General features: G+C 41.8%; 106 protein-coding genes and 3 pseudogenes (2 of these 109 only partly in view). 75 read left to right on the forward strand and 34 right to left on the reverse strand.

What is annotated here, in order from left to right:
- Positions 1-221, forward strand: partial view of a GNAT family N-acetyltransferase gene (locus tag IEW05_RS01445; protein WP_188535108.1) — the 3' end only. 340 nt of this gene lie to the left of the window's left edge; only the last 221 of its 561 coding nucleotides appear in the window; its start codon lies off the left edge, out of view; the stop codon is at positions 219-221.
- Positions 222-271: 50 nt separating this feature from the next.
- Positions 272-1,756 (forward strand): methyl-accepting chemotaxis protein, encoded by a 1,485-nt coding sequence (locus IEW05_RS01450; protein ID WP_188535110.1) that lies wholly within the window; start codon positions 272-274, stop codon positions 1,754-1,756.
- Between the two features lie 81 nt (positions 1,757-1,837).
- Here IEW05_RS01450 and IEW05_RS01455 read toward each other — a convergent pair whose 3' ends face one another.
- Entirely contained in the window at positions 1,838-2,263 is a 426-nt protein-coding gene (locus tag IEW05_RS01455) for an exosporium protein C (RefSeq protein ID WP_188535112.1), read from the reverse strand.
- Positions 2,264-2,521: 258 nt separating this feature from the next.
- Between IEW05_RS01455 and IEW05_RS01460 the strand changes: the two genes are divergently transcribed.
- The 6 genes from IEW05_RS01460 to IEW05_RS01485 all read left to right on the forward strand — a co-directional run bounded on the left by IEW05_RS01460 (position 2,522) and on the right by IEW05_RS01485 (position 8,880).
- Positions 2,522-3,061 (forward strand): sigma-70 family RNA polymerase sigma factor, encoded by a 540-nt coding sequence (locus IEW05_RS01460; RefSeq protein ID WP_194434082.1) that lies wholly within the window; start codon positions 2,522-2,524, stop codon positions 3,059-3,061.
- Complete coding sequence (locus IEW05_RS01465) at positions 3,042-3,962, forward strand: SPOR domain-containing protein (RefSeq protein WP_188535117.1); 921 nt, start codon at positions 3,042-3,044, stop codon at positions 3,960-3,962. The genes IEW05_RS01460 and IEW05_RS01465 overlap by 20 nt, the downstream gene beginning before the upstream one ends.
- A gap of 519 nt (positions 3,963-4,481) precedes the next feature.
- Positions 4,482-5,156 carry a response regulator transcription factor gene (locus IEW05_RS01470; protein ID WP_188535119.1) on the forward strand — a complete coding sequence of 225 codons (675 nt, stop codon included), beginning with the start codon at positions 4,482-4,484 and terminating at the stop codon, positions 5,154-5,156.
- A complete protein-coding gene (locus IEW05_RS01475) occupies positions 5,153-6,520 on the forward strand; it encodes a sensor histidine kinase (protein WP_188535121.1) in 1,368 nt (455 codons plus the stop codon). The genes IEW05_RS01470 and IEW05_RS01475 overlap by 4 nt, the downstream gene beginning before the upstream one ends.
- 214 nt (positions 6,521-6,734) lie before the next feature.
- Positions 6,735-7,715 carry an alpha/beta fold hydrolase gene (locus IEW05_RS01480; protein WP_188535123.1) on the forward strand — a complete coding sequence of 327 codons (981 nt, stop codon included), beginning with the start codon at positions 6,735-6,737 and terminating at the stop codon, positions 7,713-7,715.
- 166 nt (positions 7,716-7,881) lie between these two features.
- The gene (locus IEW05_RS01485) at positions 7,882-8,880 is read left to right on the forward strand and encodes an alpha/beta hydrolase (protein ID WP_188535125.1); all 999 of its coding nucleotides are present in this window, start codon (positions 7,882-7,884) and stop codon (positions 8,878-8,880) included.
- A 121-nt stretch (positions 8,881-9,001) separates the two neighbouring features.
- Here the strand turns inward: IEW05_RS01485 and IEW05_RS01490 are convergent, their stop codons facing one another.
- The 4 genes from IEW05_RS01490 to IEW05_RS01505 all read right to left on the reverse strand — a co-directional run bounded on the left by IEW05_RS01490 (position 9,002) and on the right by IEW05_RS01505 (position 14,192).
- The gene (locus tag IEW05_RS01490; protein ID WP_188535127.1) at positions 9,002-10,162 is read right to left on the reverse strand and encodes an asparaginase; all 1,161 of its coding nucleotides are present in this window, start codon (positions 10,160-10,162) and stop codon (positions 9,002-9,004) included.
- Positions 10,163-10,497: 335 nt separating this feature from the next.
- Positions 10,498-11,733 (reverse strand): MFS transporter, encoded by a 1,236-nt coding sequence (locus IEW05_RS01495; protein ID WP_188535129.1) that lies wholly within the window; start codon positions 11,731-11,733, stop codon positions 10,498-10,500.
- 157 nt (positions 11,734-11,890) lie between these two features.
- Entirely contained in the window at positions 11,891-12,364 is a 474-nt protein-coding gene (locus IEW05_RS01500) for a MarR family transcriptional regulator (protein WP_188535131.1), read from the reverse strand.
- A 76-nt stretch (positions 12,365-12,440) separates the two neighbouring features.
- Positions 12,441-14,192 carry an S-layer homology domain-containing protein gene (locus tag IEW05_RS01505; protein WP_194434083.1) on the reverse strand — a complete coding sequence of 584 codons (1,752 nt, stop codon included), beginning with the start codon at positions 14,190-14,192 and terminating at the stop codon, positions 12,441-12,443.
- A gap of 126 nt (positions 14,193-14,318) precedes the next feature.
- Between IEW05_RS01505 and IEW05_RS25880 the strand changes: the two genes are divergently transcribed.
- From IEW05_RS25880 to IEW05_RS01525, 5 genes are all read left to right on the forward strand, one after another.
- The gene (locus IEW05_RS25880; protein ID WP_268238716.1) at positions 14,319-14,453 is read left to right on the forward strand and encodes a hypothetical protein; all 135 of its coding nucleotides are present in this window, start codon (positions 14,319-14,321) and stop codon (positions 14,451-14,453) included.
- 322 nt (positions 14,454-14,775) lie between these two features.
- Positions 14,776-16,029, forward strand: coding sequence for a DNA cytosine methyltransferase (locus IEW05_RS01510; protein WP_229753217.1), 1,254 nt, complete (start codon positions 14,776-14,778; stop codon positions 16,027-16,029).
- A gap of 54 nt (positions 16,030-16,083) precedes the next feature.
- Positions 16,084-18,216 carry a sensor histidine kinase gene (locus IEW05_RS01515; RefSeq protein ID WP_188535135.1) on the forward strand — a complete coding sequence of 711 codons (2,133 nt, stop codon included), beginning with the start codon at positions 16,084-16,086 and terminating at the stop codon, positions 18,214-18,216.
- 21 nt (positions 18,217-18,237) lie between these two features.
- On the forward strand, positions 18,238-18,879 hold the full coding sequence (locus IEW05_RS01520; RefSeq protein ID WP_188535137.1) for a hypothetical protein: 642 nt from the start codon (positions 18,238-18,240) through the stop codon (positions 18,877-18,879).
- A gap of 44 nt (positions 18,880-18,923) precedes the next feature.
- Positions 18,924-19,601 (forward strand): hypothetical protein, encoded by a 678-nt coding sequence (locus IEW05_RS01525; RefSeq protein WP_188535138.1) that lies wholly within the window; start codon positions 18,924-18,926, stop codon positions 19,599-19,601.
- A gap of 6 nt (positions 19,602-19,607) precedes the next feature.
- Here IEW05_RS01525 and IEW05_RS01530 read toward each other — a convergent pair whose 3' ends face one another.
- A complete protein-coding gene (locus IEW05_RS01530; RefSeq protein WP_194434084.1) occupies positions 19,608-20,249 on the reverse strand; it encodes a Sir2 family NAD-dependent protein deacetylase in 642 nt (213 codons plus the stop codon).
- Positions 20,250-20,841: 592 nt separating this feature from the next.
- Between IEW05_RS01530 and IEW05_RS01535 the strand changes: the two are divergent.
- From IEW05_RS01535 to IEW05_RS01550, 4 genes and pseudogenes are all read left to right on the forward strand, one after another.
- Positions 20,842-22,358 (forward strand): annotated as a pseudogene (locus tag IEW05_RS01535) (class I SAM-dependent DNA methyltransferase).
- Complete coding sequence (locus tag IEW05_RS01540) at positions 22,348-23,598, forward strand: restriction endonuclease subunit S (protein ID WP_188535142.1); 1,251 nt, start codon at positions 22,348-22,350, stop codon at positions 23,596-23,598. The pseudogene IEW05_RS01535 and the gene IEW05_RS01540 overlap by 11 nt, the downstream one beginning before the upstream one ends.
- Before the next feature lies 1 nt (position 23,599).
- Positions 23,600-26,695, forward strand: a complete 3,096-nt coding sequence (locus IEW05_RS01545) for a type I restriction endonuclease subunit R (RefSeq protein ID WP_188535144.1) — start codon at positions 23,600-23,602, stop codon at positions 26,693-26,695.
- A 40-nt stretch (positions 26,696-26,735) separates the two neighbouring features.
- Positions 26,736-27,647 carry a DUF5655 domain-containing protein gene (locus IEW05_RS01550; RefSeq protein ID WP_188535146.1) on the forward strand — a complete coding sequence of 304 codons (912 nt, stop codon included), beginning with the start codon at positions 26,736-26,738 and terminating at the stop codon, positions 27,645-27,647.
- Positions 27,648-27,672: 25 nt separating this feature from the next.
- On the opposite strand, the gene IEW05_RS01555 is transcribed toward IEW05_RS01550, so the two are convergent.
- Positions 27,673-27,894, reverse strand: a complete 222-nt coding sequence (locus tag IEW05_RS01555) for a helix-turn-helix domain-containing protein (protein WP_188535148.1) — start codon at positions 27,892-27,894, stop codon at positions 27,673-27,675.
- A 690-nt stretch (positions 27,895-28,584) separates the two neighbouring features.
- Between IEW05_RS01555 and IEW05_RS01560 the strand changes: the two genes are divergently transcribed.
- Positions 28,585-29,319 (forward strand): CPBP family glutamic-type intramembrane protease, encoded by a 735-nt coding sequence (locus tag IEW05_RS01560; protein WP_188535150.1) that lies wholly within the window; start codon positions 28,585-28,587, stop codon positions 29,317-29,319.
- A 337-nt stretch (positions 29,320-29,656) separates the two neighbouring features.
- Here IEW05_RS01560 and IEW05_RS01565 read toward each other — a convergent pair whose 3' ends face one another.
- Positions 29,657-30,568 carry a helix-turn-helix transcriptional regulator gene (locus IEW05_RS01565; protein WP_188535152.1) on the reverse strand — a complete coding sequence of 304 codons (912 nt, stop codon included), beginning with the start codon at positions 30,566-30,568 and terminating at the stop codon, positions 29,657-29,659.
- Between the two features lie 98 nt (positions 30,569-30,666).
- Between IEW05_RS01565 and IEW05_RS01570 the strand changes: the two genes are divergently transcribed.
- From IEW05_RS01570 to IEW05_RS25550, 3 genes are all read left to right on the forward strand, one after another.
- Positions 30,667-31,608, forward strand: a complete 942-nt coding sequence (locus IEW05_RS01570; RefSeq protein ID WP_188535154.1) for an alpha/beta fold hydrolase — start codon at positions 30,667-30,669, stop codon at positions 31,606-31,608.
- Positions 31,584-32,180, forward strand: coding sequence for a YdeI/OmpD-associated family protein (locus IEW05_RS01575; RefSeq protein WP_229753218.1), 597 nt, complete (start codon positions 31,584-31,586; stop codon positions 32,178-32,180). The genes IEW05_RS01570 and IEW05_RS01575 overlap by 25 nt, the downstream gene beginning before the upstream one ends.
- A gap of 216 nt (positions 32,181-32,396) precedes the next feature.
- Positions 32,397-32,585 carry an alpha/beta fold hydrolase gene (locus tag IEW05_RS25550; RefSeq protein ID WP_053781983.1) on the forward strand — a complete coding sequence of 63 codons (189 nt, stop codon included), beginning with the start codon at positions 32,397-32,399 and terminating at the stop codon, positions 32,583-32,585.
- A 137-nt stretch (positions 32,586-32,722) separates the two neighbouring features.
- On the opposite strand, the gene IEW05_RS25695 is transcribed toward IEW05_RS25550, so the two are convergent.
- The 3 genes from IEW05_RS25695 to IEW05_RS01590 form a co-directional block, all read right to left on the reverse strand.
- Positions 32,723-33,145, reverse strand: a complete 423-nt coding sequence (locus IEW05_RS25695) for a hypothetical protein (RefSeq protein WP_229753219.1) — start codon at positions 33,143-33,145, stop codon at positions 32,723-32,725.
- A gap of 236 nt (positions 33,146-33,381) precedes the next feature.
- On the reverse strand, positions 33,382-34,839 hold the full coding sequence (locus IEW05_RS01585; protein WP_188535159.1) for an MDR family MFS transporter: 1,458 nt from the start codon (positions 34,837-34,839) through the stop codon (positions 33,382-33,384).
- A gap of 76 nt (positions 34,840-34,915) precedes the next feature.
- On the reverse strand, positions 34,916-35,155 hold the full coding sequence (locus IEW05_RS01590; RefSeq protein ID WP_188535161.1) for a hypothetical protein: 240 nt from the start codon (positions 35,153-35,155) through the stop codon (positions 34,916-34,918).
- Between the two features lie 754 nt (positions 35,156-35,909).
- On the opposite strand from IEW05_RS01590, the gene IEW05_RS01595 reads away from it, so the two are divergent.
- The 6 genes from IEW05_RS01595 to IEW05_RS01620 all read left to right on the forward strand — a co-directional run bounded on the left by IEW05_RS01595 (position 35,910) and on the right by IEW05_RS01620 (position 46,778).
- Entirely contained in the window at positions 35,910-37,649 is a 1,740-nt protein-coding gene (locus IEW05_RS01595; RefSeq protein ID WP_188535163.1) for an ABC-F family ATP-binding cassette domain-containing protein, read from the forward strand.
- Between the two features lie 293 nt (positions 37,650-37,942).
- The gene (locus tag IEW05_RS01600) at positions 37,943-41,074 is read left to right on the forward strand and encodes a hybrid sensor histidine kinase/response regulator (RefSeq protein WP_188540666.1); all 3,132 of its coding nucleotides are present in this window, start codon (positions 37,943-37,945) and stop codon (positions 41,072-41,074) included.
- A gap of 187 nt (positions 41,075-41,261) precedes the next feature.
- The gene (locus tag IEW05_RS01605; RefSeq protein ID WP_188535165.1) at positions 41,262-43,769 is read left to right on the forward strand and encodes an InlB B-repeat-containing protein; all 2,508 of its coding nucleotides are present in this window, start codon (positions 41,262-41,264) and stop codon (positions 43,767-43,769) included.
- A 254-nt stretch (positions 43,770-44,023) separates the two neighbouring features.
- Positions 44,024-45,199 (forward strand): sensor histidine kinase, encoded by a 1,176-nt coding sequence (locus IEW05_RS01610; protein ID WP_188535167.1) that lies wholly within the window; start codon positions 44,024-44,026, stop codon positions 45,197-45,199.
- Positions 45,186-45,830 (forward strand): response regulator, encoded by a 645-nt coding sequence (locus IEW05_RS01615; protein ID WP_188535169.1) that lies wholly within the window; start codon positions 45,186-45,188, stop codon positions 45,828-45,830. Before IEW05_RS01610 ends, IEW05_RS01615 begins: the two co-directional genes overlap by 14 nt.
- Before the next feature lie 90 nt (positions 45,831-45,920).
- Positions 45,921-46,778, forward strand: coding sequence for a CPBP family intramembrane glutamic endopeptidase (locus IEW05_RS01620; RefSeq protein WP_188540668.1), 858 nt, complete (start codon positions 45,921-45,923; stop codon positions 46,776-46,778).
- 336 nt (positions 46,779-47,114) lie between these two features.
- Here the strand turns inward: IEW05_RS01620 and IEW05_RS01625 are convergent, their stop codons facing one another.
- Complete coding sequence (locus IEW05_RS01625; RefSeq protein WP_188535172.1) at positions 47,115-47,984, reverse strand: aldose epimerase family protein; 870 nt, start codon at positions 47,982-47,984, stop codon at positions 47,115-47,117.
- A 259-nt stretch (positions 47,985-48,243) separates the two neighbouring features.
- On the opposite strand from IEW05_RS01625, the gene IEW05_RS01630 reads away from it, so the two are divergent.
- The 6 genes from IEW05_RS01630 to IEW05_RS01655 all read left to right on the forward strand — a co-directional run bounded on the left by IEW05_RS01630 (position 48,244) and on the right by IEW05_RS01655 (position 52,933).
- Positions 48,244-49,311 carry a methionine ABC transporter ATP-binding protein gene (locus tag IEW05_RS01630; RefSeq protein ID WP_188535174.1) on the forward strand — a complete coding sequence of 356 codons (1,068 nt, stop codon included), beginning with the start codon at positions 48,244-48,246 and terminating at the stop codon, positions 49,309-49,311.
- Positions 49,308-49,988: a methionine ABC transporter permease gene (locus IEW05_RS01635; RefSeq protein ID WP_188535176.1), complete on the forward strand. Its 681-nt coding sequence runs from the start codon at positions 49,308-49,310 to the stop codon at positions 49,986-49,988. The genes IEW05_RS01630 and IEW05_RS01635 overlap by 4 nt, the downstream gene beginning before the upstream one ends.
- Positions 49,989-50,077: 89 nt before the next feature.
- The gene (locus IEW05_RS01640; RefSeq protein WP_188535178.1) at positions 50,078-50,539 is read left to right on the forward strand and encodes an S-ribosylhomocysteine lyase; all 462 of its coding nucleotides are present in this window, start codon (positions 50,078-50,080) and stop codon (positions 50,537-50,539) included.
- A gap of 5 nt (positions 50,540-50,544) precedes the next feature.
- Complete coding sequence (locus IEW05_RS01645; RefSeq protein ID WP_188535180.1) at positions 50,545-51,315, forward strand: SDR family NAD(P)-dependent oxidoreductase; 771 nt, start codon at positions 50,545-50,547, stop codon at positions 51,313-51,315.
- Between the two features lie 19 nt (positions 51,316-51,334).
- Positions 51,335-52,183, forward strand: a complete 849-nt coding sequence (locus IEW05_RS01650) for a MetQ/NlpA family ABC transporter substrate-binding protein (protein WP_188535182.1) — start codon at positions 51,335-51,337, stop codon at positions 52,181-52,183.
- Between the two features lie 12 nt (positions 52,184-52,195).
- Positions 52,196-52,933 (forward strand): 5'-methylthioadenosine/adenosylhomocysteine nucleosidase, encoded by a 738-nt coding sequence (locus IEW05_RS01655; protein WP_188535184.1) that lies wholly within the window; start codon positions 52,196-52,198, stop codon positions 52,931-52,933.
- Between the two features lie 208 nt (positions 52,934-53,141).
- Here the strand turns inward: IEW05_RS01655 and brnQ are convergent, their stop codons facing one another.
- The gene (gene brnQ / locus IEW05_RS01660; RefSeq protein ID WP_188535186.1) at positions 53,142-54,482 is read right to left on the reverse strand and encodes a branched-chain amino acid transport system II carrier protein; all 1,341 of its coding nucleotides are present in this window, start codon (positions 54,480-54,482) and stop codon (positions 53,142-53,144) included.
- A gap of 329 nt (positions 54,483-54,811) precedes the next feature.
- On the opposite strand from brnQ, the gene IEW05_RS01665 reads away from it, so the two are divergent.
- The 4 genes from IEW05_RS01665 (at position 54,812) to IEW05_RS01680 (ending at position 59,873) form a co-directional block, all read left to right on the forward strand.
- A complete protein-coding gene (locus IEW05_RS01665; RefSeq protein ID WP_188535188.1) occupies positions 54,812-56,314 on the forward strand; it encodes a stalk domain-containing protein in 1,503 nt (500 codons plus the stop codon).
- 151 nt (positions 56,315-56,465) lie between these two features.
- Positions 56,466-57,686 (forward strand): phosphoenolpyruvate hydrolase family protein, encoded by a 1,221-nt coding sequence (locus tag IEW05_RS01670; RefSeq protein ID WP_188535190.1) that lies wholly within the window; start codon positions 56,466-56,468, stop codon positions 57,684-57,686.
- A gap of 121 nt (positions 57,687-57,807) precedes the next feature.
- On the forward strand, positions 57,808-59,016 hold the full coding sequence (locus IEW05_RS01675; protein WP_188535192.1) for a Tm-1-like ATP-binding domain-containing protein: 1,209 nt from the start codon (positions 57,808-57,810) through the stop codon (positions 59,014-59,016).
- Between the two features lie 26 nt (positions 59,017-59,042).
- Positions 59,043-59,873, forward strand: coding sequence for a phosphoenolpyruvate hydrolase family protein (locus IEW05_RS01680; RefSeq protein ID WP_188535194.1), 831 nt, complete (start codon positions 59,043-59,045; stop codon positions 59,871-59,873).
- Positions 59,874-60,002: 129 nt separating this feature from the next.
- Here the strand turns inward: IEW05_RS01680 and IEW05_RS25700 are convergent, their stop codons facing one another.
- The 4 genes and pseudogenes from IEW05_RS25700 to IEW05_RS01695 form a co-directional block, all read right to left on the reverse strand.
- Positions 60,003-60,503, reverse strand: a complete 501-nt coding sequence (locus tag IEW05_RS25700; protein ID WP_229753220.1) for an MFS transporter — start codon at positions 60,501-60,503, stop codon at positions 60,003-60,005.
- A complete protein-coding gene (locus IEW05_RS25705; RefSeq protein ID WP_229753221.1) occupies positions 60,466-61,194 on the reverse strand; it encodes an MFS transporter in 729 nt (242 codons plus the stop codon). The genes IEW05_RS25700 and IEW05_RS25705 overlap by 38 nt, the downstream gene beginning before the upstream one ends.
- 21 nt (positions 61,195-61,215) lie before the next feature.
- A pseudogene (locus tag IEW05_RS01690) lies at positions 61,216-62,034 on the reverse strand (MerR family transcriptional regulator).
- A gap of 76 nt (positions 62,035-62,110) precedes the next feature.
- Positions 62,111-63,121, reverse strand: a complete 1,011-nt coding sequence (locus IEW05_RS01695; protein WP_188535197.1) for an alpha/beta fold hydrolase — start codon at positions 63,119-63,121, stop codon at positions 62,111-62,113.
- Positions 63,122-63,259: 138 nt separating this feature from the next.
- Here IEW05_RS01695 and IEW05_RS01700 point away from each other — a divergent pair, with 138 nt between their 5' ends.
- Both IEW05_RS01700 and IEW05_RS01705 read left to right on the forward strand, forming a co-directional pair.
- Positions 63,260-64,159: a LysR family transcriptional regulator gene (locus IEW05_RS01700; RefSeq protein ID WP_188535199.1), complete on the forward strand. Its 900-nt coding sequence runs from the start codon at positions 63,260-63,262 to the stop codon at positions 64,157-64,159.
- A 73-nt stretch (positions 64,160-64,232) separates the two neighbouring features.
- On the forward strand, positions 64,233-65,006 hold the full coding sequence (locus tag IEW05_RS01705; protein ID WP_188535201.1) for an alpha/beta fold hydrolase: 774 nt from the start codon (positions 64,233-64,235) through the stop codon (positions 65,004-65,006).
- A 21-nt stretch (positions 65,007-65,027) separates the two neighbouring features.
- On the opposite strand, the gene IEW05_RS01710 is transcribed toward IEW05_RS01705, so the two are convergent.
- Positions 65,028-66,026 (reverse strand): phosphotransferase, encoded by a 999-nt coding sequence (locus IEW05_RS01710; protein ID WP_188535203.1) that lies wholly within the window; start codon positions 66,024-66,026, stop codon positions 65,028-65,030.
- Positions 66,027-66,266: 240 nt separating this feature from the next.
- Here IEW05_RS01710 and IEW05_RS01715 point away from each other — a divergent pair, with 240 nt between their 5' ends.
- The 4 genes and pseudogenes from IEW05_RS01715 to IEW05_RS01730 form a co-directional block, all read left to right on the forward strand.
- Positions 66,267-66,833: a TetR/AcrR family transcriptional regulator gene (locus tag IEW05_RS01715; protein ID WP_188535205.1), complete on the forward strand. Its 567-nt coding sequence runs from the start codon at positions 66,267-66,269 to the stop codon at positions 66,831-66,833.
- Positions 66,834-66,897: 64 nt separating this feature from the next.
- Positions 66,898-68,100 (forward strand): serine hydrolase domain-containing protein, encoded by a 1,203-nt coding sequence (locus tag IEW05_RS01720; protein WP_188540670.1) that lies wholly within the window; start codon positions 66,898-66,900, stop codon positions 68,098-68,100.
- Between the two features lie 156 nt (positions 68,101-68,256).
- Positions 68,257-68,739, forward strand: coding sequence for a nucleoside deaminase (locus tag IEW05_RS01725; RefSeq protein WP_188535207.1), 483 nt, complete (start codon positions 68,257-68,259; stop codon positions 68,737-68,739).
- Positions 68,740-68,920: 181 nt separating this feature from the next.
- Positions 68,921-69,159, forward strand: a pseudogene (locus IEW05_RS01730) (phosphopentomutase); the annotation flags it as partial.
- 296 nt (positions 69,160-69,455) lie between these two features.
- Here IEW05_RS01730 and IEW05_RS01735 read toward each other — a convergent pair.
- Entirely contained in the window at positions 69,456-70,019 is a 564-nt protein-coding gene (locus IEW05_RS01735) for a sugar O-acetyltransferase (protein WP_188535209.1), read from the reverse strand.
- A 166-nt stretch (positions 70,020-70,185) separates the two neighbouring features.
- Positions 70,186-70,845 carry an FMN-dependent NADH-azoreductase gene (locus IEW05_RS01740; RefSeq protein WP_188535211.1) on the reverse strand — a complete coding sequence of 220 codons (660 nt, stop codon included), beginning with the start codon at positions 70,843-70,845 and terminating at the stop codon, positions 70,186-70,188.
- Between the two features lie 188 nt (positions 70,846-71,033).
- Here IEW05_RS01740 and IEW05_RS01745 point away from each other — a divergent pair, with 188 nt between their 5' ends.
- The 4 genes from IEW05_RS01745 to IEW05_RS01760 all read left to right on the forward strand — a co-directional run bounded on the left by IEW05_RS01745 (position 71,034) and on the right by IEW05_RS01760 (position 75,925).
- Positions 71,034-71,528, forward strand: coding sequence for an RrF2 family transcriptional regulator (locus IEW05_RS01745; protein ID WP_188535214.1), 495 nt, complete (start codon positions 71,034-71,036; stop codon positions 71,526-71,528).
- Between the two features lie 184 nt (positions 71,529-71,712).
- The gene (locus tag IEW05_RS01750; protein ID WP_229753222.1) at positions 71,713-72,180 is read left to right on the forward strand and encodes a MarR family winged helix-turn-helix transcriptional regulator; all 468 of its coding nucleotides are present in this window, start codon (positions 71,713-71,715) and stop codon (positions 72,178-72,180) included.
- A gap of 143 nt (positions 72,181-72,323) precedes the next feature.
- The gene (locus IEW05_RS01755) at positions 72,324-74,084 is read left to right on the forward strand and encodes an ABC transporter ATP-binding protein (RefSeq protein ID WP_188535216.1); all 1,761 of its coding nucleotides are present in this window, start codon (positions 72,324-72,326) and stop codon (positions 74,082-74,084) included.
- A complete protein-coding gene (locus tag IEW05_RS01760; protein WP_188535218.1) occupies positions 74,081-75,925 on the forward strand; it encodes an ABC transporter ATP-binding protein in 1,845 nt (614 codons plus the stop codon). The genes IEW05_RS01755 and IEW05_RS01760 overlap by 4 nt, the downstream gene beginning before the upstream one ends.
- A 405-nt stretch (positions 75,926-76,330) precedes the next feature.
- Here the strand turns inward: IEW05_RS01760 and IEW05_RS01765 are convergent, their stop codons facing one another.
- Positions 76,331-76,744: a MerR family transcriptional regulator gene (locus tag IEW05_RS01765; RefSeq protein WP_188535220.1), complete on the reverse strand. Its 414-nt coding sequence runs from the start codon at positions 76,742-76,744 to the stop codon at positions 76,331-76,333.
- 198 nt (positions 76,745-76,942) lie between these two features.
- Here IEW05_RS01765 and IEW05_RS01770 point away from each other — a divergent pair, with 198 nt between their 5' ends.
- Positions 76,943-77,887: an MBL fold metallo-hydrolase gene (locus IEW05_RS01770; protein ID WP_188535222.1), complete on the forward strand. Its 945-nt coding sequence runs from the start codon at positions 76,943-76,945 to the stop codon at positions 77,885-77,887.
- 149 nt (positions 77,888-78,036) lie between these two features.
- Here the strand turns inward: IEW05_RS01770 and IEW05_RS01775 are convergent, their stop codons facing one another.
- Positions 78,037-78,639, reverse strand: coding sequence for a TetR/AcrR family transcriptional regulator (locus tag IEW05_RS01775; RefSeq protein WP_188535224.1), 603 nt, complete (start codon positions 78,637-78,639; stop codon positions 78,037-78,039).
- A 134-nt stretch (positions 78,640-78,773) separates the two neighbouring features.
- On the opposite strand from IEW05_RS01775, the gene IEW05_RS01780 reads away from it, so the two are divergent.
- From IEW05_RS01780 to IEW05_RS01795, 4 genes are all read left to right on the forward strand, one after another.
- Positions 78,774-80,033: an MFS transporter gene (locus tag IEW05_RS01780; RefSeq protein WP_188535226.1), complete on the forward strand. Its 1,260-nt coding sequence runs from the start codon at positions 78,774-78,776 to the stop codon at positions 80,031-80,033.
- Positions 80,034-80,176: 143 nt separating this feature from the next.
- The gene (locus IEW05_RS01785; RefSeq protein ID WP_188535228.1) at positions 80,177-80,659 is read left to right on the forward strand and encodes a nucleoside deaminase; all 483 of its coding nucleotides are present in this window, start codon (positions 80,177-80,179) and stop codon (positions 80,657-80,659) included.
- 270 nt (positions 80,660-80,929) lie between these two features.
- Entirely contained in the window at positions 80,930-81,853 is a 924-nt protein-coding gene (locus tag IEW05_RS01790; RefSeq protein ID WP_188535230.1) for a GNAT family N-acetyltransferase, read from the forward strand.
- Positions 81,854-82,035: 182 nt separating this feature from the next.
- Positions 82,036-82,443 (forward strand): hypothetical protein, encoded by a 408-nt coding sequence (locus IEW05_RS01795; protein WP_188535232.1) that lies wholly within the window; start codon positions 82,036-82,038, stop codon positions 82,441-82,443.
- Between the two features lie 335 nt (positions 82,444-82,778).
- On the opposite strand, the gene IEW05_RS01800 is transcribed toward IEW05_RS01795, so the two are convergent.
- The gene (locus IEW05_RS01800) at positions 82,779-83,249 is read right to left on the reverse strand and encodes a pyridoxamine 5'-phosphate oxidase family protein (RefSeq protein WP_188535234.1); all 471 of its coding nucleotides are present in this window, start codon (positions 83,247-83,249) and stop codon (positions 82,779-82,781) included.
- 285 nt (positions 83,250-83,534) lie between these two features.
- Between IEW05_RS01800 and IEW05_RS01805 the strand changes: the two genes are divergently transcribed.
- The gene (locus IEW05_RS01805; protein WP_188535236.1) at positions 83,535-84,956 is read left to right on the forward strand and encodes an SMI1/KNR4 family protein; all 1,422 of its coding nucleotides are present in this window, start codon (positions 83,535-83,537) and stop codon (positions 84,954-84,956) included.
- 32 nt (positions 84,957-84,988) lie between these two features.
- Here IEW05_RS01805 and IEW05_RS01810 read toward each other — a convergent pair whose 3' ends face one another.
- The 3 genes from IEW05_RS01810 to IEW05_RS01820 all read right to left on the reverse strand — a co-directional run bounded on the left by IEW05_RS01810 (position 84,989) and on the right by IEW05_RS01820 (position 87,930).
- Complete coding sequence (locus IEW05_RS01810; protein ID WP_188535238.1) at positions 84,989-85,993, reverse strand: DUF4003 family protein; 1,005 nt, start codon at positions 85,991-85,993, stop codon at positions 84,989-84,991.
- Positions 85,994-86,121: 128 nt separating this feature from the next.
- The gene (locus IEW05_RS01815; protein WP_188535240.1) at positions 86,122-87,324 is read right to left on the reverse strand and encodes an MFS transporter; all 1,203 of its coding nucleotides are present in this window, start codon (positions 87,322-87,324) and stop codon (positions 86,122-86,124) included.
- A gap of 24 nt (positions 87,325-87,348) precedes the next feature.
- Positions 87,349-87,930: a TetR/AcrR family transcriptional regulator gene (locus IEW05_RS01820; protein ID WP_188535242.1), complete on the reverse strand. Its 582-nt coding sequence runs from the start codon at positions 87,928-87,930 to the stop codon at positions 87,349-87,351.
- A gap of 206 nt (positions 87,931-88,136) precedes the next feature.
- On the opposite strand from IEW05_RS01820, the gene IEW05_RS01825 reads away from it, so the two are divergent.
- From IEW05_RS01825 to IEW05_RS01835, 3 genes are all read left to right on the forward strand, one after another.
- Positions 88,137-88,352 (forward strand): hypothetical protein, encoded by a 216-nt coding sequence (locus IEW05_RS01825; protein ID WP_188535244.1) that lies wholly within the window; start codon positions 88,137-88,139, stop codon positions 88,350-88,352.
- Positions 88,353-88,572: 220 nt separating this feature from the next.
- Positions 88,573-89,007 (forward strand): SRPBCC family protein, encoded by a 435-nt coding sequence (locus IEW05_RS01830; RefSeq protein ID WP_188535246.1) that lies wholly within the window; start codon positions 88,573-88,575, stop codon positions 89,005-89,007.
- A complete protein-coding gene (locus tag IEW05_RS01835) occupies positions 89,008-89,337 on the forward strand; it encodes an ArsR/SmtB family transcription factor (protein WP_188535248.1) in 330 nt (109 codons plus the stop codon).
- Between the two features lie 56 nt (positions 89,338-89,393).
- Here the strand turns inward: IEW05_RS01835 and IEW05_RS01840 are convergent, their stop codons facing one another.
- Entirely contained in the window at positions 89,394-90,476 is a 1,083-nt protein-coding gene (locus tag IEW05_RS01840) for a GntR family transcriptional regulator (protein WP_188535250.1), read from the reverse strand.
- A gap of 312 nt (positions 90,477-90,788) precedes the next feature.
- On the opposite strand from IEW05_RS01840, the gene IEW05_RS01845 reads away from it, so the two are divergent.
- The 3 genes from IEW05_RS01845 to araA are packed head-to-tail and all read left to right on the forward strand — an operon-like array spanning position 90,789 to position 94,565.
- Positions 90,789-92,396 (forward strand): xylulokinase, encoded by a 1,608-nt coding sequence (locus IEW05_RS01845; RefSeq protein ID WP_188535252.1) that lies wholly within the window; start codon positions 90,789-90,791, stop codon positions 92,394-92,396.
- A gap of 16 nt (positions 92,397-92,412) precedes the next feature.
- Positions 92,413-93,108, forward strand: coding sequence for an L-ribulose-5-phosphate 4-epimerase (locus tag IEW05_RS01850; protein WP_188535254.1), 696 nt, complete (start codon positions 92,413-92,415; stop codon positions 93,106-93,108).
- A 32-nt stretch (positions 93,109-93,140) separates the two neighbouring features.
- Positions 93,141-94,565: an L-arabinose isomerase gene (gene araA, locus IEW05_RS01855; protein WP_188535256.1), complete on the forward strand. Its 1,425-nt coding sequence runs from the start codon at positions 93,141-93,143 to the stop codon at positions 94,563-94,565.
- Positions 94,566-94,623: 58 nt separating this feature from the next.
- Here the strand turns inward: araA and IEW05_RS01860 are convergent, their stop codons facing one another.
- A complete protein-coding gene (locus IEW05_RS01860) occupies positions 94,624-95,037 on the reverse strand; it encodes a GNAT family N-acetyltransferase (protein WP_188535258.1) in 414 nt (137 codons plus the stop codon).
- A gap of 213 nt (positions 95,038-95,250) precedes the next feature.
- Between IEW05_RS01860 and IEW05_RS01865 the strand changes: the two genes are divergently transcribed.
- From IEW05_RS01865 to IEW05_RS01880, 4 genes are read left to right on the forward strand one after another with little or no spacing between them, the layout of a single operon-like run.
- Positions 95,251-96,066, forward strand: a complete 816-nt coding sequence (locus IEW05_RS01865) for a GGDEF domain-containing protein (protein WP_188535260.1) — start codon at positions 95,251-95,253, stop codon at positions 96,064-96,066.
- A gap of 15 nt (positions 96,067-96,081) precedes the next feature.
- Positions 96,082-97,101, forward strand: a complete 1,020-nt coding sequence (locus tag IEW05_RS01870) for a DUF2804 domain-containing protein (protein ID WP_188535262.1) — start codon at positions 96,082-96,084, stop codon at positions 97,099-97,101.
- Between the two features lie 5 nt (positions 97,102-97,106).
- Positions 97,107-98,024 (forward strand): AraC family transcriptional regulator, encoded by a 918-nt coding sequence (locus tag IEW05_RS01875; RefSeq protein ID WP_188535264.1) that lies wholly within the window; start codon positions 97,107-97,109, stop codon positions 98,022-98,024.
- Between the two features lie 17 nt (positions 98,025-98,041).
- On the forward strand, positions 98,042-98,614 hold the full coding sequence (locus tag IEW05_RS01880; RefSeq protein WP_188535266.1) for a GNAT family N-acetyltransferase: 573 nt from the start codon (positions 98,042-98,044) through the stop codon (positions 98,612-98,614).
- Between the two features lie 98 nt (positions 98,615-98,712).
- Here IEW05_RS01880 and udk read toward each other — a convergent pair whose 3' ends face one another.
- On the reverse strand, positions 98,713-99,348 hold the full coding sequence (gene udk, locus IEW05_RS01885) for a uridine kinase (RefSeq protein ID WP_188535268.1): 636 nt from the start codon (positions 99,346-99,348) through the stop codon (positions 98,713-98,715).
- 317 nt (positions 99,349-99,665) lie between these two features.
- Between udk and IEW05_RS01890 the strand changes: the two genes are divergently transcribed.
- Positions 99,666-100,328 carry a DUF4309 domain-containing protein gene (locus tag IEW05_RS01890; RefSeq protein WP_188535270.1) on the forward strand — a complete coding sequence of 221 codons (663 nt, stop codon included), beginning with the start codon at positions 99,666-99,668 and terminating at the stop codon, positions 100,326-100,328.
- A gap of 444 nt (positions 100,329-100,772) precedes the next feature.
- On the opposite strand, the gene IEW05_RS01895 is transcribed toward IEW05_RS01890, so the two are convergent.
- The 4 genes from IEW05_RS01895 to IEW05_RS01910 form a co-directional block, all read right to left on the reverse strand.
- On the reverse strand, positions 100,773-102,185 hold the full coding sequence (locus tag IEW05_RS01895; RefSeq protein ID WP_188535272.1) for a nucleoside recognition domain-containing protein: 1,413 nt from the start codon (positions 102,183-102,185) through the stop codon (positions 100,773-100,775).
- Positions 102,163-102,894 (reverse strand): FeoB small GTPase domain-containing protein, encoded by a 732-nt coding sequence (locus tag IEW05_RS01900; RefSeq protein WP_188540675.1) that lies wholly within the window; start codon positions 102,892-102,894, stop codon positions 102,163-102,165. Before IEW05_RS01900 ends, IEW05_RS01895 begins: the two co-directional genes overlap by 23 nt.
- Positions 102,894-103,145 carry a FeoA family protein gene (locus IEW05_RS01905; protein WP_188535274.1) on the reverse strand — a complete coding sequence of 84 codons (252 nt, stop codon included), beginning with the start codon at positions 103,143-103,145 and terminating at the stop codon, positions 102,894-102,896. The genes IEW05_RS01900 and IEW05_RS01905 overlap by 1 nt, the downstream gene beginning before the upstream one ends.
- A gap of 226 nt (positions 103,146-103,371) precedes the next feature.
- Complete coding sequence (locus tag IEW05_RS01910) at positions 103,372-104,262, reverse strand: AraC family transcriptional regulator (protein ID WP_188535276.1); 891 nt, start codon at positions 104,260-104,262, stop codon at positions 103,372-103,374.
- A gap of 162 nt (positions 104,263-104,424) precedes the next feature.
- Between IEW05_RS01910 and IEW05_RS01915 the strand changes: the two genes are divergently transcribed.
- The 10 genes from IEW05_RS01915 to IEW05_RS01960 all read left to right on the forward strand — a co-directional run bounded on the left by IEW05_RS01915 (position 104,425) and on the right by IEW05_RS01960 (position 113,408).
- On the forward strand, positions 104,425-106,398 hold the full coding sequence (locus IEW05_RS01915; RefSeq protein WP_188535278.1) for a glycoside hydrolase family 127 protein: 1,974 nt from the start codon (positions 104,425-104,427) through the stop codon (positions 106,396-106,398).
- A 114-nt stretch (positions 106,399-106,512) separates the two neighbouring features.
- Positions 106,513-107,004, forward strand: a complete 492-nt coding sequence (locus IEW05_RS01920; protein ID WP_188535280.1) for an RNA polymerase sigma factor — start codon at positions 106,513-106,515, stop codon at positions 107,002-107,004.
- Entirely contained in the window at positions 107,001-108,005 is a 1,005-nt protein-coding gene (locus IEW05_RS01925; protein ID WP_188535282.1) for an anti-sigma factor, read from the forward strand. The genes IEW05_RS01920 and IEW05_RS01925 overlap by 4 nt, the downstream gene beginning before the upstream one ends.
- A 207-nt stretch (positions 108,006-108,212) precedes the next feature.
- On the forward strand, positions 108,213-108,392 hold the full coding sequence (locus IEW05_RS01930) for a DUF3934 family protein (RefSeq protein WP_188535284.1): 180 nt from the start codon (positions 108,213-108,215) through the stop codon (positions 108,390-108,392).
- Between the two features lie 17 nt (positions 108,393-108,409).
- Positions 108,410-108,865 carry a HEAT repeat domain-containing protein gene (locus tag IEW05_RS01935; RefSeq protein WP_188535286.1) on the forward strand — a complete coding sequence of 152 codons (456 nt, stop codon included), beginning with the start codon at positions 108,410-108,412 and terminating at the stop codon, positions 108,863-108,865.
- A 93-nt stretch (positions 108,866-108,958) separates the two neighbouring features.
- Positions 108,959-109,231, forward strand: a complete 273-nt coding sequence (locus tag IEW05_RS01940) for a NifU N-terminal domain-containing protein (protein ID WP_188535289.1) — start codon at positions 108,959-108,961, stop codon at positions 109,229-109,231.
- Positions 109,232-109,241: 10 nt separating this feature from the next.
- Positions 109,242-110,084 (forward strand): SEC-C metal-binding domain-containing protein, encoded by an 843-nt coding sequence (locus IEW05_RS25710; RefSeq protein ID WP_229753223.1) that lies wholly within the window; start codon positions 109,242-109,244, stop codon positions 110,082-110,084.
- A gap of 445 nt (positions 110,085-110,529) precedes the next feature.
- Positions 110,530-111,600, forward strand: a complete 1,071-nt coding sequence (gene desA, locus IEW05_RS01950) for a Delta(5) desaturase DesA (protein WP_188535291.1) — start codon at positions 110,530-110,532, stop codon at positions 111,598-111,600.
- 60 nt (positions 111,601-111,660) lie between these two features.
- Positions 111,661-112,812, forward strand: coding sequence for a sensor histidine kinase (locus tag IEW05_RS01955; protein ID WP_188535293.1), 1,152 nt, complete (start codon positions 111,661-111,663; stop codon positions 112,810-112,812).
- Positions 112,809-113,408 carry a response regulator transcription factor gene (locus tag IEW05_RS01960; RefSeq protein WP_188535295.1) on the forward strand — a complete coding sequence of 200 codons (600 nt, stop codon included), beginning with the start codon at positions 112,809-112,811 and terminating at the stop codon, positions 113,406-113,408. The genes IEW05_RS01955 and IEW05_RS01960 overlap by 4 nt, the downstream gene beginning before the upstream one ends.
- Here the strand turns inward: IEW05_RS01960 and IEW05_RS01965 are convergent.
- Positions 113,401-114,285, reverse strand: a complete 885-nt coding sequence (locus IEW05_RS01965; RefSeq protein WP_188535297.1) for a LysR family transcriptional regulator — start codon at positions 114,283-114,285, stop codon at positions 113,401-113,403. The two genes, IEW05_RS01960 and IEW05_RS01965, sit on opposite strands and share 8 nt — an antisense overlap.
- A 138-nt stretch (positions 114,286-114,423) precedes the next feature.
- Here IEW05_RS01965 and IEW05_RS01970 point away from each other — a divergent pair, with 138 nt between their 5' ends.
- Positions 114,424-115,343 carry the 5' portion of an ABC transporter ATP-binding protein gene (locus tag IEW05_RS01970; protein WP_229753404.1) on the forward strand. Its footprint extends 832 nt past the window's final position, so 920 of the gene's 1,752 nt are visible here — the first part of the coding sequence; the start codon lies at positions 114,424-114,426; its stop codon lies off the right edge, out of view.

A 115,343-nucleotide genomic window follows, 5' to 3' on the forward strand; every position in this document is an offset into this window, starting at 1 on the left:
AGCTGAAGTACTACGTCGCACTACTAGAACCGGTATTGCAGCGGGCGCTGCGGATTTCGTTCCGGATCCCGATGGAGAAGATTTCGCAGAAGGTGTTCTATAAAGGCGATTACGTCGTTCCCACGATCTTGAACGTGGAGGAAGTATACAACCATAAAGACCGTTACTCCTGGCTCTCATTCCCGCAGAGCGCCGTGTATAGTGGAGCCGGGATCGGATAGATTCATATCAATAGATATCGATACATATTGAACAGAAGGAGTACGAAACGATGAAAACGGGTGAACTTACTGAACTGGATAAACGCAATCGGCTTTTCGTCATCATTTTATGGGGGATGCTGGGGCTGGGTGTTCTGACGGATTTGGCCATCGGACTAGGCATGAACATGATCCTACTATTGGTTGGCGTCGGGCTCCTCACTTGCGGCACGGCCACCTGGATGACTTATCGACGCGTGTTGGTCAACTATATCAAATATTTTGTGGCCTGTATTTTTACGATCATCATTTTGCTGCTGATTTTGTCGGATCCCCATCCGATCATCAGCACGTACTTTCTGATTTATGTTAGTTTAGCGGTCATGACGCTGTACGCGGATTACAGACCGATTATATTCTCCGGCATTCTGGGAGCGATCGCTAGCACCTATTTGTATCTGGATCCGACGTATCGGGAGCAGCTGTTCCCGGGAGAGTCGCTCGTATACTTATATCTGTACTTGGCATTTGCAACGGCGGCGCTCGCATTTTCAGCTACATTCAGCCAGCGGCTGCAGCAGCAGGTAACGGAAAGACAACAGGAGACGCTGGAGGCTAAGGTGATGGTGGACGGCATGTTTCAGCAGTTGGGGGATTCGGTGCTTGTCTTGAATGAGTTCAACGGTACCCAACAGTCAGGCGTACGGGAAGCCGGGGACATCTCAAAGGAAGTCACGTACAGCTTTGCCGAAATGACGGCCTCCATCGAAAAGCAAACGGACAACATTATGCATATCAACGAATATACCCAAATCATGAACGAAGCGGTCGGTCACCTGCTGGATGGAACGGGACAGTTGCAGCATTACGCCACCGACAACGCCAAGCTCACGGAGCGCAGTAGCACGCAGATCGGCTTACTCTCCGGCGAGGTACAGAGCGTGCATGAGATGATGGACCACACGGTACGGATGATGCAGATGCTGAACGAGGAGAACGATCGTGTCAGCTCCATCGTAACGGTTATCCGCGGCTTGGCGGAACAGACGAACTTGCTGGCATTGAATGCAGCAATTGAAGCAGCACGTGCCGGAGAGCACGGGAAGGGATTTGCGGTCGTATCGGGCGAGGTGCGGAAGCTGGCCGACAGCTCCAGCAGGGCCGCTTCGGAGATTGATGGCATTTTATCGGTCATCCGGGATCGGATCCATGCGCTCAATACCCAGGTTCTACAGGGGCAGCAAGCCGTGACGACTAGCAGTGAGGTATCCCTAGAAGTGAAGCAGCTGATCCAGACCATCCATGAGAATATGGAACAGGTCAAGGAGCACGCCGACCAGGTCGGCGGTTCCGCCGTAGATCTTCACAAACGCCAGCAAGACATCACGGAGAGCATGGCGGATATCGCGGCTTCGACGCAGCAGAATATGGCCTCGGTTGAAGAAATGCATGGCATCATGTGCGACCAGGACTCGAAGATCGGTGAGCTGGTTCAAGATTACGGCAAGCTGGACAAGCTGATCTTGGACATGAAGCAGTTGGTATCCAAACAATAGAGCAAAAGCAGCCCATCCTCTGTCGAGGAATGTGCTGCTTTTTACTTTTTTTATGCGCTTTTTCCATCTGCAAATATAGGATTAAGTTCTCGTTTTAACGGCTAGCCCACTAAACGATATCGGTCCAACAATATCGGCTCTTGTATTTGCAGTAGTATTCTCTGCAGTAACTGTGTAAACATGGGTACCCGTTCTTACATTTCTATCTTCCGCCTGGAATGTAATAGCATAATTTTGTTCAGATGCCGCTGATTCTATACCTTGTAGTGTGTTGAAAATCTCTCTTCCATCGCGAGAGATTCTAAAGAGAATTTGCGCAATGCCAGTGACACCTCGAACACCTACGGTTGCTATCAAATCTACCCGATTAGGTTGAGAATTTACTGGAATCCGTATCGTGATTGTTGCAAGACGAGATCTTGCTGGTGATCTTCGGATAATAGATGAATTTGCTAAGTTGAATCTACTGCGCGGTTGGACGGCAGCTTTATCTAGAATACGTACCAAAATATCATCTCCTCTAGTTTGATAATTCCAAGATATGTTGGATAAGAGAAGAATGATTGGACATCTAATAATCTACTTTAATTTGAGGCAAATATAATAGTGATCAATGGGAAAGAACTAATTTCATGCGGTGGTGAATAATGAATATTTGGCTAAGCATTCGCTCATGCATGACTTATTTTATTAATTCCAAAAAAAATTGAAACTATTGGGCGCCGTTCCCCATCTAACAGGGGTAAGTAAAGAAAAAGGGGTGATATGATGAACGATCAACAATTGATACAACAGGCCAAATCTGGCTGTAATAATAGTTTTGCGACATTAATCAAGAACCGAGGAGAGAAATTATATAAGGTAGCTTACTGTTATGTAAAGGACGAGGCATTGGCGTTAGAAGTTGTCTCGGAGGCTACTTATAAGAGCTATATTAGCATAGGTAAGCTGGAGCATACAGAGTATTTCGATACATGGTTAGTTCGTATTGTTATGAATGAAGCGCTTGATGTAATCCGTAAACGCAAACGGTTAGTCTTCACCGGAGAGGTTTGGGAAGAGGTTACCACACCGCAGAAGTCCGGCGTTGAAGATCGATTGGATTTATATGAGGCTATAGACCAGTTGAAGGAAGATGAGAAAGAAATATTGACGCTCAAATATTTTGGAGATTTAACGTTTGAACATATCGCGAGGCAGCTGGGTAAACCGGAGAACACGATTAAAACCAAGCATTATCGTGCGCTGGACAAGGTCAAGGCAATTTTAGAAGGAGGGCGACAAAATGGAATTACAAGAGTATGACAACCTTAACATCCCTAACAATTTAGATGACTATATTGATCGCGGAATTGCAAAAGGGGTAGCACACAATATGAAGGAAACGCCACCTCTTCAAAAAAGAAGAAATCCATTTCGGATTTGGGGACAAGTTGCAGCAGCGGTGATTATTGGAGGCGGATTGTTCTTAACAGTGGCGGCAAATGTGCCTGTGATGGCAAAGGGATTAGAGAATATCCCCGTGGTCGGCAATCTGGTGAAGGTTCTGGACTTTTCACATCAGAACGCGCAGTCTGGAGGCCAGGTGACGGATGGAGCAAAGGTGACTGTAGGTTCGGGTACGGAGAATACAATTGATATTCATTTTAAAATCAATGGAGATTCTATCTCGGATGTTCCTGCTTATACTACAAAATATGACAAGTACCCTTACAAGTTAACGTTCGAGTTCAATGGGGTACGCGAGTTTGATGCGCAGGCGGCAATAGAAGAGCTTCGTTCATTACCATATGTAAAAGATGTCTATAGCATTATCACACTTGATGATTCCGCATATCGTTTTGCAGTGGAATTCTCGCAGGATGTGGATGTCTCGGTATCTGAATATAAAGAACCAGGAATGATTCAAGTGACTGCAACAGCAAAGGATAATAAGGAAGCGGAGGCAAAGGAACCGGCGTACTTTATTCAAAGCGGATCCTATGAGATGGGCGAGTCGTTATCGATCTTGGAAGAGTACCTATTCTCTTATGACGCTGTCAGCATTCAGAAAGATCAGCAGGGTACCTATATCGTACAAATGGGTCCTTTCTCGACAGAAGAAGAAGCAGCGAGTCAGTTGAAGCAAATACAAGCAGAGGTACCCGATGCCCAGGACTTTTATATCGCAGAAAGAGCAGAAGGAAAACGTCCAGCATCGCGATAACATTAGTTTTCGACAAGAATGGGATCACCAGAGTAGACAGAGAAATACATGCAATGTAAGAAGGTTGATGTTGGGTTTGGATAGGCGTTATGAGAAGTTTTGATGGTAGTTCTCTCTTACGACTGAGCTTTGAATTGGAAGGTCGGAACATAAGGGGAATATGATCAGAGCTTCTCTTTTTTTGGTTTCAGGTCGAGAACAATCACTACAATCCAAGTTTAGAATTATCACTTAAAATAGCACGTTTGACCCGAAGTACATATTATGAATCAAGGACTATATGAACAGATCATTAACAATATAACATCGCAGTAGTTGACCGCCTTGGACCCGGAGTTATAAGAGATTGGGAAAGAAGCGCTGGATGCGGAGGAAGCACGGAAGTTGTTCAGCGGGAAGTGCTGGGGAAGCTGGAGGTACAGCGAACTTCTATCTATCCGCGTTATTCGATGTTTCGAATCTTTTTATAGTATAATGTTTACTACTATATAGGATGGAAAACAGGGAAAGAGGGAACGGATGCCTACTATACTGGTTGCTGACGATGATGCGAACATTCGCGAACTGGTCTGCTTATTTCTACGTAACGATGGATTCACTACGGTTGAAGCCGCAGACGGTAAGGAAGCGCTGGTTGTCTATGCTTCGACACATGTCGATCTTGTCGTGCTCGATATTATGATGCCGATCATGGATGGTTGGACGTTATGCAAGGAGCTCAGAAGAGCCAATCCCGATCTTCCGATACTTATGCTAACTGCAAAAGGTGAAACGTGGGAGAAAGTGAAGGGCTTCGAGCTGGGAAGTGATGATTACTTGACGAAACCATTCGATCCGCTCGAGTTGACGGTTCGTGTGAGAGCATTACTGAAGCGCTACAAGATTGGCTCCACACAGACGATCCAGTTCGGCAACATCACGCTGGATCGGCAGACCTATAAGGTGATGAGAGGGACGGAGTCGCTTACGCTACCGCTAAAGGAATTCGAATTGCTATATAAACTCGCAGGAACACCCGGGCAAGTCTATACGCGTGAACAGTTGATTGATCAAATTTGGGGAATCGACTACGCTGGAGATGATCGAACGATAGACGTACATATTAAACGCTTACGTGAAAGGTTCAAGACCGCACCCGATTTTCGAATCGAAACGGTGCGTGGGCTTGGGTACCGGCTTGAGGTATACGAATGATCAAATCGTTATATACACGGGTTGTCCTGATCTATCTAGTCTCCGTGATCGTGGGCACGGTCATTGCTTTTACGGTATCTGTGTGGGTGTTTGAAGAGAAATTGAACGAAAATATGCGAATGATCTCACTTCACTTCGCCCAGGACATCGTCCGGATTTATGAGACCATTCCGTTACGTGAAGCGGACTCGCTTGTAAGTGAAATGAAACAGCTCGATTCGTATCATATTCGAATTTATGATGAGACAGGTCAAATTACGTCTTATGGAAATCTTAACGGACAACAACCTGCCACGGTATCGATGGAACAAGTGAATCAGGTACTTGATGGCGAAGATGTCCAAGTCAATCCGAATGGTGTTGCTTCGGTTCTCATAGGGCTACCTTTAATAACAGAAAAGGGGACGAAGGCCATGTTTGTGGAGCCGCTCACGCCCCCGTCCACCACTTATACTAAGAATTGGCTATATTCTTTTTTGATCTATTCATTGATCACGGGAAGCCTATTCATTCTGGTTGCCTCCATGTTCATAGTCAGACCGATCAAAAAGCTGACCAAGGCGACTAGGCGTATAGCGGCAGGAGACTTCAACGTCAAGCTGAATATAAAGCAAGCAGGGGAACTCGGCACTCTGGCTCGCAGCTTCGAAGAAATGACGCATGATCTACAGCAACTTGAGCAAATGCGTAGAGAGTTCGTATCGAACGTGTCGCACGAGGTTCAGTCGCCGCTCACTTCGATATCCGGTTATGCTCTTGCACTCAAGCAAGTAGGCATCGCGGATAGCGATCGAAGTCGTTATCTCGATATTATCATCGCGGAAGCAGATCGGATGTCCAAGATGAGCGATGGCCTACTCAAGCTGAGTCTGCTTGAAGCGCAGTCACAGCAGTTACAACTGGTCACATTCAGCCTGGATGAACAGATCAGACGCGTCATCGTTGCAATCCAACCGCAATGGTCGGCTCGTAACATCTCTTTTGAGCTCGATTTGAAGAACGTTCGCCTAACGGCAGATTATGATCTATTAAATCAGGTGTGGACGAACATCCTCGGGAATAGTATCAAATTCTCTGAGGACGGCGGCGTGATTAACGTCAACATCAAACAAGATATCAAGAACGTGACCGTGCGCATATCCGACTCAGGCATTGGGATTTCGCTCGAGGACCAGAAGCGCATATTCGAGCGGTTCTTCAAGGCCGATCGTTCCCACAGCCGGAAGTATGGTGGAAGCGGCATGGGACTTGCTATCGTTAAACAGATCGTATTGCTTCATCAGGGAGACATCTCGGTGGAAAGTGAACTTGACCAAGGAACAACCTTCATAGTGACCTTGCCCATCACATCGCCGACAGATTAGTTAGATTCATGAAGTATCCATTAGATTGATTAGAACGTATTTCTCATGCCACAGCTCACATGCAAACTTCCTTGTATGTAAGTCGTGGTATTTTTTTGCTTGGTTCATATTCAGTTCATATTGTCGTCATGGGGAGTACATCTTCGTCGTATAAGCTGTCATTAGCGGCCGGTATAGGTGCCATATAAACAGATCAGGACAGGAGAAGATAAGCGTGACGCAACAAGAGGACAAGAAAACGAGGAATGGAACGAAACTAAAGAAAGTACGAAACATGTTGCTGAAAATCATAGGAGCAATCGTTATAGCCATTGTTCTTTTTCTAGGTATTGTTTATATCGTTAACGTGATGTGTAGCCATTCGGAGCAAAAAAGATTAGAGCCTTACGGTCAGCACGTATCCGTAGACGGGAAGAAGATGAATGTTCTGATCCAAGGAACAGGCGAAGAAACCGTCGTACTCCTACCTGGTCTGTCAACAGCAGCACCCGCACTGGATTTCAAGCCGTTAATCGAAGAGCTATCACCCTTCTACAAAGTCGTCGTCGTTGAACCTTTTGGCTACGGATTAAGTGATGTAACCGAAAAGGAACGCACCACAGAGAATATTGTCCGTGAAATTCACGATGCCTTACAAGGTCTTAATATTGAACGTTATATTCTCATGGGACACTCCATTTCAGGCGTTTACGGACTCGATTATGTGAATAAATACGAAAACGAGGTTATTGCATTTGTCGGGCTCGATAGCAGTGTTCCGACGATAACGGAGAAGGTTGAATCGTCCCAACTCGAAGTGATGAAATGGCTCAAAAAATCAGGTCTCTCCAGATTGGTCTTGAAATTGGGGACGGACCCATTAGCTGCACTTCCGTATGATGATGGAACGAAAGAGCAAATGAGAATTCTTATGCACAAAAACCTGTTTAATTCGAACGTAATAAATGAAGTTGAACAAATGTATTCTAATTTTAAAGCAGCCGAAAGTGAATCATTTCCCAACAATCTTCCTATTATTTTCTTTATCCAAGCGAATCATCCCGTAACAGATCGATGGGGACCTGAGCATGAAGCACAAATATCAAATTCTGTACATGGAAAAGTAATGCGGTTTGAAGCAGATCATTACATCCATCGTACCAAAGCCAAAGAAATCGTAGAGAACTTTAGAGTATTCATGGAAGAAATCAGATAAATTCATCATCTGACGGCTCCTACACATATGACGTCTTAGAACTATTGCTGCTTGTTCATATTCAGTTCATATTGGCGTCATAGGGAGTACATCTTCATAAGTTAACATCTCATTAATGGCACATGAAGGCAGCTTAATAAACAGATAAGGACAGGAGTAGATGAGCATGACACAAACAGAGGAAATAAAGACAAAGAATAGAACGAGGGCAAGTAAAATAGGGCGCCTATTGCTTAAAATATTTGGAGCGATCTTGATACTCATCGTGCTGTTTCTTGCCACCACGTATATAGTGAATATCTTCAGTAACAAATCGGATCTGAACAAGATCGAGCCCTATGGTCAGTCTGCAACCGTCGACGGGAAGAAGCTCAATGTCTTGATTCAAGGACAAGGCGAAGAAACCATAGTGCTCTTAACGGGTTATGGAACGGCAGCACCAGCCCTTGATTTTAAGCCGCTAGTGGATGAGCTAGCTCCATATTACAAAGTCGCCGTGGTCGAGCCTTTGGGTTATGGATTAAGCGACGATACCACCAAGGAAAGAACCTCAGAGAATATGGTAAGTGAAATTCATGAAGCGCTGCAGCAGCTTGATATTGATCGTTATATCCTCATGGGCCATTCCATTGCAGGTATTTACGGACTGGAGTATGTGAACAAATATGGGGACGAGGTAACCGCATTTGTCGGGATCGATAGCAGTGTTCCAACGCAAGGCGGCATGGATACTGAATTCCCAATCAATATGTTTAAATTCCTCAGACAATCAGGATTAGGCAGATTGGCAATGAAGGTATCCGGTGACCCGTATGCAGAAATAGCAGCATTTGATGATGAGACAAAAGAACAATTGAGATTGATTTCGCTCAAAAACATGTATAATTCCAGCATGATGAATGAAATGGAACATTTTAATGATAATTTTATCGCCGCTAGAAGGCTGAAATTCCCAGCAGATCTCCCGCTTCTACTCTTTGTACAAGCGAATAATACAGACGTCGAAGGATGGATACCATTGCATGAAGAACAAACCAAAGATTCTGTTCTAGGCAAAATGATAACCGTAGAAGGAGATCATTATTTGCATCATACCAAGTCCAAAGAAATCGTTCAGGACTTCAGAGAATATATGAAAGAAGTAAATGCAGGTGCAAAAGAGTAGTAGAGTAGATGTCAGACATATCATACGGCAACATATGCTAGTGCAAGCACGCAAGAACGATCCAGGCCTTTTACGGCTTGGATCGTTCTCTTTTTTCATGTGTAACTAAAATAGTTCGTTCTTATTTGTCAGCTATAGCTACTTGGCCTGAGCCGTACGTCTCGAACCAACCCTTAATCGTGTTGAAATCACTGCTGAAGGAGAGAGCTAGTTCTAGTAGAATCCGGGCATGAGCTGCGTTCAGGTTGTCACCAGCAATCATACCGTCACCTGAGGTGTAGTTGGAACCAGAGCCCGTACGCGTTGTGGAGACGAAGATGACTCCGTTTTCCTTAATCGCCTTCGTGCGAGCTTCGCTCATGGCTTTGGACACGCCACCAGCTCCGGTGCCTGCAGTAACAATACCTTTTGCTCCGTCTTGGACAAAGCCTGTGATTGCTCCAGCACCCGCATCTTGGTAGGCATAAGCTATTTCTACCTTAGGCATGTTGCTGCTCTTAATCTTTGTCAGATCGAATGGGGTTGCCCATTTATCAGCGGTCAGTAGCGCTCTGGAATTTGCGCGATATATTCTTATATTATTCTCATCGATATATCCAAGCATGCCTAGTTTGGGAGTTTCGAAAGTATCTGTACGATAGGCATTCGTCTTGGTAACCTCTCTAGCTGCGTGAATCTCGTCATTTAGCATGAGCACAGTACCGTAATATTTCGTCTTGCCGCTAGCTGCTAGTTTAATAGCGTTAAATAGATTGGCCTGAGCATCGCTTCCGACCACAGTCCACGGACGCATAGAGCCTGTTACAACGACGGGCTTGGAGCTACGTACCGTAAGATCAAGGAAATAAGCGATTTCTTCCATTGTATCTGTACCCGTAGTGACAACGACGCCATCTTGGGTTTCCAGTACTTTATCTACTTTTAAGGAGAGATCATATAATTGTTGCATCGTATAGGAGCCTGAGCCTGCGTTACCAAACTGAAAGCTGGTTACATCGGCGATTCTGTCGAGGTTGGGCAGTGCCTTAACCATATCTGCCATTAATAAGGTTCCGGCTCTATAGTTCTGGAAGCTGGTCTCATCAACTGATTTACCAGCAATCGTACCACCGGTTGCTATGACCTGGATCTTCGGAAGCTTAACCGTTGCTTCAGTAGATGGGGTGACCTCGGCAGCGTAAGTGCTAGAAACGGGAAACATGGTTGTAGCTGAGAAGAGTAGGGAGAAAGAGAGTCCTGTCGCAAGAGTCGCTTTGACGAGCTTAGATTGTAATCCATTCATAGATGTAACCTCCTGTTTGTTATGTATAATCACGTTTATGTTAGATTATATAACATATATGTGATTTATGATTGGATTATATCTGCGAAATGAATATTGTGGCAAGTAAGTTAACATATGAATAAAACGCTTAAATAGATTGATAACAAAGGATAACTGATGTTTTCTCGTGGATTCTATGAATTTTAATAAGTGGAATTTGAAACATGTTCTCATAATTTTGTGTTAGGTTTTATTACATCAATGTTTAGGTTTGGCGAGGAAATTAACGTGCTATAGAAAAAAGCTGACAACAGTTAGTTACGGTTATCAGCTCAGGCTTTAGATAAATAAGTTCACATACTTACATGTGTTCTCTTATATAAAACGGGTATTGCCGCTGCTACTAGGATCATACCCATAAAAGCGGGTGCGGAATGGCCCAGTGATACATAGATTTGACCTCCAATGATCGGCCCAATCATTCTTGCTAAAGCCTGAATCGATTGGCTACCTCCTTGAATCCTCCCTTGTTCACTAGAATCGACAGACTTAGAGAGCATTCCGTTGAAGGAGGGCCCAAAGATCGAATCACCAAAAGCAAATATAACCATGCCAACGATAAGAAAAGGATAGAATGTGAACAAAGCAGATAGCGCAATAAGACTGTAGCCTATGATCTCCGAAGCCATTCCAAGAATGGCGATCTGTTGATCGCTAAGTTTGAGCAAAAGCTTTGGCATGATGAAACCTTGTGAAATGATGTCTAGGAAACCCATAATTGAGAACATAAGACCGATTATTGTAGGCTTCCAACTGAAAGTATCCATGGTAAATTGCGAAAAAACGGCCTGTAAAGATCCATTAGGTATCCAAAGTAAGAACGCTGAGATAAGCAGCCATTTCAAGTTTTTCATGGATAGCAGGCTTGCAAGCTGCGTAAATGGATTCAGTCTTAGTATGGTAATCTCTTTCAGTCTATTCTTCTTATCCAGGCTCTCGGGCATTAAAAAGTATCCATAAACAACATTCAATAAAGTGATGATAGCCCCAAAATACATGGGTACAGCATAACCAAACTTGGCAAGTAATCCGCCTAAAGTTGGGCCAATGACGGTACCTACCCCTACAACCGCACTCAACCATCCAAAGTATTTGGTTCTCTGTTGCGGAGGAATGATGTCTGCAAAGTATGCGAAGATCGTGCTTATGCTCCCGCCTGTTATCCCCTCTATGATTCGCCCAACGAATAGTACCCATAGAGCTCCTCCTATGCCAAAAACGAAGTACCCGATGGCGGAACCTAACAGGCATACTAAGAGCAATGGACGACGACCATATTTGTCGCTCAAAGCTCCAAGCACGGGGGCTGCAAAAAACACGCAGGCTGCATAAGCAGAGGTCAGCATCGTAACAACGATAGCTTGTTCTCCTGGATTGCTGGTATAAGGTTGCACTAAGAAGGGGACGACAGGTGTGATGATACTGAAACCTATTCCGCACAGAAACACAGAGATAAGACCAAATATTAAAGCGTGTTTATCTACGGTTTGTTCTGTGTTCTGTTCATTATGTGATCTAAATATGGACATATAAATACTCCTGTAAAATTGATGTTTTTTGATTCCTAGGAAACAAAATCATCGTATCGCAATATTGTTTCCTTGTCAACAAAATAACAACGATGAAAAAGCAGCCTGTTCTCTGGTAGAGGATGGCTGCCTAAAGTTTAATTGTCATTATTCGAATTTATTCCGACTTCATATCTTTACCTTGTTTCTTTATTTCTGCATCCAAATGCCTACTATACTGTTCCACGAAGCTAAGCATACTGTCGAATTGTTCCTCGGTTACCTGCTCAAATACGGCTTTATCCCGCTCTTGAAACTCTTGGTGCAGGTCCTCATGGATTTTATAAATGACTTTCCCCTGCTCGGTAAGCCTGTAATAGACTTCTTTCTTATTATCCGACTTCTGGTAGCTTTCGATTAGGCCTTTTTGTAGGAGCTTCTTCGTTAATTTACTTATGGCACCGCGGGTCATATAGAAATACTCCGCAAGCCTAGTCACGTTGGAATCTGCATTTTTTTCAATGTATTCGATGCAATGGACTTCGGTAGATGTATAACCCTTAAGACTGTCTTCCATCTTATCCTTATTAAGCCAAACCATCTTGTTATATAAGTCCCTGACACCTATGAGGAGCTGTTCTTCTTTGTTCATGGTCTGACCTCCCACCGCTCTTGCATTAACCCTATTATATTAAGTCTTTGTTTCCTCTTCAACAATACAAGACACTTTAATTCAGTTGATCTAGCAGGTAGAAACCTCGAGGGTTGGATAAGACAGATTCTGGCGGCAGATTTTTGATGTGATCTGGGCGTATATTCATCACACGTTGATTTGTGTTCGTATCTCCTACTACACCAGTAGTTAGGTATATAGTAACAGAATCTTCAACTTTAATATTTTTCTTAGGGACGATTTTAATATTCGTATACTCGGCAGGCATTCCTTCATAGTCCTTATAAGGCATACCAGGCTTCAGATTATTAATCTTACGTACAACATTTTGCTGTACTTCAAAAGAGCCCTTGGCAACACGACTCATCTGTTCTTGTCGTTCCTTTGTCATGCCTCCATCATTCAAATGACCTTCACCCACACCAGATATGATTAATTGTAAATCTACTTTTGATTTAAATTGATTTTTCGTTTGTGTATATACGATCAAATAAGCATCTTTTGACTTCGTTAAAGGGAATGCACGATTTCCGGCCCATGTATCTCTATATAAATCCTTAAGAGGGTATTGGAGCTTGTCCCAAAAAGGGTCCTTTGGATCATCTAAATCGATGATATATAGTCCCGTAATGGCTCCTTTATAGTACTTCGATTCATAGGGTAACTTGGACGTGTCGAACTTTGAACTATTCTCTATGCCAAGATAATTAGACCACTTCGTAAAGATATTGGTCTGATGCCAATATACCTCTGCTAATTCCAGTGCGTATTTATCGACAGGTAGATCATTGCCTTTGTTATAAGATAGAGCTCTCTCAATATATACTACGGCCTGAGCACGGGTGATTGAGGAATCTAAAGCCAATTTCCCTTGACCCGATCCTTGAATTAATCCGCGTCGCACTGACTCATAGACCCTTTGTTTAGGTTCAAAACCGTCATACGTTTTTGATAAATCTGTACTAAACTTCGCTAATCTTTGCAAAAAGCTCTTATACCGCTCCATAACAGGATAAATTTTCTGATCGGTTGGATTTACGCAATTAGCCTCACCCATTGTAGGGATACAATAATTCTTGCCTTGTTTGCTATTCTCGTCCATAAACTCATCTTGCTTACGGGAATACCATTCAGTTATAGCTTGAATAAGGACTTTAGGATTATCGTAGTCATCTAACTTCACGTTCAAATCCTTGAAGGATTGTAAAATTTGTAGATCTTCAGCGTATTCAGGGTATGAATTTTTGAGTGAAGTGGTACTTGTGCTTTGTGTAGTACTGGATTTCACGATCCGAGCGTAGCTAGCCTGATGTGTAGCTCTCTCCAGAGTAAGTGCCGCATCACTCAGCGTTATCGGGTCTGACCATTTAAGGCGATAGTCGTCTTGATATAAGTTGCCCTTAACTGCTGCATTCAGAATAGGTGTGAACGAAGTCTCCGTACCATTGGGTTGTTCAGTAGGGATATCTAGCGCATCAACCATCATAGCCAGAAATTCTTCTCGGGTAACTTTGGCATCAGGTTTAAAAGTTTTATCATCATACGCCTTTACATAGCCAGCGGTTAGTGCTCTCTTTATGTATTCTTCTGCCTGAGACCCTATGATATCGGTCGGTATTTTCAATTGAACTGTAGAGGAATCCGTTGTAGGACTAGAGCCTCCCTCAGCCTTGGCATAATCTATCGACGTAAATAGGAAAGTCGACAATAAAAAGCATACAAAAACAATCTTGTACTTCCGCAATATGTTCATCTCTCCAATCATAAGTAAATTCCAAAATATTGTAGTGAAGGCCTTATTGTCCATGTTACAAGTTATTAGATTTGCTATCAATGTGAAATATCTTAATGGGAATTTTGATGTGATGCTGAGTGAGATAAGGGGATGGCATTAGGTTAAATATCTTTGGAATGCGCCAGTAATAGGAGGTTTATGGATATATTAGAAGGAACCGTTCTCGTAACTGTCGAATATTGTAAATGGGGTATGGGTACAAAGACATACTATTTTAAATCAGACGAGGTATTAAAACCGGCATTACGTTTGATCGAGGGCAATAACATCTAGTATTAACAGTTAATAGTGTCATAGGAAGTAGTGATAAACTACATGTCTAGTCTGTTGGTTAAGTATAGAGATTGGTCCATAAGACTATATTAAGCTAATGAATTTAAATGAAGGTATTCTAGTTGAAGTCTTTTTAGTGACTTATGCTGAGAGGCGTTTACATTCTCACGTATTGAGCATATATAGTGGGATAACTACGAGAGATGCAGCGGTAGATGTTGACTGTTACATTATATCATGGTATCATTAACGACTTTACCTTCATGTCTATCTATAATTGTTTATGTGTGATATCCTGGTATCAAAAAGAGTGAAGGTGATAATGATGATTAAAAATAAATATAAAGTCTTAGATTTATTTTCAGGGGCAGGTGGTATGTCTGAAGGATTTCTCCAAGCTGGCTTTAGTATTCCGAATGCATGTGATTTTAGTGTAGAAGCTTCAATTACATACAAGAATAGACACGAGGAACTTGGACATGAAAGTAATTTCTTTTGTGGGGATATAAGATTACTAACAGAACATAAAAAATTAGAAGAATTTTTAGGTGGCGAAGAAATAAGTGTTATCGTAGGTGGCCCTCCTTGTCAGGGGTTTAGTTTAACAGGAAAGAGAGATAAGAACGATGTGAGAAATGTTCTTTTTTTTGAATTTCTAAAGATTGTAAAATTAGTAAAACCTAAATATTTTATTATGGAGAATGTGATAGGTATATTATCATATAGATTTAAAAAATTTGTAGGCCTAACAGGAGTAAAATATACTAAAAAACTGGTGACAGAAATAATTATTAATGAAGCAAAATTATTTGGTTATCATGTTGAATTTATGCAGTTAAATGCAAAGGATTATGGAGTGCCACAAAATAGACCTAGAGTAATTTTTTTAGGACATCAAGCTAGGTGGGAAGACACAAGGAAAATTGATCTTGTAGTAGCACCTAAATTTCCAATTGGTAAAATGGATAAAGTTACAGTTGCAGATGCAATTTCTGATTTGAGGGATCTAAAAAATGGTGGAACAAATGAGGAATATTGTAAAAGATATAAACTAAGTGATTATCAAAAAAAAATGCGCAATGGACTTACTCCGAATTCTAAAGGTATAACTCTTAGATCAGAGAAAATCTTTAATCATCAAGCAGCAAAACATAGAAAAAAAACTATTGAAAGATTTACTTTATTAAAGCATGGCGAAAGTATTGGAGAATTATTAGGCAGATTAAGTGATGAAGAGCGAGTGAAATATCAAACTAAAAAATATAGATGCACTAAATTAGACGGAAACTGTATTTCTCCGACAGTTCTTACGTTACCTGATGACATAATTCATTATGAAAAGGGTAATTCAAGAATTCTTACAGTTAGAGAACTTGCAAGACTTCAATCTTTTGATGATAGTTTTAAATTTCTCGGTAAAAGAACAACTGGAGGAGATAGAAGAAAGTTTGAAACACCACAATACACACAAGTAGGAAATGCCGTACCTCCACTATTTGCTAAAGCTATTGCTGATGAGATATTGATCGCACTTCATAAAAGTGAAGTGAAAGAACGCGAGTTGGTTTTTTCTTAATAAAACATTTGTTAATGAAATTTAAGAATTTATGAAGAAAAAAGGGGTGAGATTATGGCGGTATTAAATTTTAGAACCAGTGCAAAAGTAGAGAGTTTAGTTGGTAGAGAGTTAATTACAAATAATATTATTGCAATTTTTGAATTAGTAAAGAATTCTTATGATGCAGGTGCCACTAAGGTTGAAATTAAATTGGTGAATTTTCTTCCGTATCAAGAAAAGGGGATTATTACTAATGAAAGGTCTTATATTGAAGTAATAGATAATGGGAAAGGAATGACGTTTGAAGAAATTAACCAAAACTGGATGGAACTTGGGACATCCTACAAAGAAAAAAACAGAGAAGTAAGAATGCGACAACATGAGCTTGATAAAGTTGCAAAACGGATGGTAAATGGTGAAAAGGGAATTGGTAGATTTGGAGTAGATAAAATAGGCGCGTATTTAATAATGGAATCTGTGGATCAAAAATTAACTGATAAAACAATAGTTTACTTTGATTGGGGAAAATTTGATGATAGATCAAAACTTATAGAAGAAGTTCCTTGCGAGTATGAACAAATGAACGTTGATACAAATGATACATCTGGTTTGAAATTAAAAATTAAAAATTTAAGAGATTGTTGGTATGGAAGTGATATAAAAAAACTAGTAAGAAGTTTGAAAAAGTTTTTATCACCAATGCCATTTGAACAAGATGAATTCAGAGTTTATTTAACTCAAGTATACGATATAGATGGAGAAAATATTGAGAATACTGAAGAAATTATTAATGACTCGTTTGATTATTTAAATACTAGTATCACTGCTGAAATAGACATTAATGGTTACATGACTTATAGCATTTATGATAATGGAAATATAGCTAAGAAAGAGAGCTTTTTTCTGTATCCAAGAGGAAGTTCTTTTGGTTCAGTTAGTGCGGAAATTTTTTACTTAGACCCAAATGATAAAAGAGTATTTTCAACTAAGATGGGAATGAGAACAAGTGATTATGGAAATATTAAAATATTTCGAGATAATTTTCGGGTTATGCCATACGGAGAAGCTAATAATGACTGGTTAGAAATTGATAAGGTTCATGCCCAGGGGATATTTCGATCATTTGGTACCAGAGATTTAATAGGACATGTGATTATTTCTCATAATCCTGTACATAAAAATTATGTTTTAAAAGAAGCAACAGATAGAGTAGGTTTGATTGAAGATGTAGTGGAGTTTGAAGATTTGAAAAGTTTTATTTGGACATTAATTAATATCTTAAAGGATTATATTTTTAATCGTATAAAAAATGAAGCTAAAGAGACTACAGAATTATTAAAAAACGAAACAAAAGGCCTGAGAAATGAAGCAAGTAATATATTTAGTTCTTATAAAGAATTTGTAAAACTTGAGGATATACCAGAAACTTATAAAGCGAGATTTCAGGAACTAGAACAAGAAACTAAGGAATTTGTTAAAAAGGTTGATGTACTAGAGAAAGCTACTGATGTTATTGATAAAAAGATAAAAACATTTTCACAAATGACTAGTAAAGAAGGAATTCTTTACGAAATGTTACATACTATTAAAAATAAATTAACTGTAATTGACTCGCAAATAAGGGGCTTTGAATTAGATCTTGAAGAACTTGGTTTGGATTTAAGTACTCGCGAGTTACAAACAGCCTTTGAAGATATATACAAATTAGTTGAGGGATCTCTGGACAAGGTGAACGCCAGCAAATTAAAAAAGACAGTTACACCAGTTAATAATATTTTAAGAAGTGTTATAAATAGTCATACTTCTATTCTAAGAGAAGAGGACATCACCTGTATATTGAACATAGATAATAGTGAAAATATTAATATTAATTGTGTGGAAGACTCCCTTAAAGTCGTATTTGAAAATCTATTTAGTAACTCAATTAAGGCATTAAATGAGAGACTAAATAAAACAATTGAAATAACCACACAAGTTGTTGAGGACTTTATAGAAGTATATTTTTCTGATAGTGGAATTGGTATTCCTCAAGATAAAATAAGATTTATTTTTTCTTTGTGGAGTTCTAATACAAATGGAACAGGAATAGGTCTAGCTACATCAAAAGATATAATTGAGGATCATGATGGGGAAATGTTATACACTGAGATAGAAAATGGAGATTTTAGTACTACATTTTTAATAAGGATTCCTATTTATAATTGAGAATTAATTAGGGGTGGAGTTATGTCATATACATTCAATATATTAGTTATTGATGACCAAATTCAGATACATGGGATATTTGAGACTTATAAAAAATATCTTAAGAAAAAATATGACTTAGATGTTGAATTTACTATAGTAAATAATGAAGATGAATACGATGAAGAAGAACCGTACGATATTTTAATGGTAGATTATAACCTTAGACATGGATTTTATAATAGTGATAAACAACTTGGGAATGAATTTATTGAAGAATTTAGACAAAAAAATAATGTCAGCAAAGTAATTTTTTATTCAAGTGAATTTGAATATGATCCCCTGAAAAGGAAATATAAGTTTCCCTTTGCTAATAAAGATTTATTTGATCTAATTAATATACTTGGTGTTGATAAGGTCACAGCTAAAAATAATTTTGAAATGACTATTCAGGTAATTAAAGAGGCATGTGAACAGATGGATATATTGCCTCTTATTTTATCAAGAACACTTGCTGAATATAAGAAAAATAATATTGAAGTGAGCTATACCAACATTAATGGAGAAGATATTAACGTATCTACGTTATTTAAGGATCTTTTAAATGACAATGAGCAGGGAAAACAATTTAGAAAGGAAATTATTGAAACAGTATTATCAGTCCTATTTAAATATAAATACTGAATTCCATTTCAGTCAAACTTCTATAAGAAAGAAAAAGGTGAAATATGAGCATTGTATTTTATAGAAATAGGCTTAATCGTGAAATGAAGAGGTTTGGAAAATTTAGTAGATTAATTGTTGGTAATTTAGAAGAACATCACCCAGTAAGTATGATATACAATCCCTATAAGCAGAAATGTCTGGAAGAAATGAGCACACACGAAACCATTATACTTATAACTCATGGAAGCCCTAACGAATTATATCATAAATATGACCATAAAAATAATGATCATCAGGTCTTACTGAACAAGGATAACGCTCATTTATTAAAAGGGAAGAAAGTGATATCTATATCTTGTGCAACTGCAAGAAGTTTTGGAAAAGAAGTATGTGAAAATGATGGATGTAAAGTATTTTTAGGATTTTCAAATAAAATTCATTTTGATAAAAAGAATAAGAAAAATGCTTCAAGAGATTACCGTGTATTTATTGGGGGTTGTTATAAGGATGCTTTCTCTTCTGTTATCGAACAGGCTATATTAAATAATTGGAGTTTTGATAAAATAAAAATAGTTTTGGGAATTGAACTTAGGAATATTGTCGTTACTAGAGCTATAAATATGAAATCTACAAAACCAAATTATTTTAAGAATAATGGTCTAGATCAAGCGGTATTTGCAGTTACAAATTTATCAAATAATATTATGCTATTTGGAGATTCGCAAGAGAATATTGTTTGATTATGCTTAAACTTTGAATTCATTTATTATAATTATTTTACTTCCTTGTTTATTTGCTAATTGGTTAAGTTTATTTATTGGCCAACGATCTAAATCACTTCCTAAAATTAGTAAAGTGTCAGCTTTATAAATTTCATTTAATGCATGATGAAAGTTTCTAATTGCTTCTCCTTTTAAAACAATATTTAATTTGATGGGAGAGTGACATTCTGGGCAATAAAAAGGTTTATGAATATTAATATACTTTTTACTTTGAAAAAAGGGGATACTAAAATTACATTTAGTGCAAACAAAATCTTGAATATTACCCAATAATTGAATTACTTTTTTACTTCCTGCGATTGTATGCAGCATATCTATATTTTCTGTAATTATTGGAATATCCAGTTCTTTTATGGATTCGTGGATATAGTTGGGCTTTTTTTTATTCCATTCTCCGATTAGAATGCAAGTTTTTATGAATATCTCATAGTTAGATTGTAAAAAATCAAGACTAAGTATATCGTTTAAAGAGTGACCAAAGTAATTAGCTTTAAAAGGGAGAGTATCTGAGGGAAATGTAATTCTGGGTCCTGTAATGACAACAGGGTAATTTGAGTTTTGAATTTTTGCTTTCAAATAATCCAGTAGGTCCATTTTTTCCTCCATCTTATTTATTTTATTATCTTTTCTATATAAAGCGAATTATATTCATATAGAGTAAATATGATGCTTAATTTGTTTAAAGCATATAAAAGTGAAGCGAATACGAAGGGTAGATCATTGACATCACTAGGACGACTAAGTTTTTATTTAGAAGGTTGTAAATTCCTAATTAGGATTTTACAATCTTTTCTTAGTTTGACACATATGGCGATTAACTAGGTGATGAAAATTCACTATGTGGGGGAGTCCAACCATTAGCTAAGAGCAAGGGTTTCCATCGCGAGGTGGAAAGAAGGCAGCCCGAGGTGAATTCTGTGATAAGCACTTACAGCTACAGGAAATTAATCACTAACAAAGACAAATAGAATCTTCTAGTGAGATATTTATTTACACAAATTTAATAAAGTAATTATGTACCAATGTAAAACTATCTTTTTTGATTACGAACCGATGTATAGCCGCGTGTCCTTTTATGAAAAGTGAATTCATTGAAAACTTATTGAATATGTCTAAAGCACTGTTTGGGTCAGTGTAAATATAGATTCAAACAGCTATAATCAACTTATAGGCAGAAATATTATATGAGGTGCAGAACATGTCGACAGCAAATATTGGGTTTGAAGAAAATCTATGGGGTATGGCGGACAAATTACGTGGATCTATGGATTCAGGAGAATATAAAAATGTTGTGTTAGGATTACTATTTTTGAAATATGTATCGGATGCGTTTGAAGAAAAGTATGAAGAGCTTGCAGCGGACGAATGGTCTGATCCAGAAGATTCAGATGAATATTTAGCTGAGAACATCTTCTGGGTACCAAAGGAAGCTCGTTGGTCATTCATTAAAGATAATGCTAAAAAACCAGAGATCGGTCAAATCATCGATAAAGCAATGATTGCAGTTGAGAAAGAAAATCCATCGTTGCAAGGGGTATTACCTAAGGATTACGCTCGACCAGCACTTGATAAAATTCGTCTTGGTGAAACGATTGATCTGTTCTCGTTCAAAGTAGGTGATGAAGCTAGTCGCTCGAAAGATGTTTTAGGTCGAGTATATGAATACTTTTTAAGCAAGTTCGCAAGTGCAGAGGGAAAAAATGGTGGTGAGTTCTATACTCCATCATCTGTTGTACATTTACTCGTTGAAATGCTACAGCCATATAAAGGACGTATTTATGATCCTTGCTGTGGCTCAGGTGGTATGTTTGTACAAAGTGAGAAGTTTGTAGAAGAGCATCAAGGAAAACTTGGAGATATTTCTGTCTATGGACAAGAATTCAATCCAACAACTTGGAAGCTGTGCAAAATGAACCTAGCGATTCGTGGGATAGATGGTAATATTGGACCACATAATGCAGATACATTCCTAAATGATCTCCACAAAGGTGTAAAAGCAGATTATATCCTTGCCAATCCTCCGTTTAATATTAAAGACTGGGGCGGAGACAAACTACGTGAGGATGTACGCTGGCAATATGGTACACCACCTGTTGGTAATGCGAACTATGCTTGGATTCAGCATATGATTTCAAAGCTTGCCCCAACAGGAACAGCAGGTTTTGTGCTTGCTAATGGTTCAATGTCGTCTAATACATCTGGTGAAGGTGAAATCCGGAAGAATTTGAAGCTGATTTAGTAGAGTGTATTGTGACATTACCAGGACAGCTATTTTATTCTACACAGATTCCTGTTTGTGTATGGTTGGTGTCGAAGAATAAAACAAAAACAGGGAAGAGAGCGCGTAATGGTGAGATTTTATTTATTGATGCTCGTAAATTAGGCTACATGGCAGACCGCACTCATAAAGAATTCGCCAACGAAGACATTGATCAAATTACGAAGGCATTCCACACATGGCGAGGCACATCAGACGAAGCTTACGGAGATGTACAAGGCTTCTGTAAGGCAGCAAAGCTAGATGAAGTACGTAATAACGACTATATCTTAACGCCAGGTCGCTACGTAGGATTAGAAGAAGTTGAAGATGACGGTGAGCCTTTTGAAGAGAAGATGGCACGTTTAACATCGGAGTTATCTGAGCAATTCGCGAAGTCAAAAGAGTTAGAACAACAAATCCGCCAAGCTTTAGGGGGGATTGGGTATGAATTTTGAAAAAATTGGTGATATAGTTGAGGTTTATGATTCATTACATCATACACCTAAAAATTATTTAGATTCTGGGTATCCAATGGTCAGGGTAAAAGATATTAAACAGGGTTTCTTAACCTTGCGTGACGTGGCTTATGTTGATGAGGATGTATATAAGGAGTTTACAAAAAAATATATTCCTCAAATAGGTGATGTCGTTTTAAGTAGGGTAGGGAGTTATGGGATTCCTTGTTTTGTACAAACTAATGAAGTGTTTTGTCTAGGACAAAACACGGTTGTTTTACATCCGGTAGAAGTAGAACCTAAATATTTATACTATTGTTTATCTTCGAATATTGTTCAAAATCAAATTGAAAAGTTAGTGACAGGTTCTACTCAAAAAACGATTAGTTTAAAGAGTATAAAGGAAGTTGAGATTCCCTTTCCTAATAAAGAAACTCAAGAAAAAGTAGGGGATTTTTTCTTTAATATTGATTCAAAGTTGAATGCTAATAAAGAAATTATTGATAATGTAGAAGAACTCTCTCAAACCCTGTTCAAACATTGGTTCATTGATTTTGAGTTTCCAAATGAGGAAGGGTTACCGTATAAATCAAGTGGTGGCAAGATGGTGGAGAGTGAGTTAGGGGAGATACCTGAGGGGTGGAAAGTATATAAATTAAACGATTTTACAGAAAGTGTGTCTAAATCGATTAATAAGAATAATATTCAATTTGCTAGATTCTTAAATACTTCAGATATTCTTGAAGGTTATGTAGGAAATGTGGATCTGAGCCCTACTGACAAAATGCCAGGACAAGCTAAAAAGTTAATTAAAAAGGACGATATTTTGTATAGCGAAATACGACCTAAAAATAAAAGATATGCTTTTGTGAATTTTGACTCTTATGAATATGTAGTATCAACTAAATTAATGGTATTACGAGTAGATAAAGAAATTTATTCAAGTAAACTACTGTATTTGTGGTTAATAATGCCAGAGGTTATCAATGAATTACAACAAATTGCTGAAGATCGATCAGGCACGTTTCCACAGATAACATTTAATACATTATCAGAGTTTAAATTTGTCATTCCAAATCAAGAAGTTTTAAATCGCCTTGCTGAACCGTTAGAAAAATTGATAGACGTACAAATGGAATTAAAAGAGGAAAATGAGAAATTAATAGAATTAAGAGACTCCCTCCTCCCAAAACTCCTATCAGGAGAAATCGAAATCCCAGACGAAAGTGTGGTAGATTGATATGTTTAAGTATCTAGAGTCAGATTTAGAAGAAGCCACGCTTGAATGGTTAGCTGAGATGGATTATTCCATCTTAGCTGGACCAGATATAGCACACGAAGGGGAGAGCCCTGAACGTGAAAGTTATCAAGATGTGGTGTTAACATATCGCTTAACAGAAGCACTTCAACGTATTAATCCAACAGTACCGAATGCAGCAATTGAACTAGCTGTACAGAAGATTGAAGCGAATGAATCTCCTAGTATAGTGATCAATAATCAAAAGTTCCATCGTATGGTAACGGATGGCTTAGATATTGAGCTACAAGGTACAGATGGCTATAATCCAACGGTAAAAGTATGGCTTTTTGACTTTGAGAATCCACATAATAATGACATTATAGCAGTGAATCAATTTACGATTATTGAAGGTAATCAAAATAAGCGTCCTGATGTGATTATATTCGTGAATGGCTTACCGTTGGTCGTCATCGAGCTTAAAAATGCCACAAACGAAGCAACAGGAATTTCTGAAGGCTATAATCAGCTTCAAACTTATAAACAATCGATTCCGTCGCTATTTCGCTATAACGCCTTCTTAGTTACGAGTGATGGGGTAAATGCAAGAGTTGGCTCACTAACAGCAAATGAAGAACGATATATGAAGTGGCGTACGATTGATGGATTAGAATTGGCTCCAACCTCATTATCACAACTAGAAGTATTGTTAAAAGGAATGCTAGAACTTACTAGATTTATAGATATTATACATAATTTTATGTTGTTCCAAAGTGATGGTGAGAACACGTTTAAAATACTAGCTGCGTATCATCAGTATCATGCGGTTAATAAAGCTGTTGAAAAGGCGAAATTAGCAGTAGAAGGCAACCATAAAATCGGGGTAGTCTGGCATACTCAAGGTTCTGGAAAGAGCTTGACGATGGTGTTCTATGCAGGAAAGTTGATTCAATTAATGAATAATCCAACCATTGTCGTCCTTACTGATCGTAATGATCTGGATGATCAATTGTACAATACGTTCTCGATTTCAAGCGATATTTTACGTCAAACACCTAGCCAAGCTAATAATCGGGATGAGCTACGTAGTTTATTGTCAGTGGAATCTGGCGGCATTATTTTTACAACGCTACAGAAGTTTTCGCCCGATGAAGATACAGGAATTATGCCTTGTTTGACAGATCGAACCAATGTCATCGTCATGGCAGATGAAGCTCATCGTTCGCAGTATGGATTTGGAGCAACGATACGTGGAAATGAAGCAGAAACAAAATATGGATTTGCCAAATATGTGAGAGACGCTCTTCCGAACGCATCTTTTGTTGGTTTTACGGGTACACCAGTAGAAGCAACAGACAAAAATACTCCAGCTGTCTTCGGTGAATATATTGATATTTACGATATGACACAAGCAGTAGAAGATGGAGCAACGGTAAAGATATTTTATGAGAGTCGGATTATTCCACTAGATTTACCAAGTGATCTTAGCGTAGATGATGAATATGAAGAGATTACCGAAGATCAAGAAATAACCGTTAAAGAACGTTTGAAGTCAAAATGGTCTCGTCTAGAAGCAATAACTGGTGCTGAATCACGAGTGAAACGACTAGCGGAAGATATTGTTACGCATTATGAGGAACGACAAGAAGCGATGTTTGGTAAGTCAATGGTAGTCGTGATGTCGCGTCGAATTGCCATTAGTCTTTATCATGAAATTGTAGCGTTACGTCCAGAATGGCATTCAGATGATGATGATAAAGGCATTATTAAAATTGTAATGACGGGTGCATCTAGTGATCCTGTGGATTGGCAGCCTTTTATCGGGAATAAAAAACGTCGTGAGTATCTAGCAAGAAGGATGAAAGATAATGATGATCCATTAAAAATTGTTATCGTGCGTGATATGTGGCTAACAGGATTTGACGTACCTGCTATGAACACAATGTATATTGATAAGCCAATGAAAGGTCATAACTTAATGCAGGCGATTGCTCGTGTCAATCGTGTATTTAAGGACAAACCTGGTGGCTTAATTGTCGACTATATTGGTATAGCAGACAGCTTGAAGGAAGCCCTTCATCAGTACACTGAAAGTGATAAACGGACAGCAGGCATTGATACATCGGTTGCCGTAGATGTTATGATCGAAAAGCATGAGATTATTATTGAGCTGCTGTATGAGCATGACTATGAAGGTTATTTATCTGATAAAGCTACAGTTCGTATGAATACCATAATCTCTACGATGGATTATATATTGGGGCTTGGTGATGATGAGAAGCGAAGATTTGTAACAACGGTTACTGAGTTATCCAAAGCATTTGCTCTTTGTGCGACGACAGAAGAGGCTCAAGAATTAAATGCAGAGATTGGATTCTTCAAAGCGGTCAAAGCAAGTCTTGTGAAAAGCATTGGTGATGGTAGTAAGAAAAAAACAAATGCTCAAATGGAAGCGCAACTGAATCAGCTTATCTCAAAGTCTGTTATATCTGAGGAAGTTATTGATATATACGAGTCTCTAGGATTAGAGAATCCTGATATTTCAATATTATCTGACAAGTTCTTAGAAGATGTGAAGGCGATGCCTCATAAAAACTTAGCTGTAGAACTTTTGAACCGTCTACTAAATGGGAAAGTCAAAAGTGTACAACGGACTAATTTAATTCAAGCCCGCAAATTTTCGGAAATGCTAACAGGAGCATTAAATAAATACAATAAGCGAGCGATTGAAACATCGAAAGTTATTGAAGAACTGATCGCACTTGCAAAAGAAATGGATGGGGCATACAAACGTGGAGAAGAAGTAGGCATGATTAGAGAAGAGGTTGCCTTCTATGATGCTCTTGCCTCACATGAAACAGCTGAGGAAGTACTAGGTGATGAAACTCTTAAGATAATTGCTCATGAGTTGACCAAATCTATAAAAGCCAATATGAGTATTGACTGGAACCTACGTGAATCAGCGCGAGCTAAAATGCGAGTTGCAGTTCGCAAATTGCTTAAAAAGTATGGCTATCCACCTGACTTACAGAAAGAAGCTGTTGAGACTGTAATTAAGCAGGCTGAGTTGATGGTTCAGATGGAGCTGGAGCTTGGATAGAGCAGCGTGTTAATAGGTTTAATTATAGGAGGGTAGTTCCATGGGAGATATAAAGTTATTCCGTCTTGCTACAGGTGGTGTTGAAGAACTGAGCGGCCACACAGTAACTGTGGAAAGATCTCTTCAAACGTTAATGGAACATAATTTGGAGGCATTATTGGGTATTCGTTTTCTCGCATCAGAATACATAACAGGTAAGCGGCATAGCGGTCGAATTGATACCCTAGGGATTGACGAAGACAATTCTCCAGTCATCTTCGAGTACAAACGTGCAACGAATGAGAATGTCATTAATCAGGGACTCTACTATCTTGATTGGTTAATGGACCATCAGGCAGAATTTACTTTGCTAGTTCAGAAAAGATTCGGATCGGAAGTCTCCCAGGCTATCGATTGGAGTGCTCCACGCTTACTTTGTATTGCGGGTGGTTTTACGAAATTCGACGAATATGCGGTTCAGCAGATTGATCGTAACATTGCATTATATACTTATAAAAAATATGGTGATGAGCTCTTGCTGCTTGATCTGGTGAATGCTACAACGGCTAATCAGCCTGTCCATTCGTCTGCAGTTTCGGCGATTAAAAATACGAATAACAAAACAGTTACAGATTATTTGGCGCAGGCTAGCACAGATCTAACTGACCGTTTTGAGGAACTTAAGGCTTTCATATTGGCCCTTGGTGATGATGTTCAGATGAACACACTGAAGGATTATATTGCTTTTAAACGAATTAAAAACTTTGCTTGTGTAGAGATTCATCCACAAAAGAAGTCGATTACAGTCTTTGTAAAGGTGGAACCCGATAAAATAGAACTGCAATCTGGATTTACGCGGGATGTGCGAAATATCGGACATTATGGTACAGGGGATTTGGAAATAACGATCATGAAGGATGAACACCTGAAGGAAGCCAAAGCATTGATTCAACAAAGTTATGAGATGAGCTAACGTTGGGGGAACTAATAATAAAATCTCAGTCTCCCACCTCAACCAAATCAATAATCTCACTAATATCGCTGATGCTTAATGCATCGGCGATTTTTTCGATATGAGAGAAATTGATGTTTTCTCTTTTACCGTTGGATAGTTCACTTAGTGCAGCGTGGCGTACATCGGATAAGCGGGAAAGTTCACGTAGTGAGATGCCGTGGCGTTTAAGCAATTCTGGAATTTTTACGATGACTTTTTTGGCCATGAACAATCACCTCTTGAAGTTTGACTATACGCAATAACGTACCATATAATATATTGTGAACTGGTACGCATATGCGTATACTACTAAATTTTGGGAGAATGCTTAATGGGAATTGAGCTTGGCCTAATACAAAGAGAATGTCCTTACTCTGGGTTAAGTAGTTTACATATTAAAACTGGATTAAAGCTTGAGTATAATACAGTTCAAACCTACATGAACCTCACCCCAATCTTCCTACACCACAATCTCCCCAAACCCTGCCTGATCCTAAGCGACTGGTCATTAGAAATCATGCTCAAGGCTCTATATATCCAAGAGTGGGGGAGCGTTTTCCCACCTTATAATTTGCCCATAGAAGATTTATTTGATCTGACACGGAATGGATCGCATGTTGATTTCGACGCTGTGAATTTAATCGAATCGGTAAAGTATCTAGCGAACAGTCCAAGCACATCATGGATACAGCATATGAGCGTAGCGCATCTTCAGAGGATCATACGGAAAGTGGACGAGCTGTTATGCCGACTTTCCTCGAGAGTTACTAATTCTCCTACCGAACGATATACTTCCATATTTTAAAAGAGTAGGAATATAGAACCTCAAGATGATGTTTCTAACAGATTATAACTTCCAGATATTGATATACTGGCAACAGTAAATTCTATTGAGGCTGGGAGAAATGAATTAGAGATGACAAACAAAGTAGGATTCAAACTGACTTCGCTATTGGTAGGATTAATGTGTTTATGGGGTTTGGCAGCTGTATTTAAGATGATGGTGATTTGGTTTCTGTTATTTGGAGTGGTCTCCGTGGTTTATATTATAAAAAATAAGAACACCACATTAAGAGATATTATGATCGGTTGTGTTCTCGGGATTATAGCTATGCCAGCCAGCGTGTTTATGGGCGTGTCGTCCATTCTCATTTATATTGGTGCCACCAGTATGATGAAAGGTTCTAGTCATAGAATTATTTTAATTAAAAATGCTACGAAAAGAGATGTTGTGATCTCGTGTATCACTTTGGTGTTGGTGGGCGTGGTATTAGGGGGGATCAATGTTCTACTTGGCCTCAGCAGTAATCCTATTAATCCATCATTCCAACTGTCGCATATTTTTGAAGCCATCAAAGCCGGTGTAACGGAAGAAATTATGTTCAGATATTTTCTGTTTGCTCTTTGTGTTGTCATAGCAGGGGACCACAAGTTTACTAAGCTGCAAAATGTATTATGTTATTTGATTATGGTGTTACCGCATGTGTTCATTCACTTTGAATTAAGTACTATCAATATCGGAAATATCATCGTGTTATCCCTATTATTTGGACTACCATTTGCATGGCTTCAACGTAAGCGCGATTTGGTATCAGCCATGGGTTCGCATTCCATTGTAGATATTATTAGGTTTTGTCTGTTTAGTGCGTAGATGGCGATCATATTATAGCCTCCCGTCATAGGGAGGATATTTTTTGTGTATAAAGTTATATTGATAAAACATTATGTTATAATCGTAATTATTTTAGTAGGCAGTTATGTTTATTCAGGTTGTTGCAGTAGCAAATTGAAGGGGGAGTAATTGGTTCAGGGATAGCGGAGTATTCGAAGCAACTGACGTTATATTAAATTTCAAGTAGTGGAGGTTTCCGACGAGAAAAGCACCCAATTGGGTGCCTTTAATTTCGCCTTATAGACGTTACGGTGAACCGTATCACAAGTAACGGCGAAAAGTTGAGTTGAAGATTGAAGCTTTAATGCTAAATATATCAGGAATAGTTCTCCATCATTTGATATAAATAATTTCGAAAGTCTTCAACATAGGTTTTGGGCTCTACAACTTTTAGATGAGTGCCGAAGCTTGCTAAAAGTTGAAATCCCATACGATTTTGTGGGACATAAATGGTTGCTAATAAAAATCCAGAACTATGGTCTTCAATACTTCTTCGACCATACCTTTCGATGATTTGATCTTTTATGCTAGGCGATATCCATGCCTTAATCGTGACGAATTCAGGTAGATAATTTGCTTCGTGTACTTGCTCTGACCAATCGTCTCTAGGATGAAACGCGCATTCATCCATAGTAATATGATCGATCCGAGATAACTTGAAAGTTCGATATCCCTGTCGATGTAAACAGAATCCTTTCAAGTACCAACTTGATTCGCTAAAATGCAGCTCATAGGGCTCGACCATTCTATTCGTCACAGCCCCGTCCTTGTCTGTATAATCAAACGAAACCAGCCTCTTTTTTGAAATGGATTCTTGACATGTCTTTAAGGTTTCAAGAATCTCGGACCGACCTTCCCAATCATAAAACGATAGTTGAATGGAACTATTTAGAGACAATGGACTAACCATTGCCTCTATTTTTTTTATCGTTCTTTCAACTTCTTCAGTACGGAGGATTTGTTCCAATCCGCCGAGCGCAGTTAATATATTCTGTAAATCGGAGCTGCTTAAAAGGCGTTTATCAACTTTGTATTCATCCATTAGGCCGTAGCCCCCTTTGACCCCATTGACAGAGTAGATCGGGATGTTCGATAGGCTCAATGTTTCCATATCGCGAAGGATCGTTCTTTTGGAGACATTGAATATTTGTGAGAATTCCGTTGTAGAAACAACCTCTTTTTTCAGCAATATCATGATAATCGAAATGAGTCTCTCCACTTTGTCCATAATTGCCCTCTTTTTTACATGATTTCAGAACGGTGACACCTAGATGTCACCTTTTATCCACTATACTACAAGTATCACAAGAAGGAGGTTTTAATTCAATGTTTAATCCAACCGATTTTCCCAGGCCCACCCTTATTTCAGCCAACGGTGTGGAACTCGAAGTGTTTGAAGCAGGCCGAGAAAATGCAGGAAAACCTATTGTACTCTGCCACGGCTGGCCAGAGCATGCCTTTTCTTGGCGCCATCAGATGGACGCACTTGCCGCAGCGGGCTACCATGTCATCGTCCCCAACCAGCGGGGTTACGGCAACTCATCCCGTCCGACAGAAGTAACAGACTATGACATTGAACACTTGTCGGGTGATCTCATCGCGCTTCTCGATCACTATGGATACGAGGACGCTACCTTTGTCGGTCATGACTGGGGTGCATTCGTCGTTTGGGGACTGACCTTGCTGCACCCAAACCGCGTCAATAAAGTGATAAATCTGAGCTTGCCTTACCAAGAGCGCGGAGAAAAACCCTGGATCGAGTTCATGGAAGAAATACTTGGCGGCGATTTCTATTTCGTCCACTTCAATCGACAACCAGGCGTCGCGGACGCCGTATTCGAAGACAATACATACAGGTTCCTTCGCAACCTGTACCGGAAGAACGAGCCTCTCAGAGCACCTGAGCCAGGTATGGCGTTGATCAATCTCGCCAGAGCAGAAACACCGCTCGGTGAGCCCGTATTGAGCGAAAGCGAGCTGGCCGTTTACGTCTCCGCTTTTGAAACATCAGGGTTCACGGGCAGCATAAATTGGTACAGGAACCTTGACCGCAACTGGCGCTTATTGGCGAAAGTGAACCCAATCATCCAGCAGCCGACCCTCATGATCTACGGCGACCGGGATGTGGTTGCGAAGTCTGAAAACCTGACAAAGTTCGTGCCCAATGTGGAAGTGGTCAATCTGGATTGCGGTCATTGGATCCAGGAAGAAAAGCCGGAAGAAACAAACCAAGCGATTTTAAAATGGCTGGAACAATGGGAGATGTAGTTTTTTTCAACAACCAAGAAGAGTTTAACGATTGGTTAGAAGAACATCATGCTGAAGCTAGTGAAATTTGGGTGGGCTATTTTGGGATAAGTACAGGGCGTGCAAGCCTTACTTGGTCTGCATCAGTAGATACCGCTCTTTGTTTTGGGTGGATTGACGGTATACGAAAAACCATTGATAAACAAAGCTATAAGATTCGCTTTACTCCGCGCAAAGTAAATAGTGTATGGAGTGCTGTGAACGTAAAGAAGGTAAAAGCACTAATACAGCTTGGAAAGATGAGACCAGAAGGAATGCACGTCTTTAACAACAGAACCGATGCACAAGGCTATTCCTCTGAACAAAGAAACGTGGAACTTGCGAAAGAATATGAAGAACAAATCAAGGCAAATCAAACAGCCTGGCTATTCTTCACTAATTTATCACCATCCTATAAAAGAGATTCTATCTGGTGGGTAATGAGCGCCAAGAAAGAAGAAACACGATTAAGAAGGCTTGGAATATTGATCGCTTCATCTGAAGAAGGGCTAAAATTTCAAGATCGCAAAAAAATACAGAATAAGGAAATATGAATAGCAAAAGAATCGTTAAAAGGATTGTTGGTACTGCATAAATGTGGGTCTATTGTTTCCCTGATCTTTAGGAGAGAGGAGCTACTGTATTTCTCAATCATTTAGGGTTTAATTCTCATCAAAAGTCAGAACGTTTTAAATGCGAGGCATAAATCAAATCGCTAAATGAAGAAGGGATGAAACAGCTCATCCAAAATCGTAACCCCCTTCATTTTTATGGTACAGCCGACCCTCATGATCTATGGTGACCGGGATACGGTCCAGAGATCTGAAAACCTGACAAAATTTGTGCCTAATGCGGAAGTGGTCAATCTGGATTGCGGTCATTGGATCCAGCAAGAAAAGCCGGAAGAAACAAACCAAGCGATTTTGAGATGGCTGGAAGAGCAGAATGATGCTGAATAGAGTCGCTTAGCAAGCAAAACTTAGAAAAACAATAAGGACACCCAAACAGGCAATGTCATTAAGTTAAGCTCAAAGGTAAGAACGGGAATAAAAATGGAATTCAAAACGGCATGGGAAAGCCCCGTGCCGTTTGTTTTTTACTTTACGCAAGGAAAAGGCGTATAACTAACAAAGCAGAAATACTGCAATAATTGAACAGGCGGAGAGAAAAGCATCGCTCGCTCTATGTTCTGTTCCAATCCAGTAAGATGCTCTTTGTACTGAAGAATGAGGGTAATAAGGACTTTCAAATTGATTAAGTGGCTTGCATACATGGTTTGCTGAAATGGGTTTTGTTTTGCCGCAACTAGCAGCCGTTGCACCCGTTGGTTAATCCAGTCCTCTGACCGGTTGCTTTTGCGTGTAGGGGGCATCTGTTCTCTGCCAGAAGCCACATCGCCAGAACAAAGCTTCACGAATCGTTTCAGGCCGGACTGTACTTGGGTCACTGAACTGCCTGAGCCAGAGTTCGAGTGGCTCAGTTGGGTATTTAGCGTAGGGGAAGTGCGACATTTGTCCATCAAAATGGTCATTGATGTAGGTAGTTAAGGCTTTCTTTTTATTTTCATTAAAGTTCATGGTCTGGGGGCGCTCCTTTGTTCTTTTTGTGTTGATGGAACAGCCATTATTGACTCCATCTTTGTATGGTTAGTAGTAAGAAGCAAAAGAGCACCCAATCGGGTGCCCTTAAATTTCGCTCTATAGATGATACGGTGAACCGTATCATAAGTGACGGCGAAATAAGTGTTTCGAGACCCTAAGGCAACAAATTTTCGGCTTCTTTCTTTAGAGAAGAATCGACACAAAGACGGCCATTTATAAACCAACCCAGTACCAAAACAAGTATTGTGAGAATAAATTCAATCCAAAAAACCGTTTGCAAACCGGCCACGATACTTTGTGTTTTATTTTGAAACGCTGCGGGATCGAGCGAATGGTGAAGATAACGATTGGCTCCGGACGACATGATGCCGACGAACAAAGCGATGCCAATTCCCCCGGCAATCTGTTGGAGCGTATTGTATATGGCTGTGCCATGGGGGACCAGGTGACGCGGAAGTTGATTCATTCCTGCCGTCTGAGCCGGCATGACGACAAACGATATGCCTAAGAATAAGAGGACATGATTGAACAGAACGGAGCCTCGGGTTGTATCGCTGTCGATACCGGCAAACAGCCAAAGCGATAGGGCGATCATGGCCAGTCCGGGCATTATGACGAATCTCGGCCCGAATTTATCGAATAATTTTCCCGTCACAGGCATCATCATTGCGTTTAAAATGCAGCCTGGCATCAGAAGTAAACCTGTCGCGAATGCTGTCAACTGCATCACATCCTGCATATAGATCGGCAGCAATGTCGTGGTGGCGAATAAAACCATCATCAGCACTACTATCAATACCGCTACCAAAGAAAAAGCGGGATACCGGAATACGGAAAGATCAATCAAAGGTTCTTTAATCTTGAGCTGCCGCCAAATAAGCAAGAGCAAGAAGAGGCCGCCTATGGTAATCAAACTGTAACTCCCAGGACCAGCCCAGACACCAGTCTGGCTGAAACCGTAGGTGACACAACCAAACCCGATGATTGACATAACAATGGATAAAAGATCGACCCTTGGGTTGGTGATTTCTGTAACATTCTTTAAGTAAATGAATGCATAAATAATCGAAAACAATGCGACAGGAATCATAATGTAGAAAAGCCATCGCCAGTGTAAGGTATCGATAACCAAACCCGACAAAGCTGGCCCGATGACAGGGGCGACCATGATGACAAGCCCCATGAGACCCATGGCAGCCCCCCTGCGTTCCGGAGGATAGAGGGCAAGAATCGTATTCATCATCAAAGGAATCAATAATCCTGTCCCGCAAGCCTGAACAACCCTGCCTATCAGCAAGACTTCGAATCCGGGGGATACTGTACACAAGCAGGTACCTGCTAAAAATAATGCCATCGCGGACATAAACATCCGGCGAGTCGTGAACCATTGCTGTAGCAATGCGGTCACCGGCACCAGTATGCCGATCATCAGCATATAACCGGTCGATAACCATTGTATGGTCGAAGCAGCAACGTTGAACTCACGCATTAATCCAGGAAATGTATTGGTAAGTAAATTTTCGTTAAGAAACGCAATAAATGCACCGATGAGCAGGGAGGCTAACATCGTCCCTCTCTTCATTCCGCTTGCCTCTTGAACCTGTTTGTTCATCTTCCACCTCCAGAGAATATTCATTGCGTTCCACGTGGTGTCTTGACATCGAATCTTCACCTGTCTGTCGTACAGGTTATCCTACACCATCACTTTCTAACAAGGAGTAAAAATTATCGCGGTCTTCATCATCGAATTTGCCAAGCGCCCGTACCCTGACAAATTCATGTCCGCCAAACATGTCGATTTCCTCGCCGCAACTATTGTAGAGCGCGATCATATTGCCATCCCGATTCAGCTCCATATACCCGTAACAAGTTGCCTCGGGCGCTTCACCGTAAAATAGTAAAAATCTGATTTTGTCCACGCTGTTCATACAGTTCTCCTTCCCTTATTCCTCATCGATCTGAAGAATATTTTACGTGAGATTGGATGAATTGGAAAAAACGGTGTCGTCCTGCATATTCATAAATTCATTCCAATTTAGAAAGCAAAAGGAGGGATCCCTCGCTATGTCGCTCGTTCTCAGATTTTCTCTTGACGAGATGCAATTTGGGGAGTATTATACCGTGCCGGTTAATTCAACAAGGTAAATCAATAAAAAGGCTGACTTTTCGAGTGTGTCGGCACCGAATCGTCAGCCTGTCGTGCAGATCATGAAAATAAAAATCCATAAGAACATCAACTAAGGAGCATGCCGTGGCAGCTCCTTTAGCATTTTTCACCGATAGACGCGATAAGCCGAACCGTTTCATAAGTAACGGCGAAAAAAGGGAGTGTGCAGACACTCCCTTTGAGCTAACATTGTCTGTTATCAAATGTCTACTTCACATATATGTTACGGGGAACCGTATCATAAGTAACGGCAAGATTTTATTGTACAACTCGAATCAAGTATGTAAAAATCGTCGGTGATATGATCAAAAGGAAAGGAGGGAGGACTTCTATGTACGAATGGAATGAAATGAAACATCTAGGCTTTTCAGAACTTTGACCCCCAAGGGATGGGATACAAATACATTGAAGTTGCTTGTAAACAGTGTTACGCTAACAAACGGCAAACTCTAAAACTACGCGCTACAATACTTTCAATAATAGTCACTATTTTAGTTATACAGAAAGGTAATACGATGATAAAAGTTGAAAACTTATCCTTCTCATTTCCACAAAAAGAACTATATCATAACATTTCATTTACGTTAGAAGAGGCACAGCATTGCGCTTTTATTGGAACAAGTGGCAGTGGTAAAAGTACACTGATCGATATACTGATGGATCCAGAAAGATATTTGTTCGAGGGCAAGTTAGAGATAGATCCAACCTGCACAATGGGGTATGTAAGTCAGTTCTCCCAACTAGACAGAACGAAAGAAACAACCGTTTTTGAATATATCGGAGAAGAATTTATTAAGATACAAAATGAAATACAATCTATTTGTACTGAAATGGAAACCTCATCGGATATTGAGCCGTTACTCGAAAAGTACCAATTAGCTCTAGACGCATTTAATGCAATCGGCGGCGATAATTTTGAAAGCAACATGAATAAGCAACTAAATCTAGCAAACCTCATGAAGCTAAAAGATGTTAGGGTATCCGAACTGAGTGGTGGAGAATTCAAGCTTATTCAAGTGATGAAGGAGATGCTTAATAGTCCTGACTTGATGATTATGGATGAGCCCGATGTATTTTTAGATTTTGAAAACCTAAATGCGCTTAAAAAACTTATTAATGCTCACAAAGGCATACTGCTAGTTGTTACCCACAACCGATATCTATTGAATCATTGTTTCAACAAAATAATACACCTTGAAAACATGGAAATCCAAGAGTTTGATGGGCGATATATTGAGTATAATTTCTCATTACTTCAGACAAAAATGGAGTTGCAAGAAATTGCAGTCGCTGAACAAGAAGAAATTGAGAGATACGATAACATTATTGATAATCTTAGAGCTATCGCAACTTATAATTCAGAAGCATCTAGAGGGAGAGCGTTAAAAGCTAGAGTTAGGTTTCAAGAGAGATTGGAAGCGCGTAGAATTAAAGCACCATTTGTTGATATTAAGCAACCGAATATCAGTTTTGATATTGAGAATGAAATGGAAGACACCACGGTTATAAATGTCAGTAATTATAGTGTTGCCTTTGATGAGCTGCTGTTAGACAATGTTAACTTTGAGATAAAATCTACGGATAAAGTAGCCATTATCGGCCCAAACGGTACCGGAAAAACGACTTTACTCCGAGATATCTTTAACAATAATCATGATTCAATTGAAATAAATGCTGATGTTAAAATGGCTTATTTATCTCAGATCCAAGGCGAAATGCTAAAGGATTCTAATACAATACTAGAAGAATTCATCGATGCTGGGTTTAGTACTTATGATGAGGTTAGATCGTATATATCACACTATGGCTTTGAAGGAGAAATCGTTAATCAAAAGATAGCATCTTTATCTGGTGGAGAAAAAAATATGCTTCAATTGGCTAAAGTTTCTGCCAGTAAAGCAAATGTATTACTTCTTGATGAACCGACAAGCCATTTAGACACCTATACACAAATCGCATTGGAAAATGCCATTGCAGATTATAAAGGTGCGATTCTCATGATATCTCATGATTTCTATTCTGTTGTAAATGGTATGGATTATGTATTAATCATTGACGATAAGACGATTAGAAAAATGAAAATGAAAAAATTTAAACAGATGATTTATGCTCGTCATTTTGATAAAGACTATTTAGAAGCGGAACAAAACAAAAAAGCAGTTGAAATGAAAATAGAATTGGCTTTAAAAGATACTAATTTTGAACTTGCAAAAGTATTAGTTGATGAGCTAGAAGAGCTGATTAAGTTGCTATAAACTACGAATTAGTCCGATTCAACGATGAAACATGACACTATGATGGCAATCCGTCAGTAGTTAGAAAGCATATTATAACCTCCCTGTTATAGGGAGGTTATTTTGTGTAAAGTTATACTGATGAAACAATATATTATATAACGTATTTATAAGTGGAGGATTCCGAGCTAATTCTTTTTTTATCCGACTTGAATATCTAAAGTTTTCCATGTAGGTAATGCTATATAATAGACTTAAGAAGAAAATGACTAGGGGAGAAATACTTCTTGGAAACTCACTCATCCAAATATCAAATGAAAAAGAGCTATATTATATTATTGCTAGTGTTCATATTAGTTGTATTAACCGGTTTGCGCATTTTATGGATGGAAACGGTTCATGATCCCAAACAGGTGTCCATTCATCATGGGCAATTCGATTTGCGCAATTGGAATGCAGAAGATGGCAGCATTCTCTTACTTGATGGGGAATGGGAGTTCTATCCCTCGCAATGGTTGATAGATGGTAGTCGGGAACAATTGTTAGGCGATAATGCGCCAAGGCATATTCAGGTACCGGGAGGATGGAATGAAGCTTTGCATGCTGACAAGCCATCGCCATACGGGTATGGTTCTTATCGTTTGCGTCTTTATGTAGACCCGGCAAAGAACCTTAATTATAGTATTCGTATACCTAGCGTACGCACTGCATCAGAATTATATGTAAACGGTCGATTGCTTACTAAATCCGGACAGGTGGCAACAACAAAGGATAAATATATTTCGAAGGACCTACCTTATTCTACAACCTTTACAGCAGACGAAAACGGTGTAATCGAACTCGTCATTCAGGCGGCAAATTATGTGGATAGTCGAAGCGGGGGCATTGTCCGCTCCATTAAATTTGGTTCAGAAGAAGCCATTGCCAAAGAGATGAAAGCTTCCGTTGCTATGCAGTTTTTGGCAGCGATTATATTTATTATGCATGCTGTCTATGCACTTATTTTGTATTTGCTAGGAAATAAGGAAAAGAAGCTGCTTTATTTCAGTTTGCTTGCATTATGTGTAACGATCACGAGTGTCTTTAGTACGGATGAGAAGCTGTTCCATCAATTATTTTACATAGGAATTAATTGGGATTTTAGGTTGGCTAATATTGCTTTCATTATTGCAGCCTATGCTTTGCTCCAGTGTACGAATCATCGCGAGCTTCCATATTGGCGTAGGATGTATCCTGTCTATAAAGTAATGACTCTAGGGACTGCCGGCATCACTTTGTTCTTAGATCCATCTCAAGTGATTATGCTCTTTCCGGTTTATTATCTATTAGTTGGTATTGCTGCAGTTATCACGTTGATTACAATGTTTAAAATAGTATTCAAAGATTTAAAGAGCAATCTTTTACTGCTTATCTCTTTTCTTGCGTTGATGAACCATTCTCTTTGGTCGTTAATCTTGCTGGAGAGCGGTTTGAGTCTTGTCTACTATCCGTTCGATATGATTATTGCGATGGGTTGTTTAGCCTCTGAATGGTTTAAGGGCTACTTTATCATGCATGCGAACACCAAAGAGCTTGCTGCAACCTTGCAAAGAATGAATGACCATAAGGATCAGTTTCTGGCAAACACATCACATGAATTTAAAAATCCGCTGCATAGCATGCTTAACATGTCACAATCCGTCTTAAAAAGAGAACAGCATTTATTGCAGGAACGGAGCATCAAGGAGCTTGAAACGGTATTATCCGTAGGACGTCGGTTGACATTGATATTGAACGATTTGATTGATGTGATGAGTTTACAGGAAGGCAATCCACGTCTACAGAAAAGAGCTATATTTATCCAGCCAATCGTGACCGGAGTAATGGATATGCTGCAATTTAATGCAGAAGTAAAGTCTGTCCAAATTGCTAATCAGATTTCGGAAGATTTCCCCCCAGTAATTGCGGATGAGAATAGGGTGATCCAAATCGTGTTCAATTTACTTCATAATGCGGTGAAATATACGAATGATGGGGTTATTTCGATTCAAGCTTTTGCAAAGGATGGACGAGCTTATATCGTTATTACCGATACCGGAATCGGAATGGACGAGGACTTGCTTAAGCGCTTATTCCGCCCATACGAGCAAGCCAGCGCGAGTGAGACCATGATTGAAGGTGGCTTTGGGTTAGGTTTAAGTATAAGCAAGCAACTGGTTGAGCTTCATGGAGGTGCGTTAGATGTGTCCTCTGCTTTAGGAGAAGGCTCAACATTTACATTTTCATTAAAGCTAGCAGACTTGAAAGCGGAAGAAAAAAATGATGTATCCAACTCATTCAAACCGTATACATTACAAGCTATGGCAATTCAAGAAATTGCCTCCTCGGTCGATTTGGACAAAGTGGGAATCCCGCAAGCAGCGAAACAACCAACTATACTAGAAATGGATCGCGATCGTCCGCACCTATTAATTGTTGATGATGATCCTGTCAATCTTCAAGTGCTTGAGTCCATACTACCGCCAGACGAATATGTGGTAACGATGGCAACGAGCGGTAAAGAAGCGTTGGCTGTACTGGATACAAAGGAATGTGATCTGGTCATCTCCGATATCATGATGCCGCAGATGTCCGGTTATGAGCTGACACGAATGATCCGCGAGCGGTTTACACTTACGGAGCTCCCTGTATTGCTCCTTACCGCAAGAAGCCAACCGATAGATATTCAGAGCGGTTTTATAGCCGGGGCTAACGATTATGTGACGAAGCCAGTGGAAGCAATAGAATTAAAATCGCGGATCGAGGCGTTAACTACGATTAAACGATCTGTTCGGGAACAACTGCGATTAGAAGCTGCATGGCTGCAAGCGCAAATCCAGCCTCATTTTTTATTTAATGCGTTGAATGCTGTAACAGCTCTAAGCGATATTAATTTGGATAAGATGCGTAATTTGCTCGATGAGTTCAGCAATTATCTGACGAATAAATTTAAATTTCAAAATATGGATGGGCTTGTTCCGATCGAAGAGGAGCTAAGTCTGGTGCGTTCTTATTTATATATTGAAAAGGTTCGGTTTGAAGAAAGGTTACAGGTTATTTGGGAGATAGATGGCTGCGAGGAAGTAAAAATCCCATTTATTACGATCCAGCCTCTCGTTGAAAATGCGATAAGACATGGCGTTATGAAGCGCATTCGTGGGGGAAAGATTGTTATTCGGATTTCTGTCTATGAGGAGCATACAGAGATAACTGTTGAAGACGATGGGGTTGGAATGGACGAAGTTCAATTGCAACGAATATTAGAAAGAAAAGCAAATAGTCATTCAGGTGTCGGATTGATAAATACGGATCAGCGATTAATACGGCACTTCGGAACAGGACTTCATATCAAAAGTACGTTAGGTATAGGGACAAAGGTAACTTTCCATGTACATAACAGGGTGACTCCGATTCGTGAATACGAATAGACCGCTCCCTTTGAGGATGAGGGACAAAAATGTTGATGAGTACGATAGCAATGTTCTCTTCCATAAATTCTTGCCGTATCCTACTTTAGTAGGACTACAATCTCCTATAGTTGGCTCTATAATATCTTGATAGAGTCGAAGACAATCCAATTATGGACTACTTTAATATGAATAGGAGATAGAGAAAATGCGTAAGTTTATATTTTTAATAACTACAATTTCACTTTTGTTTTGCTTGTTACCATTTAATAAGAATAAGGTTTTTGCAAATAGTATAGAAAATGATTTTGTATATGAGGACAATCAACCAAATTTTATACCGTACTACCCAGGTGGGGTTACTCTTACTGCAGATTTAGATTCCAGCAGAGTAAATGTAGTTATTCCAGATACGCTAGGTGGAAAGCCTATCACTACAATAGCTGTTTATGCCTTCCAATATAAAAACCTGACCTCTCTCAATATGTCAAATAATATTAAGGTAATAAGCTCTGGGGCATTTCAAAATAATCAACTGTCATCGGTTACTTTATCGAATCAACTTGAATTTATTGGAACTAATGCCTTCGCTAATAATAAATTGCAAAGTATAACGATACCAAGCAGTGTAAAAGAAATATGGGATAATTCTTTTGTTGGGAACGATCTAGAAACAATAACACTTCTAGGTTCTGATACCGAAATAAAACAAAACTCTATACCTGCTGGCACTAAAATAATGGGGGTTATTCCATCAAAGGCTCAAGATTATGCTAATTCAAATGGATTTGTATTTGATGGAATAGGAAACAAAATCACTTATAACGGAAATGGACAAACAAGTGGACAAGTTTCAGAGGATTATACAGGAAAGAATACCCCAACATTTACTGTAAAGAATGAAGGTTCACTAAAAAAAATAGGTTATAAATTTATCGGATGGAATACTGAGCAGGATGGTAGTGGCACAGATTATAGTGTAAATGCAGTAAAAACAATATCAGGGGATTTAACGCTCTATGCCAAGTGGATCGTCGACCAGTATGAAGTGGCGTATAACACTAATGGAGGGGGTACAATCCCATCACAGATGGTCGACTACAACACAAAGGCATCAGAACCGTCTGTTCCAACCAAGCTGGGTTATACATTTGAAGGCTGGTATAAAGAGGCTGCACTGACGAATCGGTGGGATTTTACGAATGATGTAGTAAATAAGCCAACAACATTGTATGCCAAGTGGCAGGTAGTGAAGTATGAAGTGACGTTTAACACCAATGGAGGAAGTACAATCTCCTCCCAGATGGTCAACGACAACACAAAGGCATCAGAACCGTCTGTTCCGACCAAACTGGGATATACATTTGAAGGCTGGTATAAAGAGGCTGCACTGACGAATCGGTGGGATTTTACGAATGATGTAGTAAATAAGCCAACAACATTGTATGCCAAGTGGCAGGTAGTGAAGTATGAAGTGACGTTTAACACCAATGGAGGAAGTACAATCTCCTCCCAGATGGTCAACGACAACACAAAGGCATCAGAACCGTCTGTTCCGACTAAACTGGGATATACATTTGAAGGTTGGTATAAAGAGGCCGCACTGACTTACCGTTGGGATTTCACGAATGATGTCGTAAATCAGCCGACAACATTGTATGCCAAGTGGCAGGTAGTGAAATATGAAGTGACGTTTAACACCGATGGAGGAAGTACAATCTCATCCCAGATGGTCGATTACAACACAAAGGCATCAGAACCGTCTGTTCCAACCAAGCTGGGTTATACATTTGAAGGCTGGTATAAAGAGGCTGCACTGACGAATCGGTGGGATTTTACGAATGATGTAGTAAATAAGCCAACAACATTGTATGCCAAGTGGCAGGTAGTGAAATATGAAGTGGAGAATAACACCAATGGAGGAAGTACAATCTCATCACCTCAAAATTCACGGGTGTATTTTGAGTCGAATGGTGGGAACCCTTTAGGTAATCTATCCATAGCATATGATACAAAGTTGGCAGAGTTACCGATTCCTGTGAAGAATGGCTTTACTTTTGGAGGGTGGTATAAAGAGGCTGCGCTAATCAATCTGTGGAATTTAGCAACGGACCGTATGACAAGAGATACGACACTTTATGCGAAATGGATTGCAAACACAACCACAGAACCAGAAGAGCCGAAAAAAGAACAGCCAATTGTGACCTTTACTGATATTCACGATCATTGGGCAAAAGAAATGATAGGGGAGCTAGCCGCTCAAGGGATTATTACAGGGTATTCAGACGGTTCATTTCATCCGAATGAATTCATTCAACGCCAGCATGTGGCGCTGTTATTCTATCGTGCTTTTGCGTTGGAGCCAACAAGGCAGGTCGCTACTTTTTTGGATGTAGATCCAAACCATTCGTACTATGAAGCCATTATGGCGTTACAACAAGCAGGAATTGTCGATGGTTCAAGTGGGAAATTTAATCCAACTGCTTTTTTGACTCGTGCAGAGATGGCCAAAATTGTAGCGCTTGCTCTTAAGCTAGAGCCAGGTGGAGCAAGTACTTTCCAGGATGTGCCTACAGCACATTGGAGTCATGGTTATATCGCTGCATTAGCGGAAAATGGGATTGTACTAGGTGGCAATGGGAAATTTAGGCCGGATGAAACAGTGACACGAGCAGAGATTGTCGCAATGTTGTACAGAGCGTTGAATCTGAAATAGAAGAAAATCTTAGGATAAGGCACCCGACGACAGGGTGCCTTTCGATTTCATTTGGTACGCATTTAGTTCCGGTATTTCTATTGTGACGTATTTTTTTCACCTCTGTTTGAAAGGTGTGAGAGATATTCGCGACGACAGACAAAAAGGATCGCCCTAAAACTTGCCGTTGCTTGCGAACCTATTTGTGCGGCAGAATTTTTGGTATAAACTATATCTATGAAGTTTTGTTTTCGGATTCTCTGTAGGAGGATGATATGAAAAAAATATTACCCCTCATGGATTGGGGCATATTCTCTCTTCGTTTGTACCATTATATTTTGCTGTCGTCTCGGCTTATTATCGTCAGCGAACCTATGAACCGGTCGTTATTATATTTTATCTGGCTGATCATAGCGCTTGTCGTTCCTATGATGTTCTGGTTTCCAGGGCGGCGGACGAACAAAGTCTGGTTTTGCGTACTGGAGCTAGTGCTAGGCGGTTCTTATTATGTGAATTCTGTCATCCACCCGGACCTGACTTCCAAAGCGGACTACTTGTTGCCGAGTCTTACAATGGGGTACTTATTGACGAGGGAAACGCTCTGGATCATTCCCACAGTGACTTTTATTCCTTTTTTCTTTCAGTCTTCCTTAGGCGTAACTTGGGAGCGAACCCTTAGTGTCGGAACGGACAATCTGCTGTTCTGCTTCATAGGCATGTGGGCAAGCTTCGTAGCCAATGCATATTATCAAAAGAATGAACTGGTGGCCGAAGTGGAGCAGCAAAATAAGCTGTTAACTCACTACACTGCCGAGATCGAGAAGATGACTTTGCTGGAAGAGCGCAACCGCATGTCCCGGGAGCTTCATGATACACTGGGGCACTCCTTTATCTCGTTCATTATGAGCCTTGATGCTTCTATTGCCCTCTTGGATCGCAAACCTGCCGAGGTCAAAGATCGGTTAATTCGCTTACGGGCATTGGCTGAGAAAGATCTGGACGAAATGAGGAACATCGTTCACGAGATGGGAGAAGAAGAGGAGTCGAGTCTTATCAGGCAGGTTGAATCCCTTGTGGTCCGTTTCCGGGAGCACACGGGGACGGCCTTGACTCTGAATCTCTTGGGGGAAGAGCGGCCCATCCGGTTTGAAGCGCGGCAGGCGATCCTTCGGGTCATCCAAGAGTCCTTTACGAACGCATTAAAACATGGAAAAGCGTCTCAATTGCACCTGGAACTTCGATATTCCGAGAGCAAGCTGCAATTGTGCGTTCGAAATAACGGCAAACCGATCGACAAGCTGAATTATGGCTTCGGTTTAACTTCCATGAAACATCGGGTCGAGCGGCTGGGAGGCAGCCTATCCGTGTTATCTGAGGAGGGAACTCCAGCGATAACCGAGGTTAGATGCGAGATCCCGCTGAAAGGAGTGATGCTGCATGGAGAAAATTAAAGTGCTGCTTGTTGATGATCAGGAATTGATTTTGGAGAGCTTGCATATCGTGCTGTCCATGGAAGAAGATTTGGAAATCGTAGGGCTTGCCAAGAATGGGGAAGAAGCAATCAAGGGCTGCGAACGATGGATACCGGATATCGTGCTGATGGATATCAACATGCCCGTCATGGATGGCGTTGCCGCAACGACCCTGATTAAAGAGCGAATGCCCGTAATCAAAATCATCATGCTAACTTCCTATAAGGAAGTAGAGTACGTGTTAGCCGCGTTAAGCCATGGAGCGGAAGGTTATCTGCTCAAAGCCATTCATCCCCGGGATCTGGCCGCAGGCATACGAGTCGTTCACACGGGCGGGACGTTAATCTCACAGGAGATGGCGAGTAAGATGATCAAAAGCATGAACAATGCCCCCGCCGCGAAGAACAATGAATACGGGCTCACTGCGCGTGAAATCGAGGTGCTGCATAAGCTGGCTTCTGGCATGCGGAATCAAGACATTGCCGAGGTGCTGTATCTGAGCGAAGGGACGGTCAAAAATTATATCTCCAACATTTATTCGAAGCTGAATGTGAAAGGAAGGCGGGAGGCCGCTCGTAAAGCCCGCGATTCCGGAATCATAGACCATTAATAGGAGAATTATGACCAAACCGCACTGTTTCTTTATGACTTTCTCAGCTTATACTCAAAGCACCAAGTAATGGAGGAGCTGATGCAAGGCATGAAGAATAGCGGGGCAATAAGGGATTGGCATTCATTTTGGCGTTTTCCAATCGTCTGGTTGATTGTAGGGGCTCTAGGCATCGTTCTCGCGGATGCGGTATTCCGGCCGCTAGCAGAGCGAGCAGAAGGAATGGTTTCCCTTATATGGACGCTAATTGATGGGCTCGTTGTCGTCTTGATCTATAAGCTGACGATAAGATACCTAGCCCGGCGGTCCGTTCCAGAGTTGGCCAAACATCGCGCAGGCATTGAAACGGTCATGGGAATGCTTATCGGTACAATCTTTATCGTGGTGTCTACCTTTATTATCGTGGCGATGGGGGGGTACTCCCTCCAATGGGTAACCAATGTAGATACGAATGCTGCCCTGATCTCTTCCATTGGAGCCGCTTTGGGCGGAGCTATTGTCGAGGAGCTTATCTTTCGCGGACTTCTATTTCAAGCTCTGCATAGGTGGGGGGGAGACTGGCTTGCGCTTGCCGTGACCTCTCTATTCTTCGGGGTTGCCCATCTCGGAAACCCAGGGGCAACGTTATGGAGCGGGTTCGCCATCGCTGTGGAAGCGGGCGTTCTGCTCGGAGCCGCTTATATGTGGAGACGGAACTTATGGTTCACCATAGGACTGCATTTCGCTTGGAATGCACTGGAAAGCTTGCTTGGCATTTTGGTTTCGGGGCATGCTGCTGCCGGTCTGTTTACGGTGAAGATGAAAGGTGCCGCGCTTCTAACAGGGGGCAATTTTGGACTCGAAGGCTCAATTGTTCCGGTTTTGATCAGTCTTCTGATTTCCGTTCCTATGCTCATTGGGGTTGCACGGAATCGCGATGGGCACCTTTCGATTTCGCGGTTAGAGTGATAAGGTGAACCGTTCCTAATGCTCCGGGATAAAGAGAACAAGATCAAAGATATGTTTAAACCAATGGGCTGATGGATTTCCAGATGAATTAATTCACGAATATTTTCGGATATTGGAGCAACAGTTGCAGATAACTTTGATGTAACGATGCCGTAGTTTGGAGAGAGTCTCTTGCAGGAACTTAAGTAAATGTAATTTGAATAGAAAACAGGAACAGGATACCTAACTTGATTTGGAGAAAAGGTATCCTGTTTTTCTGTGGCTCACAACACCACTGGATTTATCAGTCTTTCCTTCGTTACATGATCTTTGGGTTAGAACCATCTACTTTTGAAGTTAAATCAATGACTCTGCTGTTATTTGGATAGTGGATGTATGTGTTTGGCTGGCTTCAAGATATTGGATGCCTTGTCCAACGTTCATACCATTTTCAGGAGCCATCCAAGGCTCGATGCACACGAAGGATTTTCCTTGCAATGCCCAAAGCACCATATACTGATATACATCTTCTGAGGTGATTGTCACTTTCAGTTGTCTTGCATGATCAATCATCTCACAATGGTTAGATTGTAGCTGCTCATAAATGACAGTTGATTCGGGTTGATTAAAGTTGAATTTATCTTGCACCACACTGTTTGGTACCATTTCTTTGTAATTAGATGAGGGAATATTTATTTCGATACTCTCTTTATCTTCCACATAGAAATAAGGGTGGTATCCTAAATAGAATGGCATCACTTTATTGTCATTATTATTAATAGTAGCTTGTATGCTTAATCCACTCTTGGTAAGCGAATATTTCATGATCAGCTTAAAATGGAAAGGGTATCTTTCATATGTTTCTTCATTATCTACCATCTCAAGCGTGATTGAAGCACAGTGCTCATCAGCAAAAGTATGGATTACTTTTGCTTCTAGATTACGCGCAAAGCCGTGCTGTTTTAATTGATAAGCGATGTCGTTGTAATAGTAAGTCTCATTAACCAAGTAGCTACTAATAGGAAATAAAATAGGATTGCCACCGCGTATATTTTTCGAAGTATCCTCTAATGTCTCTTGTTCGAGATAAAAAATCGGTTCATTATTATGTATATACTTACTAATAATACCGCCCCGTTCGGGAACCACTTCGATATTAATTTTATGATCCTCATTGGTTAGAACATAGGTCTCAAATCGGTCTTGCTTAGTGTAACAAGTAAACATAATCTTCCTCCTCAGCGGTAGTTATAATAAGAGTGATGCCGTCCTAATAGTGTAACAGATCGTCGACTTCGATGATCTGTTTTTTTTTGTTTATTTCGTTATTAACACGCATGGGTGCCTTTTGTTGTGGATACAAGTCTCTTGAAAAAAATCTATTAGAAAAATTTTAGTAGTAATTCCGAGTATTCTGATGTACAATTACTGAAATGAAAATGATGGAATGTTAAATACATAGAATTTTTAGAAAGGGTTTGGCATCATGATCTCTTTATCTAATATCAAAGTTAGTTTTGAAACAGGCTCACAATCGGTGGTTGCCGTTCAGGATGTCAGCCTACACGTTGATAGAGGTGACGTATACGGCATTGTAGGTTACAGTGGGGCCGGGAAAAGTACATTAGTTCGTGTGATTAACCTGTTGCAACGGCCTACATCGGGACGCGTTGAGGTGAACGGACAAGATTTGCTAACCTTGCATCCCAAGGAGCTACGCGCTGCAAGGAAGAAGATCGGGATGATCTTTCAGCATTTTAATCTGATGCATTCCAGAACGATCTATGACAATGTGGATTATCCCTTAAAGAGCTCCAAGCTTTCTAAAAGTGAGAGATCGAAGAAAGTGAAGGATTTACTTGAACTGGTAGGTTTGTCGGATAAAATGAATGCCTATCCTTCTCAATTGTCGGGAGGGCAGAAGCAGAGGGTGGCCATTGCCAGGGCGCTGGCGAATGATCCGGAAATATTATTATGCGATGAAGCGACGAGCGCTCTAGATCCGAAGACGACGTTATCGATCCTGGAATTGTTGAAAAAATTGAATCAAACCCTCGGCCTGACGATCGTTATTATTACGCACGAAATGCAGGTAGTGAAAGAAATATGTAACAAGGTTGCCGTAATGGAGGACGGGAGGATTGTCGAGCAAGGTGATATCGTCTCCATCTTTAGCCGCCCACAGGTTGAGTTAACTCGTGATTTTATCAATACGGCTACCCATATTGATCAGACATTGGAGAAGCTCAGGGTGCATCCATCATTGCTTCATATGAAGAATAACGATATTTTCTGCAAGATTTCTTATATTGGTGATCGTACAAGCGAGCCCGTCATTTCGACGCTTACCGCGCGTTTCAGGGTCACAACCAACATTTTATTTGCGAATGTGGAGATTTTACAGCAAACCCCTATCGGTAATCTGATTGTTGTCATGTCGGGCACCGCCAGTGATCTGGATGAAGCTCTAAGATATTTACAGTCGGCACAGGTTGCCGTTGAAATTATCGATTCCCGTCATTTGCAGAATAGTAAAGTAGGTGATCTTGCATGAGTGATTTTTTCATAAAATATTTTCCGAATATTTGGGAGTTAAGAGAGGATATCCTTCTAAGCACTTATGAAACGCTGTATATGGTAGTGGTTACCTCGTTGTTTTCGGTCTTATTCGGCATATTGCTGGGCGTTACCCTGGTTGTCGTCGATAAGGGAGGTATTCTAGAGAATCGGCCGATCTATAGTGTGGTGGAAAAAATCATTAACCTGTTCAGATCCATTCCGTTTATTATACTCATCGCTGTTGTCGTTCCCCTTACTCGTCTTATTGTAGGGACATCGATCGGTATGAATGCGGCGATTGTGCCCTTGGTCATCGGAATCGTACCTTTCTATGCCAGACAAATACAAAATGCGTTGGTAGAGGTGGATCCCGGGATTATTGAAGCTGCTCAATCCATGGGTTCGGGACCGATCGAGATTATTTTCCGTGTGTATCTGAAGGAGGGCTTAACAGGGATTATTCGAGCTTCTTCGGTTACGGTCATCAACCTGATTGGACTAACGACGATGGCGGGCGCCATTGGCTCGGGAGGCTTGGGCAATCTGGCTATTAGTAAAGGGTATAACCGATTCCAGACGGATATCACGATTGTAGCAACGATTTTGATATTAATTCTGGTGTTTGTGTGTCAATTCATCGGTGATTATTTTACCAAGAAAACGTCGCATTAACATCGGGTTTACAACGGTTTATGCAGTATGCTGCCTCTAGGTGGGTACTGGATTCATATACAATACTACATACAAAGGACTGAAGAACAATGGCAAAAGTAGAAAGTTTTCAATTGGATCATACGATAGTAAAGGCTCCTTATGTAAGGGCAGCAGGGCTCGAACATGACGAAAAAGGCAGCACCGTGCAAAAATATGACCTGCGCTTCCTGCAACCCAATAAAGATGCTATTCCGACGGCTGCGCTTCATACGCTGGAGCATCTGCTCGCTACTTATATGAGAGACGAGGTTCAAGGAATTATTGATATTTCTCCAATGGGATGCAGAACGGGCTATTATTTGATTCTCTGGAATGAGCATGATCCGGAAGAGATCGCATCCGCACTAGAAAGAACGTTGAAGCGCGTATTGGAAACGACGGAGGTTCCGGCTGTATCCGCGCTAGAATGCGGCAATTATAAGGATCATTCTCTGTTCTCCGCCCAAGAATATGCGAAGATTGTGCTGGAAGCGGGTATTAGTAGAGACGCTTTTGAAAGAGTGTTGTAATTCCCATGATTACGTTGGATTTATCTCATCAGACAGCGGTTGTCACCGGCGGTAAATCAGGCATTGGACAAGGTATTGTGGAAATTTTGCTGCAAAGTGGGGCCAAGGTCATTTCTGCTGACCTCGCTTATGAAGAAGATTATCAAGTGATTAACGGACAGTTATTCGAGACTAGATTGGATCTGTCTCAATCAGAAGATATATATCGTTGGTCCAATATCGTGTTAGAACAAGCGGGGGTTCCGGACATCGTTGTGAATTGTGCCGGCACTTCTACAATGGATTACGTGATTGACAGCAAGCTGGAGGATTGGGAAAAGGTGTTCTCTATTAATTCCACTGGGTTGTATCTCGTATCCAAAATTTTTGCGAAGGCGATGGTTGATGCCGAGAAGTCGGGTAGAATCATCCAAATCGCATCGCAGGCAGGTAAGAACGGTTACCGGGCGATGGGCGGTTATTGCGCATCCAAACATGCTGTTCTTGGTTTGACGAAAGTGATGGCGGTTGAACTGGCGAAGCATAATATTCTGGTCAATGCCGTATGTCCGGGCATCGTAGAGACGCCCATGAAGCATCGGGAGCGCATAGAAGGCGGAGTTATTCGCGGGATGACCGCAGAGGAGATCTATGCGGAGGATTGCTCGCAAGTTCCGCTGGGAAGAACCGCCGAGGTTCTGGACGTTGCCAATGTCGTATTGTTCCTGGCTAGTCCATTATCCTCGTATATGACCGGACAAGCCATTAATGTAACCGGCGGTATGACTATGCATTAGTAGAGAGGAGAGAATAAATATGAAAAAGAGTAGATTATGGGGCGGATTAGCCATTGGATTGGTATTAACACTAGTGATTGCAGGTTGCGGCAGCAAATCATCTGGCGATGGTCAGACAATCGTCATTGGTTCGCAGGGCTCCGACGTTCAGATTTGGAAGCATATCGCAGAATCTCAGGCGGCCAAGGATGCCAAGCTCAATATCGAAGTCAAGGAGATCAATGGTGGCGTAATATTGAATAATGCGACCAAAGAGGGAGAAGTTGATGTGAACGCTTTTCAATCTTGGGCCTACCTGGTCAGCTACAATAAAGACAGCAATGCCAATCTTGTAGCGGTAGCGACCACTTATCTTGAACCGATGGGAATTTATTCTGGAAAGTTCAAAAGTATTGATGAGGTTGTAGATGGCGGTACCGTTGCCTTGGCTGACAATCCAGCCAATACAGCCAGAGGATTAAGTCTGCTGCAGGCAGCTGGACTTATCAAATTAAAAGATGATTTCAACTTAGGAACGGGTACGGTTAACGATATCGTCGACAACCCTAAAAATCTGAATTTTAAGCTGATCGATGACACGACCGGTCCGCGAGTCATTCAAGATGTAGATTTAGTGCTGATTGGTAATACAATCGCTATGGAAGGCGGATTAAATGTATTGAAGGACTCCTTATTCCATGAGGAAATTTCTGTGGACACGAAAAATAGTATCAACGTGCTTGTAACCACCTCTGATAAACAAAACGATCCTGGTATTTTGAAATTAGGCGAATTGTATCATAGTGAAGATACGCAGAAATATATCGATGAAAATTTCGATGGTACTAAAGTGCCTGTAGAAAAGCCAATTTCTTATTTGGAACAATAGAGAGGTTACTTCATGCGAATTGCTATAATTACAGCTATGGAAGAGGAAATGGCTCCTTTTCGCAGTCAGTCGCAAATCAAGGTAAAGACACAGGTTGGCAAGGTAATTATTGAAGAAGTCATTTACCGGGGCGAGCCGCTGATTCTGGTGGAGAGTGGAATTGGCAAGGTCAATGCTGCTATTGCGACTACACTGCTCATTGAACGGTATAAACCGGATTTGATCATCAACTCCGGCTCGGCAGGCGCATTCGCTGCAGGATTAAGTGTCGGGGATGTCATTGTAGCTACCCAGTATGTGTATGGTGATGTCGATGCTACCTGCTTTGGATATGAGCCCGGACAGGTTCCGCAAATGCCGGCGAAATATGAGTTGAATGCTGCCTGGCTGGATATGGCAAGGCAAACAGCTACAGCAGCAGATCTCCCGTATTTCCTTGATTTCGGATTGGTACTGACCCTGGATTCATTCATGAGTGAATCGGAGCGGGTAGAAGGAATTAAATCTACCTTTCCTTCGGTCAAGGTATCGGATATGGAGGGGCTGGGTATTGTGCAGGCCGCTGCGCAATATGGAATCCCGGTGTTAGCTGTAAAGGCGGTATCGGATATTGCTGGCCATGGTAGCGTTACGGCTAACAGCTTCGATGATAATCTGGACGTTGCTGCCGAGCATGCAGCGCATTATACCAAGCTGTTGGTTCAGCAGATTCAATCGATTTATGTCAAGAGTGAAGCCGTAGTAGAATAAAATGCTGGGCCTGTAGGCGGTACGTTTAATTAAGCGTACTGTTTGCGGGTTTTTGTTCATAAGGTCATGGGTTCAACAAATTAGTGATATTGTATAAAGCTAAAGCCGCCTCTCTATTAGGAGAAGCGGCTTATTTATCTTTGGAATTTCATTTTGTTTGATGAGTTTTGAAAGGCATATTCGGTTATTGATCGGTATAGCCGACTCATCAGTCTTCCAAGAGACTAGAAGATGGTTGTCCCATTAGTCGTTCCGGCAGAAGAAGCCCAATCAGCACTCCCACACAAGCTGGAATAAGCCAGCCCAATCCGAAACTATACAATGGTAAGTACTGAGTAAACCAGTCATGGAGCTGCTCTAGATTTAGTGGCGTATCTTTAAGACCGTCGACCAGGCTGACGAGAAAAGTTAGAAATAAGCTAATCCCGTATACGGTGCGCTTACCTTTGAACAAATCATGAAAGAATGTGAGTATGATGAGCACGATAGCTAGCGGGTACAGTATCGTCAGAACAGGCACGGAAAAGTGGATTAATTGCTCTAGACCGATATTGGCAAGTAGGGCGCCGATAACACTCAAGACGACGCAGAAACTTTTATACGAGATGCCTGGAATGATCTTCTGAAAATAGCTGCTACAAGCGGTGGTCAGGCCGATGCTTGTCGTCAGGCAGGCAAGCAGTACAATGATGCCGAGTACAAAACCTCCGAACGTGCCGAAGTATTGGCTAGTGACCAGGTTCAACACCTCGCCGCCATTGGCCAGAATACCGAAGGTGGATACGCTACTTGCTCCGATATAAGTCAGGGATGTGTAAATCACGGCGAGCATTGCTGCTGCAATCAAGGACGCTTGGAAGCAGACTTTCAGAATGCTTTTACGTTCGTAGACCCCTTTCGCGCGAATAGCGTCTATGACGATAATGCCGAATACTAATGCCGCGAGCGCATCCATCGTTAAATACCCCTCTTGAAATCCTTTAAAGAAGGCTTGGGAGGCATAACCGGGTTCTGGTTTTTGAGGCTCGCCCAGGGGTGCCGCAAAGGAAGTTATGGCCAACAAGGTGATGCAGGCGATCAAAATAGGAGTTAGTATCTTTCCTATGATATCAACCGTTTTTGCAGGGTTAATGGAAAGGAGCAAGGTCACCCCAAAAAATAATACAGTGAAGACCACCATGGCTAGCGGACCATGCTCCGTTTCGATATATGGCTTAACAGCGATTTCGTACGAAACGCTACCAGTTCTCGGCATAGCAAACAATGGTCCGATCGTTAAGTACAGCAAAGTGGTGAAGCCGAAGGCAAACCAAGGATGCACGCGATTAATCAATGCTAGCAAATTTTTCGAGCCGGAAAATCCGAGCGCTAACGTTCCAAACAAGGGCAGGCCGACGCCCGTGATCAGGAAGCCCAGATTGGCTTGCCAATACTGATCACCTGCGTTCTGACCCATCATCGCGGGGAATACGAGATTTCCTGCTCCGAAGAACAAGGCAAAAAGCATGAGTCCGATTGTCAATGTGTTACTGAAAGGAATGCGTTGCATAGAATGTCTCTCCTGTATCTAAAATTCATTTTATTATTAACACTTAAACAAGATCATTCGAATAAGATCTCTTCGACATTAATCGACAGATCTATTATAGGGTAAAAGGAGGATGAATCCAATGACAGAGACTGGTATCTGTTAGGGTACCCCGATGGGAGGGAATGTAAAAGCCATCTTCAATACATCCAACATTTGTTTATTTGTTAGCGAGACTTCAGGTGTTATACTAATCTGTCGATAGCGTAACGGATATACATATCGTCTGTTCTTATCAGGAAGAACCGGGTAATATACTCGTAATACAGTCATAAGGGGGAATGGGCATCATGAAGAAACGTATTACTGTAAGCTTAGTTATGTTTATTGTTGTTCTAAGTATGGTCCTTCCAGGACAAGCTTCGATGGAAGCGCTTAGCCAAGAACCGGTTATTAAGGATAAAATTCTCGAACAAGCGATCCATTCGTGGTTAGCTAAAGAAGGCGATGAACCACTTACGAAAGCGGATTTAGAATCTCTCACCAATGTATCTTTAGCGGGAAAAGGAATTAAAGATCTGCAGGGACTGGAGTATGCCGTTAATATCACGGAACTCGATTTAGACAATAATACAATTACGGATCTTACACCCCTAAAGAAACTTACAAAGATCCGTAGTCTTAGCCTCAAAGACAATCAAATCTCATCGATTGAGGATTTGTCCGCTCTGAAGGATTTGAAGTATCTAGAAGTAAGCTGGAATCAGATCTCATCCTTGGATGTAGTGAAACAGTTGCCGAGTCTAATCGAATTGGTCGCCGACCACAACCAAATTTCGAATACCCAGGGGCTCTCTAGTGCCGCAGAATTATCGTATTTGAAAATGAGTGACAATGCGATAGAGGACATAGCTCCTCTCGGCAATATAAAAAAGCTGACATATCTTAATGTATCTTATAATAAAATCAAGGATTTTGCGCCACTACGGAAGCTATCCAAAAGTCTGACGTATCTGGGGATTGATGGCGATCAGGTTACAGATCTTAAGATGATAGAAGGATTTTATAATCTAGAAGGTCTCTCTGCTAGCAACAATAACATCGAGAGTCTTGCCCCTTTAGCGAAATTAACTAACTTGTCTTCATTGGATCTATCTTCTAACAAGATTAAAGATTTAGATCCGTTACAACACTTGAATAAGCTGAGTACCCTCTACTTGGATAACAACCGAGTGTGGAATTTGGAACCGTTAAGAAATTTGAAAGCCCTAAACATCCTCAATTTGAGCAACAACCGGGTGTGGAATTTGGAGCCGATTCAAAAGAATAGTTTTGATTTTCATTGGGATACAGGGGCGGAACGATACGGACTGCAGTTGGATAATAACTACTTGGACTTAAGCCAAGGAACCCAAACTTATAAAATATTTAAAAAATTGAATGCGGATCCATATGGTATTAGATCTCAGGGTAAGACTCAACGTTTAATTATCGGCAGCAAGACAGCCTATTTGGGCGACAGTATTTACAATTTAACAGCAGCGCCATTCATTCAGACAGGTCGTACCTATGTGCCTATACGTTTCATTTCCGAGAAACTTGGGGCAAAGGTAAATTGGAACCAGAATACGAAAGAGGTAACGATTCAACAAGACGATAAGACCATTCGTTGGTATGTAGGGAATAAGCAAGTGAAGATCAACCAGCAAACCGTGATGTCCGACGCGCCTTTACTACTGAGAAATAACAGTACTTTTGTTCCAGTACGCTTTGTGTCGGAGCAACTGAATACTTCTGTTGAATATTTAGGCAGCAAAAAAATGGTCATCATATTCGAGAATAAGACCACATAACGGATGAAGAATCGAGTTGATGGTTGAGCTAGCACAGGAAAAGGAGCCTAAAGAGGCTCCTTTTTTGTTTAAATGTAGAGATCGATAGACCACTGGATTATCGCCCTTTCCTTCGGTTATCCTTATATTAGGGATAGGGGGATGTGGAAGTATGAACAGAGAACAGATCCTGAACAATCTCAGATCGCAATTAGAGATGGGCAATCATATTATTGGTGTGGGCACAGGTGCGGGAATTACAGCAAAATATGTCAAGCAGGGTGGGGCTGATTTCATTCTGACGTTGAACTCGGGTAAATTTCGGCAAATGGGGAGAAGCTCGCTGGCTGGTTTTTTACCATTTTGTAATAGCAATGATATGGTCATGGACTTTGGATCGAGGGAGATCATTCCTTTAGTTAAGGATATGCCTATTATATTTGGACTCAATGCAACCGATCCGACAAAGGATATGGAAGACTACATAAGTGAAATAAAGGCTAAAGGATTCTCCGGTATTAATAACTACCCTACCGTTGGACTCATAGATGGCCGCTTTAGCGAGGCGCTGCAAGAAGATGGGAATGATTATTTGCTTGAAGTAGAAGCGATAAGATTAGCTCATGAGAAGGATCTGTTCACCGTTGCTTTTGTATTTGATGAAATCCAAGCAGCACAGATGATCGAGGCCGGCGCGGATATTATTTGTGCGCATTTAGGTTTGACGGAAGGCGGATTATTAGGAGCCAAGAAGGTATTTTCGCTCGAAGCTGCCAAGGTGAAAGCGGACAAGATCTTTCATGCATGCAATGAGTTGAAGCCGGGCATCATTAAGTTAGTATATGGTGGTCCTGTAAAAACGCCAATTGATGTTCAGTATATGTATAGCAACAATGAGAATTTAATGGGGTATATTGGGGGCTCTGCATTTGAGCGAATTCCCTCGGAGAAGTCCATTACCAATATAACGAAGGCTTTTAAGATATCGGGGAAGCTTGATGAAGATGACCTTATGGTCAAAATGTTAGACGGAATCACGAAGCACTATGACTATGTTGAATTTGTCAAAGAATACGTGGCCCAGAATTATATGAATGAGATTTCATTTATAGATTTAGCCAAGGTGGCTCATGTATCCCGAAGTTACTTGAGTAGTTTATTTACCAAGCAAGTAGGTTGCAGCTTCCAGACGTATATCGTGCAATATCGCATGGATAAAGCAGCCGAGATTTTAGATAGAGAAAATATCCAATTATCCGAGTTAGCACCACTAGTCGGTTATCAAGATTACGCACAGTTTAGCAAAATGTTTAAGAAATACAAAGGTTGTACGCCAAAACAATATAAATCTAACATAAACACAAAAACACATGACATAAAAGCGTTTTCATAAATGAGCTCAGAAAGTATGATTAATGTATAGTTAATCGTACTTTTTTTATGGAGAGCGTTCTCGAAGACGTGGTCTAGCACTGTACAGGCTAGGTCATCAAATTAAAGAGGAGGTTAGCGAAATGAAGACCATTGCCATTGCAGGAACATTTGACACCAAGGGTGACGAGTATTTATATATCAAAAAGTTACTTGAAGATTTAGAACTGAATACTTTTACCATTCATACGGGGGTGTTTGAACCAACATTTACGCCTGACGTATCGAACCGTAAAGTAGCCGAGGCCGCAGGTATGGATATGACAGAGCTTGCTGCTAACAAGGACCGAGCATTAGCAACCGAAGTATTATCCAAAGGGATGGAGAAACTAGTACCTGAATTATTTAAGCAGGGCAAATTTGATGGCATTATTTCTTTTGGCGGAACGGGAGGAACTTCACTGGTGACACCGGGAATGCGTGCATTGCCGATTGGTGTACCGAAAGTGATGGTCTCGACTGTAGCATCAGGAAACACGGCTCCTTACGTTGGCACTAGTGATATTGTCATGATGCCGTCCGTAGTGGATGTTGCAGGACTTAACTCGATTTCGACCAAGATTTTTACCAATGCCGCCTTCGCTATCGCAGGGATGGTGAAGTTTGAGAATAAACAAGTAATCGAGAAAAAACCGCTGATTGCCACAACGATGTTTGGGGTAACGACACCATGTGTGACGGCAGCCCGCAACTATCTTGAAACCAGAGGTTATGAAGTGCTGGTGTTCCATGCAACAGGTGTAGGTGGCCAGTCGATGGAAGCCCTGATTGAGGCGGGATTTATTGAAGGGGTATTAGATTTGACCACCACAGAGTGGGCAGATGAAATAATTGGCGGTGTGCTGAATGCTGGACCTCATCGTCTGGAAGCGGCAAGTAAACATCATATCCCGCAGGTTGTATCTGTAGGTGCGCTTGATATGTGTAACTTTGGACCTTATGATACGGTACCGGAGAAATTTGCAGGGCATAAGTTCTATAAACACAATCCTACGGTAACACTCATGAGAACAACAGTGGAAGAGAATGAAGCCATCGGCAAAAAACTCGTTGAGAAATTAAATATGGCTAGAGAGAAAACCGCGCTGATGTTGCCTCTCAAAGGCATATCCGGCATTGATGTCGAAGGTGAAGCCTTCTATGGTCCCCAGGAAGATAAGATGTTATTTGATACATTAAGAAACGGTATTAACCGAAATGTTGTAGAACTTATTGAAATGGATTATGCCATTAATGACGTAGAGTTTGCCGAAGCAGCGGCACAGAAACTAATCGAACTCATGAATAAATAAAATAAACACATTGGAGGAGTTTAACCATGAACAAAAATACAAGAACAGAAATTATGGCGAAGTTCAGAGACGAAGTTAAGAATGGGAAGATTCTTTTGGGCGTAGGTGCCGGTACAGGGATTACTGCTAAGAGCAGCGAAGCTGGCGGAGCGGATATGCTGATCGTCTACAACTCAGGAAGATATAGAATGGCAGGACGTGGATCGCTCGCAGGTTTACTATCTTATGGCGATGCCAATCAAATTGTCGTTGAGATGGGTTCCGAAGTCCTTCCTGTTGTCAAAGATACCCCGGTATTAGCAGGGGTGTGCGGAACGGATCCTTTTCGGGTGATGGAAGTGTATTTGAAGCAGCTTAAGAACCAAGGATTTAGTGGCGTTCAGAACTTCCCGACCGTAGGGTTGATTGATGGGGTGTTCAGACAAAACCTAGAAGAGACAGGTATGGGCTATGGTCTAGAAGTCGACATGATTAGAACTGCGCATGAATTAGACATGCTGACTACGCCATACGTATTTGATCCTGAACAAGCCAAAGCCATGGCCGAAGCAGGAGCCGATATCCTGGTAGCGCATATGGGCTTAACGACTAAAGGCACCATTGGAGCCAAGACTGCTCTTACCCTAGATGATTGCGTAGAAAAGATTGAGGCGATTATCAAAGCAGGTAAAGCTGTGAATCCAGACATCATGGTCATTTGTCACGGTGGACCGATCGCCGAACCGGAAGATGCTGCGTACGTAATCGAAAGAACGGAAGGCATCGACGGATTCTTTGGGGCATCGAGTATTGAACGATTTGCTGCGGAGAAAGGGATTAAGGAACAAACTGTGTTGTTTAAGACCATCACTAAGTAATAGGTTATAGACAACGAAACCTCCGTTATGGGGTAATGGATAGAATGGATAAAAAGGTGTAGCTTATGGCTACACCTTTTTGTTGACTTTTTAAAGTTGGGAATAATAATCCAGATGGTTTAATCCATTTTATATTTCTTTATTAACAAAAGGGGTTTCAAGCTCACTGCTCATTTTTTTGAATAGCAAGATCGCAAGAAGCAAAGCGATACAAACAGCAGCTAGGCCCAGCCAATTCAAATACAGGACGGATGTACGACTGATGACAAGCCCACCTAATCCAGATCCCAGTGCAAAACCAAATTGGATGAAGGAAGTATTTACACTTAGGGCAATGTCCGGATTTCGAGGTACCAGAGTGACCAGAAATAGCTGCTGGGCAGGGGAGATACTCCAGGTTGCTAACATAAAGATCATTAAAACCAAGATCAATACAAAGAGATTGACACCGGCTAGATCGAATAAAAGAAGCGTTGCTCCTTGTAATAGAAGTCCGAGACAAATTGTAAATTTCGATCCCCTTGCATCTGCTAATTGCCCACCTATTTTTGATCCAACGAAGCTGCAAATTCCTGCCAGGAATAGAATACCACTAATTTCGGTTATCGAAAGAGTGGAGGTGGCTTGCAAGAAAGGCGTAATATAAGTAAAGAGTGTAGAGTAGCCACCGATATAAAATAAAGTAATAGCCAAAGCAGTCAGAATTTTTGAATCTTTTAAAATGGAGAAACTGCATCCTAAGGGTAACCGCTTCTTCTTCTTCTTCTTCTTGGATTGCCGGAATTTTATTATAGACGATCAGCAATGGAACAATGGTTAATAAACCGATCAAAATAAACAAAACTCTCCATCCAAACATTTCACTAAAAAATGTGCCAATCGGAACGCCCAGCACGAGTGAGCTGCTTAGGCCCATCAAAATAATGCCGATAGCACGGCCCCTTCTTTCTTTTTCAACCAGTCGAGTAGCTACTGCCATGGCTACCACTGTAGCGATTCCTCCGCTAACCCCTTGAATAATTCGTATCCATAGTGTTGTCTCATAAGAAGGGCTTATAAACATCAGTCCGTTGCTGGCAATGAACACACTAAGGGTAACCATGAGCAGCTTCTTGCGATCCACATTTATCGTTAGGGCGATCAGAATCGGAGCGACAATGGCCGCTGAGAGAGCGAATACAGTCACCAATAACCCAGCTTCGGAAGTAGTTACTCCCAAGTCCATGGAGATCATTTCAATGATTCCTGTAATAATGTATTCAATGGTTCCGATCAGAAAAACAGCAAGTGCCAGGACATAGATGATCAGTTTATTTTTCAATTCATTCTGCTCCTCCTCCAGTTATCTATTTATAATTGGGATTTGTATTTCCATTAATTGCGCATCTTGTTTTGTAGATAACGGTAAATATATTTCCCTGCCAGGTTCGTTTTCCTTGATCTGATAGTTATTTCTCTCAATCCATTTTGCTAGATCAACACAGGCAGTACGAGCAAAGGTAGAATCCGAACGAAAGGTCATTGTGGCCATCATCGGCTCAGAAGGAAGAGTGCGCAGTTGAAATGTATCAGGAAATGATGGAAGCTCCCGGGTCAAAAAATACCCGACTTCAAAATTAAACTCATCCTCTTGTTCGTCGATTTCTTTCCACAAAACAACCTGGGGACTTTGAGCCAATTGGCGAGTTTCCTTTGTTAATAATTGATTAAATGTACGAAAGAGTTCGGGAATGTCGTCTTCTCTCCCGCACGCCTTCAAAGAAAGAAACGGTTGAGCAACTTCTGCTTTGATCCTGATTTCTTATCCAGTTTCCACTTGCCCCTCATTTTCTATAAGCTGCATACGTTCCTCAATCCGGGCGAGCTTGACTTGTACCATATCGATGATATGTTGGATTTCACTTTTTTTCAGCTTAAACATCCCTTGAATATGCTCCAAAGTAATATCTTCGTGCAGCAACTGTATAATTTGTGGTAAGGTAAACCCCAACTCTTTATAGATAAAGATTCGGTTAAGTTCAAGAAGCTGGTCTGCTGAATAGTAGCGGTAGCCGGAGTCGTGATCCACCTTTCTTGGCTTTAATAGACTAATCTGGTCATAATAGCGCAATGTTTTTAAGGAGACCTTGCTTAGCCTGGAAAACTCACTGATTTTAAACAAAAATATCACCTCCAATCTATAACCTAATGGGAGTATACAGTTTCCCGTGCAGGGGAAAGTCAAGTGTGCGATGTTTTCATTCGAGCAGGAACATTTTTAGGCTTTTATCTATAAATACGGAATCTGGTTCATGCTGTCCAATGCCTGCGCAATGCCCCCACTTCGATTCAATTGGGAGAAATAATGCATTTGGCATATGCTGTTCCTCATATTTGTTATCCTGAGGAGGAAAGAAAAGGTCCGTACTTCCCGGCATAACCAGTGCCCGTGCTGTAATCCTGCTTAATGCAAGTTCAAAATCACCGTCATACGCCGGATTTGCGCTAATGTCGCCGGTGATTCCGGTACGTAGCATGGTGATCAAGTCATTGGCGTCAAAGGTCAAAAACACTTGATCCCAATAATCCACGAGATATTCCTCTAGTGTGTGATAGCCCTCTTGCTGATAGAGCTGCTCTAGATAAAAAGCCTGAGAGAAGCCCCAAGCTGCATAGACTCGACCCATGGCTGCCAATCCCGCTTTGGGCTGCTGTGTGTAAAAGCCATTCTTCCATGAAGAGTCAGCCTGAAGGGCAGCGATCATTCCTTCAAATACAACCTTTGCATGTGGCCTGGTCTTTGCAGTCCCTCCGAATGGAGCAATTCGCTCGACCATATCGGGATAGCTTGCTCCCCACTGAAAGGTCTGCACGGCTCCGAGTGACCAGCCAACGACGAGTGCGATTTTCGTAATGCCGAACTTCTCGGTAACCAGTTGATGCTGCAGCCGCACATTATCATAAATCGAGACGAGTGGGAAATTAGCTTGATGATAAGGCGGCGGCGTATTGCTTGGCGAGGAGGATAGTCCATTGCCCAACATATTCGGTATGATGATAAAATACTTTTCCGGGTCCAATGCCTTGTCAGGTCCAATTAACCATTCATTATCAGTATGCTGGCCTGCAAACCAGGTGGGATAAAGGATGACATTATTTTTTTCTGCATTTAGCGTTCCGTAGGTTTTATAAGCGAGAAAGACATGTGGCAGGGTATCACCGGATTGCAGTAACACGTCTTCCATTTCATAAATTTCATAATCTCTCATGTGAAAATCTCCTTTTCATAGCTAAAGATGAATGGCGCCATTCTTGTCATCACTCTACGATGATGCTATTGTTAAGTCAAAGAAACGTTTATGAATAGAACGTTCATTTTTTTTGAATTAAGGGTGGGATGATGTTCCGTGGAATTACGCCAATTAAAGACCTTCCATACACTTGCCTCCACACTCAGCTTTAGCCGTGCTGCAGAAGTGCAGAACTATGTCCCATCAACGGTGACGATGCAGATGAAGTCTTTGGAGGAAGAACTGGGTGTCCAGCTTGTGGACAGATTAGGTAAAAATGTGATTCTGACCGATGCCGGGAGAAATTTTCTGCGCTATGTAGATAACATACTCGGTGAACTTGAAGAAGCTCAGCACGCCGTCAAGCAAACTGGTGAGTTGACGGGGACGGTGGTTATTAGTGCAGATGAAACGTTATGTACTTACCGACTTCCAGCTGTACTCCGCCAGTTCCGCTTACGCTATCCGGGGATTCGTTTGATGTTTCGACCGCTTTCTAATCCGAACCTCAAACAGAGCTTGAGGGAAGGTGGAGCGGACATTATCTTTATGCTGGATGAGAACAAGGGCGAGTCAGGATTTTGTGGTGAAAAAATGCTGGACGAGCCCTTTTATGTATTGGCGGCGCCTGATCATCCATTGGCTGCATGTACTGCGTTGTCCATTGAAGATTTTAATGGCGAGACCTTTCTATTGACGGAGAAGGGATGCTCCTATCGCACGTTTTTCGAGCGAAGTCTTTCACAGAAGGGCATGGGAGGAATTACCGAATTGGAGTTTAACAGCGCTGAGGCGATTAAACAATGCGCGATAATAGGAATGGGCATCGCCGTTTTGCCTGAAATGGCCGTCACGGCAGAACTGGATCGGGGAGAATTGGTTCGGTTGCCTTGGGATTTGACTGCAACATCATTTGCAACCCAAATGTTTTGGCATGAAGAGAAGTGGATCTCGTCTGCGATCGAAGCCTTTTTGAACTTGACTCGAGATACATTTTTGAATAATAGCACCCTATAAATGTCAGAAGCGATTATCAAAGCAGGTAAAGCTGTGAATCCAGACATTAGGACAATTGAAGGGGGGGATTCCATTGGCGTTATTTTATAGAGAGACAGGTGATATAGAAGCCCCACTTATTGTTTTTTTACACGGGGGTGGAGTTAGTGGTTGGATGTGGGATAAACAAATTGAATATTTCAGAGATTACCATTGCCTAGTTCCTGACTTACCTGGACATGGTTCTAGTTCAAGTACGTCTTTTTCTATTCGTAACAGTGCTGAACAAATCATAGATTTGATTCAAGCTAAAGCACATGGTACACAGGTTATTGTGATAGGGTTTTCATTGGGGGCGCAAATAGCTATTCAGATATTAAGTATGAACGCTGATCTGGTAGATTACGCAATCATAAATAGTGCGCTTGTAAGGCCTATTCCTTTTGCCAATAAGATGATTAGCCCTTCGATTAAATTGACATATGGGCTCACAAAGAACAGAAGTTTCTCTAAGCTTCAAGCCAAGCAGTTATACATAGATCAAGAAATGTTTGAAACCTATTACAAGGAAACCTGCCAAATGGATCGGCATGTGCTCATTCAAGTGCTAGAAGAAAATATGGCATTCCAAATACCTGAAGATTTCGCTAGATCCAACGCAAAAATATTAGTTACGGTTGGAGCTACAGAGAAAAAAATGATGAAAAAGTCTGTACTTGATATCGTCAATAAGAACTCAAATGGTCAGGGCATGATCATACCAGGTGTGGGTCACGGCGTGTCTTTGGCTCAACCTGAATTATTTAATAGCATTGTAGAGGCATGGATTCATGATCGGGAACTTCCGAATATGGGGTTGTTGAAATAGTTACTTGCTTGGAATTTGTCCCTACTGATCAGCCCATTCATCTAATAAATCCATTGCCTGTAATCGGAGAGGCCATGTTTGCTCAATAATATCTATCATGTTGCGGCTTCTCGGACTTCTAGGGAACAGAGCGACAAACCAAGCTTCACGCAGTAACCGATACAAGGAAGAGATCGTTTTACGTTCGATCCGGTCTAAAGGGCGGAGCTCTTCGTACCCGTGTAACAACGAATGAATGAAGACGGGATTAAAGCGAGTCGTGTTCATGAGGGCTATTGCTACTTCAACATAGATCGATCCTAACTTAATGCGATCCCAATCAATAATGAATAGCTGTCCATCATCGGCAATAATAACATTCTGTGAAGTAATATCACTGTGTATCAATGCGGGACGAATCGTCTCCTTCATCAAAAGGTTTGCAATCTCCGGGCTCATTAATTCGGTCCAGGACCGATCAGCAAACTGGTTACAGGCTTTTCCGAACCTTTTATACCATTTGCGAATCCAATGATTCATTTGATTTACTTTTGTCATCCGTCTGCGAAAGAGACGATCTTTGTTCTGCCATATTCGAATATGATTGAAAAAGGGACCTTTCATGGGGATGGAATGATTGGATGTTGTATGCAAGGAGGCAAGAGCTCGTCCGAGCTTGTCGAAATCCTCTGGATGTTCCATGCTTCTCCCATTTATCCATGTGGTTACATAGAAGGGCCTTCCTTGATGTACAGTCCACAATTTCCCGGAATTGCTCGTAAGCCATTTAGGCATAGAATTGAAGCCATTATTCATCAAATGCTGTATATAACATGCAGTTGTTGTTATTTGATTAATTGTACCTGAGTGGAGTAAATTACTCCGGAAGTAGGGCTTCATCGCATAGGTTCCGCTTTCCGTCTGAACTCGGACGATGGCGTTCTTTCGATAGTGAGACGCGATCGAGTCTGAATGCAACGGAATTAAGCCGAATCGGCGGACAATTTTGCGTATTCGGGTTTTGGTATAAGCATTTGCCATGAGCAACATCGCTTCCTTCGAGAGAAAATGTGGAGCATCGTGCTATTTGTTAGGTTATTCATGGAAGGGGTAGCGTGTATGGTTTAGTGCCTAAGTAACTATTAATTAGTTGCACTTTGCGACAGCGATGATTCCAGTCCACCCTTGAGGGAGGGGATCATAAAAAATTGATTGACGATGTTATTTATTTACATTACTATAAAAGAAATCATGTGATTTCTTATGAGGTGGAGTGGTTATATGGTACAAGTCCAGAAGCCTCAAATAAGAGAGGCTTTGCTAAAGGCAGCTAAACACGAATTTATGGAGTATGGATTTCAGCGATCCTCTATTCGGAGAATTGCAGCCGGCGCTGGGTCTACAATTGGCAACATGTATAAGTATTTTCAAAGTAAAGACGAACTTTTCGAGCGGCTGGTCTCCAACGTAAAAGGTGAATTATATTTCTTTATTAAAGAACATGAAACCGAAAGCGGCGAGAGTTCCAATGCACATCAAAAGCTCCAATTGTTCGTAAATTTGATGAGCGACTACCGAGATGAAATGTTATTGCTTATTGATGCTTCTGATGGCACCCAATATCAAAATACTTATGAAGATTTGATCGCAATGGTCTCGCTGAACCTACAAGATCATCTCCCAGACTTTAATATGCCTCCTGTGCCGGATACCAGAATCCTTGTAAGAACAATTGCAGTGGGCCTTGTATCAGGATGGGTTGATGTACTACGTCATCATTCAGATAAGAAAGATATTAAGAACGGCCTGACACAATACTTTTTGTTTGTTTTTAAAAGCTTCTTGTGAGCTTTTTATTTTTCCGTCAAAAGAAAACAAGTGATTTCTTATAGGAGGGACTAATGTGACTAAAATGGAGGCTAATGGGTATGTAGAAAAGGGGTTTGAACCAGTAAAGGATGCTTTTGAACATAACTTTGATAAAAAGGAGATTGGGGCAGCCTGTGCTATTTATTATAGAGGTAGAAAAGTAGTAGATTTATGGGGAGGTTCAGCGGATTCCCGGCTTCATAAAAATTGGGAAAAAGATACCCTGGTACCCGTTTTCTCGAGCACAAAAGGATTTGCTGCCCTTGCAACGGCGGTTGCCCATTCCAAAGGATGGATTGATTATGATGCAAAAATATCGAGTTATTGGGCCGAATTTGGAATGAATGGGAAGCAGGATATTACAATCAGGCAGCTTTTAGCTCATCAAGCTGGGTTGTGTGCGATTGATCAATTACATATAAACAAAATTTCGGATCTAGACACCTCCCACATCACTTCGCAACTTGCAGAGCTAAAGCCCGAGTGGAAGCCGGGAAGTATGCATGCATACCATACATGGACGATAGGGTGGTTCATTGGAGAAGTCATTAGAAGAGTGGACCCTAAAGGAAGAACACTGGGGAAATTTTTTCATGAGGAAGTGGCACAGCCCTTACAAGCAGAGTTTTTTATTGGCCTCCCTGATGATATTCCGCAAAGTCGACTTGCCGCTGTACAGGGGATGAATAGTCCGTTCCAATTGCTGTTTCACTTACATGAGATACCTAGGCCGTTACTTATGGGTTTCCTAAATTCAAGATCGCTTACCTCACGAAGTATGGTGGATCCCAATAAGTTAGTTGCTCACGAGAACTTTAATAGGAGGGAAATGCTTTCCATTGAGTTTCCTTCAGGTAATGGTGTCGGAGATGCAAGAAGCATGGCTAAAATATATAGCGAGTTTGCAACTGGGGGTAAGGTGCTGAACTTGTCTGAGACCACGATGAATGAGATGATGAAACCTGCCGTTCCTCCTTTTAATGGTTGGTATGACCATGTCAATAGATGCGAGGTTGGCTATTCACTAGGGTTTTGGAAACCCATCTCAGGCCGAATGTTCGGTAGCAGTTCACATGCGTTCGGCCATCCAGGTGCAGGGGGGTCCTTTTGCTTTGCAGATCCCGATAGCGCTGTTGGCTATGCCTATGTTATGAACAAAATTGGTGGGTATATGGATGGTAATCCTAGGGAAAATGAAGTTAGAAGGACATTCTATCAGTGTATAGCAAACAAGTTGCTAGTTTAGGGGATTCTCCTTTATTTAATGGAGCGGGTAAGTAGTTTTTATTTATGAAAATGCTGCAAATCGTTCGTTCCTCCACGATCGCGATAAAATATCGCAGCTGTCGGATGATCATCGTCCCCCGTAGTCTGCATCATATCAAAAAGAGGGGGTTCCCTTATGATCGATAATACCGATCTAAAGCATCTACGACGCTGTGTTAAACTTGCAAAGGCTGCACTTCAGGCCGACGATGAACCGTTCGGTTCGGTTCTAGTCTCAGCCGATGATGTCGTGCTTGCAGAAGATCACAACCATGTATCCGGCGGAGATCATACCCAGCATCCAGAATTCGCACTAGCGCGTTGGGCGGCCGAGAACATGACGATAGAAGAAAGGCGCAAGGCGACGGTTTATACATCGGGGGAACATTGCCCGATGTGTGCCGCGGCTCACGGTTGGGTTGGATTGGGCCGTATTGTGTATGCGAGTTCCTCTGCACAACTGGTTCGATGGCTTAGTGAGATGGGGGTCGCCGCATCGCGTGTCCGCAACCTTCCGATACAGGAAGTCATTCGCGATACGGACATAGACGGTCCTGTTCCTGAACTGGCCGAGCAGGTTCGGGAGCTCCATCGACAGTTTCACGCGAAGAAACGGTGATCTGGAAGAAATTAAGAAAGCCACTACTGGACTTATAGTTGAAAAGGTCGAGCACCTAGTGATACGGTGAACTAAGCCCCGGATATAATTCCAGCGCGCCAATGTTTAAATACTATCTATGATAAGCATCCCAACCTAATTTTGAGTGGGGGTATTGTATTCTTCTAACATTGCTGTTCTTTTCAAAGTGTTCCCAGATGGATTTCCTGATGAATTAATTAACGAGTTGGAACAAAGAACGGGACGGCAGATTATTGGGAATAAGCCAGCTAGTGGTACAGCTATTCTGGATGAACTTGGACAAAAGCATATGAACACCGGTGCACTCATGTCTATACTTCAGCGGATTCAGTGATTCAGATTGCGGCTCATGAAGAGGTTGTTCCTTTGGAAGAACGGTATCAAATCTGTGAAATTGCTATACCTGTGAGTAAGACATTTTCGGATATTGGAGCAACGGTTGCAGATAACTTCGATGTAACAATGCCCCAATTTGGACAGAGTCTCTTGCAGGAACTTACTGTATCATAAGTAAGGGGAAAATTTGGCGTAAGGTAATGGAAAACGGAGAAAATGAAAAGACGTCCTGGAGAAGCTACTGCTTTAGCAGTGCCTTCTTCTGGACGTCTTCCTTCATGGTCATGGGAGTGGGTTGAGACCACATGAAGGTTGTTGTTATATTTCTGACAGCGATAGAATCACCGATTGGCGCCTGACTAAAGGGCTTCTTTCAAAGAGCGGATGACTTTGCACGGATTGCCGACAGCCAAACTATCTGGCGGAATGTCCTTCGTAACGACACTGCCGGCCCCAATCACGCTGTTCGCTCCGATCGTCACACCAGGTAGGACTATAGCGCCTGCACAGATCCATACATTATCACCAATATTGACTGGATGTGTGTATTCCAATCCCGCTAACCGTTGCTCTACATCCATAGCATGTTCTTCCGTTATAAGGCAGACGTTAGGCGCAATAAATACATTGTTACCAATTGTAATTTTCCCGCTGTCCATGAGCTTGCAGTTAACATTGAGAAAAAAATTATCTCCTACCGTGGTATTGTACCCATAAGTGCAGAAAAGCGGCTGCTCTACAACGCAATTATCTCCGGTCTTTCCCAGCAGCCCGCGAATGGCGACCTGTCGTGCTTCTTGGTCCAGTGGGTGTATATTGTTATATTCGTATAGCTTTTTCACGGTATCAGCACGGTCTGCGACAAGCTCAGGATCGCCAGGTTGGTATAACATACCAGCATGCGATTTTTCTTTTTCGTTCATAACATCAACTCCTTTATTCATATCAGCGAAAGTATCTTAATATAAGGGATGATAAGATTCAACTATAAAATTACGACATATTACGGTGAACCGTATCATAAGTAACGGCAAGTTTTTTCGGAAAACTTAGTGTCATACCAAAATGATCGGCTGATAAAATAATTTCTTATTTAGCTGCTAACTTTGAAGCCTGCTCTTTAGCTTCTTTATATGCTTTTTGTAATACTTCATTTCTGTCCAGAAATGCTGTTCCTTGAATTCGAACTGTTTCAAAATCCTCGATTCCCATTATATCAAATATGGACTTCAAAAATTTATTTGAGTAGTCAAGTTCGGTATAAAAATCTTTATTGGTGTAAATTGATCCACTAGCTTGAATTGTAACTACGCTTCTTCCATCGTCGAGAAGTCCAACGGATACTCTACCATTACTCATTGGGGTTTCAATATATCTAAACGTTTCCCGTGCAATCATAACATTATCTATATAATCTTTTAGTTTTGAGGGGATATTAAAGTTATGCAATGGTAATACAACGACGTACTTATTAGCACTTTTGAATTGTTTTAGTATCTCGTTCATGCGGTCTGTTACATTTTTCTCTTGAATTGTTAATTCTTTTCCTTCTGCTTGTTTAGCCCATGCACTCAAAACAATTTTATCTATTACGGGGACTTCAACGTCGTATAGATCAATTTGTTCTATAACCTCGTCATTCGGATGCTTCTCTTTGTATACTTTTTTAAAGTAATTGAGCATATCTAGACTTGCAGAAGTTATAGAATCAAAATCTGGGTGTGCATTGATGATCAGTAATTTTCTCATGTATATTTCCTCCTGAAGTTAAAAGTTATTATCGACAAAACTAATCGACGATTTATTTAATCCATAATATATCATCCCAATAGGTGAGTCAATTTGTACTCCCATGCAATTTGTGTAAATTTACAAAACGAAATAGATGCTATACTATTTTATTTACGTTATCCTTCTCATGAAAGTAGGTGAGTTATATGCAGTACAGTGTAATGGTTGAATATGCTTTGCACAGCCTTGTTTATTTGATAGATATACCAGAGGAGTCAACTATAGGAATTAAAGATCTATCAGAATTTCAAGGACTTTCGGAAACGTATCTCTCGAAAGTTTTCGGTAAATTGTCTAAATCCGGTATCGTAAGTTCTACACCTGGTGTAAAAGGTGGTTATAAATTAGCTAAACCTCCCGAAGAGATTACGTTTTGGGATGTAATTGAAGCAGTTGAGGGAAAGAAACCTATATTTCAATGTAAAAATATATTAAAAACTAATTTAATGTATAGGGATAATGAGGACTGTACATCATGTACTCAAAACAATCCAACATGTATAGTCAATCTGGCAATGCAGGAAGCAGAAGAGCATATGCGTGAGGATTTGCGTAAAAAAAACCTTGCTTGGTTAAATAGAGAGCTGGATCAAGTTTTACCTGAGAAAGTACGAACGGATAGTCGAAACTATTTTAAATGACGGATTGCGATAAAAGAGGGCCACCCATTATGGGTGGCCCTTAAACTTGCCATTACCGGGACAAAGCATTTATGTATCCGGAAATCTTTTTCAAAAGTTATTGACCAATAAAGCGAACATCGTGTACAATGAACACTGTTAACTATTTTGTCTGTTTACTTTTTAAAGATAGGAGGTACATGGTGTGGTATCAAAAAATGAAGATAACAGGTCAAACTATGTTGAAAAGGCGATTATCTCCTTTAGTAAAATCATGTCAGATAACCAGAAGAGTATGATGGATAACTTAAATCGAGCAAATAAGGGAGAACTTTTTGTTTTGCGTATTTTGACATTGCGTAATGCGGAGGTGCTCCCTTCTGAACTGAGTGAAGCATTGAACAGCAGCACGGCACGAATATCCGCATTGCTCGGAGCACTGGAAAAAAAGGGGCAGATTAGGCGCGAGATCGACAAAAGCAATCGCCGCAATATCCTTGTGACCATCACCGAAGCTGGGCGTGAGCGAGCTGAAGCTGAAATGAATGAAATCGAAGGACGCATGGCTAAGGTATTTACCGAAATGGGTGAAGCGGATACGGCAGAGTTCATCCGGTTGATAAAGCTGTTTTCAGATCTTTCGAAAGATGAAGATGGTTGTCAAAGGGGATAAGTTACCTTCCGGAAAACCGACAATTTTGTTAATATGCGGGCTTTGTGGCCTGTATAAAAATGCTACTCCATTACTAACAGGGTTTATTATAAATAGAGTTACACCGAATACTGTATATAGAAAAATGGGAGGAATCATAATCTATGCTAAAGATTTTCAAATATCTCAAACCCCAAGAATGGTTGATGGCATTATTTAGCTTGATTTTTGTGGTAGTGCAGGTTTGGCTGGATTTGAAATCGCCAGACTATATGGCGGAAATCACCACATTAGTGCAAACACCCGGAAGCGCGAAAAGTGATATTTGGCTAGCTGGGGGTAAAATGCTTCTTTGCACATTCGGTAGTTTATTAGCCGCTGTCATTGTTGGTTTTTTTGCCGCCCGAATTGCCGCAGCGTTCTCCAAACGTCTGCGCAGTTTGCTCTTTAATAAGGTGGACTCCTTTTCAATGGAGGAAATTAATCGCTTTTCTACCGATAGCCTAATTACCCGTTCTACTAACGATATTACGCAGATTCAAATACTGGTTACGATGGGACTTATGTTGGTTGTCAAAGCGCCGATTATGGCAGTGTGGGCAATCACAAAAATCTCCGGAAAGGGCTTTGAGTGGACACTCACCACAGTCGGGGCGGTTGTGTTTCTAATTGTAATGGTTAGCCTTATCATGATTTTTGTCTTACCAAAATTCAAAAAGATGCAGGCACTGACGGATAATATGAACCGGGTTACTCGTGAAAACCTGACTGGTCTTCGCGTAGTTAGGGCATACAACGCCGAAGATTACCAAGAGAAAAAATTTGAAGAAGCCAACGAGGAATTAACTAGCACCCAGTTATACACTAGCCGCGCTATGGCAATTATGATGCCCGTCATGATGATGATTATGAGTGGACTCTCCCTTGCCATATACTGGATTGGTGCATACCTTATTGACGCAGCGGGAATGACAGATAAACTGCCGCTCTTCTCAAATATGGTTGTATTTTCTAGTTATGCGATGCAAGTTGTTATGTCATTTTTGATGTTGGTTATGATCTTCATCATGCTCCCCCGTGCCAGTGTTTCTGCCAAACGGATCAACGAGGTACTGGATACCGAACCTACAATACTCGATGGAAGCCGAATGGAAGGCGTCCCTGGTTTGAAGGGTGAAGTGACGTTCAGAAATGTGGGCTTCAAATACCCAGACGCAGCAGATTATGTGTTGAAGGACGTGAATTTTACGGTAAAGCAGGGTGAAACGATCGCATTTATCGGATCCACAGGTAGCGGTAAGTCAACTCTGATCAACCTTGTGCCGCGCTTCTTTGACGCAACCGAGGGAGAAATCTTGTTTGACGGTGTGAACATCCGAGAGTACGCACAGGAAGCTTTGCACAACAAAATTGGCTATGTACCGCAAAAGGCGGTGCTGTTTAAGGGGTCTGTTTCCTCTAACGTAGCATATGGAGAAAACGGCAGAGAAGGATTTTCGACGGACGAAATCAAGAAAGCAGTTGCCATCGCACAAGGCACAGATTTTGTGGAGCGGATGGATGGCGGCTATGAAGCAGACATTGCCCAAGGTGGCGCAAATATATCAGGCGGGCAGAAACAGCGACTTGCTATTGCCCGTGCGGTCTGCAGGAAGCCGGAGCTCTACATCTTTGACGATTCCTTTTCGGCACTGGATTACAAGACTGACCGGGTTGTGCGCGGTGTACTAAAGAGAGAAACTGCTGGTGTGACAAGTATGATTGTAGCGCAACGTATCGGTACGATTATGGATGCTGACCAGATTATCGTGTTGGATGAAGGCAGGGTTGTGGGACAAGGTAGCCACAAGGATTTGCTGCAAACCTGCGAAGTATATAGACAAATTGCCATGAGCCAATTAAGCGAGGAGGAACTTAGTTCATGAGTGAACAAAAGACGAACAGAAGACCGGCGGCTGGAGGCAGGATGGGACGAGGAGGTGCGGAAAAGGCGAAGGATTTTAAGAGAACCTGGGGCAAACTGATTGCCTATTGTAAAAATTATATGCCTGTAATAGTTGTCGCGCTTGTTCTAGCGGCAATCGGGACAGTGCTGCAGATTATTGGCCCGGATAAGCTGAAGGAAATGACCAATGAGATTATGAAGGGGCTACCTCAGTTAGTAGACGGCGTTTCGATTGCCGGTGCAATTGATCTTACCGCGGTGAGGAATATTGCATTCCTGCTGGTAGCATTTTATGCAGGATCAGCGATCCTCAGCTTTATGCAAAGCTATATAATGGCAACGGTAACGCAAAAAATAAGTAAAAATATGCGTACTGGCATATCAAAAAAAATCAACAAACTGCCATTGAAATATTTCGATAGAGTAAGTTACGGTGATATACTCAGCCGGGTAACTAACGATGTGGACACAATCGGGCAAACGATGAACCAAAGTATTGGGAGTCTGGTTACATCTATCACCATGTTTGTGGGATCGGCTTTCATGATGTTTTACAACAATTGGATTATGGCATTAACTGCTATTGGCTCAAGTGTTCTTGGTTTTCTCATTATGGGTATTATCATGGCAAAGTCACAGAAATACTTCGTTCAGCAGCAAGAAGGTTTAGGTGTCGCTAATGGACATATTGAAGAAGTTTATTCCGGTCATAATGTAGTGAAGGTTTATAATGGTGGCAAGGAAGCCAAACGCTATTTTGAGAATGTGAACGAGAGCCTGTATGAAAGTGGTTGGAAGAGTCAGTTTATGTCTGGTCTGATGATGCCGCTCATGATGTTTATCGGCAACTTGGGTTATGTGTCCGTCTGCGTGGTGGGTGCAGCGCTGGCTATGAATGGAACCATCAGCTTCGGTGTGATTGTCGCCTTCATGTTATACATCCGACTGTTTACCCAGCCTCTTTCTCAAATTGCGCAAGCCTTTCAGAATCTGCAAAGAACCGCTGCTGCCAGCGAGCGTGTATTTGAGTTCTTTGACGAGGAAGAACTATCCGATGAAAGCCAAAAAGCAAAACAGCTTGGCAATGTTAAGGGTGATGTGGAATTCCGTCATGTAAAATTCGGATATACACCCGAAAAAACGGTTATCAATGATTTTTCGATCAAAATTAAAGCTGGACAGAAAGTTGCCATTGTCGGACCAACTGGCGCAGGTAAAACCACCATTGTTAATCTGCTGATGCGCTTTTATGAACTGGACAGTGGAGAAATTCTGCTGGACGGTGTTCCAATCAGCCAAGTGCCGCGTGAGAATGTGCATGAGCAGTTTTGTATGGTATTGCAGGACACATGGCTTTTCGATGGCACGATTAAGGAAAACATCGTCTATTGCAAGGAGGGCGTTACAGAAGAACAAGTGGTTGCTGCCTGCAAAGCAGTGGGACTTCATCATTTTATCAGAACCCTACCACAAGGGTATGATACATTGTTAAATGACAAGGCTAGTCTTTCACAGGGGCAAAAACAGCTTGTCACTATTGCTAGAGCAATGATTCAAAACGCCCCAATGCTGATTCTTGATGAGGCGACAAGCTCGGTAGACACCCGCACCGAACTTTTGATTCAGGAGGCTATGGATAAGCTAATGGTAGGACGTTCATCCTTTGTCATTGCCCACCGTCTGTCCACCATAAAAAATGCCGACCTAATCCTGGTGATGAAGGATGGGGACGTTATCGAAAGTGGTAATCACAAAGAACTAATGGAAGAGGGCGGCTTCTACGCTGAACTTTACAACAGCCAGTTTGAACCTGCTGCATAGAATATAGTCAATTGGATTCTAGGAGCTTGTCGCGCCGCGACAAGCTCCTTTTGCATTTTTCGTCGGATATCATATTGATCCCGTTTATTTTACGCTTGTCGTTCAATTATATGGTGTTCTCCAATCAAGCGATCCGTACTGGGGCCAATCGGGTGGTAGAGGATTTTTGGGCTATATTTTTTGATGGTTTTTCTTCGATGCAGAGCATTTACATCGTATAAAATACGATATGTTTTACGTATGTCAACGAGAGATAATTGAATGTTTAGGCAAAACGAAGTGGTCATTCGCACATTTTAAAAATGACTACAAACAATTGATAGAGTATACACTGTTATGAAGGCGTACAGTGGATTGGTGATAGCTGCTCCAGGAACCACAGTATTCTGGAAAATCCCGCCAAGGTTATCTAGTATTTACTTTGTCTTCTTTCGTAAGTTCTTGGTATAGGGCAAGTTTCTCTTCCGCTAGAGAAATATTGTAATCAATTTCTTGCCGCTTGGCTTCCAGTTCCATCAGATGCTTCTCAAGGATTTCAATTCGATTTTTTAAGGTAGGAGTATACTTAGAAAGATTCTCCCCTTGTTGAATTTTATCCATCACACAGCCCTCACGAGTAAATTCCGTAATCTCCTCAAGCGATAATCCCAATTTTTTTAGGTTATTTAGACATTGAATGTAGGAAACCTCGCTTTCTTGGTAGACACGTGCCCCTCCATTTTTACGCTGGGGTTCATGTAGCACCCCAATTTTTTCATAATAGCGAATCGTATAGGGAGTTAATCCCGTTTTTTCTGACACTTGGCTTATTGTAAGCATTCGATTTTTGCCCCTCCTTTTTATGTTGATATTGGAAACTATTATACAGCTTGCAGTTGACTCAAAGTCATAAGTAAATATTTACAATCGCCCCTAACTTCGCCCTGAAAAAGCTCTTGACTTCTAGTTGACTCTAACTTGTAAGTTAAAGTTACTAATGGAAATGCAGGCAACTACAAACACAAAAGGGGTATAACAATGAACAACGAATATTTCACGATTCAACAAGCATCGGAAGGTATTTGGGGTGCTATTTCGGTTCCAGGCAGCGGTTCTCTGGGGAATGCAACAATTATTGATCTTGGGGATTTAACCGTAGTAGTAGATACAACTAACCTGCCGCATTCTGGTGCTTTGTTACGTCATACTGCTGAACAATTAACAAATAAACCGGTTAAATATGTAGTGAATACACATTTTCGTGGAGATCATGTTAACGGCAATCAGGAATTTATGAAAAGCGAATTTATATCTACTGTTTGGACAAGAGATTTGCTATCTGATATGGGCGAAGTGAATATTGATCTTATGCAACAAAACATTCAAAAGTTAATAACTAGCCTAAATCATGTACGTTCACAGCAAAGTGATTCCCACATGTTAACCGAAATTGACTATGATCTTTCTGTACAGCGAGCCCTGTATGATGCCATCCCTTCCCTTTCCAGGGTGGTACCCACGATAACCTTTGACGATAAACTCGTTATTCAAGGAACAAAGCGAAGTATCGAAGTTTTATCTTACGGAGGTGGTCATTCTTTAAGTGATGCTATTGTGTACGTTCCAGAAGAGCAAACTTTGATCGCTGGTGATTTAATATCGACGAAGACGATTCCAGTCATGCCACACGGTAATCCATACGCTTGGATACGCATCCTTAAACGCATTCAAAAAGACCTCAAGGTCGATACTGTCGTTCCGGGACACGGAGATGTGTCTAATTCAGATCGAATCATGGATGTCATACACTTTTTGGAGAACACGATCGCTTATGTTTCTGGAGCTGTAGCAAGCGGGGAATCAGAGTCTTATTGGTTGGAACAAGGAGTATTACAAGGTTATGAGGATTGGCATCTGCCCCAGTATTTCAGATGGAACTTTCGCTGGCTCTTTAACGGTATGCTTGTTCAAAACAACAGATGAGACAACAAGCAACACTGTTTGTATTCCTATCGCGCACGGTTGCATGAGCTATGGTATTCCTGAGGTCGGAAACCATAGCTGCCATGACCCAGACATTCTGTCCGCCAGCGGAGTATAGGCCGTCGGTGTTCAATTGGAATGAAAAGAATTTAACGGGGTTCGCGCAGGCATTCCTTTTCTAAATAATTAGCAAAGCTCTTGATATTCATCTGTATATGCCGATTATTACCTTCGAGCTTACTCATCATGATACCGCCCTCCATGATGGACAGGGAGAAGGTGGCCAGCGCCTCTATATCGAGGTCAGCTTTGAATTCTCCGCTTTGTACGCCTTCGGATATGATTTTCTTTTTGGATTCCAGTGTTTCTATTAGCGCTTGCTTGGCTCTTTCACGTAAGCCTGGATGACTGTCGTCACAATCAATAGCTGTGTTGAGGAGCGGGCAACCCCCGATGAAGGGCGGATCTTCCACTACGTTCTCGTATACGCGCAAATAAGCTAGCAGCTTGCCAGAGGCCGTTTCTTGTTGATTGACAGCATGAGCAAGCCGGGCCCCTACAATACTGCCAGCATAGCTAAAAGCTTCAAATGCAATTTCGTCTTTACTAGAAAAATGGCGGTAGATGCCGCCTTTTTTGATGCCTGTCAACTCTGTTATATCTGATAAGGATGAACCCGAATATCCCTTCTGGTTAAAAAGTTCAGCGGCCTTAGTTATGATGAATTCGCGAGTTTTTTCACCTTTCTCCATCGTTATCCCCCGTATTTAACTATATTTATACACGTAGTATATCAAATGAATTTCCACTCTTGCAAAACAGTGCATCTATGTTAGTATTGAAGATACCGATCGGTATCTTTTTTTTGTGATAGGGGGGAACAAGAGTGGGCACGACATGGTTTAAGGAATCCAAGTATGCTTGGATTGGATTGGGATCTCTCTGGATAATTGGGTTTATTGGCGCCTTGACCCGATTCAGCATGGCTTTTTTTCAGGTGCAAATTTCGGAGGATTTACAGATTAGCAGGGGATTCATTTCGATGGCATGGTCTACCAATTTATTAATTACAGCTATATGCGCGCCTGTTGGAGGCTGGCTTGCCGAACGTTACGGCACAAAGAAGGTACTGTTCATAAGTGCAGCCATGAGTACTTTAGGTACCGGCGTTGTCACGTTAGGAAACCATTCTAGCGTCTTTTTCATTGGATATGGTGTTATTTCTGGGTTAGCTGGTATTGGGGCGACGACGAGTTATATATTGATGTTTGAATGGTTTAGGCATCATCGAGCAAAAGCAATGGCGCTGCTGGGGAGTGCGTCCTCAGTAGGATTAGCAATTATTACGCCGATCTTCGTATCCGTCGGCTGGCTGACTTGGAGGAATGCCTTCTTGGCTTCTTTTGCCCTAGGCATTCTTGTGACATTACCTGTAATTTGGCTGGGAGTTAAGAGCCTGCAACAGAAAGATATGGAGAAACCTCATTCGGATCTTTCTCTAGAAACTGAAGAGCATGATAAGCCTCTAACAGTAAAATCATCACCTAAGAAATTCCTCCATCTTCCTCTCTTTGTCGTGGTCGCGATGGCGTTGTTCACCTGTGGTATCAATATGGGATCCGTTGAAATGAATTTGGTAGCCATACATCAGTTGGCAAATGTGACACCAAGCATGATTGCTCTATCTATGAGCATACTTGGCATTATGGAAATCACGGGAGCAATGATTTGCGGTTATTTTCTGGACCGATACAATAAATTGATAATGATGTCTATTCTGTATGGTATACGTATTATAGGCTTTGTTTTCCTCTTTATGCACTTGGGAAGTTCACCTATTGTTTTTGCAATAGCGTTTGGAATTACCTACTTAAGCGCAGTTCCGGGAGGGATCCTTGTCATCAATGAATTTGCAAACGGGAAAGGACAACATACCGGAGTGTTACTTTTCTTCCATCAGGGAGGCGGTATTGTGGGAGCATTAATCGGGGGCTTATCCTTCGATTATTTCCGAAATTATCAGAACTTGATCGTTGTTGACATCATTATTTGTATCCTTGTAGCGCTAGGATACTTCGTATTATACACAACACATAGAAGGAATCTTAGAATTTATAATAAGAAGGTTACAGTTAGCGGTCTCTGACTTAGCATCGTCCCGCTTCCTCCTTCACCTATATGAAAAAACTTCTCAAAACTAAGTTTTTATATATTTTCCATATAATTTCCTTAATGTTAGTATAAAGCGGTGAAGATAGTCTACATGATATCAAAAAGAGGAGGTCTCTTATGATTAATAATACCGATCTAAAGCATCTACGTCGCTGTGTTGAGCTTGCAAAGGCTGCACTACAGGTCGACGATGAACCGTTCGGTTCGGTTCTAGTCTCAGCCGATGATGTTGTGCTTGCAGAAGATCACAACCATGTATCCGGCGGAGATCATACCCAGCATCCAGAATTCGCATTAGCGCGTTGGGCGGCCGAGAACATGACGATAGAAGAAAGGCGCAAAGCAACGGTTTATACTTCGGGGGAACATTGCCCGATGTGTGCCGCGGCTCACGGTTGGGTTGGATTGGGCCGGATTGTGTATGCGAGTTCCTCTGCACAACTGGTTCAATGGTTAAGTGAGATGGGGGTCGCCGCATCGCGGGTGCGCAACCTTCCGATTCAGGAAGTCATTCGCGATACGGACATAGATGGTCCTGTTCCTGAACTGGCCGAGCAGGTTCGGGAGCTCCATCGACAGTTTCACGCGAAGAAACGGTAATCTAGAAGAACCAAGAAATCCACTGCTGGGCTTATAGTTGAAACGGTGGAGTAACATAATCCCTAAAGTAGTGAATGGCACCCATGTTGGGTGCCATTCGTTTTCGCGGCTACTTATGATACGGTGAACCGTATCATAAATAAGGGCAAGTTTTTTCGAAGAATTCCACAGCAAGAATGTGAATTCACGTTTCACCGGCACGGGGATCATGTTATGTTAGGATAGGCTTACAGCAAAGGAATACGACAATCGAACCAATAGAGGTGTTACATGAAGACTATCCATAACCCGTGGTTGAAGCTCAGAGAGGGAATCTGCCAAGAGGACTATGACTTGATTAACAGACTCCAAGAAAGGTGCATTTGCGAAGATCAGACGACGCTGAAGCTCGAGTTGGACTACAAGCTTGGCGTATATTCAAGGACAGACTGCGCCGGGATCCGACAGATCAATGAATTCATGTACTTCAATGGACATGAGTTGATCGGCTATATGGGTATTTGCGAATTCGGCGGCCCAGATACACCGCTCGAAGTGAATGGCATGGTGCATCCAGATTACAGGCGCCAAGGCGTTTTTGGGACATTAAACAGGCTGGCCATGGCAGAGTGGAGGCATAGATCTCCCAAAAGTATGCTTCTCCTAAGCGATCGGAAGTCAGAAGCTGGGCAAGCGTTCATTCAAGGAACCAGAGCAAGGTACCATCATTCGGAGCATGAGATGTATCTTCGGGTGGATGGACCGGAGACATACAATGACTTAAAGGGGATCACATTTCGTAAGGCGACGAATGCCGATGCGTGGGAGATTCACCGGCAGAATACGATATACTTCGGCGACAAGGTGGAGGAAGAGGAGGCAAACGATCCAAGCGAAGGGATGATCCTGCCTGAGGAGGAAGAAAAGAGGGGTATGACCATCTATCTTGCAGAAGCTGACCAACAGGTCATCGGTAAAGTCCATATCCAGCTGTCTCCAGGCATCGGAGGCATCTATGGTCTGGGCGTTCTGCCCGAGCATCGCGGCAAGGGATACGGAAGAGCGACTCTCTTGAAGGCGATTGATAAGCTGAAGGAAGCAAACGCAGGGGACATTATGCTGCAAGTGGCCGTGGAGAACGCCAATGCACTCCGGCTCTATCAATCTTGCGGTTTCGTGGAGACCTCGACGATGGATTATTATGAGCTACAATGACCCTCCCATATGAATAGCGATGGGCCATTGTTACCGCCCTCAAATCGTCCATCGGAATATCGCAGTTGCTACCCGCTTAGTCAGTGTACAACTGACTGTTCGCCAATTTTCACAGTGTGCCCAAACTTCGCGACGGGAACGGAATAATATAGAGTCAACAATACTTTACAGGGGGTGTTTCTATGAGCAATAAAAACATTCATGGCTGTCCTGCCCCTCAGAACATCACGTTGGCTCAGCGCTTACAACCAATTGTAGGTCGGACGGTAACGGTGTTCCAACCTGGCTTTCCGCAGCTGACAAGAACAACAGGAAAGCTCTCCAATGTGACCTCATCTTCTTTTACAGTGGGATCAACGGTAGTGAATACCCAAACCTCCTTTTTTATTGTCCTTAACACGCTTGTTAAAAAGACAAAGCCATTTGATTTGACAGCCACCGCAGAAGACATCGGTGAGCTTCACGGGAGACTAATCCGTGTTGGAAGAAATTTTGTCGAGTTTATCAAGAAGCCAGGCCGGAGGGTTCCTACTCTGTTTCCGTTAAATCAGTTCACTGAAGTCGTTTGCGAACATGAGGATGAGGAATAGGAACTGCGAACGACCCGCAAGTAGTGCGCCTGAAGAACGAGCGCCCTCTTACGGGTCGTTTCATTTGCACCAAGTGTGGGCACATGCTGGTTGGTGAACTTCAATACACATTCGTCGTGCGATGCGGGGTAAGAACTTGCCGTTTGAGATAGTTGCGGAGAGCCTCATCATAAGTAACAGCGAAAAATAGGGAGTGTGCGGACACTCCCTTTGAGCTAACATGGTCTGTTACCAAATGACTACTTCACATGAATCCAGTAAGGCGAACCACATAGTATGCTTATACTTCAACAGCAGCAACCTAATATGTAAAATATAGAATCCACATAGACCACTTAAGTTGCCGTCTTATTGACAAAATCAATCTCATTTCTGATCCCTTTGTGGGCGTCATTCCACAGGCCCTTTGTCAGGCGAATGCGCAGCAGGCATGTGTTAGGGTCTTCGTCGTTATTGGCTTCGTAATACCACTCGGCGAATATTGTGCGCAGCTTTGTCATCATCTCCGTGTTTTTCTCGTCACACACCCAGCCCAGGTTTTCACCGATTCCATCGGCTGTAAAGTTTTCGACGATAATACAAACGGCGACTTCGGGGTTTTGGGCGATCTGCTGCATCTTGCCAGAGGTCGCGTAGGTGACGGTGTAGAAAGCGCTGTCCTCATAATAGGCATCCACAATGCGGGCGGCGGGACGGCTTTTGCCATCGGCCCCCGGTTCCAGCGCGATAGTGGACAGAGTGATTAGGCCATCCTTGTTACCCACTTGTTCTTCCAGCAGCTTTATGGCTTCGTCGTATTTGCTCATTTTATTACCTCCCAAAGTGTAATAAGGCATACATAATTAAGCTTATCATTGTAAAATCTTGGTGCATGTGAAGAAAAATACTATAAAGTATTTTAATTGAGCGTCGCAAAATGGCTTCAAAACTTGCCGTTACGGTGAACCTTATCATAAGTGACAGCGAATATAATATGGTGTAGACAATAGTTGAGGGAGTCAATTTCCAATCCCTACATCCCATCTGGTAGAATAGGAAGAACTATATTTTCTATATTCTAGTAATTTGATTATACGTTTGGGAGGTAGACCGTGGATAAAGAACTAATCGTACAGCTGATGCAGTGGCATGAAGATGATGAACACCAGAAGATTGTGGATACTCTGATGGAGATTCCTCCAGAGGACAGAGATTACGAGGTGATCAGCAGTCTGGCAAGAGCGTATAACAATCTGGAACGTTATGAAGAAGCGCTTGAGCAGTTTGCAATGATTGCGGAACAGGGGCAAAATGACCCGTTGTGGCATTATCGTATGGGATATTCCTATTACTATCTGAATCGATATGAGGAAGCAGTGAACGTGCTAAGTATCGCCCAAGACCTCGATCCTGACGACGAGTATACGGCCATGTTACTGAACTCCAGCCAGCGCAAGCTGCACAAAGAACAACAAGCCGCGGCCAGACGGGCAGTCAGAGAGCAGCATCATGATTCGGGGACGGCTGCAACTCCTTTTGAAGGGATGGATCTCACAGGCTTCTGGGACGATAGCGATTATGCGGTAAGAGAGTATGTATCTGCCACACCTACGGATGAACTGATTGCTTCAGTAGAAGAAGAACTCGGTTACAAGCTTCCTGCCTCTTATATCCATCTGATGAAGCAGCACAATGGGGGAGTTCCTAATACTACTTGTTTTCCGACGGAGGACCCGACCTCATGGGCCGAGGATCATATTGCGATTACGGGCATTATGGGTATCGGGCGCGAGAAAAGCTATTCACTCTGCGGCGATCTCGGCAGCCTATTCATGATTGAGGAGTGGGGCTATCCTGACATTGGCGTGGTGATCTGTGACTGCCCTTCGGCAGGCCATGATGTCGTGATGCTGGATTACCGGAACTGCGGGAGGGATGGCGAACCCGAGGTGATTCATGTGGATCAGGAAAATGATTATGAGATAACGTTCCTGGCGCAAGACTTCGAGACGTTTATACGCGGCCTGGTGAGTGAGGATGAATACGATACCTCTCAAGAAGATAAAGAGGAGGATCTGCGCAAAGTAGCCGTAGGCAAATTCTCGCCTTTACTGACGGAGCTATCCAGTAGTGTGACTGAAGTGGACCAGCTTGAGCAGAAAATCCGTAAAGTCTGTACTCGAATAGTTGAAGTGAAGGGACACTTTCACTTTCATGCGGATGAGCTTTCTACTCTGATGTACGATGTGCAGTTCTGGCTGTACACAAACTCTTATCCGAATACGAGCCGTCAACAATATCTGGATGTATATGAGAAAATGATCGCTTTTGGCGGCGAGTTCGGTCAAGGCGGGTATGCTCCCGGTTGGATCAGCGACTGGCTGGATGGGCGGATACGGGAAGGGTTAATCGTTCAGGACAACGGGGTGCTTAGCTTCACGGATCAAGCCCGCTCAGAGGTCATTGCATGGCTGGAAGCGGAAGCCGCAGAAGAGGACGGTGCCCCTTTTAAAAGTCAATCAACCAAAAGATAATCCCCGCCATTGACGGGGATTATCTTTTTTGGTCAATTGGAACTCGAGGAAGCCGCTGAAGATGCGGCAACTGCCGCAGCAACGGCTAAGGCGGTCTGTTGGGCGATGACTATGTTTGTTATGCTGGTGGCTGCAGTAGTCGTAAGGAGCGTGTCACCGCGTGCGTTCTCCAAATGTTTGGATGCCACCAGTGCAGCGCAGAGTAGCAGAAGCTCGGGCTGGGTAATGGACCAGCTGCTAAAGCCTTTTTCTGTACGAAGATAGTTAAAGGAATCTGCGATATCTGTGGTAATACTCTCTATCTCAGATGGAAGTAAGGATAATATGCCTAGCGATGGTAATGTATACTCTTTATCCATACGCAGTCCTTGTTCACGGAAAATATCCCTCAGTTCGAGCACACGGGCTATCGAGGATGTCTCATCGGATTCCCCAAGGGCTAATACCTGCGTCAGTGCCTGTACACTGTTCCCGGTTCGAAAGGGAAGCTGGGGTTTTAGTGCATCATAGAGCCGATCCATCCGGGCGCCGCAGCTTTCTACATCAGCCCCAGAGAGGGCAAGCATGCTGGCAAAGATATAGTCGTCCTGCGAGGTTTGGAAGCGGCGCGTTTGTTTCATCCGGTCATAGAAGGCTTTTGCTCTTTCTACCGTATATTTATATTGATCAGGCTCTGTATGAGCAGCGATCTGATAGGCAGCGACAACAAGGTAATCGGAGGTTCTGAATTTACTCGCCTTCATCAGGTCATAGACTTCCATGGTCTGGTTAAGTATGGTCTTCGGATCTTTGGTTAAAGAGAGTAAAGCTGAGATACTGATTGCCGAATTACCCCTGAACATCGAGAAAGGCCCAGTAGCGTCCTTAATGAGGGCATAGCTGTTATGCAGCTCATCTCCATCAATAGCTCTGTCTTCTAGCGCAAACAGTAGAGCGGCAAGCCGATTCACCTGCACACTTCGCCATTTAAATATTTTATTTGTCTGCCGACTGTTATCGGCAAATAAGGCGAGTCGTTCCTGGTACAGCGTCGTCATAAATCTCCCTCCTTTATATCCATTAGCGTCTTCTATTTTCAGGTGAAAGTCAATAACAATAGTTGAAGTTGAACGGACAAGAAAACTGTCGAGAATTTCTCGACAGCCTGAGTTGTTCGTCCCTTATATTATTTTACCAATCTATTAGCTGATTGTTTTTCTTTCCACATCATCGTAATGACAAGACCGATAAACATAATGACAGCAGCAAAGAGATATGGATAGTTGATGTTGATATCAAACAATATACCGGCTAATGCGGGCCCGGCGATATTACCTATGCTTGTGTAGGTGGAGTTCATTCCAGCGATAAATCCTTGTTCTTGTTCAGCCGTTTTGGATAAATAAGTCGTTAATGCTGGTCGTAGCAAGTCAAATGCGAGAAAGATAAAGCAAGTTACTAGCAAAATGGCTAGATAGCTTGAGATCAAGGTGGATGCTACTGCTAATACTACGCCGGTAATTAAGCATATCTGGATGAGTTTCTTCTCACCGAGTTTATTTACCATTTTACCAAACAAAAAGACCTGAACAACAACCCCGAAGATTGCGCTTATGGTAATAATGGTAGCAATATCTTGTGGAGTGAAACCGAATTTATGATCAGAATACAGACTAAATACAGTTTCATATTCTGATAAACCAAAGGCCAGTACAAACACGATAATGAAGGCAATTAAATAGGATGGGTGTAATGATCTTTTGATATCACTAATAAAGTTGGTATCTTTTTTTAGTTGTGCGATTTCCAACAGCTGCTGTTTGTTGAGTGGCTCTTTCAGAATAAATAGGGACGAAATACATGTTATTAATGCAAAGCCACCAGCAAAGTAGAATGGGGCACGTATACCTAGCTCGGCAATAAAACCTCCGATCCCTGGGCCAATAATAAAACCGATACTAATGGCGGCAGAAACATAGCCCATCGCTTTGGGTCGTTCTTCTACTGAGGTAATATCTGCAACATAGGCAGTTACGGCTGGCATAATAAATGCACCACTAATGCCTCCTAATATTCTGGATAAATAAAGAACGGGTACATTTGTACCTAGACCAAAGATCACCTCGGATACACTGAAGATGAATAAGCCGATGATGATCATTTTCTTTCTGCCATAGGTATCAATCCATCGCCCTGCCAAGGGAGACATCAGTAATTGTGCAAAAGCAAAGACCGCCATCAGATAACCCATAGCTTGACCTGATAAATGCATCATATTCATAAAGGATGGCATAACAGGGATGATAAGTCCGACACCTAGAAAAACAATGAATATATTACTTAATAGAATGAGTAAGACTGTTTTTTGTTCTTTCAATGGTTTCTTCATGAAGCAATACCTCTCTCTGTAAAATCATTGCTGTGAAATACCTCTCCAAAATACGGTCCATGAGGCATTTAGTTTCTCATTTAAACGTATTTCATTATTCCCATAAGCAAGCTCTAACATGATCGAATCAACTACACCTAAGAAAGCAAGAGTAGGGATGACGGCTGCGTCTTCCCTGATGGCTTTGGCACCGATCCAATCCTGAAATTTACTTTCTAGGACAGTTTGAATCTTGTTTTCCGAATCAGTGACTTCCTCATCAATCGCTGCAGCAAGATGAGGCGGTGGAAAAAAAGACATACGCAGCCAAAACTTTAACTGCTCATTTTTTTGAAACAAATCAATCACCAATTGCAGATATCCTAATAAATCTGTTTTGGGACTTTGGGCATCCACTTTACTCAAATATTGTAGTTTCGATGTGATTTCTGCCTTTTTGGCATCTTGTAACACTTGTAGAAATAGATCATCTTTTCCTTTGAAATGAGCATAGAGAGACTGTTTCTTCATACCGACCATATCGGCAATTTGCGATAGGGATGCTCCCTCATACCCATGAGTAGTAAAACATTTCAAAGCGATGTCTTTAATTTCTTTACTTTTCAATAACTTCACCTCGATATTAACGAACGGTCGTCAGTTATACTAACAAATTTAATTATTTTATGCAATGTAAATTAGTTTCCGTGATTAATGAACGATTCGAAGTATCAGTGGATGATAGAACGATGCGTTTTTTTGTGGAATAATTTCGAAAAATGTATTAAAGTGTTTATTGTCGCGTTTTTGGTAAGCGGACATTAAGTATTGGAGTGGGCATCATAAGTAAGAACAATAAAGGGTTGGTGTTCCCTCATTTAGATAAGAATCATATTATGGATCTCATTGGATTAATAGAATCGAATGATGCTCCCGAAATTCTAAATGAAGAAGAACAAAAACGTGCAAAAGTCGTAGTCGTTGAGCCAATGAAAAGAAGACGTCCTCAAAATGTAGAGACTCTACTTCGTAAAGTCTTGAATAATTAATGGGGATGTCCTAATAGAATAAGCTGTCCAAGTAGTCATATCGATGACGGTTTGGACAGCTTATTTGTGTTCAATCGCTGACTTATGGAGGCTCAAGGTAGCCCCGTAATATTATTACCTTTCTTGGATACACTACCAATTGACATAACACCAAATGGTGTTATATATTAATGAAGTGAAACCAAAAGGTTTCATATTCGCAAGGACAAAGGAGATTATTATGGAATCAAACAATCAGAAGCAACTTGAAGATATTACGCAAACCGTTATTGTGAAAGCCTCCATTCAAAAAGTATGGGACAAGGTTTCGACTGCGGAAGGGATTGCAGCTTGGTTTATGCCCAATGATTTCAAACTGGAGTTAGGACATGAATTCCATATCCAGTCGCCTTTTGGTCCATCGCCTTGTAAAGTAATCGAGATTGATGCGCCACACCGGCTTTCTTTTACATGGGATACGGATGGTTGGGTTGTATCTTTTATTCTCAAAGAGCTAGGTGATAAGACCGAGTTTACTTTGGTTCATGGTGGTTGGAAAGATGCGGATACATTGATTACGAAGGCGAATCAGAAAAGCTCGATTATCCGCGATCAAATGGCCCAAGGCTGGGTAGGGATTGTAAATGAGAGGTTTACAAAGGTGGTCGAGGGCTAAATGTCTTCATCCGCAGAAAAATATGATGTGTTTCAAGCTATAGCTGATCCAACTCGGCGAGAGGTACTTCGCTTGCTTACTGAAGAAGAAATGCCTATTTCAAAAATAACAGCTCATTTCAAAGTGACTCGTACAGCGATTGCCAAACATCTTCATATCCTTTCAGAAGCGGAGTTAGTGAGCGGACGAAAGGAAGGCAGGGAGAAGATCTATCAGTTGCGGCCAGAACCTTTAGCTGAATTGAAACAGTGGCTTACGTATTACGAACAATTTTGGAATAATAAATTGTCGATCCTGGGATATGTCGTTGAACAGGATGAGGAGAGCTGACGATAAGCTAAAGAAAGACCGACTCCATTTCACGGAGTCGGTCATTTTATTTATTCTTATCTCTCGACTACCGTTTCACCTTCAATTAAAACTGGTTGATAATATGTGCTGTTGGGTAGATCCTTTTTTCCTTGTAGTTTCTTGATGACCCAATCCGCTGCATCACGACCCATCGTTTCTTGGGGATGAGTCAAAGTAGTAAGTTTGATGTTCGCATTCTTGGCGATATAGGAATTGTCCTGGCCAATAATCGATAATTCCTCTGGAATTGAGATGTCCAGCTGCCTGCAGGCATGGACCACTTCCAAACCTACCTCGTCGTTATAGCAGACGATCGCAGTGAGGGTATCTCTATTTTTATTCAGGAAATCCTTCAAGTTTGTAGATAACGTCTGCTTAGTCTCCGTGTTGAATGAAAAAATTTGTTCAGGATAAAATCGCAATTTAGCTTCTTCGAGCGCTTTGATATATCCCTTCATTCGATACTTTCCTTGTAGATCATCCATTTTTGCAACAAGTCCAATTTGGTTATGCCCTTTGGATATCAATTCTTTGGTTGCCAGATAACTGGACTGCACATCATCAAGGCAAAGGTAAGGCAGCTCTATTTCTTCATAAAAAGCATTGATCATAATGAGCGGAATATCCTGTTCCTTAAACGATAGATAGTAAGCAATATTGGGGTTATACAAATTGCTCTTTGTAGGTTCGATGATTAAACCATCCACACCCTGGGACAGCATCATTTCCAGAGCTCTTTTCTCTTGTTCAACATCATTATTGGTACTAGCCAATAGCAGAGAATAATTATCCTCATTCAGTCGGCTTTCAATCCCGCGGATAATGGAGGGGAAGATGTAGTCTGAGATATAGGTTGTGATTACGCCTATTGTCTTCTTATGGGAACTCCCACCAGTCTTTGAACGATATTGGTTGCTGACATATGTACCAGAACCCTTTTCGCTTCGCAGGAATCCCTCGTTGGATAGTTCTAAAATGGCTTTTCGTACAGTCTGTCGGCTAACCTCATATAAGGACTGCAACGCAGACTCAGTAGGAATCTGTTCCCCGACAGTATAGTCTCCTGAAAGAATTTTGCTTTTTATATCATCTATAATCACTTGATACTTTGGTTTCATGTAATTCCTCTTTCTATACTTGTTCGCTTATATATTTACAAATCCAATAAAGCTGTATGTACAAATTATAGCATGACTACGAAATAAATAAAAAGGGGCTCTTTTTTTTGTCAAATTGTAAATATTTCGCATCTTAAGAGCATATGTCTACATAGAATATAGACCGAAATTAGTGTTATCTCCATATTTGTAGGTATATATAACTATTTTATTGACAAATGTACGTACAAATAAATATACTGAAGCTGTCGATAAAGAAAACAAATTCTTATCATGGCCTAATAATAAAGCGCTGTCAGAGAGGTGACTAACGTGATATCGAATCGATTAAGCATCGAAGAAGCGATCCTTAAGGGAGAAACTTCGCTGGGGATTGAACTTGGATCTACGCGTATCAAAGCAGTACTTATTGATCATAGCTTTCAAACGATCGCTTCTGGAAGTTATGAATGGGAAAATCAGCTGAAGGACGGTTTTTGGACGTACAACTTAGAGGACATAATCCAAGGTCTGCAAGACGCTTATCACGAAATGAAGCAAGAAGTTCAACAAAATTACGGACTCACTCTCCAAACCGTTGGTTCAATCGGGTTTTCTGCCATGATGCATGGATATATGGCTTTTGACGAACAAGATCAATTGCTTGTTCCGTTTCGGACTTGGCGTAATTCAACAACAGGTAAGGCTGCCAAAGAATTAACGGATCTGTTTGAATTCAATATCCCGGAACGGTGGAGCATTGCTCATCTTTATCAGGCGATATTATCCAAAGAAGAACATGTGCCAAAGGTACGTTATGTTACGACATTAGCAGGTTATATTCATTGGTTACTGACCGGTAACAAAGCAATTGGTGTTGGGGATGCTTCGGGGATGTTTCCGATTGATGAATCCATACAAAATTATAATGAATCCATGATACATCAGTTTGATGAACTTATTGCAAGCAAGGGTTATACCTTAAAGACTAGCGACCTTCTTCCTAAGGTGTATGTTGCTGGTGAGCAAGCGGGTGTATTAACCGAAGCGGGAGCTAAAATTCTGGATCCATCCCTGGATTTACAAGCAGGTATTCCACTGTGTTCTCCAGAAGGAGATGCCGGAACCGGGATGGTTGCTACGAATAGCGTAAGAAAGCGCACCGGGAATGTCTCGGTAGGAACCTCTATTTTTGCGATGATTGTATTAGAACAAGAACTGTCCAAGGTTTATCCGGAAATCGACATGGTCACTACGCCAGACGGAAGTCCAGTGGGGATGGTTCATGCTAATAACTGTTCAGGCGATCTTAATGCTTGGCTCGGATTATTCCGCGAGTTCTATGAAGCGATGGGACAAAAGGTAGAAGCTGATAAATTGTACAGTGTACTGCTGAATAAAGCTTTGGAGGCAGACCCAGATGCTGGTGGATTGCTGAGCTATGGTTATTTTTCAGGCGAGAATATTACCGGTTTAGAACAAGGTCGTCCGTTGTTTGTCCGCTCTCCGGAGAGCAAATTCAATCTGGCTAATTTTATGCGGATTCATTTGTTTACTGCATTTGGAGCTTTAAAAATTGGAATGGACATTTTGACGAAGGAAGAGAATGTTGCTATTGATAGCATTTTAGGTCATGGAGGCTTATTTAAGACTCCAGTAGTTGGTCAAAAAATGATGGCAGCCGCAATGAATGTTCCTGTTTCCGTCATGTCGACTGCCGGAGAAGGCGGCGCATGGGGAATGGCTATTCTTGCCTCTTACATGAAGAACAAGAATCAGGAAGAAAGCTTGGAAGACTTCCTCGATCAAAAGGTGTTCCAAGATGTTAAGGGGGAAGAGATTCATCCTGATGAATCCGACATTAAAGGATTTGAAACCTTTATCGAACGATACAAAAAAGGCCTGGCGATTGAGCAATCCGCTGTCGACAATTTAGTGTGAGAATGGAGGGAGCAAGATGTTAGAACAACTTAAAGAAGAGGTTTTTCAAGCCAATCTGGAATTGCCAAAACAAGGACTTATTAAATATACATGGGGAAATGTAAGTGCAATTGATCGTGAAAGTGGTTTGTTCGTAATCAAACCTAGCGGTGTAGGCTATGAGACGATGAAAGCCAGCGACATGGTAGTTGTTGATCTAGATGGGAATGTGGTTGAAGGAGATATGAGGCCTTCATCCGATACACCTACTCACGCAGTGCTGTATAAGCATTATTCCGAAATCGGAGGGATCGTGCATACACATTCCACTTGGGCGACCATCTGGGCTCAAGCAGGACTTGATGTTCCGGTAATGGGAACGACGCACGCCGATACATTCTATGGCTCCATTCCTTGTGCACGTTTCTTGACTCAAGAAGAAATCGATCGTGGTTACGAAGCGGAAACAGGTAATGTAATCATCGAAACCTTTGAACAACGTGGGATAGATATTATGGCGGTTCCCGGTGTTTTACTTAAAGGACACGGACCATTTACTTGGGGAAAAGATGCAAAATCCGCGGTAATGAACAGTGTTGTGTTAGATGAAGTAGCAAAAATGAATTTATTTGCCAGAGATTTGAATCATTTTGCAGAGGAATTACCGCAGGGAATTTTAGATAAACATTACTTGCGCAAACATGGAAAAGACGCTTATTACGGCCAAAAATAATCAAACTATAAAATTACGAAAAGAGGATGAATATGTCAACAGCAGTAGCAAAACAATTTTGGTTTGTCGTAGGTTCACAACATCTTTATGGGGAAGAAACATTGGCTGAAGTTAAAGCACACGCACAAACGATGACAGATGCTTTGAATAAAAGCGGAGTTCTGCCTTATCCACTAGTGTTACAAGACTTGGCTGTTAGCACAGATAAAATCACCAATATTATGAAAGAAGTCAACTACCGTGACGAAGTTGCCGGTGTCATCACTTGGATGCATACATTCTCCCCTGCAAAAATGTGGATTCGCGGAACAAAGATGCTGCAAAAGCCTTTGCTTCATCTAGCTACGCAATATAATGAAAGTATTCCTTGGGCAACAATCGATATGGACTTCATGAATCTAAACCAAGCAGCACATGGTGACCGTGAATATGGTTTTATTAACGCACGTTTGAACAAACAAAACAAAGTGGTTGTAGGTTACTGGGAACGCCCTGAAGTTCAAAAGCAAATTGCAGAATGGATGGACGTAGCCGTTGCTTATAATGAAAGCTTCAACATCAAAGTTGCTCGCTTTGGTGACAACATGCGTAACGTTGGCGTAACCGAAGGAGACAAAGTTGAAGCGCAAATTCAATTTGGTTGGACGGTTGACTACTTTGGTATTGGCGACCTTGTTCAAATGATTAATGAAGTTAAGGAAGAAGAAATCGATGCATTACTCGCTGAATATTCAGAGCTGTATGAATTCGATTACGGTACATACAGCAAAGAAGCTTGGGAAGCTAGCGTAAGAGTACAAGCAAGCTATGAAATCGCCATTAAACGTTTCCTTGATCAAGGTGGTTACAATGCCTTCACAACGAACTTCGAAGATTTACATGGTATGAAACAACTTCCTGGACTTGCTGTTCAACGTCTGATGGCACAAGGATATGGTTTTGCTGGTGAGGGAGATTGGAAGACGGCAGCACTTGATCGTTTGCTTAAAGTGATGAGCCATAACCAATCCACTGGCTTTATGGAAGACTACACTTATGAATTAACGGTTGGACAAGAATCCATCCTTCAATCCCATATGCTTGAGGTAGATCCTACTTTGGCAAGCAACAAACCCAAACTTATCGTTTCTCCATTAGGTATTGGTGGTAAAGATGATCCAGCTCGTTTAGTGTTTGATGGTAAAGCAGGAGACGGTGTGGTTGTTTCCATGGCTGACTTTGGCACGCATTACAAACTTTTGATCAACGAAGTTTCTGCGTTTGAGCCGACGGTTCCAGCTCCAAACCTTCCAGTAGCTCGTGTGCTTTGGAACGTTAAACCAAACTTCCAAGATGGGGTTAAAGCTTGGATTGAAAATGGCGGTGGTCACCATACCGTAGTTTCATTAACGTTAACAACAGACCAAATTATTGCTTACGCAAAGCTTGTTAACTTGGAATATGTAGTTATTAAGTAATAGCAATGATCAGCCTTATGACCGACTCTATTTCACAGAGTCGGTCATTTTGATTATGCTAATACTTTTTGAACATGCCTACTGATTTTGGGCTTGTATAATCAAACCCAAACTTTTTATATAGTTCATCTGCAGGAACATCGGCTATTAAGCTTACATAGGCTCTACTTGGTACGTTGTTATCCAAATAATTCATAAGTTCGCTCATAATCTGTTTTCCTAGCCCTTGGCCTTGTCTAGATGGATGTACCGCGATATCAACGATTTGATAGAAACAACCGCCGTCACCAATAATTCTCCCCATTCCAATAAGTTGATCATCAGAATCTCTTAGGGTTGTTAGGAATATAGAGTTGCCCAGAGCAATTTGGGATGCTTGTAAATCCTTTGGACTTAATCCAGCTGCTGCTCTCAATTCAAGATATTCATTTGGGGTTGGGGCTTCGTTTGATATGTTCATATTTGTTGTCATAATTACCTCCAGTGAATGTGCTCTTTTATATTATAGGTTAACGTAAGATCCCATGCGATATTCTTCACCGACGGTAATTTTTTAAGTCTACCCGCAATTCATTTGCCGTGTTGAATAATCCCGTAAAAATGTTTGTTAAGAAATTGTTCAGTTCGTCACTGTATAATGATAAGCTATCTTATAACTATTACAATGTGGAGTGAGGAAGTAGCAATGGAAGAGCTTCAAGTCTATATATTTGCCGTATTATCTTTAGTTGTAGCGGCACTGGTAGTTATCCTAATTGAGAAATTAATCTGGGGTGTAGCAAGTAAGAATAGAAATGTAAAAGTAGTTCGGGGTATTTTAACGGGACTCTTACTCGGAGCAGGAATTTGGTGTATGCATTTACTTAATAGTCAATCGCTATCTACGACTAACAAGGTGGAAACAGGAATTGTTTATCCTCTGCTTGTCTATCTTGTTACGATTGGATTACTATTGCTGCTGTCCTTCCTACTTCGGTCGAGGCTTGCGGAAAGTGCTAATTTAAGAGACTTAGCATATCGCGATTCACTGACGGGGCTGCTTAACAGCAATGGGATGAACGATTTTTGGGACCGGTGTAAAGGAACTCCGAAATTGGCGGTACTCTTTCTTGATCTGAACCGTTTCAAATCCATTAACGATAGTCTAGGTCATCATGTTGGTGATATGTTGTTAAAAGAGGTCGGGGCAGACCTGAGTCAATTTACGCGGAAGAATCGTCGTCACATCTTTCGGATTGGCGGCGATGAATTTGTGATTATCTCCAAAAATTGTGGTCAAAAGGAAGCTGAACGACTTGCAGTAACTATTCTTGAGAAGATCACTAAAAACTATGTACTGGATCAGCATGAATTGTTCGTGTCAGGTAGCATCGGCATCACGTTAAGTACGGGGAAAGTAGATCGGACGCGTCTGCTCAAAGAGGCGGACTCAGCGATGTATAGCGCGAAGCAACTGGGTACAGGTCGATATTATCTCTACAAACAATCTGTATCCAACTAATTTGGAGGTGTTGTTATGGAGCAGAATCAGATCACTTCACCAGGGAATTTGCTCGGGGACGATGGTTGCCTAATGCAGCGTGGGTATTCGACACAAGCCGTATTGAACTATAACCGTGCTGCAATTAAAGCTCGGCCATGGCGTATTAAAGAGTGGGATTTCTATCAGGTCGCAAACGATGACTTCTGCTTGCAAATGACGATTGGGCACGTATCCTATGCGGGAAATGTATCGGTAAAGTTATTTGAATTTGCTACAGGACAACACTACGAAATTACGAAAATGCTGGTACTTCCGTTTAATCGGCTACATATGCCAGCTTCGGCTGAGCAGGGAAATTTGACCTACCGTCAGAAAAATATGTTCATAGAGTTTCAGGTATCGGATGAAGGACGGAGATTGATCTGCAAGGCAACTGGCAAGAACTCGCCTCCAATCTCTGTCGATGTCGAGTTATCTCAACCTGATCCAACATCTATGGTGATCGCGACTCCTTTTGATGAGCATCCTGCGATGTTCTACTATAATCACAAGATCAATTGTATGCCAGCTCATGGCACTGTGCTTATCGGGGACAAAGAGTACCGTTTTGAACCTGACAGCGCGTTTGGCTTGCTTGATTGGGGCAGGGGCGTATGGCCTTTCCACCATGATTGGTATTGGGGGAACGGGAGCTGTTACGTGGATGGGAAGCGATTCGGCTTCAACATCGGCCACGGGTTCGGGAATACTTCTGCGGCAACGGAGAATATGCTGTTCTATGACGGGGCGGCCCATAAGCTCGGTGAGATCATCTTTGATTTGTCCGCTGGAGGTTACATGTCGAAGAAGCAAGTAAGCAGTGACAATGGACGATTTGAGATGGAGTTTACTCCTATCTATGACCAAATTACGGCAACAAAGCTTTTATTTGTGGGTAATAGCTGTCATCAGCTATTCGGAACGTTCACAGGAACTGCGGTACTCGATGACGGTAGGATCATCGAAGTGAAAGATATGGTCGCCTTTATCGAGCATGCCTCGAACAACTGGTGACGGGGATGAATCATGATTATGTTGAAAGAGTGAATACGGTCATTCAATATATTAAGGATCATAGCTCGGAGCGTCTTACCTTAGACGAGTTAGCCGAACAGGCTAATTTCTCGAAATACCATTTTAGTCGAATATTTAGTTCTCTAGTGGGGGTATCGCCCGTTGCGTTTGTAAATCAGGTCCGATTGGATAACTCCTTAGCTTATTTAACAGAGACCCATAGAACGATTCTAGATATTGCACAATGGTGTGGGTTTGAATCCGTGATCACCTTTAATGCGGCATTTAAGAAGCGTTTTAACAGAACGCCAAGTGAGGTTAGAGCGGAACTCAGTAAGAATAGCAATATTTCATTATTGGTTAGCAAGAAGCAAGAAGAGTTATTTCCTCCTCTACGTTACGATGATAACAGGAACACAAGTAACTTTCTGAGGAGGATTTGGGATATGAACATATCGATGCAAGAGATTCCTGAATACGAAGTAGCATTTGTTAGGCATGTGGGAAGTTACCTGGATACTCAGGTTGCTTGGAATGAGTTAGGAAACTGGGCATTTGGGCATGATCTGTCTCCCTTACATCAGTATTTTATCGGCATTTCATTAGACGATCCTCATGCGGTGGAGGAGAACCATTGTCGTTATGATGCATGCGTCACATTGCCACAAGGATTTCTAAGGAGCGAAGAGGGGAATATCCAGTTTAAAAGGTTGGCAGGTGGACTGTGCGCGGTATACTCGTTCTACGATACCATCGACAAATTGGCTATTGCATATCAGACGCTATATGCTCAATGGCTGCCTAATAGCGAATATGATGCCGATGATCGACCTTGCCTCGAATTCTGTATGAACGATCCTGCGAAGGATGCGGAAGGGAAATGTAAAGTCGATCTATACATACCTGTTAAGAGAAGAATTTGAGGGCAAGGAGATAAGTTATGGAGATCAACATTGCATTTGAGCAATTCCCTATCCTGAAATCGGAGCATTTGATTCTGAAGCAGATCGATGTTAGTCACCTTGAAGAGGTTTATGCTATTTATAGTAATGATAACGTCTTTGCATATTGCGGCATCTTACCCAAACATAATAAAGAAACCGTTAAGTCGATGATCGGGCATTTTGAAAGAGATTATAGCAAGAGATCTAGGATTAAATGGGGGATATTTACCTCGAATGATGAGGATAAGTTGGTAGGCATTATAGAAGCTTGCGATTTCAATCTAAAGGTCAACATGGTCACCATAGGCTACTTCTTGGCGGAAACGTATTGGGGACAAGGAATTGCTAGCCACGCGTTAAACAGATTACTTTCTTTCTTATTTGAGGAAGTGGGCGTGAATCGAGTACAGGCTGAGGTAATGCCTGCTAATGAAATCTCCAAAAAGGTGTTGCTCAGAAATGGCTTTGTTCTTGAAGGAACATTAAGACAAGCCTCATTCTGGTCGGGCAAGGGAATTGTTGATCTAGAGATGTATAGTATTCTCAAACAGGACTATGTGAACTCATAGTAAAAAAATAAGGGTCCCAGCTGCGCAACGCGTCGCTGGGACCACCAATAATTCATCTTATGCAGCTGGATTCCTACTTAGGAAATCGGCTGTTATTTTTATAGGTTGGAGGGTGTTAAGTCACCATTCAAGTATTTCTCTGTCAAGACAGTCAGTAGATGAATTCCAACCTGATTATGTCCACCTTCAGGGATGATCAGATCAGCATATTTCTTCGACGGCTCAATAAATGCCTCATGCATCGGCTTTACCGTAGTTAAATATTGATTGTGTATCGACTGAATCGAACGTCCACGTTCCTCGATATCCCGAAGTGTCCGACGTAATATACGTACATCGGGATCGGTATCGACAAATACCTTGATATCAAGTATCTCGCGGAGATTTTCGTCAGACAATACATGAAGCCCTTCGATTATGACAATATTGTTTGGCTTTAGTTCTACCGATTTGTCTTTGCAGCGAGCATGTACCGTGAAGTCATATACCGGAGCATATGCGGTTTGACCATCCTTCAGACTGCCAAGGTGCTCAATCAGCAGTTCGTTATCAAATGCAAACGGATGATCATAATTGATCAATTCGCGTTCAGCCATACTGAGGTGTGGATTATCTTTATAATAGTTATCCTGTGAGATAAATGTAACTTTTCCCGATCCTAGATTGTCTATAACGGAACGAGCCACTGTTGTTTTACCGGATCCAGTGCCGCCGGCGATACCTATGATAAGCATGGCGATTCGATAAACCTCCCCAAAAGAATACCTTTTACAATTTTAATATTGTAGCACAGCGTAGACATTTTTTCAGCTTCGTTCGACAAAATAGAGGAGAGTTTATACTTAAATTCGACAATCTTGGGTATAAAACAAGGATACAGCTGGAATCCGAGACGAATGCCCTAAATATTATCCACTATTTACCTCAATTGAATGCGCGAAGTCGGAGACAAATTCTTCAAAATTTTCTATGAAACGGTCGCTGGGAACGTAACTATGTTAGCGCTTTTATCGTCTTATTGTTATACGTCTGTTTATTAAGGAGAATGATTATGTTAACCAAACGGAACAAAGGATCCTATCGTTGGACGATTATAGTTCCAACAACACTCATCTTAATTGCACTGGCGACTTCAGGATGTACAAAAGCTGAACCGACTTTGTCTTCGGAGACAGACGATACTACAACGAACAGTTCTAACACAAATAATTCTGATAAGAAGGTTCAAGCGGAGAAACAACTAGATACCGCTGATAGTCATGTTACTTTGTTAACTGAGATAAAGGAGCTAGCCCAGAAGGGAAAAGCTAAGGGTGCAGAAGACTTTGTCGTCGGTACAACACGGATTGATGAGGTAATTAAGGCTTGGGGTGAACCTGACCAGTCCGCATCTTCCGAACACCTGTATGTGACCTACTCATCTGGAAAGAACAAAGGGTTCTTTGATTTTTTCGTGGGACAGGATGACGTTGTAAATGAAATTCGTATTAGTGATAGTTCGCTAGATCCACAGGGAGACGGCAACTATTTGACGTGGCAAGACATCTTCGATGTGTATGGGGGGACGGATCAAGACATTTCGGAGGATGAAGATCTACATGCATTAGTCTATCCAATGGGTAATTATGAGTTGAAAGTCACCGTGCCTAAATATAACGAAAAACCAAAAATAATAATAACTTCCATTTCGGTAACTTTACCTAAAGCAGAATAATAAGTGTAGAGAAGGGGCTCCATCGACATTTCATTGAAATGTTCGAGGAGCCCCTTCGAGCTGTTAGTTAATGCAGACCCTCTGTATAATGAGGCAGCATTTTTCGATTGTCCAGATCGGATCATCCAGAGGGCATGAAACACGGAACATGAATAACAGGAATTCCTCCAGTTAATGTGACTGGCCTACTTAGTGTAGGCAATCTAACAGGAATTTCTCCATGTAAATTGTCGTTTTGAAGTTAAAATGCTGGAGTTTGCTTGAATTAACTGGAGTAATTCCAGTTAATAGTCGACGGATGGGTTTCTCCTAATTATTTAACAGGAGAAATTCCATGTAAATGGGGAAGAGGCTTGCGCTATATTAGCTCAGTACATAACAAAAACAGGGCCACTGATAGGAATCAGTACCCTGTCCTAGTCAAACGATAATATGAAGTGAAATTTACACCCACCCAAACAATCTAACAAGTTGAGCTACGGTAAACGTCACACCAATCGCGATACCGAGTGGAATGACGGCGGAGAGAACGGCCCACTTCATGCTTTTCGTTTCTTTATATATGTTTATGAGCGTTGTGCCACACGGATAGTGGAGCAGGGAGAACAACATCATACTAAGTGCAGTTAACCACGTCCAACCGTGAGCGAGGAAGACGTCTTTGATACTGCCCAGACTGTCGATATCCACCATAGCCCCAGAAGACATATAGCCCATCAATAGAATAGGGAGTACGATTTCATTCGCAGGCAGCCCGAGAATAAAGGCCATAATAATAAATCCGTCCATGCCAAGTAATTGTCCGAATGGATCGAAGAAAGCAGCCATATGGTTCAGGATACTATCTCCACCAACAAAGATATTACCGAGCATCCAGGTGATCACCCCGGCAGGTGCAGCGACAACAACGGCTCGCATCAACACGTTTAATGACTTTTCCTTGGAAGAGACGAGGATCGTCTTCCAGATGTGTGGACGACGGAACGGCGGAAGTTCCAAGGTGTAATGCGTTGGCACGCCACGAAGGGCGGTCTTGGACATGACCCAGGAGACGGTCAGCGTAACCGTAATACCGATTAGCACCATACCCATAAGTACGGAGGCTGTTGACAGCGTACGTAATGCGCCCGTTGTAGCGGCTCCTGCCATGAACAATGATGAGAGTAAGATCAGCGTAGGCCAACGGCCGTTACAAGGTACAAAATTGTTCGTCAGAATCGCTAACATCCGTTCACGCGGCGACTCAATGATACGTGTAGATAGAATGGCAGCGGCATTACAGCCGAAGCCCATCGACATAGTTAGGGCTTGCTTGCCGTGTCCACCGGACTTCTTAAATAAACGGTCCATGTTAAAGGCGACACGAGGGAGATAACCGAAGTTCTCCAGCAAGGCAAACACAGGGAAGAAGATCATCATTGGCGGCAGCATGACACTGACGACCCAAGACGTTCCGCGGTACAGTCCCAGAACTAACAGTCCATGAAGCCAATCGGGAGCATGAACCGCTTGAAATCCAGCAGTTAGATAACCCTCTATCCAGCCGAATAAGGAGGCAAGCCAGCTTGAAGGGTAATTGGCTCCAGCAATGGTGATCCAGAACACAACCCCGAGAATACCAAGCATGATTGGGAAACCCCATATTTTTGAGGTTACAATCGCATCTAGTTTATTGGTGCTATTTAGTTTTTTCTTATCGCGGTACGTTATTGTATCCTTGCAAATACCAGTAGATACGCGGTAAATTCCACTGACAATATCATCACGGATGGAATTTCCGTCCGCGAGCTTTTTTGCTGCTTCCAGCAAAGAATCTAGCGTGTCAGCACCTTTGTTAGTGGCAAGCGGTGACTCCATGACCGACAACCTCCTTTACATTCGATGTAGCTTTGCTATCCATGTTGTCCTTAAGTGAGGAGAGTAGGCTGCTGTCACCATCCATTAAGCGTAATGCAATCCAGCGCGCAGGATATTTGGAGCCAATAAGGCCCTCAACCATGGGGATCAGCTGGGCAATGCCCTGTTCAATTTCATCATTATAGGTGATCTTCATGGGCTCCGAAGTAAAGGCTCCAGTAGCAACTCGCTCTACTTGATCAAGTAACGCTTCAATCCCGATCTTATTTCGCGCTGATATAGCTACGACCGGTACCCCGAGTCGTTTGGAGATCGCCTTGACATCGATATCGATGCCGAATTTACGTGCCTCATCGATCAGATTAATGCAGACGACGGCTCTGCCGGTAATTTCTAGTACCTGTAAAGCAAGATTGAGATTACGCTCTAGTGATGTTGCATCAAGTACAACAAGCGTTACATCCGGTTGCTCGAAAATAATATAATCTCTGGCTACCTCCTCATCGGCGGAGTTGGAGTACAGCGAATACGTACCGGGAAGATCGATCGCACGGTATACGTTGTTGTTATGAGTAAATTCGCCCTCAGCGGAAATAACGGTTTTGCCAGCCCAGTTACCTGTATGTTGCCGTAATCCAGTCAGCAGGTTGAACAGGGTGCTTTTGCCCGTATTAGGATTGCCTGCAAAAGCGACAGTATATTGCTTCATCATTCTACACCTCCGATTAATTCTCCATATATCAAGGAACTTTCTTCTTTACGTAGTGCAATCGTCGTGTTACTTACACGGAAGGCGGTTGGGTCTCCAAGTGGACTATGCCGCAGCACTTCTATGTCATTTCCAACGACGAATCCGAGATCTAGCAATCTCCGTCTTAATACGCCCTCCACATCTATGCGAGTTATGCGCAGGGTGTTACCCAGCTCTGCTTCCGATAATGGGATATTTGTTCCACTCATCAAGATCCACCTTCTTCATCTATGTTTAGTTTGTTACGTTGAATTTGTGATGATAACTGACATTGTTGTACTATGCCACAAGATTAGTATATGCTAATAACTTTGTCTTGTGAACAAAAAAGTTGCACAAAGGCAAAATAAATTTTGGAAACCCCTCTACAAAGGGGGAAATTAAGACTTTTCCTCTATAGAAGGGTTTTGGATTATACCAATATATGTAATAAAATCAGCGAGGTCCAATAAACTTCATGCGAAAATTAGAAGGAGAAATGCCTTCTTTTTTAGAAAAACAGGATGAAAAATAAGAGACATGATGAAAGCCGACTTCTTCCGCAATGCGAGCTACAGACCAGGCGGTTTGAATGAGTAATTTTTTTGCCTGTTCTATCCGAAAATACGTTAGATATTCTATGGGGGTCATGCCGTATATTTTTAACATACATTTGGCCAAGTAATTGGGATGATAATTCAATTCCTGTTGCAAAATGGCGTTGGAGAGATTCCGGGTGTAGTTTTGTCGTATAAATAGTTCAATTTTCTCCGCTAAATGAAAGGCTGTAGCATCAGACATAGAAGCTAGATCCCGGTCTAGATGCTGTATAAACAATTGAAATGCGGCTTGTCTTTTCCAATTTCGCATCGTTTGTGGTTCTTGTTCCAGAAGAGTGAAATTGTTCAAGACCTCCATTTCTTTTTGAGAAACTCGGATATGTTTGGGAATAAAAATGGAGCAAACGTCACAATGGTTTAAGTAAGCGATTTGTTTGTGAGTTTCAATTAATTCGGTTTGATTGTCCAAGCATTCCTTCATATCCTGACATTCTCTCCAGCTTCCAAAGGTTTGAAAGTGGATCCAGATCATTTCAGTCTCCTGAGTACAGGGTGCTGCTCCATAATGAGTTGCATCTGGTCTTAATATTAATGCCTCCCCCTGTTGTAACTCCCACTCCTTATCATTCTCTCCAATCGACAATGCCCCTTTGGTTACAACAATCAAATCGAATACACCAATGTTTTTTCGCTTTATATGACGCTCTCCAATGCCATATGTTGCTCGCCCACAGTCTAGAAAATAAGGGATGGGAGGAGAGATGAAATGTAAAATGGATGAGTTCATTGGGGACCTCCAAAAGGTTGAGATTTTTAAAAAACAGGTTGAATCTAATGATGTCAATCTCATAATAAAGCATGTAATATAATAAATAAAGCGCTTACTAAAAGGTTGGAATAATTAATATAAAATTTGAATGGACAATAAGAAGAGAGAGGGGAAATAAATATGACACAGTTACATCACTCCACAGTTCCAAATACTAAAAGTCAAATACAAGACCCATTTTGGTCTGAATATATACGATTAGTTCGCGAGGTAGTTGTTCCTTATCAATGGGAAGCATTGAATGACAGAGTGCCGGAGGCAGAACCGAGTCGTGCCATTACTAATTTCAAAATTGCTGCAGGGCAGACGAAGGGCGACTTCTACGGGATGGTGTTCCAAGACAGCGATGTAGCCAAGTGGTTAGAAGCGGTTGCGTATTTACTTGGCACGCAGAGCGACCCTGATTTGGAGCAAATAGCAGATGAAGTTATTGAGATCATTGCTAAGGCGCAGCAGCCTGACGGCTATTTAAATACTTATTTCACAATAAAAGAGCCAGGTCACCGTTGGACAAACCTTGCAGAATGCCATGAACTCTATTGTGCAGGACATATGATCGAAGCAGGTGTGGCCTATTATCAAGCTACCGGAAAAAGAGTTCTGTTAGATGTTGTTTGTCGATTCGCAGATTATATTGATACCGTATTTGGCAAAGAACCTGGTAAGCTACATGGTTATGACGGCCATCAGGAGATCGAATTGGCTTTGATGAAGTTGTATCATGCTACAGGTGAGGAGAAGTATCTCAAGCTTAGCTCCTATTTTATAGAGCAACGTGGGGTTACACCGCATTTCTATGAGGAAGAGTGGAGAAAACGAGGCAAGACCTCGCACTTTCCACAACTCACGATGATATTTGATCATGCTTATAGTCAATCTCATCTACCTGTTCGCGAGCAGATTACGGCGGAGGGTCATGCGGTAAGGTTGGTTTACATGTGTACAGCGATGGCAGATTTGGCCGCAGAAACCGGAGATCCGGGTCTACTGAAAGCTTGTAGGAAACTGTGGAGTAATATCGTGAGTAAACGGATGTACATCACAGGTGGAATTGGATCGATGGAACAGGGGGAGTCGTTCACGATGGATTATGACCTTCCTGGAGATACGGCGTATGCCGAGACCTGTGCTTCCATTGGGTTGATCTTCTTCGCTCAGCGGATGTTACGAATATCCCCGGATAGTAAAATTGCTGATGTGATGGAACGTGCTTTGTATAATACGGTTGTTAGTGGCATGTCTCAAGACGGGAAGAAATTTTTCTATGTTAATCCATTGGAGGTATATCCTGCAGCTCACGGAAAGAACAAAATTTATGATCATGTGAAGCCAGAACGACAGGGTTGGTTCGGTTGCGCCTGCTGCCCACCTAATATAGCGCGGTTACTCGCATCGTTAGGCGACTATGTGTATACCAAACAAAAAGATACCCTATACGTTCAATTATATGTTGGAAGTAAAATTGACCTCGAAATGGCAGGGAAACAGGTTCGGATTGAGCAAGAGTCTAAGTATACATCAAACGGGGAAGTAAGCTTCCGAATTCATACCGAGCAAGCAACTCCATTTACACTTGCTTTGCGGATGCCGGAGTGGTGCGATCAGGTGGAAGTTACGGCTCACGGGAAACGGCAAGTGTTCAAAAGTGGGGATGAGGATGGTTATATTCGGTTGAATCGAATATGGGAGCCGGATGAAGTGATTGATGTGGTGTTCTCGATGCCCGTATTACGGATGAAAGCTCATCCTCTTGTTCGCCAAAATTTTGGTAAAGTCGCTCTGCAACGCGGGCCATTCGTATATTGCTTGGAAGAGGCGGATAATGGCGCTGGGTTATATCAACTTAGATTACCAGCGGGCTCTCCATTTGAAGTCCAACCGGATGATCAGCTTCATGAAGGATTGAACGTTATTTATGCCACTGGTGAGCGATGGACTGCTGCGGAAGGCTGGGAGGAGCAGTTATATCGTAGTGATTCTCGGTGGAATAAAGAGAGTGCTCCATTAAAATTCATTCCTTACTTTACCTGGGCCAACCGCGGGTTGGGTGAGATGTCCGTGTGGGTTGAAGAGACGCAGTCAAAAGATGTGTAGCCAAAAGATTATGAAGAAAGATGACTCTGATCTATCTATCAGGGTTGTCTTTTTTTGTGATCCCATATAACATTTGGAACACTCGCTCGTTATACCAATGAAGGGAGGTGAAGAATGGAGCCCGGGCAGCTGCATCAATTACTTCAACCCAAATTAACCGAAATAAGAAAATACCTAATTCGTTTAGGTGCGAATCCTGCTGACGCGGAGGATATCGTTCAAGATACCGTCTACAAAGCATTCTTATACATTGAATCTATCGAAGCCAATAAATTCAGTGCGTGGTTATATAAGGTTGCCATCAACCGTTACTACGATCTATGCCGGCGGAATAAGCGGATTCAAGTTCCAATTGAATCTGTTCAGATCGCCGATGTGGATTTACCAGAAGACAAGCTGTTACAGCAAGAGAAACGGGAGCAAATTGAGTCCATTCTCGCCAACCTGTTACCTCACCATAAACAGCTATTAATTATGAAGTATGAATTGGAGTTATCTTATCTGGAAATATCTGATTTGCTTGGAATAAAAGTCGAGAATGTTAAATCGGGGCTATTTCAAGCCCGTAAACAATTTCAGAAAAGGTATAGAGGTGACGTTGAATGAGCGGACCATGGGAAGATCAAGATGATAACAACCTATCCAAAGTAATCAAAAAAGCTAAACGAAGAACGACGATCCGAAACATCCTCATTTCACTAGTTGTATCGGTTATTGTTCTATTCATTGGGGTCATTGTGAATGCTCAACTTACGAGTCACAGTGCATCGAAAGCGATGAGCGAGGAATATGCACTCATGGAAATTAGTGGTCCCAATCAATATGTTTCAGGGTATACAGATGAACATGGGCTTCTGTCAGGGAAACTAGAGTTTAGTATGTACAAAGTCATTGAAGGGGTACCGATTCCGTGGCAGACGAAGGAGATAGGCTATAGTGTTCTACCCTTTCTTTCTTTTTCAAGTATTGGTGGTGATACTCATGGTTTAAATATCCCCATATCAGATCCTGAGATGGTTCAGGGCAAATTTGAATATTACCGTAATTATAACGGGTATAATGGGCAGCGAAAGATGGCTTTTTATATCCCGGGGGTGAACTATAACGATAAGGTGTTGAATGATCTATCTATCCTTAAGAAGATGGACCAAGACAAGTTAGTTGAGATGGCTATCTCATTTGATAAGGACTATTCCTTAGCGGACGTTAAAGCGATGATCCCAGCAGAACTAACACAAGTGTGGTATTGGGTAGATACCTATGATAATAGAAAATATTACGAACCTTACAAGGATGGCAATGGGAATATGAGCTTTGCTACCCCGGAGGGGGACAATTATCTATTTGGATTTGGTATCAACTTCGATGGACCTGATGTTAACGAGCAGAATTTTATTGATGCATTACAGCGAGGGCTAAACGGTAAACACCAGTACGAGTTCAATCGGATAAATAATTATTTAAAAGGGGAAAAAGCACGGCCTGAGAAGACTGATGTTCGGATTCTAGGTGTTGTTCTTACTGGAAATGCGAAGGAGCTTCAGGCCCTAAGTGGGCAACCTTATGTAAGGGGAGCGGTATTAGGCGCAGTTGCGGATAAGTATTAACCTATTTCTGTTAGAGTTCCGATTCACAGCACTTTCCAGTCTGTTTGTTACTAATTTGTAGCAGCGCAGCTAGGAGAGTGTTGTTTTTCTGTACATATGGTGGCCAATGAGGTATATTTCATCATGCTTGGGTAAATACCCAAATGTAATAGAACCAACTAACGATGAGCAGGTAATCCAATATACAATGAATAACGGAGTGATTATTTGAGTAAAGCAAAAGGTAAGGGTGGAACAGGTAGGGGAACCGACAAAAAAGGCTGGAATCGTTGGCAAGCAAGTGCCAAAAGAGCTAAGAACGCTCCCAAACCTTACACCAGTAAAGGTGTAAAGAAGGAGAAGGAAGAAGCGGCTAAATTGGCCAAAGAAAGCGAAATTAAAGAATAGAAGGAGACCTGAATATTTTGAATCATGAAGAAGTAAATATAGAGGCGCCAGAAGAAGTAACTTATGAGGATCTAAAAAAAGCGGCGAACCGAACTGCGAATTGGAGAGAAAGATTAGCTGCGGTGGAAGAGTTAGGTCAGAAGCAGTGGAACAATGAACAAACCATCGGTCTACTCTCAAAAATCATGGCCAATGATACGGTGTATCAAGTTCAAGAGGCTGCTTATCGTAACCTCAAACGATTTGGTCAAAATGTTAAATCCCCAGTTAGAAGACAAGGTGAACTGGTTAAGGGAGTAAACAAAGTTCTAGTACGAGTTAAGAAGAGCTTGCCAGAAGGTCATACTTTTGAAGAGTTCAAAGAGAAGTTGAAGAAGATGAGAATCGATATTTATGATACGTATGAAGGGGATAAGGGCGCTGAATTTGATCAGTGGCTTGAATCCATATGGGCATCGTTATCTAGAAGATAGGATATGCCTACAAAATCAAACTACGCCTCTCCAACATTTGGTGGGGCGTAGTTTGCCATGTTACAATGAGCACAAATGAGGAGGAGTGATCCCATGTCTATACAAATTAATGTTCAGGTTACACCGAACCCCAATGCGATCAAGATCAGTACGAATCAGACGATATTTGAAGGCCCTAGAAGTACATCTCTAAAAGTTGGTGACGCCACGGATCATCCCTTGGCTAAGGCATTACTGGCTGTAGAAGGTGTAGATAATATTTTTGGAATCAAAGATTTTGTCACGATTAGCAAAAAAGCTGATATGCAGTGGGATGTCATTCTACCTCAAGTAGAGCAGATCTTTAGCGAAGTATACGGAGCATAAGTGACGACATATGAATAAATTTACATTTACTTTAGACCCAGAGGTCCAGAAGGATTGGATTAGCTTGATGCAAGAAGGCTATGAATACTCTCAGGAGGGAGTATCATTGGCGGCGATCACGATATGGGGACAACTTTGGGAAAAAATGCGTACGATGATCGATGAGAATAAGCTCAGCGTTGAAGAGTTAGACCATGCCTTCGGACAGCAGCGGATTTACAATTGGAGTTCTGACTTTGAGATGGAACTAGGAAATGCATCAAGGGAAGAGAGTAGCTTTGCTCAGAAGCGGATTCATTTTTGTACTGAATATATTGCACGGCACCGTGACCAGAGCGATCCTAATGTTGAATTGATGAGATGGGCGATTTGTGAATCATACTTTGACTTAGGACAACCGGAAGAAGGGGAGAAGGCTTTTAGACAGCAGCTTACGGAATCTCCTTTTTCAGGTTGGGGCTGGATCAGATGGTCTGATCATTATGGTGTCTTAGCTCGTGAGGACCAGAAGAACACGGTTAAAGCTGTACAAATATTAGAGCAGGCGCTGGAGATTGAGGAACTAAAGGATCGGTATTATGTTCTAGAACGTCTTGAAGACCTATACGCGGAGTTAGGGTTGCACGAGAATGTCACTGCTGTTAAGCAGGTCATGATGGAGCTTCTTACCGAGGATCAGGATATAAAGCTTAAGCCACAGACACAGACACAGACACAGACACAGACGCAGACCTTGGTGCCACCCACCGAGAACGTGGTGCCTTTAACAAGTGTCAAAGTTGGTCGTAACGACCCTTGCCCTTGTGGAAGTAACAAGAAATATAAGAAGTGTTGTGGAAGTATTAAGGAATAAAGTAAGAAAGGACCTCCCTTGTGCGGGAGGTTTTTTTGTATTTACGTAGACTCACCTGAGGGAGAGCGGGAGGAGCGGGCTGTCCATTTTGATTAAATGGAAAACCTCCAGCTAATTTAATCCAAATAACCAATTTTCTTAGGTTAACTGGAATAACTCCCGTTAATTCAACTGATGTCCACTAATATTACTTCAGAACCTCAAATTAGATGGAGGAATTCCAGTTAAATCGTCCAAGCAGGAAGCACACAAGTAACATTAAATGGAGGTATTCCAGTTATTTATATGCACTCCTCAGAGCACGCCTATATGACATTTATCATACTCCGGACTTGACGTTTATGACTACAACGATCAGCCTTAGTTCTCTACAATGAAGATATAAGATGGATTATCGAATCTTCACCACGTTCGCCGCTTGTTATAATGAGGAGGAAACCACACGATGGCTCAACCTAACAACCTGTCAGCATTGAAAAAGAATATGGCCCCTTATGAAAAAATTGATACGAAGTCGAGTGTGCGTCAGCTACTTAACACCATAGTGCCTTTATTGCTACTATGGTACGCTGCTTATTTGAGCCTTTCAGTCTCCTATTGGTTGACTCTCCCTATTACGATTATTGCTTCCGGTTTTGTAGTCCGGACTTTTATTATATTTCACGATTGTTGTCATCAATCATTCTTTAAGAGCCGTCGTGCTAATGATATACTGGGTACCATCACGGGTGTGATTACACTGTGCCCGTATCAGCAATGGAAACACAGTCACTCGATTCATCATGCCACGAGTAGCAACCTCGATAAAAGAGGAACAGGCGATATGTGGGTACTTACGGTAGACGAATATGCTGAAGCATCCTTTTGGCGTCGTCTGGCTTACCGGATCTACCGGAATCCACTGGTCATGTTTGGCGCGGGTCCTGTTGCGATTTTCTTATTTTCTTACCGATTTAACCGTAAAGGTGCAAAGCGTAAAGAGAAGGTCAATACGCATGTTACGAATGTTGCCATTGTTGCTCTATACGCGTTATTATGTTGGGCTATTGGCTGGCAAGCATTTGTGCTAATTCAGGCGCCTATATTCTTCGTATCAGGAATGCTGGGCATCTGGCTATTTTATGTACAACATCAATTCGAAGAATCTTATTTCGAACACGATGAGGAATGGAGTTATATCAATGCCGCTGTAGAGGGAAGTTCTTATTATAAACTGCCTACACTGCTGCAATGGATCACAGGAAATATCGGATTCCATCATGTTCATCATTTGAGTCCCAAAGTGCCTAACTATAATTTAGAGAAAGCCCATAACGCTACACCGCCATTACAGAAAGCAACGACGATTACGATCGGCACTAGCCTGCAATCACTGCGTTTTCGTCTGTGGGATGAACATACGAAGAACTTTGTTGGGTTTAAAGATGCGAAGCATCTGGTGAAGAATCAAGCCAGTCAACGAGTAAAAGAGCAAGCAAGTCAACGATTGAACAAGCAAACCAGTCAAGAGCATTAATCTATTGTGTTATTATAAAAATAAATGTAGACATAAAGACAAAGGTGGGGAAGTCATCCGATGCAGAAGTGGTATCAAATTTTGCACAAAAATACGGGACTAAGCCCGTATATATGGGTTGTCTTCTACATCCTGCCTTTTTATTTCATCTTTCGATTTACCTCTACGTATTCGGTCGTCTTAGGTAGTATCATGATCATCGGTTTCTTTATCTGTTACGTGCTATCCTTTATTTCGAAGGGATGGCTCGTGTATTTTTGGACGAGTCTCCAGATTTTGATCTCCATTACGATGACACTGGCATTTGGGTATGTGTATTTCTCGCTGTTTCTAGCTTTTTTTATCGGTAATATTAAAAATAGGATTGGATTTATTACTTTGTACATTATTCATCTTGTCAGTACATTTGTGACGATCAATTATGGTTTTGTCTCGCAAAATCCTGTATTCTTTACGCAGTTACCGTTTATCCTTGTTAGTATGATCGGTGTGATTCTCCTACCGGTGACTACCTATAATCGCAATAAGAGTGACAGGCTGCAGGTTCAGCTGGAGGATGCGAATAAACGGATTTCCGAACTGGTCAAGCTGGAAGAACGCCAACGTATTGCCCGTGATTTGCATGATACATTGGGGCAGAAGCTCTCATTAATTGGTTTGAAAAGCGATTTAGCTGGTAAGCTAATCAGTATAGATCCAGATAAGGCCCGCAACGAAATTACAGATGTTAGTCAGACTGCGCGAACGGCCCTGAAGGAAGTTAGGGAAATGGTTACGCAGATGCGGGGAACACGGCTAGAGGACGAAATGTTCCGGATTAGACAAATATTGAAAGCCGCTGAAATTGAGTTCAACCTGGATGGGGACCCTAAGTTATCGAACACCTCTCTTTTGAACGAAAATGTGCTGAGTATGTGTCTAAAAGAAGCGGTCACCAATGTGGTGAAGCACAGTAACGCAAAGCTTTGCTCCATATCGATTGAACCCTCTCGCTCGGATCTGGTTCTTAAGGTGAAGGATGATGGAGTTGGTATTGTGGGGGAGTATTTATTTTCCAGAGGTAGTGGGTTACGTGGGATGAAGGAACGTCTGGAATTTGTGAATGGAAGCTTGGACATTTGTGCAGATCAGGGGCAGGGGACCACGATAATCATCAAAGTACCAAATATTACGAATGAACCTGACAAGCTAGAAAAGGAGGCGGGGATATGATTACGATTGTGATTGCCGAGGATCAGCGGATGTTGCTGGGTGCTCTGGCTTCCCTGCTTGATTTAGAAGAAGATATGACAGTAGTTGGCAAGGCAAGTAACGGTGAGGATGCGGTGAAGCTCGTCCATCTTCATAGACCTGATATTTGTATTATGGATATTGAAATGCCACTTAAGAATGGATTGGACGCGGCTGAGGAACTGAAAGGAATGGGCTGTAAAGTGGTGATTCTTACGACTTTTGCCCGTCCTGGATATTTTGAACGAGCGCTAAAAGCAGGGGCTAATGGCTACCTACTCAAAGACAGTCCTAGTGAGGAACTGGCGACCTCCATTCGTAGCATCATGGCTGGACGACGTATCTATGCCCCGGAATTAGTGGACGACTACGGTGGTCAAGAGAATCCATTGACTCAAAGAGAGAATGAAGTGCTAGGCATGATTGCAGACGGGAAAAATACGAAGGAGATCGCAAGTGAGTTGTATATCACAACCGGTACCGTTCGGAATTATATTTCCGTTATTCTTGAGAAACTAGATGTTAGCAACCGGATTGAGGCGATTACACGCTTCAAAGAGAAGGGTTGGTTCAAATAGGGGAAGTATTGTCCCCGCTAAAGCTTTCTATAAACTTGGCAGCTATTGTGGAGAGATATTTATCTTTCATCCATATGGCTGCTATTTGCGTGCGCAGATTGTCACATTCAATCTCTTTATATATAAGATTCGTATTATTGGCCAGCTCGAAGGTGGTTCTTGTAACGATTCCAATTCCAAGCCCCGCGTTGGCCCACAGGAGCGTTGTACGAGCATCGTCATTTTTACAGAAAATATTGGGCTCAAAGCCATGAGCTGAACAAGTCTCTCGGATGAGCTGCTCAAACCTGCGGTAAATGATAAGCGGCTTATCTTGTAGCTCTGTGACATCGATGGTGGATTTCGCCCGGTCCCAATCATATTCTGGAGTCATTACGGCAATCATCGGTTCAGGATCAGCATATTTATAGCCCAGATTGCCCAAATTAAATGGGGTTCTGACAATGCCAACCTCGACAATCCCTTTGCTTAATAGGTCGATGATCATAAATGTGTTACCTTCATGGATTTCAAATTTGACGCCTGCATAGTTCCGATGGAATTCGGAGAGCCTGTCATTTAAAAGAGTAGCCCCTGACGAGGACACGGTCCCGATGGAGAGGGTTCCTTTTAGACCTTTTCCTAGGTCCTTCATTTCTCTTGTAGTGGAATCACTCAACTCTAAGATTTGTTTCGCCCTATTCTGCAAAATGATTCCGGCCTCGGTAAGCTGAATTCTTCGCGGTCCACGTTCCACTAATTTGACCCCAAGCTCATCCTCTAGCTGCTTAAGCTGTTGGCTTAGCGGGGGTTGGGCCATTTGTAGTTTTTTGGCTGCAGAAGTGATTTGACCTTCCTCTGCAATCGCTAGAAAATACTTCAATTGCCGGATATCCATGGTTGTCCCTCCTTAGATATATTAAATTCGTATGGGAGTTATATCTTTCTAATATTTTATATATGTCAGATTGTATGTCATAATCATAGCGGATCATGGGTAATAGTCAAATGATTCAATAATTACTTAGATTGGGTGATGGTAACTTTGCTGAAGCTTGTGACATTCTTGAAACCGTACAGAAAAGAAAGCATTATCGGCCCCATCTTCAAGCTGTTTGAAGCGATATTGGAGCTGTTGCTACCGACGATTGTGGCCTTAGTTATCAATCACGGTGTAGGACAGGGCGATACCTCGTATGTACTAAAAATGGGTGGTTTAATGTTACTCATGTCCATCTTGGGGTTTGGCTGCTCCATGGTCTGTCAATATTATGCGGCTCGTGCCTCACAAGGTTTTGGTACTAACCTGCGTAATACGATGTTTAAACATATCTCATCGCTTTCTTATGCTGAGTTGGATCAATTCGGCACGCAATCATTAGTTAATCGAATTACGAATGATGTGAATCAGCTTCAACTAGCCGTTGCGATGCTAATCCGTCTAGTCATCCGTGCTCCGTTCATTTGTATCGGAGCGATTATTATGGCGATGATCCTTGATTTCAGATTATCGCTTATTCTACTGGCTGCTACGCCTATATTTGGTATCATTTTATATTTGATCATTACCCGTTCAGCACCGCTGTATCGTAGTTATCAACGGAAGTTGGATAAGCTTGCTCTCGTCCTGAGTGAGAATTTAACTGGTGTAAGAGTTATTCGCGCCTTCGCCAAGAGTAGAGCAGAACGGCAACGTTTCAATGCGTCTTCGGAAGATATTACCCATACGGCGATTCGTGTCGGCCGTGTCTCGGCATTATTGAGTCCGATGACCACGCTTGTAGTGAACGGGGCTATTATCGCGATTTTGTGGGTCGGTGGTATACATATTAATCATGGCACACTTTCACAAGGCGAAATTATTGCTTTTATCAACTATATCACGCAAATTTTATTGGCTCTGATCGTCGTTTCCAATTTGGTCATCATATTTACCAAAGCCTCTTCTTCAGCGAG

This window comes from Paenibacillus segetis (assembly GCF_014639155.1).
Taxonomy (GTDB): domain Bacteria; phylum Bacillota; class Bacilli; order Paenibacillales; family Paenibacillaceae; genus Fontibacillus; species Fontibacillus segetis.

Bases quoted from the DNA above. Each gene is read 5' to 3' on its own strand.
- IEW05_RS01450 (WP_188535110.1), top strand. From the start codon at position 272: ATGAAAACGGGTGAACTTACTGAACTGGATAAACGCAATCGGCTTTTC.
- IEW05_RS01460 (WP_194434082.1), top strand. From the start codon at position 2,522: ATGATGAACGATCAACAATTGATACAACAGGCCAAATCTGGCTGTAAT.
- IEW05_RS01465 (WP_188535117.1), top strand. From the start codon at position 3,042: ATGGAATTACAAGAGTATGACAACCTTAACATCCCTAACAATTTAGAT.
- IEW05_RS01470 (WP_188535119.1), top strand. From the start codon at position 4,482: ATGCCTACTATACTGGTTGCTGACGATGATGCGAACATTCGCGAACTG.
- IEW05_RS01475 (WP_188535121.1), top strand. From the start codon at position 5,153: ATGATCAAATCGTTATATACACGGGTTGTCCTGATCTATCTAGTCTCC.
- IEW05_RS01485 (WP_188535125.1), top strand. From the start codon at position 7,882: ATGACACAAACAGAGGAAATAAAGACAAAGAATAGAACGAGGGCAAGT.
- IEW05_RS01490 (WP_188535127.1), bottom strand. From the start codon at position 10,162: ATGAATGGATTACAATCTAAGCTCGTCAAAGCGACTCTTGCGACAGGA.
- IEW05_RS01495 (WP_188535129.1), bottom strand. From the start codon at position 11,733: ATGTCCATATTTAGATCACATAATGAACAGAACACAGAACAAACCGTA.
- IEW05_RS01500 (WP_188535131.1), bottom strand. From the start codon at position 12,364: ATGAACAAAGAAGAACAGCTCCTCATAGGTGTCAGGGACTTATATAAC.
- IEW05_RS01505 (WP_194434083.1), bottom strand. From the start codon at position 14,192: ATGGACAATAAGGCCTTCACTACAATATTTTGGAATTTACTTATGATT.
- IEW05_RS25880 (WP_268238716.1), top strand. From the start codon at position 14,319: ATGGATATATTAGAAGGAACCGTTCTCGTAACTGTCGAATATTGTAAA.
- IEW05_RS01510 (WP_229753217.1), top strand. From the start codon at position 14,776: ATGATGATTAAAAATAAATATAAAGTCTTAGATTTATTTTCAGGGGCA.
- IEW05_RS01515 (WP_188535135.1), top strand. From the start codon at position 16,084: ATGGCGGTATTAAATTTTAGAACCAGTGCAAAAGTAGAGAGTTTAGTT.
- IEW05_RS01520 (WP_188535137.1), top strand. From the start codon at position 18,238: ATGTCATATACATTCAATATATTAGTTATTGATGACCAAATTCAGATA.
- IEW05_RS01525 (WP_188535138.1), top strand. From the start codon at position 18,924: ATGAGCATTGTATTTTATAGAAATAGGCTTAATCGTGAAATGAAGAGG.
- IEW05_RS01530 (WP_194434084.1), bottom strand. From the start codon at position 20,249: ATGGAGGAAAAAATGGACCTACTGGATTATTTGAAAGCAAAAATTCAA.
- IEW05_RS01540 (WP_188535142.1), top strand. From the start codon at position 22,348: ATGAATTTTGAAAAAATTGGTGATATAGTTGAGGTTTATGATTCATTA.
- IEW05_RS01545 (WP_188535144.1), top strand. From the start codon at position 23,600: ATGTTTAAGTATCTAGAGTCAGATTTAGAAGAAGCCACGCTTGAATGG.
- IEW05_RS01550 (WP_188535146.1), top strand. From the start codon at position 26,736: ATGGGAGATATAAAGTTATTCCGTCTTGCTACAGGTGGTGTTGAAGAA.
- IEW05_RS01555 (WP_188535148.1), bottom strand. From the start codon at position 27,894: ATGGCCAAAAAAGTCATCGTAAAAATTCCAGAATTGCTTAAACGCCAC.
- IEW05_RS01560 (WP_188535150.1), top strand. From the start codon at position 28,585: ATGACAAACAAAGTAGGATTCAAACTGACTTCGCTATTGGTAGGATTA.
- IEW05_RS01565 (WP_188535152.1), bottom strand. From the start codon at position 30,568: ATGGACAAAGTGGAGAGACTCATTTCGATTATCATGATATTGCTGAAA.
- IEW05_RS01570 (WP_188535154.1), top strand. From the start codon at position 30,667: ATGTTTAATCCAACCGATTTTCCCAGGCCCACCCTTATTTCAGCCAAC.
- IEW05_RS01575 (WP_229753218.1), top strand. From the start codon at position 31,584: ATGGCTGGAACAATGGGAGATGTAGTTTTTTTCAACAACCAAGAAGAG.
- IEW05_RS25550 (WP_053781983.1), top strand. From the start codon at position 32,397: ATGGTACAGCCGACCCTCATGATCTATGGTGACCGGGATACGGTCCAG.
- IEW05_RS25695 (WP_229753219.1), bottom strand. From the start codon at position 33,145: ATGGACAAATGTCGCACTTCCCCTACGCTAAATACCCAACTGAGCCAC.
- IEW05_RS01585 (WP_188535159.1), bottom strand. From the start codon at position 34,839: ATGAACAAACAGGTTCAAGAGGCAAGCGGAATGAAGAGAGGGACGATG.
- IEW05_RS01590 (WP_188535161.1), bottom strand. From the start codon at position 35,155: ATGAACAGCGTGGACAAAATCAGATTTTTACTATTTTACGGTGAAGCG.
- IEW05_RS01595 (WP_188535163.1), top strand. From the start codon at position 35,910: ATGATAAAAGTTGAAAACTTATCCTTCTCATTTCCACAAAAAGAACTA.
- IEW05_RS01600 (WP_188540666.1), top strand. From the start codon at position 37,943: ATGAAAAAGAGCTATATTATATTATTGCTAGTGTTCATATTAGTTGTA.
- IEW05_RS01605 (WP_188535165.1), top strand. From the start codon at position 41,262: ATGCGTAAGTTTATATTTTTAATAACTACAATTTCACTTTTGTTTTGC.
- IEW05_RS01610 (WP_188535167.1), top strand. From the start codon at position 44,024: ATGAAAAAAATATTACCCCTCATGGATTGGGGCATATTCTCTCTTCGT.
- IEW05_RS01615 (WP_188535169.1), top strand. From the start codon at position 45,186: ATGGAGAAAATTAAAGTGCTGCTTGTTGATGATCAGGAATTGATTTTG.
- IEW05_RS01620 (WP_188540668.1), top strand. From the start codon at position 45,921: ATGAAGAATAGCGGGGCAATAAGGGATTGGCATTCATTTTGGCGTTTT.
- IEW05_RS01625 (WP_188535172.1), bottom strand. From the start codon at position 47,984: ATGTTTACTTGTTACACTAAGCAAGACCGATTTGAGACCTATGTTCTA.
- IEW05_RS01630 (WP_188535174.1), top strand. From the start codon at position 48,244: ATGATCTCTTTATCTAATATCAAAGTTAGTTTTGAAACAGGCTCACAA.
- IEW05_RS01635 (WP_188535176.1), top strand. From the start codon at position 49,308: ATGAGTGATTTTTTCATAAAATATTTTCCGAATATTTGGGAGTTAAGA.
- IEW05_RS01640 (WP_188535178.1), top strand. From the start codon at position 50,078: ATGGCAAAAGTAGAAAGTTTTCAATTGGATCATACGATAGTAAAGGCT.
- IEW05_RS01645 (WP_188535180.1), top strand. From the start codon at position 50,545: ATGATTACGTTGGATTTATCTCATCAGACAGCGGTTGTCACCGGCGGT.
- IEW05_RS01650 (WP_188535182.1), top strand. From the start codon at position 51,335: ATGAAAAAGAGTAGATTATGGGGCGGATTAGCCATTGGATTGGTATTA.
- IEW05_RS01655 (WP_188535184.1), top strand. From the start codon at position 52,196: ATGCGAATTGCTATAATTACAGCTATGGAAGAGGAAATGGCTCCTTTT.
- brnQ (WP_188535186.1), bottom strand. From the start codon at position 54,482: ATGCAACGCATTCCTTTCAGTAACACATTGACAATCGGACTCATGCTT.
- IEW05_RS01665 (WP_188535188.1), top strand. From the start codon at position 54,812: ATGAAGAAACGTATTACTGTAAGCTTAGTTATGTTTATTGTTGTTCTA.
- IEW05_RS01670 (WP_188535190.1), top strand. From the start codon at position 56,466: ATGAACAGAGAACAGATCCTGAACAATCTCAGATCGCAATTAGAGATG.
- IEW05_RS01675 (WP_188535192.1), top strand. From the start codon at position 57,808: ATGAAGACCATTGCCATTGCAGGAACATTTGACACCAAGGGTGACGAG.
- IEW05_RS01680 (WP_188535194.1), top strand. From the start codon at position 59,043: ATGAACAAAAATACAAGAACAGAAATTATGGCGAAGTTCAGAGACGAA.
- IEW05_RS01695 (WP_188535197.1), bottom strand. From the start codon at position 63,121: ATGAGAGATTATGAAATTTATGAAATGGAAGACGTGTTACTGCAATCC.
- IEW05_RS01710 (WP_188535203.1), bottom strand. From the start codon at position 66,026: ATGGCAAATGCTTATACCAAAACCCGAATACGCAAAATTGTCCGCCGA.
- IEW05_RS01715 (WP_188535205.1), top strand. From the start codon at position 66,267: ATGGTACAAGTCCAGAAGCCTCAAATAAGAGAGGCTTTGCTAAAGGCA.
- IEW05_RS01720 (WP_188540670.1), top strand. From the start codon at position 66,898: ATGGAGGCTAATGGGTATGTAGAAAAGGGGTTTGAACCAGTAAAGGAT.
- IEW05_RS01725 (WP_188535207.1), top strand. From the start codon at position 68,257: ATGATCGATAATACCGATCTAAAGCATCTACGACGCTGTGTTAAACTT.
- IEW05_RS01735 (WP_188535209.1), bottom strand. From the start codon at position 70,019: ATGAACGAAAAAGAAAAATCGCATGCTGGTATGTTATACCAACCTGGC.
- IEW05_RS01740 (WP_188535211.1), bottom strand. From the start codon at position 70,845: ATGAGAAAATTACTGATCATCAATGCACACCCAGATTTTGATTCTATA.
- IEW05_RS01745 (WP_188535214.1), top strand. From the start codon at position 71,034: ATGCAGTACAGTGTAATGGTTGAATATGCTTTGCACAGCCTTGTTTAT.
- IEW05_RS01755 (WP_188535216.1), top strand. From the start codon at position 72,324: ATGCTAAAGATTTTCAAATATCTCAAACCCCAAGAATGGTTGATGGCA.
- IEW05_RS01760 (WP_188535218.1), top strand. From the start codon at position 74,081: ATGAGTGAACAAAAGACGAACAGAAGACCGGCGGCTGGAGGCAGGATG.
- IEW05_RS01765 (WP_188535220.1), bottom strand. From the start codon at position 76,744: ATGCTTACAATAAGCCAAGTGTCAGAAAAAACGGGATTAACTCCCTAT.
- IEW05_RS01770 (WP_188535222.1), top strand. From the start codon at position 76,943: ATGAACAACGAATATTTCACGATTCAACAAGCATCGGAAGGTATTTGG.
- IEW05_RS01775 (WP_188535224.1), bottom strand. From the start codon at position 78,639: ATGGAGAAAGGTGAAAAAACTCGCGAATTCATCATAACTAAGGCCGCT.
- IEW05_RS01785 (WP_188535228.1), top strand. From the start codon at position 80,177: ATGATTAATAATACCGATCTAAAGCATCTACGTCGCTGTGTTGAGCTT.
- IEW05_RS01790 (WP_188535230.1), top strand. From the start codon at position 80,930: ATGAAGACTATCCATAACCCGTGGTTGAAGCTCAGAGAGGGAATCTGC.
- IEW05_RS01795 (WP_188535232.1), top strand. From the start codon at position 82,036: ATGAGCAATAAAAACATTCATGGCTGTCCTGCCCCTCAGAACATCACG.
- IEW05_RS01800 (WP_188535234.1), bottom strand. From the start codon at position 83,249: ATGAGCAAATACGACGAAGCCATAAAGCTGCTGGAAGAACAAGTGGGT.
- IEW05_RS01810 (WP_188535238.1), bottom strand. From the start codon at position 85,993: ATGACGACGCTGTACCAGGAACGACTCGCCTTATTTGCCGATAACAGT.
- IEW05_RS01815 (WP_188535240.1), bottom strand. From the start codon at position 87,324: ATGAAGAAACCATTGAAAGAACAAAAAACAGTCTTACTCATTCTATTA.
- IEW05_RS01830 (WP_188535246.1), top strand. From the start codon at position 88,573: ATGGAATCAAACAATCAGAAGCAACTTGAAGATATTACGCAAACCGTT.
- IEW05_RS01835 (WP_188535248.1), top strand. From the start codon at position 89,008: ATGTCTTCATCCGCAGAAAAATATGATGTGTTTCAAGCTATAGCTGAT.
- IEW05_RS01840 (WP_188535250.1), bottom strand. From the start codon at position 90,476: ATGAAACCAAAGTATCAAGTGATTATAGATGATATAAAAAGCAAAATT.
- IEW05_RS01850 (WP_188535254.1), top strand. From the start codon at position 92,413: ATGTTAGAACAACTTAAAGAAGAGGTTTTTCAAGCCAATCTGGAATTG.
- araA (WP_188535256.1), top strand. From the start codon at position 93,141: ATGTCAACAGCAGTAGCAAAACAATTTTGGTTTGTCGTAGGTTCACAA.
- IEW05_RS01860 (WP_188535258.1), bottom strand. From the start codon at position 95,037: ATGACAACAAATATGAACATATCAAACGAAGCCCCAACCCCAAATGAA.
- IEW05_RS01865 (WP_188535260.1), top strand. From the start codon at position 95,251: ATGGAAGAGCTTCAAGTCTATATATTTGCCGTATTATCTTTAGTTGTA.
- IEW05_RS01870 (WP_188535262.1), top strand. From the start codon at position 96,082: ATGGAGCAGAATCAGATCACTTCACCAGGGAATTTGCTCGGGGACGAT.
- IEW05_RS01875 (WP_188535264.1), top strand. From the start codon at position 97,107: ATGAATCATGATTATGTTGAAAGAGTGAATACGGTCATTCAATATATT.
- IEW05_RS01880 (WP_188535266.1), top strand. From the start codon at position 98,042: ATGGAGATCAACATTGCATTTGAGCAATTCCCTATCCTGAAATCGGAG.
- udk (WP_188535268.1), bottom strand. From the start codon at position 99,348: ATGCTTATCATAGGTATCGCCGGCGGCACTGGATCCGGTAAAACAACA.
- IEW05_RS01890 (WP_188535270.1), top strand. From the start codon at position 99,666: ATGTTAACCAAACGGAACAAAGGATCCTATCGTTGGACGATTATAGTT.
- IEW05_RS01895 (WP_188535272.1), bottom strand. From the start codon at position 102,185: ATGGAGTCACCGCTTGCCACTAACAAAGGTGCTGACACGCTAGATTCT.
- IEW05_RS01900 (WP_188540675.1), bottom strand. From the start codon at position 102,894: ATGAAGCAATATACTGTCGCTTTTGCAGGCAATCCTAATACGGGCAAA.
- IEW05_RS01905 (WP_188535274.1), bottom strand. From the start codon at position 103,145: ATGAGTGGAACAAATATCCCATTATCGGAAGCAGAGCTGGGTAACACC.
- IEW05_RS01910 (WP_188535276.1), bottom strand. From the start codon at position 104,262: ATGAACTCATCCATTTTACATTTCATCTCTCCTCCCATCCCTTATTTT.
- IEW05_RS01915 (WP_188535278.1), top strand. From the start codon at position 104,425: ATGACACAGTTACATCACTCCACAGTTCCAAATACTAAAAGTCAAATA.
- IEW05_RS01920 (WP_188535280.1), top strand. From the start codon at position 106,513: ATGGAGCCCGGGCAGCTGCATCAATTACTTCAACCCAAATTAACCGAA.
- IEW05_RS01925 (WP_188535282.1), top strand. From the start codon at position 107,001: ATGAGCGGACCATGGGAAGATCAAGATGATAACAACCTATCCAAAGTA.
- IEW05_RS01940 (WP_188535289.1), top strand. From the start codon at position 108,959: ATGTCTATACAAATTAATGTTCAGGTTACACCGAACCCCAATGCGATC.
- IEW05_RS25710 (WP_229753223.1), top strand. From the start codon at position 109,242: ATGAATAAATTTACATTTACTTTAGACCCAGAGGTCCAGAAGGATTGG.
- desA (WP_188535291.1), top strand. From the start codon at position 110,530: ATGGCTCAACCTAACAACCTGTCAGCATTGAAAAAGAATATGGCCCCT.
- IEW05_RS01955 (WP_188535293.1), top strand. From the start codon at position 111,661: ATGCAGAAGTGGTATCAAATTTTGCACAAAAATACGGGACTAAGCCCG.
- IEW05_RS01960 (WP_188535295.1), top strand. From the start codon at position 112,809: ATGATTACGATTGTGATTGCCGAGGATCAGCGGATGTTGCTGGGTGCT.
- IEW05_RS01965 (WP_188535297.1), bottom strand. From the start codon at position 114,285: ATGGATATCCGGCAATTGAAGTATTTTCTAGCGATTGCAGAGGAAGGT.